Here is a 115,343-nt window from a genome sequence, read left to right as displayed (position 1 = left end):
AGGATTTGGCTTTGGTATGGATAACAGGTTTCAAACCTAAAGGTGATGATTCACGACCTGATCGAGGATTATCACCTTTATGCCGAATGATATTGGGTAAAGATGCTAATATCATGGCTATTGTATCTGGACCAGGAACAAAATATACTTGGGATAAGCTGCTCAATGCTCCCAATGAACTTTGTAAGAACAATGGTTTGTTCGAGGCTATTTTCTCATGTTGTAATTATCTTCTTGTGGACAGTGCAACTTGCAATCATTATATCTTTATGCCAACAGGAGCCACCCTAAACAAGAACACAGGAACAATTAAATTCCCTTATATCCCAAATCCTGTTGTCAAGTTTTTTGAACATGATACGGATTGTGCTATACATCAAATACTTTCATCACATAATGAGTTAGGAATATTTGAATGTTTCTGTAATCCCCCAGGAGGTGATTGGTCTGGCATTTCATATTTCAAAAACGGCATAGAATATAAGTGGACGTCGCTTCCACGTGTTTCAGAGTTTAGCAAAAGACCGGACCATATTTTCCAATTTGAAAGAAATGGTCAGCTGTTTTTTGTTCCTATTGAGTCAAAGGGCTATGGCAAAGACCTCGAAAATAACATAGGTAATAGACTTAAAGACTATATCAATGATTTGTTTAATAGTGAACCTACTGCATATAAGGCAAACAATCAGACAGGCTGGAAGTACTTTGATGGAACAATCGGTAAGGTAAAATATAATATGATTTCAGTTGGTGCGTTTCTTTACAAAGACGAACGAGAATTAATGAACCAACTCCATACAGGAAATTTGGATGCTATCTTCGCGTTCGAATTTGGAATGATCACAACTTTACACTTTTATGCCAGTGCTAATGGTGAAATTCTTCTTGATTATCTGATGAAAATTGCGTCAGAACAAAGTGGGTTTGTAATTAAGATACACTGATTCTAAAATATTTTCTTGAACCTTGTCTATAACCTTTCTGAAAGCAGATTTTCCTGTCTTTACTTTGAAAGTTGACTTATACAGTTCCTCTGGAGGTGCGTATGAATAATTGCGATCTCCAGAAGAACCATCAAATGTAAGCATCCAATTAACTCCCTTAGAGTTGAGCAAATCAAGCGTTTGATAAAACTCGTTGAGAGAGAACGGAGTTTGTGTATATCGACTCTTTGTTCCGCCATAAGGAGGATCTAAGAACACAAAATCTCCTTCTTTTACATCTGCCAAGCATTCCCTATAATCAACATTAAGGAATTCAAATTTGCGGATAATTTGATGCCATTGATAGATGATAGTAGAAAGACGTTTTGGGGCAATGCCAGGTCTGGTTAGGTGCAATGAATTGTTGAACTCTCCTGCATTATTGTATCTTATCATCCCGTTGAGACAAGTTCTTGTCAGGAACAAAAAGTCAAGAGGATTTTTGGTCTTGTTAAAAACATCTCTTACTTCATAAAACACTTGATGGCCTTCATTTTGAAGCTTATTCCAACGTGTTTCGTATTCAGTCGCAACCAATTCAGGGTTATTCTTTATCTCATTCCATAAAGCAATTAACTCTGGTATGATGTCGCTTGCCTTACCTTTATTTGCCTTTGCAAATGGCATCATAGCGCCACCACCAACAAAAGGTTCGTAATAAGTCTTTGCAGGAAGGAAAAAATCTCCCAACTGGGAAGCAACTGTTCGTTTACTGCCTGACCATTTAATAACTGGTTGTAGTGGTTTCATTAGAATAAGGAATGATTTTTCTTTTGAAGCGCATCTTCCAATCTTTTCTGCGCAATGTCAATATATTTATTTTCAATCTCAAAACCTGTTACATTCATTCCGAAATTTATTCCTGCAACCATTTCAGTTCCTGAGCCAGCAAATGGTACAAGAAGATTTCCACCCTCTACACCACATAGTGCAAGGATTCTTTCTGAAACTTTTAATGGTTTCTGAGTTGGATGGGAGCCAAATTTCATTTCCTCCTTGGATTTATTGTTTGGTATATCCCATACGGTTCTCATTTGTTTACCAGCTTCTTTAAGCAAGTCTGATGAGGAATGGAAAGCTTTTGATGCTTCATAATTAAAGAAGTATTTTCTTTTCTTTTCACCGCCTTTATGAACCCAAAGAATCGTTTCATGACTGGCAGTCAATCTTCTACCTGAAAGATTAGGAAAAGAATTGCGCTTATACCATGCAATTTCATTGATGATTTCTAATCCTAATAACTGGCAACATACGTTGACAAAGCCTGAATTGTGATATGTCGCATGAATCCAGATAGAACCTTCTAACTTGATAATTCTTTTCAGTTCTTTTAACCAAGCAAATGTGTTAAGGAATGAATTATTCTTAGACAATAAGTCCCAGGCTTCATTTTCAAGATTCCATTCCCCACCAAATCCTGCTACTTTTCCTTTTTTACCATAGTCCCAGTTGTGCTTTGAAGAAGCTCCGTATGGAGGGTCAACAATGCACAAATCAAAACTGTCTGATTCAAGGGCTTTTAATCCTTCAAAGACATCTTGGTTAATAAGATTATATTGTACAGCCATTTTAATTCTATTTTTTGTTTTTACTTACCTGCAAACCATTCAAGTCCTTCTTTTTGAAGTGTTTGTCGCTTTTCATTTTGATGTTCCAATAGGATTGCCGCATTTTCTGTCTCCAAACCTTTTCTCCGAACTTTTATTATTTGCACCGAACTTTCTCTCCGAACCTTCTTCGTTTACGGGGTACTTTCCGAGGGTACTATTTACCCTATCGGCCACTTCCTCTACGGGAATTCTGCCATTCTCGCCTCAGTTCAAGTTATAGAAGGTGGCATTACGGTGTAATCCTGATGGATAAGATGGTTTACCAATCCTTCAAAAATGGCACGGTCAGAATAGTCGGGGAGGTTCTGTCGATAGTTCGGCATCTTCACCCATCCGCTCATGGTGTAGTACTTAATGAAGTCCATGCCGTATTTCAAAAGCAAAACGAGGTTGGCTCTGTGTTCTACAGAACTGATAGCGTCATCCTTATAAAGTCCCGTCCATCGGGTACAGAAGATGCGTGATTGGAATACGGTGCAGTTGTCAACGAACAGAAGTCCAGCATTGGTCAGTTTTCCGTCAAAAGTTACCAAGCCAAATGATTCAAGATACTTGTCGTTCCATTCCTGATGCGTCTCTAATCCTACAATTTCTCCTTCATCACTTACTCCATAGAACAAGCTGCCGCCGTCCGTATTGGCAAAGGTCGACACGGATTTAAGCCACGACTTCACTTTCTTGTGTTCCAACATTCCCTTGAAGTCGTAAGACGTATATTCTGCTATATGCCTGTTATCGTGTATCTGCATGATCTTCTTGCTGTTGTATGGGCACAATAACCCAAATCCAATTACAAACATACATAAAAAAGCTCATTTCCCGTCTAATTGGAATGGGAAAAATCGGATTAGGAAGAAGAAATCTTCGTAAAATCCATTCCTGAATGTAATTACATAATGGCTTTCTGAGGATTTCCTATACCTTCGTATTTGTGGTAATTAATAATTAAAGGAATCGTGGCAAAGAATTTTGAGATACGGAACAGCACGGCAGAATTTCTTACCTTTATAGCTGAAGGTAAGGAGGATGGGATTCAAGTGTTGTATAAGGATGAAACTATATGGGCAACACAAAAAGCGATGGCTTCATTGTTTGACTGCTCAGCCGATAACATTGGAGTTCATCTGAGAAATATATTCAGCTCTAACTGGATAAAGAGGCAACTACCGAGAAAATTTCGGTAGTTTAAAAAGAATGGGAAAGAGAGGTAAACAGAGTTACCACATTCTACAATCTCGATGCCATCATATCCGTTGGCTACCGTGTCAATTCCGTTCGCACTCCTTTAAGTGCTTTAACTTACAAAGAAAGTATCAGGTCTGCTAATAGGACAGCCGTTTCCGCTTCATCTTTGGGCGCATCTTTAGGTTTCCACGCCACAACGAACCGTACAGATGCAGATTTCACCTTATAGCCTCTTTGTTCCCATTCGGCTAATGCCCTCTGCATTTTTGATGATAATTTTGCGATTGGCTTATCGCTCAATGAACTATACAAAAAGAAATTATTGTAAATTAATGAATCTCCTCCTTTCAGAGCTAAGACCTCTTGTTTCCGATTTTTGAAAAATCCCAAATTGACATCTTTGTGAGAGAGCTGTAGCATAATCTCTTCGGGCATGTCATATTGCTGTTGGTCAACGTGATATTGGTCTACACTTAAATGGTTAAAGCAATCGCCGTTTGTGTGTATGAATAGTCTGTTTTTTGCACGGGTTATGCCTACGTAATATCGACGCATCAGATGGTCTTCCTTTACATAGCTGTCCGATATGAGCATATATACATCGTCAAACTCCCTGCCTTTAGCCTTGTGAATGGTTGATACCACAACATCGGTTCCTGATGTGTCACAGAAGTCTTCCACTGACGACTCAAATGCAAATTCTCTGAAGTCACTGAAATATTTTGTTCTGTTAGTTTGCTCAAACTGTTCCACACACCGCTTTACATAGATCAAACTTAGGCTTCTGTCATAAATAGAAAAGGTTGCATGTTTGGCCTCTTCCCATAGCTCTTCTGTGATTAGTGGTGTTTTTATCCGTTTGTCTATATACCTCAGGAAGTATCTCATTTCCGCTATGTTCCAAAAACGCAAGCCGTCCATTGATTGTATCAGTTTGCTGTTTATGCCATGCTTTCGCAGGAGGGCTGTCAAGATTACGGCCTCTTCGTTTGTTTGGGTGAGTACACACGAAGTGCCTTTGCCCTTGTGCTGAAGTAAGTTTTCGACAAGCGGTTGGTACATATATGCTGAGTGATGGCGTATTATTTCTACCCATCCTTTCTCTTTTCTCATAGAGATGATAGCTGTGCTTTTTATCCTTTTATGGATGGTTTTCAAGAATCCGTTGGCAAAATCCACCGGCTGGTGTGCACTGCGGTAATTCTCGGTCATTTCGACAAATGTACTTCCGTTTTTTTGCGATAGCCGATACATATAATCGGAATCGGAACCCCGGAATTCATAGATGTTTTGGTCATCGTCTCCCACTGCTATCACTCGCATTTCTTCGTTATGGGTCATCAGAGCCATTACAAGTGCATATTCTTCTGCTCCCATGTCTTGGGCTTCATCTATAACCAATACCGTCTTACCGATTTTGTTTGGTTCAACTTCTCCTTGACGTATCATTTCGGCTGCTTTTGAGACGACATTCTTTGAATCTTCAAGATTTCCTATTCGACCCAAGAGGTCGAAACAATAGGAATGGAATGTTTTTATTTCAACAAAATGAGCTGCATTGCCTATCAACTCCATAAGCCGTTGTTTGAATTCTGTAGCGGCTGCCCTTGAAAATGTCAGCATCAGTAACTGTTCGTGTTTTACGTCTTCAAGCAACAGAAGTGAGGCCAGTTTGTGAACCAGTACTCGTGTCTTTCCACTACCGGGACCTGCCGCAACCACAATGCAGCGTGAATTCTTGTCGGAAATGATTTCCATTTGCCGTTTGGATAATTGTCCAAACAATTGATTGTATTTCTGTGGTGTCAAGTTGCGTTGTATCTCGCTTGTTCTGTCTCCCTTAAAATATTTTGTGACAAACTTCTTGTAGTCCATCTGGAAATAATCCTGGACATATTGCAAGGCTGCATGATAATTCCTTACCATCAGATTGGCATATTCCCCCACAATATGTACTTGCTGGATTTTTAGTTTGTAGAATTCGTTCAGCATTCGGTAGTCGTCTTGCTTGTATCTTGACTTATTGTCTTTTATTCTTTGGATATTCATGGCGTTGTATAGTACCAGAAAACCACCTTCAAGTTTTAGCGCGCCGATTTTCGATAAATACAAAAGTGCTTCTTCCACATCTTCCAACTGAATATCATCAAGTCCACCAAAAAGAGATTGGGAGCTAGATTTTATCCGGTTCAGAAGCTCTACTACGGAGAACTGTATGGCTTTGCCGGGTACATTCTCCTTTTCTGCATTTAGCGCCAATTTGTATAGCCATTCCACGGTAAAGCGACTTATTTCCAATCGTTTTTCAAATCGCCTGATGGTAGATTCCAGATCTGCCTGACGAGTTATCTCCATGTTATGGACCGCATCCTCTTTTTTACGCGTATATCCCTTGATGGTGAGGAAATAAAGTAACGTCCGAATGTCTTTCTCTTTGGATGTGCTGATTCCATCGTTTACGGCATTCTCATTCAGTTGCTTGTATGATATTCGTAAAGACTCATCGGGAATATGATTGAGAATGTATTGTTCAAGTTTTGCAAAGCGTTCGAGGAGCATTTGCGACTTTCGTTCCGAATCACCTGCGTCCTGCAAATAGGCAGATATGTCCTTGCTGTCTGCCAATATGCCTTCCTGTCGCATGCGCTCCACTACTGATATAACGTCTTTTTTGCTTAATCCCAAAATGTCTGCCAGATAGTCGATTCGTGATTCGGCTTCCGAGTCTTGGGCCTTGGCGATATGTTTTTGAGAAATCAATGACTTGATGATACGGATAGCCTTTTCGATTTCATCGCTGCCAAAAAGTAGTGATGCTGATATGCGCTCTCTCGCTTCGTCCATATTCTTTACCGTTATTCCCGTGGCATATACATGAGGAACATTGCTTCCTCTTACCAAATATCCGCTTTGTTCTAAAGCCGCTAATGCAGTTCGTACACGGGTCTCAATGTCAGATACCGAATCATCCCATCCTGCTTGTCGGGCAATCTCCAACGCAGAGCAGTTGACTTTCATACGGTGTTTGGTAAGGCTTTTGACAGCTTTCCATACTTGTTGTATTTCGCTAATGCTAAGTTTTGTTTGGTTTAGCAATATAAAATGCTTGTCCAAATCATTGTCATTATAAAGTACATAACAACGTGCGCTAAGATCGGGGTCACGGCCTGCTCTGCCTGCCTCTTGAACATAATTCTCCAGCGAATCGGAAATGTCATAATGTACCACAAGACCGACATCTTTCTTGTCCACTCCCATGCCAAATGCGGATGTGGCCACAATGATGTGTACCTGATCGTTCATGAAAGCGTCTTGGTTGGCTATTTTTTCATCGGCTTCCATTTTCCCATTGAAAGAGAGTGCCTTGTAACCGTCGCGAGTAAGCTTTGCAGCCAGTTCTCTTGTCCGTTTGGTACGTGATACGTAAACAATTGTCGGACAATCGGCTTCTGCGACAAGTTCTCTTAGTTTCAGATATTTGTCATTGTCATTCTCCACATGTATGACAGAATAGTGCAGATTCGTTCTTGTGGCAGTTGATGCGAATAATTCCAGATTCAAATTCAAAGTCTGCTTGAAATAGTCGCAGATGTCTTGGATTACTTTCTGTTTGGCCGTAGCCGTGAAACAAGATACTGGTATCGGGGTTTTACATTTTTTCTTTTCCTGGTATTGTTGGATGAATTTGCCAATGTAGAGATAGTCAACCCTGAAATCCTGCCCCCATGAAGAAAAGCAGTGCGCTTCGTCTATTACAAACCTTACAACGTGGCGCGCCATCAATATTTTCTCGATCGTTTTTGAGCGAAGCATTTCGGGAGAGATATATAACAGCGAGGCTTCTCCATCTTGTACTCTTTGTATGGACAGCGATCTTGTGATGGGATCTAACATTCCATTTATGGTTACGGCATCCGTGATGCCTCTGTCGGCAAGGTTATCTACCTGATCTTTCATCAAGGACTGCAAGGGGGAGATAACCACCGTAAGCCCATGCATGGAATGTCCAGCCATGAGTGCAGGCAATTGGAAAGTAAGTGATTTGCCGCCACCGGTAGGAAATATCGCCAACAGCGATTTCCCTTCCACTGCAGCTTGGGCAGCATGTTCTTGCAGTGGCTCGCCTTCGTATGTCCGGAAGCACTCGTAGCCAAAAAATGTTTTTAAGTTATGAAGCACATCCAATTGCGTACGGCAATAGTCACAGCCTTTGTGGCAATTGGTATGGCGCAAGAGTTTTACGATAAATTCCACTTCCGGATAATTATAAAGCACCCATCCGGGAGTGATGGAGCGGTAATCGGTGGTATCAATCAGAGCCAAAGCGTATGCCAATCCGCATGGATATTGATGAATGAGCATGTCAAGGTCGGCATGTTGGCAAATCTTTCCTGCATAAAAATCTTTTATAAGTCCTGGTATTCCTTCATGGATATATGCTGCACTTACCATACTGAGAAATCCTTCAAATTCCTTCTTGTCTTTCAGCAGCGATGCGAATAGCAAACGCTTTTCTTTCGGTAATGAATGCCAGCGTGCTATTTCATCCAGCAATAAGTCCTTTGCTTTTTTGCAGTCGTTCACCGGATTGTTCATCTGTTCGCTGATTAGCTTGTCATCTTTCACAAGTCTGTGATAAGGACGTTCCGGGAATAGTAAAGGCGAAACATAAAGTGTGTCAACTAAGGTCCAGTGGCATTTTGGGTCCGTAAACAGGTAGTTGGCATCGTGGTGAATGATATTGTGACCACAGATATAGTCTACATCATTTAGGAAAATAAATAATTCTTCTTTTGAAGTTTTATGAAATGTCGTGTCATCATGTTTGAGTGCTCCTATATCATGAATATTATGGTCTTTTAAGCCCACTTCAACATCTACTATGGCATAATGAGGAGCACTGCATGGTGCAGAATTGGTTTTATTGCCGATAATTTTGTTTTTATTCTCGACTTTCTCAGGTCCAAAGAGTTTACCCCATATTGACATATCGCAATATAATAAATAGTTCTAAAACTTGGATTTGTTATGTATCTGCATAAGTTCATTATGATTCAGGTATATTACCTAGTATCATATACAAAAGTAAGGATAAAAGTCGAAGAATCTATTAAAAATGCCATAGACTTTTGATTATTATGCGTTTATATCACGAATTTTTCAAATAAATCTGCACTTTTGCGACATAGAGCTGTGGTTGCTTATGAATGCTTATTTTCGGGTTTGCATGATATTTGCAACACGTTCACGCAAGTAGCTTGGGAGATATAATGTATTGATTTTGAGGAGAAATTTCTGTGGTCTCTGGTGCGGCTGATATGTTTTTCGGGTTGTTGTGCCAGCATCTGCTTGGCATAGCCGATGCGAAGCTTGGTAATCTATTCGCGGAATGAGGCATGGTCGGTGGGCTTGGTGTAGGAGGAGGGGTATGTGTGGTTGGTGTTGAATATATCGGCCAATTCTTCGATGGCCAGTACCGGGCTGATATAGTCTTTCTGATTTATCCGTTCGGCTGTGGGCTTTTCGATGTTTTTTGTAATAGCGTGGGGCGTCGGGCGATGTTTTTTCTGCCTTGAGACAGGCTTTTTCGGTGTCAACGGGTGTTCCTTTTTCCTGAATGTTTTCCCTCTGTTTGTGGAAAAGGAGGTAATTCGTATAAGACCAGTACAAGTAGACGTAGAAAGGGATAGAAGGAGATGGTATTTGCAGGGCCATCAGAAACAGTCCGGCATATTGTTTTGTCCCTTCCGGAATGGCAATGAGGGTTGTGCCGGAAAGAGGGCGAAGAACAGCATCAGCACCAGTGCCGTACTCGATGAATACGCATATCTTGCATCGTCCATCGCTTTATGCTTTTATTGTGCGATGGGGGACGTGCAATGGATGACCGCAAGTCGCGGTGCAAATCTTCAGTGTTTATCTTTTGGCAGCGAGTATTCGCATATCTTATTGTTTAGCAGTGGCTCTTTGCCATTCTTGCCATTCTTTCCTGTTATTTTCTATCGTATAATGGTTACAGTTCCTTCCTTGACTTTTTTCGGCTTGACGACCGTGTCTGCAGGAGCGTAGCCCAGGGCGGCACAGCCGTACACCTTGTGGTTCGCAGGCACGCCCAGCCGGTTGAGCAGGGTGCGTACGTCCGGGTCGTCGCAGGTCTGCCCGATTTGGTTTATCCAGCAGGAGTCTATGCCCAGCGAACGGGCTGCCAGGAAGATGTTTTCCAGGGCGCAGGCGCAGTCCATACTTGCCCACCATTGGGTCGGCTCGTTGGAGACAATGACAAGCGTGGGGGCGTGGTAGTAGCAGCAGTAGGTCGTGCTGTGGCCCCGCTCTTGCAGGCGTGGCTCAGAGCTTTTGGCGAAGGCTTTTTTGACGGCTTCGTTCAGTTCGCAGAGTATTTCTTTGTTCTGAATGGCGGTGAAGTGCCAGGTTTCCAGGTGCATGCCGTTGGGGGCATAGGTGGCTGCCTGCAATATCTGGTTCAAATTTTCGGCCGATACTTGGCGGTCGGTGTAGACGCGCGTGCTGTGGCGTGCCTGGATGTTGTTCAATACTTCGTTCATAACTATTTGTGTTTAAGGGTTTCGGTTTCTTCTTGTATCCGTAGCGTTTCCACCTTGGCCAAGCGTTCCTTCAGGCGTGGCATCAGTGAGCGCCGGATGCTGAGTGACATGGTGCAATCGGTGTCGTAACCTTGGGAGAGGAGGGTGGGGCCTTCTTCTTTGACGATGCGCATGACGTCGTTCATGAAGGGGTATTCGAAGAACACGGTGACCGTTTCGTCCACTGTCTTTTCGATGACGGTGGCTGCGGCCAGTGCTTCGGCCGCGGCGGTGCGGTAGGCCACAATCAGGCCGCTTGTGCCCAGCTTTATCCCTCCGAAGTAGCGCACCACGATGATGAGCACGTCTGTCAGTTCGTTGGAGTTGATTTGTCCCAGGATGGGTTTGCCTGCCGTTCCGGACGGTTCTCCGTTGTCGTTGGCACGGAATTCTTTGCGCTCTGCCCCCAGCATGTAGGCGTAGCAGACGTGGCGCGCGTCGTAGTATTTCTTCTGATAGCTTTCGACGTAGGCTTTCACATCGGCCACGGTGCGTACGGGCAGGGCTGTGGCGATGAACTTGCTTCGCTTCTCGGTATAGATGCCTTCGGCCGGAGCGGCAATGGTTTTATAGGTATCTTCGTTCATGTGGGGGCAAAGATACGATAAATTGCTCTTTCCTGTGCGGCGTGTGGGGGGAAAATGCTACTTTTGTGGGTCTGAATGTCGAAGTGTATGCCCAAGATTGTAGTTGCCATAGATTCTTTGAAAGGCTGCCTAACCTCGCTGGAGGCGGGCGAGGCGGCCGCCGAGGGAGTGAAGCGTGCGTGTCCCTGCTGTGAGGTGTCGGTCTTGCCTGTGGCCGACGGGGGCGAGGGGATGCTGGAAGCCCTGGCCGGCACTGGGGGAGGGCGGTTGGTGCATCTGACTGCCCACGGTCCGCTGATGGAGGAGCGTGAGACGTGCTACGGCGTGTCGGCCGACGGTGCGACGGCTGTCGTCGAGATGGCCCGCATCAGCGGACTGCCGTTGGTGCCCGCCGGACGGCGCAATCCGATGCAGACCACGACCTTGGGCACGGGTGAAGTGCTGCGCGATGCCCTCCGTCGCGGGTGCCGCCGTGTGCTGCTCGGTCTGGGGGGCAGCGCGACGAACGATGCCGGGCTGGGGATGTTGCAGGCCTTGGGCTATCGCTTTCTGGATGCCGCCGGTCGTGAAGTGGGGCAGGGCGGGCAGGCCTTGGCCCGGGTGGAACGGATAGACGCTTCGGATGCGATGCCCGAGTTGGCGCAGACCCGCTTCGTGGCCGCCTGCGACGTGCAGAATCCTTTCTACGGCCCGCAGGGAGCCGCTTGCGTTTTTGCCCCGCAGAAGGGCGCCACGCCCGCGATGGTGAGGGAGCTGGACGACGGGCTTCGGCATTTTGCCGACATCGTTCGCCGCAACTTGGGGACGGACATCGCGACCCTGCCCGGCGCTGGAGCGGCCGGCGGACTGGGCGGGGGTGTGTCGGCCTTCCTTCATGCCGAGTTGCGTCGGGGCATCGAGCTGGTGCTGGAAAGTGCCGGGTTCGCCCGCCGCATCCGGGGTGCCGACCTGATTCTGACAGGCGAAGGAAAGTCCGACCGCCAGACGCTGATGGGCAAGGTGCCGGCCGGAGTCTTGGCCGAAGCCAGCCGGCAAGGCATCCCCGTGGCCCTGCTGGCCGGGCGGGTGGAGGACGAGCCGTCTTTGCGCGAAGCGGGCTTTCGCCACGTCCTCTGCATCAACCCACCCCGCACGCCCGATGCCGTGGCTCTGTCGCCCGACTACGCCCGCCGACGGCTGGCGCAGACGGCGGAAGACTTGGTTCGTACCCTCTTCCCCTGATGCTTGGACGCCCTGTCCAAGATGTTTGGACACCCTTTCCAAGATGCTTGGAAGAGCCGCGCCCGTAGTTCGGAAGAAGCGCGCCTCGTGTCCGGAACGGGCAAGCCCGTGTCGCATCCCGGGAATTTTTCTTCCGAAACCGTCCCCGTTCCCCGTCAAAAGCCCTATCTTTGCCCCGTTTTCCAAGAATAAATTCTGTGTGAGATGAAGAATGATTCAAATAGATTCAGCCGCACCCTGCTGGCGTGGTACCGCGACAACAAACGTGAGTTGCCCTGGCGCGACACACGCGACCCGTACCTCATTTGGGTGTCTGAAATCATCCTCCAGCAAACGCGCGTGGCGCAGGGCTATGACTATTACGCCCGCTTTGTCCACCGCTTCCCCGACGTGCGTTCTCTGGCCGAGGCCGACGAGGAAGAGGTGATGCGCTACTGGCAAGGCCTGGGCTACTACTCGCGCGCCCGTAACCTTCATGCCGCCGCCCGCAGCATGGCCGGCGCTGTCTTCCCCAAGACCTACCAGTCGGTGCGCGCGCTGAAGGGCGTGGGCGACTATACGGCGGCTGCCATCTGTTCGTTTGCCTACGACATGCCCTGCGCCGTGGTCGACGGCAATGTCTATCGCGTCCTTGCCCGCTACCTGGGCGTCGACACCCCGATAGACTCTACCGAGGGCAAGAAGACCTTTGCCGCCCTGGCCCGCGAAATGCTCGACGTGAATCATCCGGCCGACTACAACCAGGCCATCATGGACTTCGGCGCCCTGGTCTGCACGCCACAGTCGCCCACCTGTCTTCTTTGCCCCCTGGCCGACAGTTGTGCCGCCCTGGCCTCCGGACGAGTGACACAACTGCCCGTGAAGCAGCACAAGACCAAGCAGACCGACCGCTATCTGAACTACCTCTTCGTGCGTATGGGCGACGACACCCTGATTCGCAAACGCACCGGCAAGGACATCTGGAAGAACCTCTTCGAACTGCCCCTGCTGGAGAGCGACCGCGACCTGTCGACGGACGAGTTCCTGGCTTCCCCCCTCCTGGCAGACTTCCTGGCCGGACACCCCGGAGCAGTAGTACGTCCTTTGCAGCGGGGAGTGAAACACGTCCTTTCGCACCGCATCCTTCACGCTCATTTCTACGAAGTCCTTCTGCCGGCAGACACCGCCCCGTTCGACGGCTTTCTGCGCGTCCCCCTGTCCGGACTCGACTCTTACGCCTGGCCGCGGTTGCTGCACGCCTTTCTTGAAAAACTGCTAAAAAAGGATTCCGATACTTGCATGGTGTAGATATTCTCGCTAATTTTGGGCACAAATTTGCACGATATGGGAATCAACAAAGTAATACTGCTGGGTAATGCCGGACAAGACCCCAAAGTGACCTGGTACGAAGGCGGAAGCTGCGTGGCACAACTCTCGCTGGCTACCACCGAGAAAGGCTACACGCTTCAGAACGGTACGCAGGTGCCCGACCGCACGGAATGGCACAACCTCATCTTCCGCAACCGCCTGGGCGAAATCGTCGAGAAATATGTCCACAAGGGCGACAAACTCTATGTCGAGGGCAAAATCCGCACCCGTTCGTACGATGACCAGACCGGGGCCAAGCGCTACGTGACCGAAATATTCGTCGACACCATGGAGATGCTTACCCCGAAAAGTGCGGCACAAACTTCCGCACCTACTCCCGTGGCACCGCAGCCTGCACGCCCGCAGAACACGGCCCCGTCACAGGACGATGGCGCAGACGATTTGCCGTTTTGATTGTTTAACTAATACCTACTTCTTTGGACTCAGACACTTACTTATGCCCGGTGGCAGATTGGTTTAGTCAGGTATCTGTCACCGCTCCTTCCGAATGGGCTATTGCCGCCATCATCTGCGCAGCACTCCTCCTGCTGCTATCCGCCTTCGTTTCGGCTTCCGAACGCGCTTTCTTTTCACTGACACCAGCCGACATCTCCTCCATCGCCGAGGAAAAGCAGGCAGCCGACGTGCGTGTCTCCCGGTTGCTGGAAGACAAGGAACGTCTGCTGGCGACCTTGCTGCTTGTCAACAGCTTGTCCAACGTCTCCATCATCCTGCTCTGCCACTTCTTTTTTACCGACGTCTTCCATTTTGCTTCCGTCTTCTGGCAAAGCTTTGTACTGACACTCTTTCTGTCCGTCCTCATCCTGCTGTTTGGCGAAATCATGCCGAAGATGTTTTCCACCCGGCATCCCTTGTCTTTTTGCCGTCATGCGGCTTCCGGCCTCGATGCCTGCCGGGCGGCCTTCTATCCGTTCTCTTCCGTACTGATGCGGGTCATGGCCTGGATGGACAAAAGTATGGCGCGGAAAAGAACACACGCCATTTCTGTGGACGAACTGTCGCATGCGTTGGAGTTAACCGACAAAAACGAACTGTCGGAAGAAAGCCATATCTTGGAAGGTATCATCCGTTTCGGCGAAGAAACCGCCAAGGAAATCATGACCTCACGCCTGGATGTAGTCGATTTGGAGTATCATACCCCCTTCAAGGAAGTGCTGCAGTGTGTGGTCGAAAACGTCTATTCGCGTATCCCGGTTTATTCGGAAACACGCGACAACATCAAAGGCATCCTGTATATCAAAGACCTGCTTCCCTATCTGACGCGAGGCGACGATTTCAACTGGCAGACCCTGATTCGTCCGGCCTACTTCGTGCCCGAAACCAAGATGATAGACGAATTGCTCCGCAACTTTCAGGCCAACAAGATACACATCGCTATCGTGGTGGATGAATATGGCGGAACATCGGGCATCGTGACAATGGAAGACATCATAGAAGAAATCGTAGGTGAAATCCATGATGAATACGACGAAGAAGAGCGCACGTACACCCGTCTGAACGAACACACGTGGATTTTTGAAGCCAAGACCCAACTGATAGATTTCTATAAGATAACCAAGGTAGATGAAGATGTCTTTGACGAAGTAGCCGGTGATGCCGATACGTTGGCCGGCCTGTTGCTGGAACTGAAAGGAGAATTTCCCGCTTTACATGAAAAGGTGTCTTACGGTCGTTACGAGTTTGAGATTCTGGAGAGAGACAATCGGCGTATCTTGAAAGTGAAGTTTACCGTTCATGACCCTTCGGAAGCCTCTAAAGCAGAAAAAACGGTCGCCTGACGAATGCCTTATGCCACTGTTCCGCCAACATAAAGAATCTGCCTGTCATTGGGGCATTTGGAAGATGGATGAGAGCTATGAAGAACTCTGCTCGTTGCTTCCCTCTTCGTTGGTGACGGAAGCAGAAACCCGCTTCTCTGCTCTTCATCGTCGGCAGGAATGGCTTTCTGTCCGAGCTTTGTTGAGAGCGCTATCTGCTGAAAACCACGAAATCGCCTACCAGCCTTCCGGTAAGCCTTACCTGGCCGGTTCAGCCAAGCACATCAGCATCTCGCACACCAAGGGTTATGTGGCCGTTATCTTAGGTGCTTCCACCGTAGGCATCGATATTGAACAGTACGGCCCTCGTGTACGTAAAGTGGCGTCAAGATATATGCGCTTCGACGAGCATCCGCAGCCTTATGCGGGCGATGACACCTGGAGCCTGCTGCTTCACTGGTCGGCCAAAGAAGTCCTGTTCAAGTGTCTGGATGCGGAAGAAGTCGATTTTAAGGAACATATGCGTATATTTCCTTTTACACCCGGTCCGCAAGGTACTTTCCATGCCTGTGAGTATAAGACGGAGCTGCACCGTTCTTTTCTGATTCATTATCTGTTGCATGCAGACTTTGTGTTGACCTGGACTTTCTTCTGAATGTGTTTTTAGTGTGGAACTTAACAACCTGCCTCAAGCATGAATATCTTGGCCAGTTAAACGCATATGTCTCTTATTAAACCATTAAAAGAATAAATCGTACACATATAAGATGGATTGAAAAGGAAATATCCAATTCCCCTTTTCAGTCCATCTTTTGCACAAACTTAATGTTTTATAGCTTCCATCCGGAAATGCTTTCCTGTATTTCCCAGAGATGAGCATAAAGTCCTTCTTTCCGGATAAGTTCATCGTGTGTCCCTTTTTCCTGTATTTGTCCGTTATCCAAGACGATGATTTGGTCGGCATCCTTAATGGTTTTGAGTCGGTGGGCAATGGCGATGACGGTACGTCCTTTGATAAGCGTGTCGATGGCTTTCTGCACCTCTACTTCGTTTTCGGGGTCGAGCGAAGCGGTCGCTTCGTCCAGCAGGATGATTGGCGCGTCTTTCAGAATGGCACGGGCTATGGATATGCGTTGCTTTTCTCCTCCTGAAAGGGTACAACCTCCTTCGCCCACCATCGTGTCGTACCCTTGTGGCAAGCGCATGATGAAATCGTGGCAAGAGGCTTTCTTGGCTGCGGCTATGATTTCCTCGTCCGTCGCATCTGTCTTACCGAAACGGATGTTGTTGCGTATCGTGTCCTGAAACAGATAGACATCTTGGAACACCATGGAGATATGGCTCATCAGGCTTTCGGGATTTATTTCATCCATTGAGACATCATTGAAGTAAATATGCCCTTTCTGCGGGTCATAGAAGCGGGCGCAAAGTTTCATCAGTGTACTTTTCCCGCTTCCCGAAGGGCCGACAAGAGCTGTCAGTGAGCTATTGGGAAGCGTGACGGTTACATCGTGCAGCACTTCCTTGTCCTGATAAGCAAACGATACATGTTCAAATCGGATGTCGCCTGCCGTCGGGGATTGCCGTTCCCCTTTCATTTCCGGCTCGTCCATCAGCGAGAGGATGCGTCCTCCGGCAATGGAGAAATAGCGGAATTCGGCAAAGTTGGTCAGGGCGGAAGTCAGCGGGTCGAACACACGGGAGCCGACCACGAGGAACAGCACGAAGACAAGCAGCGAAAGTTCCCCTCCCAACAGGAGGTATGTACCGCACAGGACCATCAACGTCAGCCCGGCACGAACCAACGTGATGCTCAGCAGGACGAAGGGACCCAGCAGGGCTTCCTGACGGATGCAGGCACGGCGCAGCCGGGCAAAGGCTTCGCGCAACCGGACGAAACGGTCGCCCAGCAGGTTGTAGGCTTTCATCACCCGGATGCCTTGCAGGTATTCTTCCAGCCGGTTTCCGGCATCTATTTTGGCCTGAATCTGCGTGCCGCTCAGTTTTCTTTGTACACCTGTGCTGGCCCACAATACGAGCATGGCCAGCGGAAGCGCGGCAAACATGCTGACTGCCATCCTCCAGTCTATCCAGACCAGCGAGGCAAAAGCCAGTACGGGCATGACCACGGCACCCATCAGCTGGGGCAGGTGGTGCGAGATACCGGTTTCCGCCATCATGAAGTCCGTAATAAGCATGGAGGACAAATCGCCGGGGTCACGTCTGGACAGGAAGCCCAGCGAAAGTCTCCGCAGATGTTCCGCCAGCGACAGGCGCCCCGAAGCACTCATTTCGTAGGCTCCCCGGAAATTGGCGCGATAGGATGCCCTCTCCGCCAAAGCCATAATCAGCATATAAACAGCCATAATGCCGAATATCCACCACAGGCGGGTCGTGTCGAGCGGCTGTCCGCTTCCGTCAAATGCATTGAAGATGATGCGTATCGCTTCTATGGAAAGACAAAACGGTACGATATTCACTAAATTGGCGAGCATGGTGTAACCCACAGGCTTGTAAAGCCGCTCGGTATGTCCGATGGTTATGTTTTTGATTGCATTCATATCTTGTTCTCCTTTTCAATTTTTGTTCAACGTCCAGTGGTAAGCACTCGTATAGGCATCCCACATATTCTTATATACACCTTCTGTGACGGACAAGACTTCGTGTTTTCCGCACTGCGCCATCCGTCCCTCCTTCATGACGATAATCCGTCCTGCGGAGACAACGGACGAGAGGCGGTGCGCTATCACGATGACCGTCTTGCCCTTTATCAGCGATTGCAGGGCCATCTGCATCTTATATTCGTTCTCCGGGTCGGCAAAGGCCGTGGCCTCGTCCAGCACCAGTATCGGAGCATTCTTCAGGATGGCGCGCGCCACACATATCCGTTGGGCTTCGCCTCCGGAGAGATACACACCTGTGTCGCCTATCCGTGTGTCGTACCCCTGCGGCAACCGTTCGATGAAGTCATGGCATTGGGCGGCTTTAGCGGCAGCTATCACCTTTTCACGGGTGGCTGTGGGAGAGCCGACGGCAATGTTCTCATAGAGCGTGTCGTAGAACAGGAACGTGTCCTGGAATACGAAAGACACCATGTCCATCAGCTTCTCCGTGGCTATCTGGCGGATATCCACGCCGCCTATGCGTATCTCTCCCTGTTCCACATCCCAAAAGCGGGGAATCAGATTGGCTATCGTAGACTTGCCGCTCCCCGACGGGCCCACAAGCGCCGTTATCTCTCCTTGCGGTGCCGTGAAGCTGACATCGCGCAAGGCTTCCGTCCGCGTGCCCTGTTCCGTGTTTTCGTAGGAGAATGATACATGACGGAACCCCACATCGTAGGTGGTAGGCACCTGTGGATGTTCCGGTTCCGGTATCGGTTTCTGTTCCAGGATACGGTCGATGCGGCTTACCCCTTCGTTGATGTCGCGTGTATTGCCTCCTAAAAAGGTCAGTTTGTAAACGGGTGAAGCCATGCCCGGCCCCATGATGATGAAAAACAGCCATACCACCGCCAACGACAAGGATTGCGGACTGGCTTGCATCAGCAAGATGCCTATAGGGAGAATGAACGTCACCATCGAGTTCAGTAATACGGTAAATGCTATCATGCCATTTTGGTAGGTGTCACAGCATTTCAAGGCAAAGGTCTTGTAGGCCTGAATCTCGGCGTTGAACTGGCGGAACGAACGGACGCTCTGTCCGAAAATCTTGACCACGGGCATCCCCCGCACATACTGCACGGCGGACGCGCTCATCTTTTCCTGCGCATCATAATAGATAGCCATGAACTCCCTTGCCCTTTTACCCATAAAATTGGAGAATTGCAGAAAGAGACTGAGTACCACGACTGCCAAGCAGACCACCGTCAGCCACACATCCAGAGAGAAGAAGATGACAAGCATCACCACCACCGTAGCCATGACATTGACCAAGTCCGGGATGGTATGGGCGATAAACCCTTCTATCTTTTCGATATTCTGATCCATTGTTTTCTTTATGGCTCCCGTAGAGGTGTTGTTCAGGAATCCGAGCGGAAGTCTGCCGATGTGTTCGGACAGGCGGACACGCAGCCCGTACAAGATGTGGAATGCTGCGACGTGGGAAGACATCAGGGCAGCATACAGCAGTACCAGTCCGCCGGCAAGCCCTCCAAATGCAATCCATCCCCAACGCATCATGTCCGTTCCGTCCAAAGCGGAAAGATTGGAGCCATTCGACAGCAACTCTTTCAAAATTTCATAAACAGCCCAATAAGGCACAAGCATACACACTGCGCTGCCGGCTGACAGCAGACCTGCCAATATAAGCAGGCCTTTCCTTTGTCCCGCTATCTCAAACAGGCGGGACAAACCTTCTTTCTTCTTCGCTTTCGTTTTCATTTATATATTAATCGGTTATATATTCACGTAAAGTATCGGATGGCAAAGCGTGGAATAAAAACGCTGCTTTCATGGTCATAAAGACCATCGGGCATATTCGATTCCCACGCTTCACGCTAAATATTGTCCGGTTCTCTATTCGTTGTTGGCAAATTCCCGTAACAGCTCCGGACGGACTATAACAGTTCCCTCGCCCTTTTCTTTTCTGGTCAGCCGGAAATCACAGCATGGAGCCGCATGAGACAATGTTTGGGTTCTTGTCAGCCGGACACCAAGTATGTCATGTGAGATATAATCATTCACGCATAAATAAGGGAAAAAACGCTTGACACCCAAAACAGAACAAAGCTTGGCAACCGGACACCGGATTATGTTCATACCTACATCGAACGTGTCGTTTTCATCCGGCATCACGCAATCGAACAGCCAATCGTCCTCCGAAGAAACACGAGAAGCGGAAGCGATACGCCGCACATAATCGGGCGAACATAACATATCGCGTATTTCCGGTATTTTCCCCGGAGGGACACTCGATAACGTAAGCTTTCCCAATGCTTTCTGCGTAACAATGGAAAGTTCCGTCAAACTCCACCCCCTGGATGACAGCTCTTTCCACAGACCAATCTCATAAGCTATGCCGATGATATTCTTCACCCATGGCGATGTCGCCGGGACATCCGGGATAATAGCGGATACGTGACGGAAATCATCAATGGCTTTTTTCATCACGGATTCCAAGGTCTCCTTCGATAAACGAGATGACAGTTCTTCCCTGAAAAATCCTTCAAACCGTTCCAACATCGGAAGGAATGGCCTAATCGTCGTCTCTTTCATCTTTCAAGAAATGTTATCGTCGTATCACGGAAACCTGATCCAACCACATCAATGCCGTTCTTTTCCTGAACGATACGATATCCCAGCAGGAGCTGAACTTATAGCACAGCCGCGCCATCCTTCCCAATATCTGCCCGAAGAAGAAGCCCCAGCGCGGACGGAAGAACTTCATGTAGTTGGCCTGCTCGATGAGTTGCAAATTCGGCTCCCATTGCTCCACCACGTGTCCATCGCTCAGCCCTGAACGGATTTGAGCTTCGTGCTTACGGAGCGAATCAGGCTTCACTCCGTGTCGGCTCATCATCGTGCCGCATACGTCGAACCACAGTTCGCCTCCCCCGAAACGGCTCGCCACATGATGCAGGAATGTTCTCACTTGTTTCTCGTAAAAATACATCAGCACACCCTCCACGATGAAGATAAATTCCCCGTCGGGATGCCTGCGGCGCAGGTCGTCCATCCAGTCGGTTTCCAACAAGGATGCCGCGATATAGACATTGTCCGGATGTTCGGGTATCAACTCCCGGCGCAATGCGATGACCTCCGGCAAGTCCAAATCATAAAAGACCGCTTTTCCACCTCCAATGCGCTGGTAGCGGGTGTCCAGTCCGCAGCCCACATTCACGACTACCGGACGGGAATGCGCTTTAATAAACCGTCGCACGGCACGGTCGAAATACCATCCGCGCACCACGCATCCCACTTCGCTCAGCTTCGCCCTGTCAAATTGGGAGTAATCGTATTCCAAACTGTCCGCCAGCCGTTCTGCTGCCTTGTCATTCAAAATAGGATGTTTGCGGCGACTTTCTTTGGCCCTCATGTATAGCGGAATGAGTAGTGTTTCCGCCACAATGTTCTTAAATTCATGTTTCTGTTTCATATCTTTGAGTGTTTAATAGCGAACGATATTCAGAATTGTTCACAAAAAAAGGAGGAAACCTCCGTGAAGATTTCCTCCTTGCCAACCGTCCGGTTGCGGCTGTCTGTATGTATGTACGTTGTCTGTACTTCATATATTGATAATAGCTCTCCAACCTTGGATTTCAAAAAGAATATAATCGTGCAAGATTGCTTCCATTTCTTGTTGGGGTACAGAATGCATCAATAATTCCTCGAACATTGTGAACATCCATACCGTATGCAGATGGATGATAAAATCAGATACAGTCGTATTGATTTCGGGATACTTCTGCTGCATGGATGTGAACCATGTCTTGACCAGTTCCGTAGAACGGTCGGTATAGTTTTCGCGGAAATGTTCCAATGAAGAACCTTGTGCGCGGAATAGCAGAATTTCCATCAGTCCGCGATGCGTGTTAATAAGCGAAACATACTCGTCTATGCAGGCTTTCAGATACTTCTCCGACCTCATCATCATGATGTCTTCTCCACGTATGCCATGATGTTCCTGCAACATGGCTTCCAAAGCATATAAGACCGGACGAACCACTTCACAGAACAGTTCGTCTTTGTTCGTGAAGTAGTGGTAGATATTTCCGACACCCACACCAGCCAGCTCCGCTATTTCACGCATGGAAGTCTTGGAATAGCCATTATGCCTGAATTGTTGTCTGGCAACAGCCAATATGCGACCGCGTATGTTTTCTTTGAGTACTTGCATTTATAAAGAACAATGTCTGTTTCTCGTTTTGCAAAGGTACAGGGCTTGGAATTGTCAGGCAATACCTATTTTTAGGGATTTTACAATATCCAGACACATGTGCCTTTCAATCATTGTTCCACATGAGAGTATAAACAAGAAGCTGTAGAATGATGGTGGTACATCGTTTGACTTCCTTTCAGCGGCATGCGACAACATTCAAAAGATGCACTGCCTCATGCACAGCATAATCCGGCAGGAAGGATGTATAAGACTTCTTTGCTCATAGCAATAATTTTAGTAATTCCTCGTGGACTAGCCCGTTTGTTCCGGCCACTTGGCTTCCTTGAGCCGGGTCAAGCTTTCTGCCATTCCAGTCGGACACTTTCCCTCCGGCCTCTTGCACCAGGAGCATTCCTGCCGCATAATCCCAAGGGTTCAAATATACCTCGAAATATCCACCCTGTCGGCCACATGCGGTATATGCCAATTCCAAAGCGGCAGAACCAAGTCTTCGGATGTCTTGTGAATGTTCATAAACCTTGAGAAATCTGGCAAAATTTTCTTGGGCAAGTTCTCTTTTGGCCGTACCAATGCCAATGATGGTTTCCGAGAGCTTTCGGGCAGAGGAGACGTGTATGGGTTTGCCGTTTAAGAAGCTCCCCTCACCTTTGACGGCGGAGAACAATTCATCATGAAATGGGTCATAGACAATACCCAAGACAATCTCCTTTTGACAACAAAGAGCCAGCGAAACGACGCTATGCTGATAGTCGTGCACGAGGTTGGTAGTGCCGTCAACCGGGTCAAGAATCCAGTAGTTGCCTGTATCCATCCGTTGTAATCCGGTTTCCTCTCCGAGAAACTGTATGTCTGGCGCAAGTGCATATAGCGCTTTTTGGAGAAAATCCTGTACCGCAATGTCCACTTGCGTAACGTAATCGGCAACTCCTTTTTCTCTTACATGAGCTGCCATTTCTCGATTTCCGATTATTCCTTGCGTCTCTTTTACCAAGCTGATTATACGTTGTATATTCATGTTCATTATAGAGTTGAATTTAACGTGAGTTCGATATAAGGAATAAAATTATTCGTTTGATAATTAGGAACATAGCGATAAAAGCATTAAATTTATAGTGTCAAGTTATAACATTTAAGCGATTACCACTATGTTCTCAGAGGATAAAGTTACGGAGATTTATTGTATGACGGATGATTTTTGCAAGGAATTCAAACAGTAAGAATTTCTGGTATCATAATCAAACAGATGATTTCTGGGATAATTTCAACATGTTCAATTTTACAATATCAGCATTGTTGAAGTCAAATTCATAAGGTGCTCTATATGTGTACAAACTTTCAAAAATATTCTTGTTAGAAATATGCTCTGGTTTTACCCATTTATTATAAAATCCTTTGGTTATTCGTTGTGCTTCCAGTAAACATTTTTTTGAAAGGCAAAATGTAGGGTGTAACCTTATCAAGTCTTTAATATAGCCTGAATCTTTTTGCAGCACTTCTAATATAGTTTCGCCTCTATATTTCTAGTTTCCATACAGTGGGAAAGCATCATTTATTTCATATATTTTCATACTCTATTGTTATTAAATAATCACGCTAATAGTACTCCGTTAAAATCATTTTTCCAAGAATTACCATGCATTTGTAGCATTAACCTTCTACTCATCCAATAGTTATAATAGTCGTGGTAACTTTTTATGAAAAGTTCATTGTATGACAAGGCATCCAATGAATTATTTACTAGGATTGTAAAGTAAATATAAAGTGCTATTGCAATAGATACGCTTTCAGGATCCAAGGAACGAATCTCTATTTCTTTTTCTACATCATTAATATCTTTGCTATCTTTGAATTGAGCGTGCATAGCAAGCATGCTTATATGCTTAGCTAACACATCAATTTCTGTTAAATTGTATAAGCCTTTCATAGCTTTGTTTTGTTTATTTGCCTCATTTGATTTATATTTTTCCATATAAACTTTCATTGCTAGACAAAATTTTCCTTCAGGTGAATTTTGAGAAGCATAATGTGAACATAAGAATCCTTTGGTTCGCAAACACCATGTTGGTCCTTGAAGTTGCATGGCTGCAATATTGGGATCTTCACTACATTTTTGATTGAAAGTTGTTCCACTTCCATCAAGCATCGATTCAATTGTGTATTGGCCCATTAAAGATTTATCTAGTTCTTTTGTCGTCATAGCAGTATGATTAATATTGTTGATATACTGATGATAAATAGTTGATAATTTTATTTACACATATTATCCCTTTTTGAGCATTACAATTCTCTATTTGCTTAACTAATTGATACAAATTTTCTATTTGCTCATCTGGATAATTCTTTAACCCTATTTGTAAGAAATCATGGAAAGCTATGTCATAATAGTATTGATTTGTTTTGATTATTAATGGAGTGTATGGTACAGAAAATATATCATCATCAGTTATCTCCATAGCATTAGCTATGGTGTAATAAAAATCTTTGTGGAAATATGCAAGAACAGATAATCTTTTTAAGTAGATGGCCTTATTGGGATCCTTTTCTATTGCTTTAGACAGACAATAAAAAGCATTATCAGCTATTACTCTACGAGTATCTTCGTTGTTCATGAATAGGGGATATGATCCCATTAAACAATAGGCACTTCCAACTATATCATAATTTGATACTGTTAGTAGTTGGCTTGAGGCATCTTGAACTTTATTGTATAAGCAAATTAAAGTTTTTACTTCTTCTTTAGTATTATTGGATTGTGCATGATTGATAGCAATTTTTGCCAGTACTTCAATAGGAAGTAATTCTTTTTTTTCTATATCTTTATATGTATTCATAAATATATGTCTTTTAGATGATGGATTACTTTTTTAAAATTCATAAAAATATTTATGTCTGAAGACTGACATCCTTTTATTACTATCTTCATTAAATACCTTATCAAGTTTAAAATCCTCCATATTAGGATTCCAATATTTGCCAGATTGAGCTATTTTTACGAGAGCATCCACCATAGATTTCGGTATTATAAAGTGCCTAGTATATTTATATTCATGTTCAACAACAGATATACCTCCCCAAGCAGCTTTTATTAATGGATTCGCTTCTACAATTACTGTTTCTCCATATAGATTTTCAAATAAGCTTCTTATGTTTAGTATTTTGTACTCGTTTAAAAAATTTTGAGAATCACTTTCTTTTCCTTTTGTCTTTTTTAGCGCATTAAATAGTTTCATACTAGCTCGTTTTGCAGCCATACCACAAAAAAAGGTGTTGGCTCAACCTTGAATGTATATCAGAAGGTATCGCCAAACACCTATAACCATACAAACAAGGAAAGCCCACACCTGATGGTATGAGCATTCACTTACTTGCTTATGATGGTTATATCCTGTTGAAATTGGCGATTTCTCTGATAACATCAAGCAAGAAGCAAACACTTCTTTTTCTAATATGTCTTGGTTAAACTTTTATTTCATTAGCAATTCATATTATTGTTTATGCCACAAAGTTACTACTTTCCTGTAAGAAACAACTATCTTAGTACTAATTTTTCCAGCTAAACTTCAACATATCAGATTCCATAGGTATGGGCTGTGGCTTGAGCATGCAAATGTATTGTTATTTCCAATATATCAGATAAACATACGTGGGATGTAGTTCCTAATTTATAATAGGCCAGAGCCTGGATAACATAACAGAGCTTTCAGGTGACTGGGGCGGTTGGCAAAACAGTTTTGATTATTCACTTTAAAAAAGAAAAATCCTCAATAATCTTACTGATTATCAAGGACTCCTTTGGGGTGGCAGATGGGACTCGAACCCACGACATTCAGAACCACAATCTGACGCTCTAACCAACTGAACTACAGCCACCATATATGGTGCATTTCTCAAATGCGGTGCAAAGATAGATATTATCTTTGAACTGGCAAAAAAATGCAAGAGTTTTTTATGTAAAAACTTTGTTTTTGCCATCGAGCTGAGGTGTCTTAGGCTTCATGCGTCATAAAATGTTGGCTTAAATCTTCCGTTTTATTTAAAAAAGGTTTATCTTTGCCCCCGAATTGGTTCTTACTACCCACGTACTCGGGTAGGGGATTAAAAGGGAATCAGGTGAAAATCCTGGACAGTCCCGCTGCTGTGAAACTCTATTTTAAACTTTCTGAAGAATACTCAGTACCACTGATGTGCTGTTGCACATTGGGAAGGTTTCAGAAAGGGAGTCAGTCAGAAGACCTGCCATCATTCATTGAGCCTTCTTTTCTCCGGGGTTAGAGAAGGAGGTGCTTGTTTTTCAACTTATTTAAATGACAGACATGTTTAAGCAGTTTAGTAGTGCTGTCTGTTTGTCTTGCGCATTGTTTCCCGCTGGAGGAACTATGTCTTTGTGTGCGCAAAACAGATTGGACAGTTTGCAACGATTGGATGAGGTTGTGGTGACGGCAAAAGCCCTTTCCAAAGAGGTTATCCCTGTGCAGCAATTGGCAGGTGCGCAATTGCAGCGCCTGGGGGCGCACAGCGTGGCCGATGCTATCCGCTATTTCTCTGGTGTACAAATCAAGGATTATGGTGGCGTGGGAGGATTGAAGACGGTAAACATCCGCAGCATGGGCACCAATCATGTCGGTGTCTTTTATGACGGCATAGAATTGGGAAATGCCCAAAACGGTACTGTTGATTTGGGCCGCTTTTCATTGGACAACATGGAAGCGGTGACGCTCTACAACGGACAGAAGAGTGCCCTTCTTCAACCAGCCAAAGACTTTGCCTCGGCAGGAAGTATTTATTTGCAGTCTCGGACGCCCCGATTTGCAGCAGGAGAGCGTCAGCACGTGAAGTCCACCTTCAAGACAGGCTCCTTTGGGGTAGTCAACCCTTCCATCGTGTGGGACAGGCGTTTGAACGAGCGTATCAGTTCTTCGGTAAGCGCGGAATATATGTACACCACCGGGCGATATAAGTTTACTTACCGGGTGGAAGACAGCTACGATACAACGGCTGTCCGCAGAAATGGCGATGTGAATGCTGTCCGTTTGGAAGGAGGGCTTTTCGGCAGCATCAAAGGCGGGTATTGGCGGGCCAAAGCTTATCTTTATCGTTCAGAGCGCGGATATCCGGGTGCCGTAGTAAAGAATAAATTCAGTCACGAAGACAGGCAATGGGATACGAATGTTTTCGCACAAGGCTCTTTCAGGAAAGAGTTCTCGCCCAGATACAGTCTGTTGATAAATGCCAAGTATGCCTACGACTATTTACATTATCTGGCCGATCCCCGGCGGGATGAGGCTTTGATGTATGTCAATAACCGTTATTACCAGCATGAAACGTATGTTTCTGTGGCCAACCAATATGCTTTGCTGCCGGTATGGGATGTAAGTTTCTCCGCCGACTATCAGTTCAACCTGTTGGATGCAGACTTGACAGACTTTGTCTATCCCCGGAGGCATACGCAACTGCTGGCTGTGGCTACGGCTCTCCGTTTCCCGTCGGTGAAGATGCATGCCAGTCTTTTGGGCACTTTGGTGCAAGACCATGTGCGGAGCGAAGCCCAGGGGGCGGATAACCGGGCTGAGTGGACGCCTACTGTTGTAGTCTCTTATCGTCCTTTTTCTGCCTTAGACCTTAATCTGCGGGCTTTCTACAAGCGGATTTTCCGTATGCCGACGCTGAATGACCTGTATTACACCTTTATCGGTAACGTTGATTTGGAGCCGGAATATACCAATCAGTATAACCTGGGTCTGACTTATGCCAAGGAGTGGGGCGACCGTTGGTTGCGCAGGTTGGAGGTGCAGGCAGATGTGTATTACAACGAGGTCGAGAACAAGATTGTGGCCATGCCGACTTCTAATTTCTTCCGCTGGACCATGGTCAATCTGGGCAAGGTAGAAATCAGGGGCATTGACCTTGCTCTGCAGACGGCGTGGCAATGGGGGAAAAACTGGTATCTGACGGGGCGGGTGAACTATACGTATCAGAAGGCGCAGGACTTTACCGACCCTACGGATGCTTACTACGGGGGGCAGATACCTTATATCCCGTGGCACAGCGGTTCGGCGGTATTGAACTTGAACTGGCGGGAGTGGGAGATGAATTACAGTTTTATCTATACAGGAGAGCGCTATTCGTCGCGTGCCAATATCCCGGTCAATTACGTGTTGCCCTGGTACACCAGCGACTTCTCTGTTTCCCGCACGCAACATTGGGGCGGGGGCGACTTGAAGCTGACGCTGGAGGTGAACAATTTGTTCAACCAGCAATACGAAGTCGTCATCTGTTATCCCATGCCAGGCACGAACTTCAAGGCGATTGTTCAATATGCTTTTTAATGAATCGTAACGCAGGGCTTGTTTAATTTTTATTCTCTCTGTCATCCCGAGCATGTTCAAGGGAACTCACCATGGAGATGGCTCATTTGGAACAAGCGCTAAAATGAATGGATATGAAAAAAGAAAACTACAGGAATTTCCGTTGGAAAAAGGAAGAGGGAAGATCCGTCGGAAAAGTAAAAAAACAGTATTCCCTATCACCCCGAAGACGTTCCAGATTCGTTCCAAGTTCGTTTCTAAGGGGAGCCAGTTGGAACGACTTTGAAACGACTTTGGTACGACTTTGGTACGACTTTGTCTCTTCTCGTTTGAGGAATCTCTCCGGAAATGGAGGGATGGTAAGGAATGTGTACAAGCTTTGGCCGTTGTGTTGGGGGGGGCTGCTGTTGCTCGCCTTGGCTGGCTGCCGGGGAGAAATGCCCTTCATCTATTATGAGGAAGAGGAAGTGACGTCCGGACGTGGCACAGGGGGGGTAAAAGGTTTTTTTCTTCTGAACGAGGGGAACATGGGAAGCAACAAGGCAAGCATCGACTTCTTCAGCTGTGAGACGGGCAGGTATATGCGCAACATCTATCCTTCGCGCAACCCCGAGATAGTGAAGGAACTGGGGGATGTGGGGAACGATATCGGCATTTATGGCAGCAAGTTGTATGCTGTTATCAATTGCTCGCACTATGTCGAGGTGATGGATGTGAGTACGGCCAAGCATGTGGGGAGCATAGATGTCCTGAATTGCCGTTACATCACTTTCAGCGGGGGGAAGGCTTATGTCAGTTCGTATGCCGGGCCTGTGCAGATTGACCCCGACGCCCGGCCCGGCAAGGTGGTAGAGGTTGATACGGCCAGCCTGCAAGTGACCCGGGAGGTCGTGGTGGGGTATCAGCCCGAAGAGATGGTGGTGGCTGACGGTAAGCTTTATGTGGCCAATTCTGGCGGCTATCGCTATCCGGACTATGATACCACCGTGTCTGTCATCGACCTCGAGTCGTTTCAAGTGGTGAAGACGATTGACGTGGCCATCAACCTGCATCGCATGGAGCTGGACCGGTACGGGCGTATCTATGTGTCTTCGCGGGGCGATTATTACGATGTGGGGGCGGATGTATATGTGATAGACAGCCGTACGGACCAGGTGCTGGGCAATCTGGGTGTGACAGCCAGCGAGATGTGCCTGTCCGGCGATTCGCTGTATATGACGAGTGTGGAGTGGAGCTATGTGACGAACAGCAATACCGTAGCCTATACGCTTTACGATGTGGCCCGCGAAGAGGTGGTTTCGCGCAATTTCATTACGGATGGGACGGATAAACAGATTCAAGTGCCCTACGGCATGGCTGTCAATCCGGACACGAAAGAGATTCTGGTGTGCGATGCCAAGGACTATGTGACGCCTGGTACGCTGTATTGTTTCAGTCCGGAAGGGACGCTGGAGTGGCAGGTGACAACGGGGGATATTCCTGCGCATTTTGCGTTTACAACGACATCTTTTCAAGAATAATCATTTATTAATTTAAGTATGATAGGAATAAAATCTTTATTAAAACATTCGGCTGTCGTGGCGGCCGTATGTGGTGTGAGCTTTTTGATGTGTGGCGTGACCTCGTGCAGTGAAGACGATGGGGCTGTTCCCCCTGTGCCTCAACCCGACGGGGCCACTGCCTATATCACCCGGGTGTTAGACTTTATGCCGGCTGTCGGGCAGTTTACCAATACAATGCCGGCTTATGAAGAAGGTGATACGCAGGAAACCATGAACGAAAAAGTGCTGGCAGCCATAGGCAACAATAACAGGGGCCTGATTTCGCTGGGGGGGTATGGAGGCTACGTTACGGTGGGCTTCGACCATACCATTGAGAACAAGCCCGGATTGCGCGATTTCAGGGTCTTGGGCAATGCTTTCTATTCTGCCTCTAATCCCAATCCGGATGCGCCGGTGGGTGGCAGTTGTGAGCCGGGCATCATCAGGGTGGCTTATGATAAAAACAAGAACGGCCGGCCCGATGAAGACGAGTGGTACGAGATAGCCGGAAGCGCCCATGAAGACCCGGCGCAGGAAGCATGGTATCAGTTGGCAGAAGATAGTGGGAACGATGTGAATCTTTATACTGACTATGAGATTACGTATTACCGTCCGGCGCAGGAACCTGAAACGGATGAGGAGAAACAATCCTATATCCGTTGGGAAGACAACCGGGGTAATTCTGGTTATAAGGCGAAGAACGCCTTCCACAACCAGTCTTATTTCCCGCAGTGGTTCGAAGGAGATGAACTGACATTTCGCGGTACTTGCCTTCCGCAGAACGGCATCGACGAGAGCGGGCAGGGAAGTTATTTCATCCTTTACAAGTTCCGCTACGGCTATGCCGACAATGAAACGAACACGAACAATGAATCGTCCATCGACATTGACTGGGCAGTAGACGGCAAGGGGCAGAAAGTGTACTTGCCGGGTGTGGACTTTGTCATGATTTATACGGGAGTGAACCAGGAAAACGGCTGGCTGGGCGAATGTTCGACGGAAATCTCAGGTGTGGAAGACCTGCATGTGCTGGGTGAAGAGATTCCTACGAGAGAATGAACCGCCTCAAGCGGGCGTTTGGACCGGAAAAATGCTTCATGAGAACAGTATAATACTGTTCCCACAACAGTATAATAGTGTTCCCGGAACAGTATAATAGTGTTCCTACAACAGTATAATACTGTTCTCACAACCCCATAATATCAGTAATAAGATACATATTAAATGATGGAACAATGAAAAAGTTATTCAACTTAAATGACGGAACAATGAAAAAGTTATTCAACCCGATGAGCCTTTGGTTGGCTCTGAACCTGAGTGTGCTGCTCTGCCTGGGCGGATGCAGTGATGACAATGACCCTATCGGCGGAGGTGGGGGAACAGTCGGTGAACTTGTTTTTGATTGGAAGGTGGAATCCGATGCAGGAGACCCTGTTTTGCTGCTTTCTGATGAGACGTATGTGCTTTCCTACCATGCGGAAGGGGTGGAAAGCATCTCTTTGGTTGATGTGCCTGCGGGGTGGCAGGTGACCGTAGATGAAGAAGCAGGCAACGTAACTGTTGCGGCACCGTCGTCTTCTGTTGAGGCAGATAAGAATTATACCTTGCAACTGGTTGTCGCCGGTGCCGATAATCAAAGCATTACAACAGAAGGTGTCAATTTCTATCATGTCACTTTCGATGAGCCGGAAGGGGCATTTGTCTTGAACGAAGGCAATATGACTACTGAGAACGGTTCGCTTGTCTACATCACGCCCGAAGGATATGTAGTGGACGATGCGTATAAGCGTGTGAATGGTACCGAGCTGGGCAATGTGGCACAGGACATGTGTTTCTATGACGGAAAAATCTACATTATTTCGCAAAATGGAGATACCAATGCAGTAGGCAACTCTTTTGAAAACGACGGTATGCTGGTGGTGGCCGATGCCGTGACGTTGAAGAAGCTGAGAAGCTTCACGAATGAAGAGCTCAGCCAGTTGGATTGGCCCACGCATATCGCTGTGATAGACGAGCAGCATGTCTACATTCGCGACAATGCCGGGGTTTGGTGCCTGAATATGGATGACCGGTCGCTGTCTTTTGTCGACGGGACGGAAAATGCTCCCAAGGCGAGGCTCGCAACAGTGAACAATGAGGTCTATTTTCCTTTGAGCGGCTCTTACATGGCCTATGTGAAAAAAATAGCTCCGTCCACAGGGCAGGTGTCTTCCGTGGGCACTGATGCGATTTTTTCTGCTTCAACGATGATTAATTACATCCTGGGCATCGCTCCTGCCGATGATGGCAATCTGTGGATAATAGCTACTTCTGCCTCCAATCCGGACAGAGAGGGGATGATTACACTGAATAAGCTTGATTTGGCTACTTCTGAACTTGTGCAAAACCGGTTGACCGAACAGCCCGACAATGCCTATAACTGTTGTTTCGCTGCTTATGGCAATACGGTTTATTATGCCGACGGCACCCTTATCTATCGTGCCAAGTTCGACGCAGAGGAAGACGGTTTGGTAGATGAACCGCTGGTTGATCTTGCAGATTTGGACGATAATGTCGGACTGTTGTATAACGGATTGGGTGTCAATCCCTCCACCGGGCATGTGTATGTCAATACCTTGAAAGGTCTGGGCAACTTCTTTACGACTAATGCTGTCTGGGAATTTGATTTCGATGTCAGTGTGGATACACCGGTGCATAAGTTCGATAACTATACCCATTTCCCGGCAGGCGTGTTCTTTAATAGATAATTATAAATAAAGTTTTGATGATGAAAAGATTATATCCTTATTTTTTGATGGGCTGCCTGCTGTTGGCAGCTTGCAGTGATGACGGTGTGGAAACTTCCGGTACAGAGCCGGGTGGGTCGGACAATGAAGACGTAGGCAACAATCCGCCGTCTGCTCTTACCGGTTATGCCGACCCCGACGGAGTGATGATACTGAGCGGGGGTACCTATACATTGGAAAACGCCTTTCTGACTTTTATCAATCCGGAGGGAGAAGTGGAAAACAAAGTCTATGCAGGGGCAAACAGTTCAGAACTGGGTAATGATGGCGTGGCCCTTTACTTGTGTGACGGCAAGCAATACATCCTTTGCAACGACTGGTATCAGGCTGACGGCAGGGAGAATAACGGTCTTCTGATTGTTGCCGATGCCGAGACGTTGGCGAAGGAAAAGTCTTTCGCCAGGGCGGACATGCTATTCCAGCATCCTGTCAACGATGTGCAGGAGGAGGTGGATACCAGCCTTGGCGGGATGGCCGTGCTGGACGAGCATAATGTCTTTATCTTTGCCCAAGGGGTATTGTGCTTCGACAGCACGACGGGCGAGCTGAAGCTCATAGAAGGGGCTTATGACATAGGAAACGCCGGGGCGGCCAATACGGTGGAATCCATCGTTTCGTCCAGAGGGGCAATGGTGGTAGATGGTTGTTTGTATGCCGCAACAGGTGGATTCTGGTCTACGACAGCTTTGTTGGAGTTCGCCAAGGGAAAGGATGAGGTGAACCGCCGGCTTGAATTGGGGCGAGGCGATTTGGTCAGTGGCATGTGCTTGGCAGACGACGGCACGCTGATAGTAGCCACTTACACGCGGGGAAGAGACAGCGGTTATCTGAGTTTCATCGACCTGGATAGTTGGACGGTTACGGACCGGAAAACCATCCCGGCCAACATCTCTCCTGCCTTGCATGGAAACTCGGGCATCACTTATTTGGACGGGTATATTTATTTCACAGGAGCCGAAGAGTCAGCGTTCACGATGGCTTCTTACACCACTCTCAGCCGCTACTCCATAGAGATGGGCCGGGTGGAGAAAGACATTGTTGATTTCAAAAGCGATGAGCCGGACGCCCGGGTGTTGGATTGTAACATTGTGGCCGACAGAAATAGTGGATATATTTATGTTGCCACGTCCAAGGAGAATTGGGAGGGGGTGACTTCTGACACGCATATGCTGGTTTATGACTGTAACGGAGATACACCCCGGTTGGTGCGCAACCTCAGTAATGTGGCTCATAGCGTGAAGGGCATTTATCCGCTTTCTGTGTTTGCTTGGCAGCCATAAGATAAGAGGGGGTGCCGCAATGAGATATTGGCACGCAGATAACATAGGTTAAGCAGATTTTCGCAGATTTATTCATCTGTACATCAGTAATATATAATCAGCGTCCATCTGTTGTATCTGTGCCATCTGCGTGCAATTTTATATTTTCGGCACCCTCTTTCTTTCCTCTTGGTTTATCCTTATTGATAAATAGCCTTTTTGCCAGCCAACAGCGTGTTCTTCATCAGCGAGACGATGGTCATCGGACCTACACCGCCGGGCACGGGGGTGATGTATGAGCATTTGGGGGCTACTTCATCAAACTTGACGTCGCCCGTCAGCTTGAAGCCGGATTTCTTGGTGGCATCGGGCACGCGGGTAGTGCCTACGTCGATGATAACGGCACCTTCTTTCACCATGTCGGCCTTCACGAAGTTGGGTTGCCCCATGGCGGCGATGATGATGTCGGCTTCCTGACATTCTTTCACCAGGTCGCGGCTGCGGCTGTGGCAGACGGTGACGGTGGCGTCGCCCGGATAGGCTTTCTGCATCATCAGCATGGCCATGGGTTTGCCCACGATGTTGCTGCGGCCCAGGATGACGCACTTCTTGCCTTGGGTCTCAATGTGATAGCGCTTCAGCAGTTCCATGATGCCGTTGGGCGTGGCCGAGATGTAGCAGGGCAGGCCGATGGACATGCGGCCCACGTTGATGGGGTGGAAGCCGTCGACGTCCTTGCGGTAGTCAATGGTTTCGATGACTTTCTGCTCGGAGATGTGCTGCGGCAGGGGGAGCTGGACGATGAATCCGTCCACGTCGTCATCGGCGTTGAGCTCGCGCACTTTGGCCAGCAGTTCGTCTTCGGTCACGTCTGTTTCGTAGCGAATCAGTGTGGACTTGAATCCACATTCTTCGCACGCTTTCACTTTGTTGGCCACGTAGGTCTCGCTGCCTCCGTCGTGCCCCACGAGGATGGCGGCCAGGTGGGGGCGTTTGCCGCCGTTGGCCACGATTTGGGCCACTTCTTCTGCTATCTCCTGCTTGATTTGTGCGGAGATGGCTTTTCCGTCAATCAGTGTCATAGTATGTTCCTTTTTATGGTAAAATTTGTTTACTGCCTGTCTGGCTTTTCCCTCGGTAGCTACCTTGGCCTCGTCTTGGTAGCTACCTCGACCCTCTAAAGGTAGCTACCTCGACCTCCTAAAGGTAGCTACCAAGGGGAGATGAAGGTAGATGGTTGTGTATATGCTTGATTATCAGCATCAATTCTTTCCCACATAGGGAGAGCCGGACTGTTCTGATATCTTTACAAAACTTAGCGCTTCATCTTGGGCATCATCATCTGGCCCATCTTGCCCATCTTGCTGCCGGTCACCATCTTCATCATCTTGCGTGTCTGGTCGAACTGCTTCAGCAGGCGGTTCACTTCCTGCAGGTTGGTGCCGCTGCCTTTGGCAATACGTTGGCGGCGCGAGCCGTTGAGGATGGCGGGGTTAGTGCGTTCCTCCGGGGTCATGGAGTAGATGATGGCCTCGATGCTTTTGAAGGCGTTGTCGTCGATGTCGATGTCCTTGATGGCTTTGCCTACGCCGGGAATCATGCTGGCCAGTTCCTTCAGGTTGCCCATCTTCTTGATTTGCTGGATTTGGTTGAGGAAGTCGTTGAAGTCGAACTGGTTCTTTTGGATTTTGCGTTGCAGCCGCTTGGCTTCTTCTTCGTCATACTGCTCTTGGGCGCGCTCCACCAGCGATACGATGTCGCCCATGCCCAAGATGCGGTCGGCCATGCGTGAGGGGTGGAACTGGTCGATGGCGTCCAGCTTCTCGCCCGTACCGATGAACTTGATGGGTTTGGTCACCACCGAGCGGATGGAGAGGGCCGCACCGCCGCGGGTGTCGCCATCCAGCTTGGTCAGCACGACGCCCGTGAAGTCCAGGCGGTCGTTGAATTCCTTGGCGGTGTTCACGGCGTCCTGTCCGGTCATGGAGTCGACCACGAAGAGGATTTCGTCCGGATTGATGGCCTGCTTGATGGCGGCAATCTCCTGCATCATCTCCTCGTCCACGGCCAGACGTCCGGCTGTATCGACGATGACGGTGTCAAGTCCTTTGGCTTTGGCCTCCTGGATGGCATTCTTGGCGATGGCGACGGGGTCTTTCGAGTCGGGCTCGCTATACATGGGCACGCCGATTTGCTCGGAGAGTACGCGCAACTGCTCGATGGCGGCGGGGCGGTAGACATCGCAGGCCACTAGGAGCGGCCGGCGGTTCTTCTTCGCCTTGAGCATGCGGGCCAGCTTGCCGCTGAACGTGGTCTTACCGGAACCTTGCAGTCCGGACATGAGGATGATGGCGGGACGTCCCGTCAGGTTCAGTTCGGCGGTTTCGCCTCCCATCAGGGTGGCCAGCTCGTCGTGCACAATCTTCACCATCAGTTGGCTGGGCTTTACGGCTGTCAGCACGTTCTGCCCCAGGGCTTTCTCCTTCACGGTATCGGTGAAGTTCTTGGCTACTTTATAGTTGACGTCGGCATCCAACAGGGCTTTGCGTACGTCCTTCAGCGTTTCCGCTACGTTGATTTCGGTGATTTTGCCTTCACCTTTCAATATCTTGAACGACCGTTCGAGGCGTTCACTCAGGTTGTCAAACATAATCTTGTTAAATTGAGAATTGTTAAATTGAGAATTGAAAATTGAGAATTAAAAAATGATGGAAGAGGAATTGCTTCTGTATTTTTCAATTTTCAATTCTCAATTTTTAATTGTTTAACTGTTCATGCTCATCAGGAACTCGTCGTTGTCCTTGGTCTTTTCCAGTTTGTCCTTCACGAAGTCCATGGCCTCTACGGGTGTCATGTCAGACAGATATTTACGCAGAATCCACATGCGGTCCAGCGTCTGCTTGTCCTGCAGCAAGTCGTCGCGGCGGGTGCTGGAGGCGGTGATGTTGACGGCGGGGAAGATGCGCTTGTTCGAGAGGTTGCGGTCAAGCTGCAATTCCATGTTACCTGTGCCTTTGAACTCTTCGAAAATAACCTCGTCCATCTTCGAGCCGGTGTCAATCAGCGCCGTGGCCAGAATGGTGAGCGAGCCTCCGCCTTCGATGTTGCGTGCCGCACCGAAGAAGCGTTTGGGCTTGTGCAGGGCGTTGGCGTCCACGCCGCCGGACAACACTTTGCCCGATGCGGGCGATACGGTGTTGTAGGCACGTGCCAGTCGGGTGATGGAGTCGAGGAAAATGACAACATCGTGGCCACATTCCACCAGACGCTTGGCTTTCTCCAGAACGATGCCCGCAATCTTCACATGGCGTTCGGCCGGTTCGTCGAAGGTGGAGGCTATGACTTCCGCATTGACGGTGCGGGCCATGTCGGTCACCTCCTCCGGGCGCTCGTCGATGAGCAGCATAATCATATATACCTCGGGGTGGTTGGCGGCAATGGCGTTGGCGATGTCTTTCATCAGGATGGTCTTACCCGTCTTGGGCTGTGCCACGATGAGGGCACGCTGGCCTTTGCCGATGGGAGCGAAGAGGTCGACTACGCGAGCCGAGAGCGTGTCCCGATAATCTCCTTGGCAAAGCTTGAACTTTTCGTCGGGGAAGAGGGGAGTAAGATGTTCGAAGGGTACGCGGTCGCGGATGAATGCCGGGTCGCGTCCGTTGATTTTCGACACTTTCACCAGCGGGAAGTATTTTTCACCTTCCTTGGGCGGGCGGATAATGCCGTCTACCACATCGCCCGTCTTCAGGCCGAAGAGCTTGATTTGCGATTGCGACACATAGATGTCGTCTGGCGAAGAGAGGTAATTATAGTCGGAAGAGCGGAGGAATCCATAGCCATCCTGCATGATTTCCAATACGCCGGTGCCGGCCAAGATGTCATCGAAGTCGTAAGCCTTTTCGCGCTCTACAGGTTTACGCTCTTGAGCTGTCGTTTCAGCAGTATTTTCGCTTTGATTGCTGTTGCGATTATTATTGTTGTTATTATTGTTGTTGCTGTTATTATTGTCACGCTGCCGAGCTATTCGGGGACGCTGTTGCTGATTCTTGACCGGAAGTGCGGGAAGAGTGTTTTTGGTAGCTTCAAATTTGCCAATCAATTCAGTAGGCAGTTCAGTTTTTTCCGTAGGTAAGTCTTCAATGGGAACGAACTCATCCGTTTTGCTTGGTTGCTGCGGGGCGGATTCTTGAGTGTTGTTTTCTTTTTCGTTGATTGTTTCTTTCGGTTGGTCGTTGACAGGCTGCTCTTCTGGTTGACTGGGGGCTTCGACTTCTTCCTTAGTTATTGCAGCTTTATCTTCTTCGGCTTTTGTTTTGCGGGGACGTCCGGGTTTCCGTTTGGTTGTTTCTGCTTGAGATGTCGTTTGTTCCGGATTCTTACTTTCGTCATCTGCCGACGTCTTTTCTTCGTTCTTATTTTCTTTTGGAGCTTCTTCTTTTTTAGGAGCTTCGGCTTTTACTATTTCATTGTCTGCAGATTTAGCTGTTGCATTGTTTGTGCTATTTTTCTTTGTACGTGTTTTTTTCTGCTTTTCTGCCTTACGTTCTTCTTTTTGTTTGTCGGCTGCCACTTTTTTAGTTGCTCCGGCGATGGCCTGTTCGTCCAGTATCTTGTAAACAAGATCTTCTTTCTTTAGGGCATCGACCTTTTTAATGCCAAGTTCTTGGGCAATGGCTTGCAATTCGGGCAAGCTCTTGTCGTTCAATTGAATGATGTTGTACATACTTAAATATATGTGTGAATGGTTTATAATTTTGTTTTGGAAAGGCAGAACCGTATGGGCATAGAAATAACCTTGTGGGCATAGCCTTATGAATAACCAGTTATTATGGTGTTGGGATAAATTGGTTTGTTGAGTTGCAAATCAGCAGGTAATCGTTGTTATAATAGATGAGCTACCTGCGGTTTCAACGCTGCAAAGGTAGAATTTTTTTTTGGTATTCCTTTAAATAAATCAGTTTATTTTGATAAATGGCTTCATTTTCATTCATTTTGTAGTTTGGGATATGTTCAATGAAGCTTCCTCAAGCATAATATTAGTATAAAGGAGAAAAGTGATTGGAGGAGGAATATACTTAAACAGCGATGCTGTTATCAAATAAATGTCGTAACTTTGGACGGGTTTTCATATAGTCTGTCGTTTAAAAATCATTCTCTCTGTCATGTTGAGAGGAGCGAAGCGGAGTCGAAGCATTTCCCTAACATCTCTCATGTGCATAGTGAAATTTCTTGACTGCGTTCGGGATGACAGGGAAAATGAATTTTAAATAGACTTTTATGAATTAATTTAAGACGATAATTTGTGATTATGAGCATAACAGATGTGCATTTGATATATTTTTCGCCCACTCATACTTCGCGGCATGTGGGTGAGGCTATCGTACGTGGTATTGGTTTAGAGAAGGTCAGGGTGAGTGATTTGACTTATTCTTCTATTGACTTTTCTGAGATTGGTGCAAATACTTTGACAGTAGTGGTCTTGCCGGTTTATGCAGGTCATTTGCCTCAACTGGCTGTTTTAAGGATGGCTGGTTTGCGTGCGGCAGGTGCACCGGCGGTTGCGGTGGTAGTTTATGGTAATCGTGCATATGAAAAATCGTTAGTGGAGTTGAATGCTTTTTTGAATGGAAAAGGATTTGGTGTGATTGCCGCCGGGACTTTTGTGGGAGAACATTCGTATAGTACTGTTTCGTGTCCAATTGCTTCTGGGCGTCCTGACAAAAACGATTTGGAAGAAGCTACAGATTTTGGAAGAAGAATCCGTCAGAAAGTAAAAAACAGGGTTGTCACAGTGGCTTCTTGGGTAGTTGACGTTTCTCGTATTCGGCGTCCATACCAGCCTTTATTACCCTTGTTCTGTTTTATTTATGAAGCCGCTCGCTTGAGAAAACGTGGGAGGCCAATGCCTGCAACACCTTGTGTGGACGAAAGCTTGTGCACTCATTGTGGTCGTTGCGTGAAGACTTGTCCCAATAATGCTATAATGAAAGGAGATGAGTGTCACACGATTTCAGAACGTTGTATCCGCTGTTGTGCCTGTGTCAAAGGTTGTCCGCAGAAAGCTCGTTGTTTTGATTCCCCTTTTGCAGTGCTCCTTTCTAAATATTTTAAGCGGCAGAAGCAGAATCGGGTTATTCTTTGACTTATGGACTGTTGCCAATGAACAGGGTTATTCATTGGGTTGGCGTAGGGTGACAATTGTGATAGATTGTGTAGCATCGTTTACGCGGAAGCGGTTATCGCTCCGTTCACCTACCAGCCAAATGATGTCTTCACCACAACATAATACCCATTGCTGTTCTTTTTGTGCCAGTGAGAATTTGCGGTCGGTAAGATAATCGCTCACTTTCTTTGTGCCTTTCATGCCGAAAGGCACAAAAGAGTCCCCTTGTTGCCAAAGCCGCAAGGAAAGAGGGTGCAATAATTTGCCGGTATCGAAAGCTGCTGAATGTTTGTCATGTGGGATATTGAAGTCTGGCGTATAGTCATAGGTTTGAATATCCAATACGGGAGGGATGTTTTTTTGTTGTTCTTCTATTATTAGCAACTGGTCTCGATCTTTTATTACTGTCCATTTTCCGGTACTGAATTTCTTGCCGGGCTGGCTTTGCAAAGACCGATAGATATTTTCTATTTGGCTTTCGTTAAATCCCAACGGGTGTAGTACTTCAAACAACAAGGTATTTGGTGCAGGTTCGTGTAGCAGAGCCTTGATGTCAATGGCTTTTCCTCCGTCGAGTAAAATTCTCTTTCGTCCTTCGTTCACAGCCTGCTGGTATAACAAGGCTGCGTCAGTCAAGTGAACGGCTGTTTTCAACAGATTTTCTTTGGCGGCCGGGGTTATTTGTTGCATCAGTGGCAACAGATGCAGGCGTATTTTATTGCGCATGTATGTATCTTCTAAATTGGTACTGTCTGTTACATAGTTTTGTTTTAAGGTTGCCAGATAAGTGATGATTTCCTGTCGGTTTAAGCAAAGCAGTGGGCGGATAATATATCCGTTGCGTGGTCGGATGCCTTGTAGTCCGTTGATGCCAGTGCCGCGCAACAGGTTGAGCAGAAAAGTTTCGGCACTGTCGTCACGGTGGTGAGCCACGGCGATGGCTGCGGCACCGTAGGCTTGCCGTACCTGTTCGAACCAAGTGTAGCGTAGCTCGCGGGCGGCCATCTCTATGGAAATGTGTTTTCGTGAGGCTTCTCCGGTAGTGTCGAAATGAATGACATGAAGTGGTACCGTTTGTTCTTGGCAGAGCTGGCGAACAAAGTCTTCGTCGCGTTCGGACTCTGTTCCGCGAAGACAGAAATTGCAATGTGCTGCCTCGCAAACATATCCTAACGACAGTAGTATCCGTAACAGGGCTACGGAATCTGCTCCTCCGCTTAGGGCGACGAGCACTTTGCTGCCAGGCTCTATCAATTGTTGCCGAGCGATGTATGTGGCTACTTTCTTTTTCATTGTTTATTATTCCTTATCCGCATGCAAAGGTAGTATAAAAAAGCAATTCATAAGGCTGTTATGATTAAGTTGTTGGCTTTGTCTACCATGGATGTATCGAGTGAAGCCAAGTAAATGCGTGTAGTGTTTTCGGAGTCGTGCCCCATAGCTTCGCTAATGATAGATGTCGATATATTTTTACTTTTGGCGATACTGGCCCAGGCATGCCGGGCTACGTACATGGTCAGTCCTATGTTAATGTCTAATCTGGCTCCGAGATGTTTTAATTTTTGGTTGACCAGGTGAGCGGCAGTCTTATATTGTCTCCATTCGTTGCGGCCGATAGTTTTGATGATGGGTAACAGGTAGGGACTTTCTTGTGTGTCGTATTTGTCGATGATTGCCTGCATGGGCTTTTCCCACTTGATAAAAAGTTGCTGTCCCGTTTTGCGCCGTCTGTAGGTCAGGATGCCATTATGCAGATCTTTTTTTCTCAGAAATGCCATGTCGACAAATGACATCCCCCTTGTGTAGAAGCTGAATAAGAACAAGTCTCGTGCATAATCTAAAAGAGGATAAGGAGAGAGGTTCAGTTCTTTAATTTGTCGAATGGTTTTTAACGGAACGGCACGTTTAATGGTTTTTTCGATGCCTGTATAGACATGCCTGAAGGGGTATTTTTGAATGGTAAGGTTTCTTTCGACGGCTTGATTGTAGATGGCTCTCAGATTTCGCATGTAGAAAGAGGTGCTGTTCGGGGTCAGTCCTTTGGTCTTTAAATAATTTTCGTATTCTAACATTAACTCTGAGTCGATATCTTCCAGAGGAATGTCTTCCAAGTGATTGTAGAAACGTGTGAAGCTGTTCAGAGTGGTTTCATAGGTTTCTGCCCTTCGCAGGCAGCCGGCCTTTTTCAATGAGTCTGTCAGTCGATGGGCGAAATTCAGAAAACCGTCGTTGTTTTGTGCCGATTTATAGAGGGTGACTATGTCTGCTGTGTGATACTCGTTGCCATTTTGTTCAAGATATGTTATTATGCGTTGCCATTTTTGCATGCCTTTTCGAAGACGTTTTTGCAAAATGAGTAAGTAATCACGGCGGTTGTCTTTGCGTTTTATTCTGGCTATTTGCCCTTTTTCTGACGCCCATTCCGAGGGGAACAGTTTGTAGCCTGTGCTGATTTGGCGTACGATGCGGTTGTGGATTACTTGATAGTAGAGGCTTCCTTCTTTTCCATCTATCGTGGACGGGCGGAATTTGATTTTGATTGTTGTCATGATGAATAAGTATTAAAGTTTGATTGGTTGTGCCGAGTTGTTTCCGGCTAAAGATAATATGTAGCTTGGAGGAGTCCTTGCCTGTGTATTTTGATATGAAAGCTGCTTGCTCCGAATGTTGGCTTTTGCTGCTTGTTATTTAAAAACATTCTAAATTATTTGTTGTGTACGGACGAATCGCTTATCTTTGCGGACATTAATGGAACAGAAGATTTTATGCGTTTATCAGAACTAAAGACCGGTGAGAAAGCGGTGATTGTAAAAGTGTTGGGTCACGGAGGCTTCCGCAAACGTATCGTTGAGATGGGATTTATCAAGGGGAAAACAGTGGAGGTGTTGCTTAATGCTCCATTGAAAGATCCTATTAAGTACCAAGTAATGGGTTATGAGATTTCTTTGCGCCGACAAGAAGCTTCGATGATAGAGGTTATCAGCGAGCAGGAAGCTAAACAGACGGTCTTACAGCCTGATTTCCATGGCGGTCTGGAAGAAGACCTGCCTGTGAGTGAGGAAGAACTGAAGCGACTGGCATTGGGCAAACGGCGCACCATTAATGTGGCATTGGTCGGTAATCCTAATTGTGGAAAGACATCTTTGTTCAACATTGCTTCGGGTTCGCATGAGCGGGTAGGCAATTACAGCGGTGTTACTGTCGATGCCAAAGAGGGATACTTCGATTTTCAAGGTTATCACTTTCGTATTGTCGACTTGCCGGGCACGTATTCTCTTTCGGCTTATTCTCCAGAAGAGCTTTATGTGCGTAAGCATATCATCGACGAAACACCGGACATAATTATCAATGTCGTAGATTCTTCCAACCTGGAGCGCAATCTTTATCTGACCACTCAACTGATTGACATGAATGTGCGGATGGTCATTGCCCTGAACATGTATGATGAGTTGGAAGCAAGTGGAAATAAGTTGGACTATCTGACTTTGGGGCGGCTGATTGGTGTTCCGATGGTACCTACTGTCTGCCGTACAGGCAAGGGCATTGAACGTTTGTTTCATGTCATCATCAATATTTATGAAGGGGCGGACTTCTTGAACAAGGACGGGCAAATCAGTTCGGAAATACAAAAGGATATGCAGGATTGGCACAAGGCTTACGTGCCCGACCATGCTTTCGGAACGGACGAAGAGGACAGGCATCCGCACCGTGTCTACCGGCATATACATATCAATCATGGCCCGGAATTGGAGCGTAGCATTGACGAGGTGAAACGTGTCATCAGTGAGAATGAAAACATACGTTATAAGTATTCCACTCGTTTTCTGGCCATTAAGTTGCTGGAGAATGACAAAGACCTGGAACAGATGGTGCGGGACTTGCCCAACGGGACGGATATTCTGGCAATGCGCGACCGTGAGAAAGAACGTTTGCGCCAGGTGCTGAACGAAGAGAGCGAGCAGGCCATTACCGATGCCAAATATGGTTTCATTGCCGGGGCTCTGCGCGAGACATTCGTGGACAACCATAAGGAGAAATCGAAGACTACCCATTTTATTGATGCCATTGTGACGCACCGCATCTGGGGCTATCCTATTTTCTTTTTGTTCATGTATCTGATGTTTGAGGTGACCTTTTCCGTAGGCCAATATCCTATGGATTGGATAGAGGCCGGCGTGGCATGGTTGGGTGAATGGATTAGTACCAACTTGTCCGAGGGGCCGCTGAAGGATATGTTGATTGATGGCATCATTGGTGGAGTGGGAGGCGTTATTGTTTTTCTGCCCAATATTCTGATTCTTTATTTCTTTATCTCGCTCATGGAAGATTCGGGCTACATGGCGCGTGCGGCTTTCATCATGGATAAGATTATGCACAAGATGGGGTTGCACGGAAAGTCGTTCATTCCTCTTATCATGGGTTTTGGGTGTAATGTGCCGGCCATCATGGCTTCCCGTACCATCGAAAACCGTAAGAGTCGGCTGGTGACGATGCTTATTAATCCGTTGATGTCGTGCAGTGCACGTCTGCCCATTTATCTGTTGCTGACGGCGGCCTTTTTCCCTGAGCATGCCAGTCTGGTGTTATTGTCCATATATGCCATCGGCATTGTGCTGGCCATTCTGATGGCGCGTCTTTTTTGCCGTTTCTTGGTGAAGGGCGATGATACGCCTTTCGTGATGGAACTTCCGCCTTATCGTTTGCCGACTTCGAAGGCTATTTTCCGCCATACGTGGGAGAAGGGGGCGCAGTATTTGCGTAAGATGGGTGGAATCATCATGGTCGCTTCTATTGTCATTTGGGCGTTGGGTTATTATCCTCATCATGCAGAATATGAGACGGTGACCGAGCAGCAGGAAAATTCTTACATCGGCCGTATCGGAAAGGCTATCGAACCGGTCATCGAGCCGCTGGGCTTCGACTGGAAGCTGGGCGTGGGCATCCTCTCCGGTGTGGGTGCTAAAGAACTGGTGGTAAGTACGCTGGGTGTGCTCTATGCCGATGATGCCGAGGCAGACTCAGTCAGCTTGGGCGAGCGTATCCCCATTACGCCGCTGGTGGCTTTTGCTTACATGGTGTTTGTGCTCATTTATTTTCCTTGCATTGCTACTTTGGCAGCGATTAAGGGCGAAACGGGCAGTTGGAAGTGGCCTTTGTTTGCGGCGGGTTACACCACTGCCTTGGCTTGGCTTGTTTCTTTTGCTATTTATCAGATAGGAGGTTTGTTTGTATGAATAATTGGCAAGAATGGGTCGTCGCCCTGTTACTGACGCTTTGCGTGGTGCGGATAGTTTACAGTGTCTGGCGTTTTTTCCGCCGGACACGCAGCGGAGGAAATCCTTGCGGGAGCTGTCCAAACTGTTGTTCTTCAAAACATTCAGTACATCATGATTCGTCCTGCTGCTGTTCTGGTGAGAAAAAAAAGAAGAAAAGTTGCTGCGAATAGTTGGTTATTCGGAAAAAAGCCTTACCTTTGCATCCGCAATCGAAAAGATGGAGCTTTTGGGTACCTTGGATGAGTGGCTTAGTCAGCGGTCTGCAAAACCGCGTACGGCGGTTCGAATCCGCCAGGTACCTCATAAAGAAATCGGTTAATTACGATAAGAGTAGTTAACCGATTTCTTTTTTTATTTCTCCCTGTGTAGGATTCGTTTCGCTGTCTTGAACAGGAAGGAGCTGCGTTTCGAACACGGAGCATCGCTACATTGCGTCAGAAGCAAGGCCAGCAACCGAAGGGCTACCGACCTTGGTTGCTGGCTGTTGCTGATGGACTGTTATATGCGCTGGCGCATGCTGAAACTTATTTTTTCAATAGTTCGGCCATCTGCTGCTGCACCTCTTGGGCGGCCCGGCGGGCGGCGTCGGCGAAGTCGCGCCCTTTGCCTGCGTAGATGATGCCGCGGCTGGAGTTGACGATGAGGCCGCAATCTTTGGTCATGCCGTACTTGCAGACTTCTTCCAGCGAACCGCCCTGGGCGCCTACGCCGGGCACGAGGAGGAAGTGCTCGGGCACAATCTTGCGGATGTCCTCGAAGGCGCGGCCTTGGGTGGCGCCTACGACGTACATCATGCGGTCGTCGCCGGCCCATTCCTGGCTCTTGCGCAGCACTTTTTCGAAGAGGCGTTCGCCCTGCGTGTCTTCCGTCAGCTGGAAGTCGTGCGAGCCCTTGTTGCTGGTCAGTGCCAGGAGGATGACCCATGTGTTGTCATATGTCAGGAAAGGCGTTACGCTGTCCTCACCCATGTAGGGGGCCACGGTGACGGCATCCACCTGCAAGTCTTCGAAGAACGAGCGGGCGTACATGGCAGAGGTGTTGCCGATGTCGCCGCGCTTGGCGTCGGCGATGATGAACTGGTCGGGGTAGTTCTGGCGGATGTATTTCACGGTTTTCTCCAGCGCTTGCCAGCCTTTCACGCCCAGGCTTTCGTAGAAGGCCAGGTTGGGCTTGTAGGCCACGCAGAGGTCGGCCGTGGCGTCGATGATGGCCTTGTTGAAGGCAAAGATGGGTTCGTGGCTGTCCAACAGGAAGTCAGGAATCTTTTTGATGTCCGTGTCCAAGCCTACGCAGAGGAAGCTCTGCTTGCGGCGGATGTTGTCGATGAGTTGTTGTTTGTTCATAATTGTTATTCTTGTTTGAATGGTTTATTCATATGGTTGTGGAAGAGCAGGCCTTCCACCTTCAGGCAGGGTTGCGTTTCGGGTGTGCCGTCCTTCGTTTCACTTATCTCGTAAGAATTGTAGAAGTAGGTCAGCACAAAGAGGTTGCCGCCTTGGGTGCGTAGCACGGGTGGGGGCAAGGCGGGTTGCTGGTCGCGGTTGCGCAGGGTGTCGGTGGGGATGCGCAGGGTGTCCGGTGCGATGCGTCCGTCCTCCAGCGGGATGCAGTAGGACACGCTGTCGCCGAGGCCTCTACCGCTGAGGCGGGTGCAGTAGCGGTAGCCGCGGGGCACAGGCAAGGTGTAGTCGTTCGCGTTGTAATGGAAACTCGGTTCCGCCACTACCAGTGTGTCGGCTGCTTCTTCCGGCGCGTAAGAATAGAACGGCGTGTCTTCGGCCACCAGGTCTTGCACGCTCTCCCTGCCGAACCAGTCGTGCAGATAGTAACACTTGCCGTTGAGGCGGACGGCCTCCTTCTGCGGCAGGGAAAACAGATAGGCTTCGTAGGCGGTCGTTGTAAGGGGGATGGATTGTCCGCTTCGTGTCAGGACTTCCCGTACCTCACTGCGTAGAATGTTCCGCGTGATGCTGGCGTAATTGACAGGCAGCACCGAGGTAAGCAGGAATACCAACGAAAACGAGATGGGAATCCAGCTCAATCGCCGTGCCCGACTCACGATGAGGCCGATGCAGACGAAGTAGAACCATGCGTTGAGCGTGGCCAGGTAGAGGCGGTTGATGGTGATGCCGTAATCCAGGAAACGGCGGCCGATGCCGATGGTCATCAGCACCAGCAGCGGCAGGGCCAGGAGGGGCAGCCAGCGGGCGATACGTTCGTCCGTTGGGCGCTTCTGCTTGATGCGCGAGGGATACAGGCCCAGTTCGATGGCGATGATACCAGCCATCAGTGCCACTACCAGCCACGACACCCATCCGTCGGGCAACTCCCACCGCGCGAGGATGGTGCCGGCATAGATGTAGAGCACCAGCAAGTAAAGCCCTGCCAATGGGAGGAAGAGGTAGTGTATGATGCCTTGCAGGAAGGCGGTGGGTTGCGGCTGCCGGTCGTGCTTGCGCTCGCCTTCCGGCAGGAGGCCGAGGAACATCAGCAAGGGCAGCAGTTCGCAGCATAGGATTAATATATAGAGGTAGCACTTGTGGCTGACGTCTACTCCGAAGAGCTGGTGCAGCGAGAGGACCAGCAGGCTCAATCCTCCGCTCATCACAGCTCCCACAATAAGGGTGAGGGCCAGCGTGCCGACGGCCGTCTGTGCGAAGTTCCAGGCCGGAATGTCGTCGCGTTCGCGGAAGAACGGGAGGAAGAACAGTGACAGGCCGATGGCCAGCAGGGCGGCGCCGTGGGCAATGCCGATGTCTATCGCCCGTGTCCCTTCGATGTTATGGTAGAGGAAAATGGCGTCCAAGGCCAGCAGCACAGGGGCCAGGATTTGCACACCCAGGCGCAGTTTCCGCCTTTTCACCTCTTCTGCCCACAGGTGCAGGCTGAGCGAGAGCAGTGTGCCGACGGACAGGAAGTAGAACAGCGTGACGAGCAGTTTTTCTTCACCGTGCCAATCGGTAGCTGTCAGCCAGAGTTGTAGAGCCGTCAGCGCCAAGGCGAAGCTCAGGGTGACGGGGAAACGGCGGGCACAGCGGCCGAAGGCTTCGCCCAACGTGCGGAAAAACGAAGAAATCTGTAACTGTTTCATGTCTCGGGTACTTAACGGTCGGTCAAACGGGTATTTAACGGTTCGTTAAACGAGTATTTAACGGTTCGTTAAACGAGTATTTAACGGTCGATTAAACGGGTATTTAACGGTCGATTAAATGGGTATTTAACGGTCTGCCGGATTACAGTTCGCTCTCCTTCAGCCGTTCCGCGTTCTCGGCCACGATGAGGTGGTCGATGCAATCCTGGATGTCGCCGTCCATGAAGGCGGCCAGGTTGTAGATGGTGTAGTTGATGCGATGGTCGGTGATGCGTCCCTGCGGATAGTTGTAGGTGCGAATCTTGGCCGAGCGGTCGCCGGTGCTGACCATTGTCTTGCGCTTCGAGGCGATGTCGTCGATGTACTTCTGGTGCTCCTTGTCGTAGATGAAGGTGCGCAGGCGGCTCAGGGCACGTTCCTTGTTCTTGGGCTGGTCGCGCGTCTCGGTACATTCGATGAGGATTTCCTCCACCACGCCCGTATTGGGGTTCTTCCAGTTATAACGCAGGCGCACGCCGCTCTCCACCTTGTTGACGTTCTGTCCGCCTGCGCCGCCGCTTCGGAAGGTGTCCCACTTGATTTCGCCCTCGTTGATTTCCACATCGAACGGTTCGGCTTCGGGCAATACGGCCACGGATGCGGCTGAGGTGTGTACACGGCCCTGTGTCTCCGTAGCCGGGACACGCTGTACACGGTGCACGCCGCTCTCGTACTTCAGCGTGCCATACACCCCCTCGCCCGTCACCGAGCAGATGATTTCCTTGAATCCGCCCGCCGCGCCTTCGTTGGCACTGGACACCTCCAGTCGCCAGCCCTTGCGCTCGCAATACTTGGAGTACATGCGGAAGAGGTCGCCGGCAAAGAGTGCCGCCTCGTCTCCGCCCGTGCCTCCGCGGATTTCGAGGATAGCGTTGCGGCTGTCCTGCGGGTCGGCGGGGATGAGGAGCAGTTTGATTTCCTCCTCCAGTTGCGGGCGGCGTGCCTCGCAGCGGTCCAGCTCCTCGCGGGCCATGTCGCGCATCTCTGGGTCGGTCTCGTTGGCGATGATGTACTTCGCCTCGTCGATGCCGCCGAGCACCTGGACGTATTCCTTGCGGGCCTTCATCAGGTCGCCCAGCTCCTTGTATTCCTTGGTCAGCTTGACGTAGCGCTTCTGGTCGGCGATGACGGCCGGGTCGGTAATCAGCGTCGATACTTCCTCGAAGCGGGCTACGAGGGTGTCGAGTTTATCGAGTAGGGTGTTATTGTCAGACATAAGTTTTAATACATTAAGTTATCATTCTTTATTCGAATATCCACATCAGCAGCCCGGCAAATGCCAATAGGCCGATGCCAATCAGGACGTATTGCCACCACGTGGTTGGCTTCTTGGTTCTCCGGGCAGCGAAATATTTTTCGCCAATGATTCCTCCGCCGAAACTGGCGAACAGGAAGGCTACGTATTTCAGATAGCTGCAGTCGAGGTAATCAGACAACATGCCCAATCCGGCACCAGCCAGGATGACGGCCATCAGCCACAGACCGCCTGCCAGGTTTTTCTTTGCCGTTGCGTTCATTCTTTTTTCTCTTCCTCCTTCTTACGCCGTCCGATTTGCGGCTGCATCAGGTCCTTGAACAGAATGTAGGCCGCCACGACCCAGAAGCCCACGGTGATGCCGCGTATCAGCGGGCTAGCGTGGAAGTACTCGTTGATGCTGTTGGCCAGTATCATGGTTACCAGCCAGATGATGGCGGCTATCCAGTATTTACGTTTTTTGCTTTTCTTCATCCTGCTGTTGTTTTATTATGCCGTTCTCTGTTCCTGCGCTGTCGGACTTTGAACTCGTTTGCGCAATACCAGGTCATCAGAATCCAAACCAGCATGTGGATGGAGGCGCGGATAACTTTCGGTATCGTGTAGCTGTCCCATTGCAGGGCCATGTCCATGCCGTCTGCCACAAATAGCGCGGCGAAAAACACCGCTCCTGCGATGTATAGGATGCGGTTCTTTCCGGGTGTTTCCATTACTTATTATAGACTGATGGTTAATACCTGAACTCTCCGAACTCGCTCCGGATAATCAGCTCCCGCCGTTCGCCTTCCTCGATGCGGCCGATGACTTGCGCGTCGATGTTGAACGACTTGGAGATGGCGATGACTTCCTCGGCATGTTCCGGCGAGAGGTAGACTTCCAGGCGATGCCCCATGTTGAACACCTTGTACATCTCGTCCCATGCCGTGCCGCTCTGCTCCTTGATGGTGCGGAATAGCGGGGGAACGGGGAAGAGGTTGTCCTTGATGACGCAGCAGTTGTCGCCCACGAAGTGCAACACCTTGGTCTGCGCGCCGCCCGAGCAGTGCACCATGCCGTGAATCTCCGGGCGCAGGGCGTCAAGCAACCGTTTCACCACCGGAGCATAGGTGCGGGTGGGGGAGAGGACGAGCTTGCCGGCATCCAGCGGGCTTCCCTCTACGGCATCGGTCAGGCGGAGTGCGCCGCTGTAAACCAGCTCATCGGGCACGGCGTGGTCGTAGCTCTCCGGATATTTCTCCGCCAGATACTTCGCAAAGACGTCGTGGCGGGCGGAGGTGAGGCCGTTGCTGCCCATGCCGCCGTTGTATTCCTTCTCGTAGGTGGCCTGTCCGTAGCTGGCGAGGCCCACGATGACGTCGCCCGGACGGATGTTGGCGTTGTCGATGACGTCGCTGCGCTTCATGCGGCAGGTCACGGTGCTGTCTACGATGATGGTGCGCACCAGGTCGCCCACGTCGGCCGTCTCGCCGCCCGTGGCATAGACGCCCACGCCCATCCCGCGCAGTTCGGCCAGCAGTTCGTCCGTGCCGTTGATGATGGCCGATATGACTTCGCCCGGCACCAGCAGCTTGTTGCGCCCGATGGTGCTGGACACCAGTATGTTGTCCACCGCGCCCACGCACAGCAGGTCGTCAATGTTCATAATCAGCGCGTCTTGCGCGATGCCCTTCCACACGCTGAGGTCGCCCGTTTCCTTCCAATAGAGGTAGGCCAGCGAGGACTTGGTGCCCGCGCCGTCGGCGTGCATGATGTTGCAATACTCTGGGTCGCCGCCCAGGATGTCGGGGATAATCTTGCAGAAGGCCCGCGGGAAGATGCCCTTGTCGATGTTCTTGATGGCGTTGTGAACGTCTTCTTTCGATGCGCTCACGCCGCGCATCATGTATCTCTGGTTGCTCATAATGATGATTGTGAATTTATTTCTTTATAAATCTGTTCCATGACGGGTAGGAGTTCGGGGATGTCATATTCTATGGTGTCCCACAACTGCTTGGGCTTGATTTTGTTGTAGCCATGCACCAGTACGTGCCTCATTCCTTCGATGATGTCCCAGTCTACTTCTGGGTGCGCGGCGCGAAACTCTTTGGTCAGCATATAGACCGCTTCGCCGATGATTTTCACGTGTTTCACAAATCCGTAGAAGATGATAGGGTCGTTGGCCATTTCTTCAAAAGTGTAGCGCGTTTTATTCTCTAACAAGATGCGAATGGTGGATAGGATGTGCTCTATCCGTCCTTTGTCTTTAATGCTTTCCCTCATAAATCAATATCTTATCATGTTGAACGCTTTCCGCCGCGAAGGGAAGCAGGCAATCGTTTTCCACCAAGTCCACCTTCCGTCCCAGTGTCTTGCCCAAGTCGCGTACGATGCGCGCAATGGTCAGCAGCGTCACACGGGCAACTTCGTCGTATTGCACCAGGATGTCGATGTCGCTGTCTTTTGTTTCCTCGCCGCGTGAGCACGAGCCGAACAGCCAGGCCCGCTTCACGGGCTGTTCCGCAAAGTAAGCCTGAATCTTGGGGATGAGTCGTCTGGTCTCGTCGCTTATCATACATTTAGCTTTTTAATGGGTTACTTACGTGTGCAAAGGTAACGATAATTCTTCATTCTTCATTCTTCGTCCTTCATTTCTTGCAGCGTTTCCCACTCCACCAGGCTGATGCCTTCCGTCAGCGGGCGGCGCATGGACTTTCCTTTGCCTTGGCGTTCGGGCAGGAATTGCACGCGCACGGCCTTGATTTGCTTGCGGTCTACCTCCTCCGGCGTGTCGACGCCACGGCCGGCGCACGATAGCTTGAAGTGGAACGACCCCAGTCCGTCGATGTGTACCGGGCGGCCTTCGTCCATGAACTGCGCCATGACCGTGGGCAGGCAGGTCAGTACCAGGTGGACGTCGCCCGGCGAGGCGGTGCTCATGCGGGCAATTCGGGCGGCCACGTCTTTGGTGGTGGCGGGGTGCATGCTGAGGGTGACGGCGCGGGGGAACCACTTGAACTTTCCTCCTATTTTCTGTCTGCTTTTCTTGAAGAACATATTTGTTTGGTTTTTAGTTGGTTAATACTGTATTCCCTTGCTGTTTTGCGGATGCCTGACGGCGGTTGTGACTTCGGCTTTGTCCTGCCGGGAGCAGTCTTTCATCCTGCCGCGAAGGCTTCTTGGTACTGCCATCTGTTCATAAAACAGCCTTTTTTACGGCAAATATAAGCCTTTTTTATGACATAAAACAGGCTTTTTTATCAGATGAAACAGGCTGTTATATTTTATTAAGAAAGGATGGAGGCAGCCTCATGGCAGGAAGAAGGGTGAGTCATGGCAGGAGGAAGGGATGGGGCATCATTCATGCAGGCGGGAGGCACCGGCTGCAATCAGCAGTCCGAAGAGGGCGATGACGGCAAACGTCCAGTGCAGCGTGATGGCTTGTGACAGGTGTCCGATGACGGGAGGGCCCAGCAGCAGTCCCAGGTAGCTGACGGAGGAGACCGTGGCCAGTGCGGTGCTGGGGTTCATCTGCTGCGAGCGTCCCGCCATGCTGTAACATACCGGCACGGTGGACGATATGCCGAAGCCAATCAGGAAAAAGCCGATGGAGGCTGTCCACAGGTTGGGAAGAAGGACGGCTACGGCCAGGCCGAAGGTGATGAGCAGCCCGCTGCCACGGATGACACGGCGTGCGCCGAACCGGCTGACCAGGTGGTCGGCGATGAAACGTCCCACGGTCATGGTGCAGAGGCAGATGACAAAGCCCAACTGCACCAGCTTGCCGGGGGCGTGCACCACTTGTTGGAAGTAGACGCCGCTCCAATCGTACATGCAGCCCTCGCACACCATGGCGCAGAACGCCATGCCGCCCAGCAGAATGACGTATTTGTCTATTCTCTGGCTCAAAGGAAGAGGCTTCTGTCCGGTTGTGGATGGGGTGGAGGCTGCCTTTCGGGGATGCCAGTCGTTGCGCACCAATTGCCGGCGGATGAAGCCGGACAGCAGGAAAGCGACGGTGCCCATCACCAGAAAATGAAGCCACGGCTTGACCTCCAGCGCAATGAATCCCATGCTGAGCACTCCGCCCAGAAAGCCGCCCAGACTCCACAAGCCGTGGAAGGAGGCCATGATGCTGCGGGCGTAGAGATGTTCTACGTTGACGCCCTGCGTGTTGGCAGCGATGTTAAACAGGTTTCCGCTGATGCCGAAGAACAGCAGGCCGGCTGCCAGCCCGTAGGGCGTGTCCGCCAGTCCCGGCGGGAGCAGGCAGAACGGATAGAGCACCGAGGCCAGCGTCAGCATGCGGCGGCTGCCGAAACGGTTGATGAGCCAGGCCGAGACGTACATCGCCAGCATCTGACCCACGGGGATGGCAAAGAGCACGTTGCCCAAGGCAGCGTCGCTCAGGTGCAGGGCGGTCTTGAGGTCGGCGATTCGGTTGGTCCACGTGGCAAACACTACGCCTTGGATGAAGAAAAACAGGCTGACGGCCAGCCGGAAGCGTCGGAGGGCTTGTTTCTTTGTAAGCATGAGATGAATCTTTTAGCAAACCGAAAATCGGCGCAAAGTTCGCAATAAATGCAGTCCGTTGTTTTGATAAAAGGCAAAAACTCGGCCCGGGACCGGACGTTGAGCCTTTCAGCCATCAGATTTGAGCCTTTCAGACATGCGATTGCCAGCCTTTTGCCTTATCTTTGTACCGCAATAAAGATAAAAGACTAAAGAATATATGCCAAACGGACAGAAGAAGGAACATAGGGTCACGTTTCCCAACGGACAGCAAGTAACTTCGTTGGGACAAGGAACCTACCAGATGGGGCGCCGGCGACAGGAAGAGATTAAAGCCCTGCGGCGAGGCATCGACCTGGGGCTGACGCTGATAGATACGGCCGAAATGTATGGCACGGAGGAATTGGTGGGCGAAGCCGTGCGCCCTTGCCGCGACCGGGTGTTCATCGTCAGCAAGGTATTGCCAAGCCATGCCAGCTATACCGGTACGAAACGTGCCTGCGAGCGCAGTCTGCAACGCTTGGGCACGGACTACATCGACCTTTATCTGTTGCATTGGATAGGCTCTTACCCTTTCTCCGAGACCGTCCGCGCCTTGGCCGAATTGCAGCAGGAGGGGAAAATCCGCCAGTGGGGCATGAGCAACCTCGATGTGGATGACATGGAACACATCCTTTCGCTTCCCCACGGTAAGGATTGCGCCGCCGACCAGGTGCTCTACAACCTTTGCGACCGTGGCATCGAATACGACCTTATGTCCTGGAGCAAGCAACACACCCTCCCCCTCATGGCCTACACCCCTTTGGGAGAAGGGCGGTTGCGGAACCATCCGGCTTTGCAGGAGATAGCGCACCGGCACGATGCCACGCCCACCCAAGTCATGCTGGCATGGGTGATGCGCACGGCCGGCATCATCGCCATACCCAAGGCGGGCTGCGTGGCACATGTGGAGGAGAATGCCCGCAGCCTGGAACTCATCTTGACGGACGAGGACTTGGGGGAGATAGATAAAGCTTTCCCGCCTCCCACCCGGAAAATCAGGCTGGCCGGCTGGTGACCTTCTGTCGGCATCGAAACATACATGCGCCCGCTGCGCACCATTGTATAACCTATATGTAAGGAATATGGAACAACAACACTTGGAAGCAGAAAAACAGGGTCCGATGAAACTCATCTTTAACTACGAAAACGTGTTCTACAGTTTCTTCTACGACGACATCAGCGGTTGCATCCACCGCTCGCGCGAATATGCCATGAACTACGTTTACTCCGGCGAGATGGTGTTGGACAACGGACAGGAACAAATCCACGTGGGGAAAGGCGAATGTGTTTTCATCCCACGCGACCATCACATCACCATGTACAAGAAACCTGCCGGCGGCGAACGCTATTGCGGCATCTTCCTGAGCTTCACCCGCAGCTTCCTGCGCGAGATGTACACCCGGTTCGGGCCATACAAAGTGCCGCCCCGCACGCCGAAGCTGGATTCCGGGGTCATCAAATTGCCTCACACGGCAGAGATTACCAGTCTTTTCTCTTCGCTCACTCCCTTTTTCGACCCCGAGGTGAAGCCGCAAGCTGACTTTATGCACCTGAAACTGCAAGAAGGGCTGTTGGCCTTGCTCCACATAGACAAACGTTTTGCCCCCACGCTGTTCGACTTCAGCGAACCGTGGAAAATAGACATCCTGGATTTCATGGACAAAAACTACATGTACGAGTTTTCCTTGGAAGATTTGGCACACTACACCGGCCGTAGTCTGGCCACCTTCAAGCGCGATTTCAAGAAAATCAGTAACCTGACGCCCGAGAAGTGGCTCATCCGCAAACGGCTGGAAGTGGCGTATGGGCTGATGTGCGAGGGCGGCCGGAAAATCGGGGATGTCTGCGCTGCCGTAGGCTTCAAGAACCAGTCCCACTTCTCTGCCGCTTTCAAGAAGCAATATGGCGTGCCGCCCACGGCAGTCTCTGCATGAGCCTTTCGGCAACAAACATTGAGCTTTACAGCAATCGTCTTGTGAAACACTTGCTCTATCTTTGCACTGTACAATCAAGAGCCTGTTTGAGAATCGTTTTCGGCCATATCGGGCGGGGAGGGTCGCTGTCAAGGCATCTCATCTGACACAGACTGCCTTCTTCCGCTTACGCCCGGGCTGGCAGGAACGGAGGCAAAAGAACAGGCTTTAAAACAGACAAGTATGAGAACTTTATTCAAACAATTATGTGTAGCAGTCCTGGGCTGCATGTGCAGTTCGGGCGCCCTCGTGGCACAAGACAACCAACTTATTAAGAACAACACTATGGAAGAAAAACTGAATCTGACACAAGAGTGGGACAAGGTCTTCCCGCTGAGCGACAAGGTAGAGCACAGCAAAGTGACCTTTCACAACCGTTACGGCATCACGCTGGCTGCCGACTTGTACATTCCCAAGGGCGCTTCTGGCACACTGGCTGCCATTGCCGTCTGCGGGCCTTTCGGAGCAGTGAAGGAACAATCTTCCGGACTTTATGCCCAGCAGTTGGCCGAACGCGGCTTCCTGACCCTTGCCTTCGACCCCTCGTTTACGGGCGAGAGTGGCGGACAGCCTCGTTATGTGGCCTCGCCGGACATCAATACGGAGGACTTTTGTGCAGCGGTAGATTATTTATCGACGCGTGAAGACGTAGACCCTGAACGTATCGGCATCCTGGGCATTTGTGGCTGGGGAGGCATGGCCGTAAATGCGGCTGCCATTGATACCCGCATCAAGGCGACGGTGGCTTCTACAATGTATGACATGAGCCGTGTCAATGCAAACGGCTATTTTGACGCGGCAAACAATGCTGATGCCCGCCATGATTTGCGTCGCCAGCTCAATGCACAGCGCACGGAAGACTACCGTAGCGGGACGTATGCCCTGGCCGGAGGCGTGGCTGATGTGTTGCCCGATGATGCACCACAGTTCGTGAAAGATTATTTCGCTTATTACAAGACTAAACGTGGATATCACAAGCGGTCGCTCAACTCCAACGGAGGATGGAACAAAACGTCGACCCTGTCGTTCCTCAACCAACCGATACTGGCTTATGCCGGAGAAATCCGCAGTGCGGTGCTGCTGGTGCATGGTGAGAAGGCACACTCACGCTATTTCAGTGAAGATACCTACAAGAAACTGACGGGTGATAACAAAGAACTGCTAATTGTTCCCGGAGCCAACCATACCGATTTGTATGACAACTTCGATAAGATTCCGTTTGACAGAATCGAACAGTTTTATCGCACTTATCTGAAATAGCCTTTTGCGGGATAGCGGGTCTTTATGCACGAAACAGGCCAGAGATGACATTCTGTGTTCACCTCTGGCTTTTTTCATAAGCTATCAGCAGGCCGACGACCTGCGAGTAGCTCTTTTGTCCGCCTTCGACGCGATTGCCGCGCAGGTAAAGTTCATACAATTTGCTTTGTAGATTGCCGATGTGCCGGTTGTATTTGCCTTGCCAATATGCCTGGTTCTCCTGAACCAAGCGAATCACTTCGGGACGGATGTCATGGCAGAGGGCTGTGTAGTCGGCAGCAGGCAGCAGCCGGTAGGCATTGTTCAGCACATGGGGCAGGATAGACATCAGACCGCTGAAACGGACAGCAGCGACACTGGAACGGCTGCATACCTGATAGGCATAGAAATTGGCTTCTCCTTCATTGGATATGCCCAGCAGATGGGCCAGCTCGTGGGCGTATGTGGCAGGATATTCAGAAGAAGTAACGTCGCCGTTGATGGTAAATTCGCAGAAGAAAGGCCCCATGCTGCCTTTGACTCCTACCATCGAAGCAAGAGAGGAGAAGAGCATGGTTTTGACCCGTGGCCGGTCGTCGAAAGGAGGATGTATGCCCAATTGGGGAGCGATGTGCCGGTAGATTGTTACTACTTCACGGCGCAAAACGTCTCGGTTGACGGCTGTGTGTGGAGTATAAGCAGCATTTAGCTGTTGCACATATCGCTGGGTAAAGTCGCGAAAATCAGCTTCTGTGCATGCCACAGGTGAGATGCCTGTACGATGATAAAAGTCTGATTGGGCATAATTCAACCCCCAGGCCAGGTAGAACCATACGTAAATCCATATCAGATATTCAACGACGCTTGTCAGTACGCTTCGCCATTTCCTTTTTTTGTAGAAGTGGAAGTATAGCGGATATAGTATAATACCTGCCAGGCTGAGGGCTATGAATAAATCGCCTACTGCGAAAGGAATCAGACCGGAAAGGTCGGATAATGCTTCAGCTACGTGTGGATAAATCTCTTGGAAATAAAAATCTCCCCATCCCGGCAATGTTTGTACCAAGATGACTGCCAGTAGGAGCACGGCTAAAAGGATGCGTCGTATCACATTGCGTTTTAAGAAATTCCTAAGCATGTTTTGTATATTGTGGCTGCTGTATGCCTTATCGTCTTTGTTAGAAACCATGCGACAAATATAGTTCCTTTTTCTTTACCTTGTATGTCGCGAAAGTATAGAATTTTTCATTCGTTAGACTCAGTAAGATTGTTTCCGGATAAAGATTCTTCAAGATTCCTACAACATCCGTATCTATTTTTGCCGGAAAAAATGGTATCAATATGATTCGGATGTGTTTTATTATTGTCTTTTCCTGTTGTCTTCTTACCGTGGCAGGACAAGATACGTCCCATAACTTGTCTTATTATGTAGAAGTTGCCCGGAATTACAGCCCCTTGCTCAACGACTACCGCAACCAACTGCAAATAGAGCAGGCGGAACTCCAGCGGTTGAAGGCGATGTACACCCGTTCCCGCTTGGAGCTGAACGGGGATTATCTGTTTGTGCCGGTCATAACTAAAGACGGCGGGCAAACTTCTTTCCAATGGAACGCACGAGATGTCACGGATTATTATGGCTACGACTTGGGCGAGAGCAGCGGATATTTAAAGGATCACCGTGACCCTTAGTCAACAGTATCAGATACCCTTCGTCAACAGTATCAGATACCCTTCGTCAACAGTATCAGATACTCTTAATCATGAGTATCAGATACTCTTCATCAAAACCATTTAATAGATATGAAGACAACTCTTTCGATTCATCAACTCTACGCCAAGCCCATCCTCTTCGTAGGCTTGCTGCTCCTGCTGGCAGGCATCTACGGCTACACGCGGATGCAGACCAACCTGTTTCCCGAAGTACTCTTCCCGCGCATCACCGTCATTGCCGATGCCGGGCAGCAGCCGGTGGACCGTATGATGATTACCGTCACCAAGCCGCTGGAAAGCGCGGTGAAGAAGGTGCCGGGCGCGCAGATGCAGCAACCGCTTGCCGTGGCGGTGATAGGCGGCTTCGTGGCGGGCCTGCCCCTGCTGCTGGTGGTGCTTCCGGCGCTGATGCGGAGGATATACCGGTGAATTGTCAGGTTTAGGCTTGCCAAGCTCCCGTTTCTTTGTACCTTTGTCCGCATATAGTAACCCTAAATATCGGATAAATATGAATTGTGTATGAACGAAAAGACAGAAATGATGGCCGACATGGTGAAGAATCTTGCCGTGTTGTTGCTGGAACAGAATAACGAGCTGAGCATGGAGCAGGCATTATCCCAGATATTCAATTCGGATACTTATCAGAAGATAACGGATGAACGTACACGGCTCTATTTCCAAAGTCCGCGGTATGTCTTTTCCTTTTTAGAGGACGAACTAAAGAATGGGAAACTCTCTTGAACTCCATAATTCTAAAAACATTTAAGAATATGAATAAACTGATTGACAAATACCGTCCTGCGAATTACGAAGATTGCTTCCGTCAAACATTGATTGGAAAAGAACGGATGAAGCCAAGAGACTTGTTCGACCTTATATTTGTTAAATATCCAAAGCCTGCACAATATTTATTGAAATTCAGGGACATGTTAGTGAAGCCATTAGGGCTTAAAACTGGAGGCGGGTTTGCGGATATGATAATTGAAGAAAATGAAACAGGGCTGGTTATCGGTAAACAAGACAAGCATCTTGACTTTTATGTTGTGTTGGAATGTGAATCCCCGTCAGGGAATATGCAGAATATCAGCATTTCGACATTGGTCAATTATAATAACGGCTTAGGCAGGATATATTTCTTTGCCATACGTCTTTTTCATATTCTCATCGTTAAGAATTTAGTTAAAAGGGCTGTAAGGATATGGAGTAATGAAACGAAAATATACGGATATTAGGGAATTCCGAACCCTATACAGTGGGATTTGTTACAGGCGTTTCCTTTTTCTTCAATATTCCTATAAAATCCGCTTCCACCTCTGCGCAAACAGTTTTCTGACTGTGTTTTAGAAGAGCAGCCTGTGATACCAGTGAATGGTGGGGCTCAGTGTTTGCCCCGCTCTCCGATTTTCGTTATCTTCGCAACCCTAAAAACATGTATCGATGAACGACAATATCATTTCACTTCATTCCCATCCTGAATGGCGCATCCCGGCGGCACGCTGGTTTCAGGAGAAATGGGAAATTCCTTTGGAGGAATACCTGACAAGCATTGACGAGAGCATCCGGGGAACGGCGGCTGTCCCGCAATGGTATATTGCGGTGGATGGAGGGCGGATCATTGCCGGAGCCGGTATGATAGCGAACGATTTCCACGACCGCAAGGACCTGACGCCGAATGTCTGCGCCCTGTATGTCGAACCGGAACTGCGCCGTCGTGGCATTGCCGGACGCCTCTTGGCACATATCTGCAAGGATATGGCGGCGAAAGGTATCGGCACGCTCTACCTCATCACGGAACATACCTCGTTCTACGAACGCTACGGCTGGGAATACCTCTGCATGGTGCAGGGCGACGACGGGGAACAGATGCGGATGTATAAAAAAGACACTTCGCTATGATTGCCTACATCGGAAATTTCTCTACTCCATTCCGATAACCGCCGTCCCGGCGGGGACAGCATAAATTCTGAAAGAGAAGCACTATTACCGCAAGGGCATTTTCTTCTTTCTTCAAAATTCCTACAAAATCCGCTCCTACCTTTGCGCAGATACAATAACTTTGCATCCGACTAAAAAAATAGGAAGCGATTATGTGGAAATACTATGCACTGTTGTCCGCCCTCTTTGCCGCGCTGACCGCCATCTATTAATCTGTTTTCGCTCCATCGGTTTGTGAGAAATCGGTGGGGCTTTCTTGTGGCTTTTCCCATTCTATGAACTCCATGTCTTGTCGCACGAGGTCATTGTTCCGCACAAGTTTTGGCTTGCCGGGATTTTCATTTTTTCTTCAAACTTTCTACAAAGTCGCACGCTGCTTATTTGATATCTTTTTGATGCCGTGCAGCCAGATGAGGAAGACCCATGATATAGGCGCTCCCCTTCGTCTTCAATTTTGTTTGCGTTAATCTGCTGATTTGTGCGGTTATTCCAACGATATTCCGTAATTTTGCGCCCGTTCTAATTATATCAACAAAAAGACATGGAATTAGCAAGTAAGTATAATCCAGCCGACGTAGAAGGGAAATGGTACCAGTATTGGCTGGAGCATAAACTGTTCAGTTCGAAACCCGATGGCCGTCAGCCTTATACCATCGTCATTCCGCCTCCCAACGTCACTGGTGTGCTTCACATGGGGCATATGCTTAATAATACTATCCAAGACATTCTGGTGCGCCGTGCCCGCATGGAGGGCAAGAACGCTTGTTGGGTGCCCGGCACCGACCATGCTTCTATTGCTACCGAAGCGAAGGTGGTGGCCAAGTTGGCTGCACAAGGCATCAAGAAAACAGACCTGACACGTGATGAGTTTCTGAAGCATGCCTGGGACTGGACACACGAGCACGGAGGCATTATCTTGAAACAGTTACGCCGGTTGGGAGCATCGTGCGACTGGGACCGTACCGCCTTCACCATGGACGAGAAACGAAGCCGGAGCGTCATCAAAGTGTTTGTCGACCTCTATAACAAAGGGCTTATTTATCGGGGCGTGCGCATGGTCAACTGGGACCCCAAGGCGTTGACAGCTTTGAGTGATGAGGAGGTAATCTACAAAGAAGAACATGGCAAGTTCTATTACCTTAAGTACTATGTGGCAGATGATGACATGGGTGGCGAAACAGGCGATGAGAAAGAAGTGGTACATCGCGACGCGCAAGGCCGCCGCTATGCAGTGGTAGCTACAACGCGTCCGGAGACCATCATGGGAGACACGGCCATGTGCATTAATCCTAACGACCCGAAGACTCACTGGCTGCGCGGCAAGAAAGTCATCGTGCCGTTGGTGAATCGCGTTATTCCTGTCATTGAGGATGAATACGTTGACATGGAGTTTGGCACAGGATGCCTGAAGGTGACTCCTGCCCATGACGTAAATGACTACATGTTGGGTGAAAAACACAACTTGCAGAGCATTGACATTTTTAATGACAATGGGACGATTGCCGAATGTGCAGGCATCTACGTAGGTATGGATCGCTTTGATGTGCGCAAGCAGATTGAACAAGACTTGGCCGATGCTGGGTTGCTGGAGAAGGTCGAGGCCTACACCAATAAGGTAGGTTTCTCCGAACGTACCAACGTGCCCATTGAACCGAAGCTTTCCATGCAGTGGTTCCTCAAGATGCAGCACTTTGCGGATATGGCTCTGCCACCTGTGATGAACGATGAACTGAAGTTCTATCCGGCTAAATACAAGAATACTTATAAGAACTGGCTGGAAAATATCAAAGACTGGTGCATCAGCCGCCAACTTTGGTGGGGGCATCGCATCCCGGCTTATTTCTTGCCGCAAGGTGGCTATGTTGTGGCCGAGACGCCCGAAGAGGCTCTGGAACTGGCCAAGAAGAGAACTGGCAATGATGCCTTGACCTTGGAAGATTTGCGCCAGGATGAAGATTGTCTGGATACTTGGTTCTCTTCATGGCTTTGGCCCATTTCTCTCTTCGATGGTATCAACAATCCCGGCAATGAAGAAATAAAGTATTATTATCCGACCAGTGACTTGGTGACAGGTCCGGACATCATCTTCTTCTGGGTAGCACGTATGATAATGGCAGGCTACGAGTACATGGGTGACATGCCGTTCCGCAACGTCTACTTTACAGGCATCGTGCGCGACAAACTGGGCCGCAAGATGTCCAAGTCGCTGGGCAACTCGCCCGACCCCTTGGAACTGATTGACAAGTTCGGTGCCGACGGAGTGCGCATGGGCATGATGCTCTCCGCCCCGGCTGGTAATGATATATTGTTTGACGAAGCCTTGTGCGAGCAAGGACGTAACTTCTGCAACAAGATTTGGAATGCTTTCCGCTTGCTCAAAGGTTGGGAGGTGGATGCCGATGTAGCAGTCCCCGAGGCTTCTGCGTTGGCCATGCAATGGTTTGAAGCCAAGCAGAACGCCGTAGCCGCCGAGGTGGCAGACCTTTTCTCGAAATACCGTTTGAGCGAAGCATTGATGGCTGTATATAAACTGTTCTGGGATGAGTTCTCTTCCTGGTATCTGGAGATGGTGAAGCCTGCATACGGCCAGCCCATCAGCAAGGAAGTGTACGACCGTACCATTGGCTTCTTCGATAACTTGCTGCATCTACTGCATCCCTTCATGCCGTTTATTACGGAAGAACTTTGGCAGCATTTGTGTGAACGCCGGGAAGGTGAGAGCCTGATGGTCAGTCCGATGATGCCTCTGGCGGCGTATGATGATGTGCTGCTGCAACAGTTCGAAGTGGTGAAAGAGGTCATTAGTAATGTACGTGCCATTCGCCTGCAAAAGAATATTGCCCAGAAGGAAGCGCTGGAACTTCAGGTTGTGGGTTCGAATGTGGTTGCCGCTTTCGATGCTGTCTTAAGCAAGATGTGCAACCTTTCTGCCATCCATGTCGTGGAGAATAAGGTCGAAGGGGCTGCCGCTTTCATGGTGGGAACCACGGAGTATGCTGTCCCATTGGGTAACCTGGTGGATGTGGAAGCCGAGATTGCCCGCATGGAGGCAGAGTTGAAGCACAAGGAAGGTTTCTTGCAAGGAGTGCTTAAAAAACTCTCAAACGAGAAGTTTGTTAACAATGCTCCTGCTGCGGTTATAGAACTGGAACGTAAGAAGCAGGCTGATGCCGAAAGCATTATCAAGTCTTTGAAAGAGAGCATTGCGGCATTGAAGAAGTCTGGAGTATGATCCAACTGAATGATTTATGCGTCGGTTATCGCACTAAACGAGGCCCCAAAGTGGTGGCCGAAGGCATTAATGCCTGCATAGAGAGCGGAGAACTGACGTGCCTGTTGGGTGCCAACGGGGTGGGGAAGTCCACCCTGTTGCGCACCCTTTCTGGTTTTCAGCCACAGTTGGGAGGAAGCATATGGGTGGAAGGTAAGGAGCTGGCGGCATATACAGACAAAGAACTGGCACGCGTCGTCGGTGTGGTGCTGACAGAACGTCCGGACGTACACAACTTGTCTGTCGAAGACCTGATTGGGCTGGGACGCAGCCCTTATACCGGTTTCTGGGGCGGATTGCGGCAGATGGATAAAGAGGCCGTGGCGCAAGCGGCCGGATGGGTCGGGGCAGGGGACTTGCTGGGCAGAATGGTTGATACCTTGAGCGACGGCGAACGCCAGAAGGTGATGATTGCCAAGGCTCTGGCGCAAGAAACGCCCGTCATTCTGCTGGATGAGCCGACGGCTTTCCTTGACTTCCCGAGCAAGGTGGAAATCATGCAACTGTTGCACCGGATTAGCAGGCAGATGAGAAAGACGGTCTTCCTGTCTACGCATGACCTTGATTTGGCTCTTCAACTGGCGGATAAGGTTTGGCTGATGGGGCAAGGCGGGCGCTTGTCTGTGGGTACTCCGGAAGACTTGACGCTGGATGGGGCGATGGCCCGCTTCATTGTCCGTAAGGGCGTTGCTTTTGACGAACAGGAAGGATTGTTCCGCGTCGAGCATGAATGTGTGCATCTTATCCGATTGCTTGGAGAGGGCCTGCGGGCCGAGATGATAAAGAAAGCACTTCGCCGCAACGGCATTGAAGCCGGCAGCGAAGTGCGGTCTGATGTGTGTGTGGAGGTCAGGGAAGGGGAGTATGTCCTGACTTGCTCCGGGCGTTCCCCGCAGGCGGCCACCTCGGTAGAGGGGTTGCTGCGTCTCTTGATGTCTATTTCTTTTTCATGATGCTGTTCACCACGCGGATGCTGGATACCAGCTTGCCGGTGGATGTGAAAACGTCGACGTTCCATACGTGCGACGAGCGGCCTTTGTGTACGATGGTGGCCACGGCGCGCACTGTGTCTCCTTCGTGTGCCGACGAGATGTGGTTGCCGCTGACTTGCATGCCGACTACGATTTCATCGGGCTTGCAGGTAATCATCGAGCCGAGTCCTGCCACTGTCTCTGCCAGGGCCAGGGTGGCGCCGCCGTGCAGGATGCCGAAGGGCTGGCGCGTGCGTTGGTCGACGGGCATGGTGGCTTCGATGCGGTCTTCGGAGGCATAGGTGTATTGGATGCCGAGGTTGCCCATCAGGGCAAACTTGCCGCGTTCGTTCAGCAGGTCCAGGGGGATTTCCGAGGCATGCACTTCGGCCAGGATGGCTCGTTCGACGGCCAGGGCTACGCCGTCTTCTTCATTGGAGGCTGTCACGTAGTCGGCGCAGACTTTGACTGAGTCGGGTGCGTGGCCCATGGCGATGCCCAGCCCGGCGGTTTGCAGCATGGTGACGTCGGCCACGCCGTCGCCGATGGCGATGGTTTCTTCGCGGGTGATGCCCAGTTGGTCCAGCAGGACGCCCATCGTGTTGGCTTTGTCAATGCCGCAGGGCACGGCTTCGAGGAAGAAGGGCTCGGAGGGGAAGACGTCGAGCGTGCCTGCCAGGCGTTTCTTCCAGTGGTTCTCCAGTCCGCCCAGGGCTTCGTAGTCGTCGCTGACCAGCATGACTTTGCACGGGGAGAAGTCGATGGCGGCCGAAAATTCTTCTTCTTTGATAATCTGCAAGCTGTTCAGCTCGGCTTCTTGCCGGATGTGCGGGTTGTCCGGGTTGCTGGCCAGGATAGTGTTGTCGTGGTAGGTGAAGATGTCGAATCCGTTCTTCCTGGCTTTCTTCTCCAGATAGGGTATCAGCTCCGGATTGATGCGGCGTTCGAAGATTATCTCTCCATTCTCTGCCTTGATGATTTGGCATCCGTTGTACGAGATGACGAAGCCTCCGTAGTTACCCAGCTCCAGGGCTTTGGCCAGGTGGAGGATGCCATAGGTCGGTCTGCCGGAGGCCAGCACGATGCGCACGCCCGCTTGCTGCACTTTCAGCAGGGCGCTGAGGTTGCGCTTGCTGATTTGGCGTTCGTTGTTGAGCAATGTCCCGTCTACGTCCAGGACTAATAGTTTGTACTTCATGGCCGTTGTTTTTTAGGGGTTTGAGACACAAAGATAGAAATTATATCGGAAAAGCCGCAAGAAAAGGCCGGAAAAGTTTGCCGCGCGCTGTCGGGCGTTTCTCTTGTCTATGTCCAGAGCGTCTGGCTGCCTATAGCCAGACACTCTGGCTGCCTATGGCCAGACGCTCTGGCTGCCTATGGCCAGGCACTCTGGCTGCCTATGTCCAGGTCAGCGCACATCGGCACCCCACATCATCTTGTTGCGCAGCGTGTCGAAGAAGCTGTGGCCGATGCGTTTCACCACCTTCACCGTGTGCGGCGCTTTCGAGATGATGAGGCGGGTGGTCTCGCGGCACGACTCGCTGCGCCCGTCGATGGCCACCAGGAAGCTGTGGCTGCGGCTCTCGACGTCGAGCGTTATCTCGCGGTCGTCGCAGATGACGATGGGCCTCATGTTCAGGCTGTGCGGGGCCACGGGCGTCAGGGCAATCGTCTTGCTGTCCGGCGCGATGATGGGGCCCCCGACGCTCAGCGAATAGGCCGTCGAACCGGTGGGCGTGGCCACGATGAGGCCGTCGGCCTGGTACGTCGTCAGCAAAGCCCCGCCCACGGTGGCGCGGATGCTTATCATCGACGAGCTGTCGCGCTTCAGCACGGCAATCTCGTTCAGCGCATACGGCTCGCGTGTCAGCCGCGCATCGTCGCACCTCAGTTGCAAGGCACTGCGCTCCTCCGTGCGGTAGCGTCCCGCATATATCTCGTCAAAAGTCTCCTCCATCTCTTCCGGCGATATGTCGGCCAAGAATCCCAGCCGCCCCGTGTTGATGCCCAAGATAGGGATGCCCTTGCCGGCCACCCGGCTGGCAGCCTTCAGGAACGTGCCGTCGCCTCCCAGGCTGATGACCATGTCGGCCTGGAAACGGTCGTCGTCAAACAACTCAGCCTCCGGAGGAATCTCTTCCAAACGCATGTCTTGGGCAAGGAATCTGTAAAACTCGCGGCAGATGCAAAGCTGCGCGTCATGCTGCCGCAGCAACCGGAACAACCGCTCTGCATGAACCGATTTCTTGGCTTGATAAGTGTTACCGAACAGGGCAAATTTCATATAGCATCATCTTTTTACCGGATGCAAAGATGGCATTTTTTTTGTAGAAAGTACCAAGGTATCACTATTATTTGTACTTTTGCCCCGAAACTATAACCTCTGAATATGACTAAACTGAGTGTAAATATCAACAAAGTGGCTACATTGCGCAATGCAAGAGGCGGAAATATGCCTGACGTGCTGAAAGTTGCGCAAGATTGCGAACGCTTTGGGGCGGACGGCATAACAGTGCACCCGCGTCCGGACGAACGGCATATCCGCCGTGCCGACGTTTATGCCCTGCGCCCGTTGTTGCGTACGGAGTTCAACATCGAGGGCTATCCCTCACGTGAATTTGTGGACCTGGTGCTGAAAGTAAAACCACACCAAGTGACATTAGTCCCCGACAGCCCCACGCAACTGACGTCTAATGCGGGATGGGACACGAAGACCAATTATACTTTCTTAAGTGAAGTGCTCGATGCCTTTAATCAGGCCGGGATTCGTACCTCCGTCTTCGTATCCACCGACCCGGAAATGATTGAATATGCGGCCAAAGCCGGTGCCGACCGCGTGGAACTCTACACAGAACCATACGCTTCGGCATATGCCCGGAACCGGGAAGAAGCTGTCGCTCCATTCCTTGAGGCTGCCAAGGTTGCCCGCCGTTTGGGCTTAGGGTTGAATGCGGGGCACGATTTGAACTTAGAGAACCTGAATTATTTCTATCAAAACATTCCATGGCTGGACGAGGTGTCGATAGGTCACGCTTTGATATGCGATGCTTTGTATCTGGGATTGCAACGTACTATCCAGGAATATAAAAACTGTCTTCATTAAATGATTATGGATGCAATGATGCTTTTAGCCCAGGCGGCTGCTTCGCTGGGCGATGCGATTACAGAGGCAAATCCGGTACTGACGCCAGTGACTGTTGCTGCCGATGAGATGAACCTGTGGGACATGGCCGTCAAGGGCGGTTGGATAATGATTGTGCTGGGAGTGATGTCGCTGATAGGGTTCTACATCCTGTTCGAGCGCAATTACGTTATCCGCAAGGCCGGCAAAGAAGACCCGCTTTTCATGGATAAGATTAAGGATTATATATTGGGAGGCGAAATCAAGGCGGCCATTGATTATTGCCACAGCGTCAATACACCTTCTGCCCGTATGATAGAAAAAGGCATTACACGTTTGGGACGTCCTGTGAGCGATGTGCAGGCTGCTATCGAGAACGTGGGTAACTTTGAAGTGGCGAAGTTGGAGAAAGGTCTGACTATTATGGCCACTATTGCCGGAGGCGCGCCCATGTTAGGATTTCTGGGCACCGTAACGGGTATGGTAAAGGCTTTTTTCGAGATGGCCAATGCTGGTAACAACATCGACATTACCTTGTTGTCCGGAGGCATCTACGAAGCTATGATTACCACCGTAGGCGGGCTTATAGTCGGCATCATCATGATGTTTGCCTACAATTATTTAGTAACGTTAGTGGATGGTGTTGTCAACAAGATGGAAGGAAAAACCATGGCTTTCATGGATTTGTTGAACGAACCGGCCAAGTAATTCCCCCTAAACCAACAAGCCTGTGTTAAAACGTAGAGCTAAAATATCACCCACATTCAGCATGGCGTCCATGACGGACCTTATCTTTCTGCTGCTGATATTCTTCATGATTACTTCGACTGTGGTGTCGCCTAATGCTATCAAGGTGTTGCTTCCTCAAGGAAAAGAGCAGACCTCAGCCAAACCTTTGACACGTGTTATCATCGACAAGGATTTGAATTACTATGCTGCTTTTGGCGATGACACTGAACAGCCTGTCACGTTGGATGAGTTGCCTGGTTTCCTTCAGTCATGTGCCGCGCGTGAGCCAGAAATGTATGTCGCGCTGTATGCCGACGTGTCGGTGCCGTATGGAGAGATTGTGAAGGTGCTGAACATTGCGAATGAAAATCATTTTAAGATGGTGCTGGCCACGCGTCCACCAGATAGTGATAACGAATAATATAATGTCTGTGTCATGACGGATGCAAAGAAAAAAGGAAAATATATCGGCCTGGCAGGTGCAGTGGCGGTACATATAGCTGTCGTTGTTTTCCTGTTGTGGATGACTTTTGATTTGCCTGAGCCGCAGGAAGAGAGTGGAGTGCCAGTCATGTTGGGCGATGCTCCGCAAGCTTCCGGGTGGTCAGACCCGTCGCTGGTGGAAGTAGAGACTATGCCCTATGAACCATCTGTTTCACAAGACGCCACGGAACAGGAACTTCTTACGCAAGACATGGAAGAAACCGTGGCGTTGACTCCCGAAAATGATTCCTCTCAAGCAGTCGATAAACCGGAGAAGACTGAAGCCGAAAAGGCCGAGGAAGAACGACGTCGCGCCGAAGCCCAAGCAGAACAGCAACGCCGCGAAGCCGAAGAAGCTGCCCGCCGAAGAGTATCCGGTGCATTTGGTAAAGGAGCCAAAATGGAAAGTCGTGGGCAGGCGGCTGAGGGCGATGGCTTGCAAGGCAGTCCGGCAGGGAACGCCTCTGCGGGTGCTTCGGTAGGTGTCGGAGGGCTTTATGGTGAATTTAATCTGGGAGGGCGTTCTATCGGTGCAGGTGGTTTGCCTCGCCCGGTTTATAATGTGCAAGATGAGGGGCGCGTGGTAGTCACCATTACCGTGAATCCGGCAGGCCATGTGATTGCCACCGAAATCAACAAACAAACTAATACGGTAAATCCGGCTTTACGCAAGGCTGCCGAGGATGCTGCTCGGAAAGCACGATTTAATGCCGTAGACGGAGTGACCAATCAAATAGGAACAATAACATATTACTTTAATTTAAAATAGGAGAATCAGTTTATGGGTACAGTTTATGTTTTCTTTGCCGATGGCTTTGAAGAAATGGAAGCTTTTGCAGCGGTAGATATTTTGAAACGTGCCGATGTACCGGTGCAAATGGTGACCGTGACAGACGACGAAATAGTAAGAGGTGCTCATGGAGTGCCCGTGTTGTGCGATAAGAATTTTGAGAATTGTGACTTTTTTGACGCTGTAATGTTGGTATTGCCCGGTGGGCTGCCCGGTGCTACAACCTTGGCTGAACACGAAGGATTGGGCAAGCTGTTGGTGCGCTTTGCTGCTGAGGATAAAAACTTGGCCGCTATTTGTGCTGCTCCGATGGTGTTGGGCAAGCTGGGGCTGCTGAAAGGCAAGAAGGCTACGTGTTATCCCGGCTTTGACAAATATCTGGAGGGTGCAGAATATACGGGTGCCATGGTCGAGAAAGATGGAAACATCATCACCGGCAAAGGTCCGGGTGCGTGCATGAAGTTTGCTTTGGCTTTGGTGGAACATTTGTGCGGCAAAGAAAAGGTGAAGGAACTGGAAGAGGCCATGTGCCTTCGCTAACAAGATTGTCGGAATGGATTATGTGCTGATTGTAGCCGGCGGAAAAGGCCTGCGTATGGGGACGGACATCCCTAAGCAGTTTTTGCTTATAGAGGGGAAGCCTGTCTTGATGCGCACTTTGGAGGCTTTCTATACATATAATCAGGACATGCATATCATATTGGTACTCCCGCACGACCAGCAGGTTTACTGGAAAAGGTTGTGCGAGGAGTATCGTTTTTCAGTCCCTCACCAGATTGCAGACGGGGGTGAGACGCGTTTTCATTCGGTACGCAACGGCTTGGCTTTGGTGGAAGAAGCGGGGTTGGTAGGGGTGCACGATGGTGTCAGGCCTTTTGTCTCGCAGGAGGTGATAGCTCGGTGTTACGAGCTGGCCCGAACGGAAAAAGCAGTCATTCCGGTGATTAAGGTGGTTGAAACCGTACGCCGGCTGACTGCCGGAGGCAGTCTGACTGTCGACCGCGAACAATATCGCCTGGTACAGACTCCGCAGGTCTTTGATGTGGAGTTGCTAAAGCGGGCTTATGGGCAAGCCTATGTTCCTTCTTTCACAGACGATGCGTCGGTGGTGGAAGCACTGGGCGTGCCGGTGACCTTGACTGAGGGCAACCGGGAAAATATCAAGATTACTACGCCTTTCGACCTGAAGGTGGCTGCTGCCCTCATATAATGTCATGCCATGTTCGACTTGACCACGCGTGACATCAAGTACCTTTCTGGGGTCGGCCCTCAGCGGGCAGCTTTGCTCAACAAAGAGCTGGGCATCTTTTCCTTGCACGACCTCCTTTATTATTTCCCTTATAAATATGTTGACCGAAGCCGTATCTATGCCATCCGCGAGATTGACGGTTCGATGCCTTATATCCAGTTAAAAGGAGAAATATTGGGCACGGAGCTGACGGGAGAAGGGCGTGGGCGGAGGCTGATTGCCCATTTTTCGGACGGGACTGGCGTGGTAGACCTGGTTTGGTTTCAGGGAATCAAATATGTGGTAGGCAAGTATAAGGTGCATAAAGAGTACATCGTGTTCGGCAAGCCTACGCCTTTCAATGGGCGCTTCAACATTGCCCATCCGGACATAGAGGAGGTGAGCGATTTGAAGCTGTCGGCAATGGGACTGCAACCTTATTACAACACGACGGAGCGCATGAAGCGTACCGCGCTAAATTCTCGGGCCATTGAACGGATGATGTCCGCTTTGTTGGGACAGGTGAACGAGCCTTTGCCTGAGACGCTTTCGCAAGCCATCTTGACCGAACACCATCTGATGCCTTTGACAGATGCTTTGCGCAATATTCATTTCCCGGCCAGTGCCGAACTGCTGCGCAAGGCGCAATACCGTCTGAAGTTTGAGGAACTGTTTTATGTCCAGCTTAACATTTTGCGTTATGCCCAAGACCGTCAGCGCCGTTACCGGGGGTACGTGTTCGGCAAGGTGGGCGATATTTTCAACAAGTTCTATTCCGAGTGTCTTCCTTTTGAATTGACCAATGCACAGAAACGTGTGTTGAAAGAAATCCGCCGAGACCTGGGGTCGGGCCGTCAGATGAACCGCCTGCTGCAAGGCGACGTGGGGAGCGGGAAGACGTTGGTGGCGCTGATGAGCATGTTGATAGCGTTGGACAATGGTTACCAGGCATGCCTGATGGCTCCTACCGAGATTCTTGCCAATCAGCACTACGACACCATCTGCCGTTTTCTGGATGGCATGGATATCCGTGTGGAGCTGCTGACCGGTTCTGTGAAAGGCAAGCGGCGCGAGGCCATTCTGGCCGGATTGCTGGCGGGCGATGTGCGCATATTGGTCGGGACGCACGCCTTGATTGAAGATACGGTGAATTTCGCTTCATTGGGGTTGGCGGTCATCGACGAGCAGCATCGTTTTGGCGTGAAGCAGCGTTCGCGTTTGTGGACGAAGAACGAGCAGCCACCGCACGTACTGGTGATGACGGCTACTCCTATTCCACGTACTTTGGCCATGACGTTGTATGGAGATTTAGACGTGTCGGTCATTGACGAGCTGCCTCCCGGACGCAAGCCCATTGTCACTGTCCATCAGTTTGACAGCCATCGCGAGAGCCTTTACCGCTCCATCCGCAAGCAGATAGACGAGGGACGCCAGGTCTACATTGTCTATCCGTTGATTAAGGAAAGCGAGAAAACCGACTTGAAAAATGTGGAAGAGGGCTATGAGCGTATTTGTGGCGCTTTTCCCGATTGCGTGGTGTGCAAGGTGCACGGACGTATGAAGCCAGCCGAGAAGGATGAGCAGATGCAGCGCTTTGTCTCGGGTGAGGCACAAATCATGGTGGCCACCACGGTGATTGAGGTCGGGGTGAACGTGCCCAATGCTTCGGTTATGGTCATTGAAAATGCTGAACGCTTCGGGCTGTCCCAGCTTCACCAGTTGAGAGGACGTGTGGGGCGCGGTGCCGACCAGTCGTATTGCATTTTGGTGACTGGCTACAAACTGGCGGAAGATACCCGCAAACGACTGGAAATCATGGTTCGTACCAATGACGGGTTTGAGATTGCCGAAGCCGACCTGAAGCTGCGCGGCCCTGGAGATTTGGAAGGAACTCAGCAAAGCGGGGTGGCTTTCGATTTGAAGATTGCTGACATTGCCCGCGACGGCCAGCTTTTGCAGTATGTCCGCGAAGTGGCGCAAAAGGTGGTAGAAAACGACCCGGACGGCACATCGCCCGACAACTTGGTGCTCTGGCGGCAACTGAAAGCTTTGCGGAAGACCAATATCAATTGGGCAGCCATCAGTTAACCTCGGTTTCTAAGTGATTTTTCCGAAAATGTATCTCCTGCTGCCCGCACCGGAAGCCTGCTTCTTGTCCGTCCGAGCCGCGCTTCTTGTCCGTCCGGGCCATGCTTCTTGTTCGTCGAAACCGTGACGGGTGTGCAGAGGGGTTTCAGAAAGATTTCTTACACATTTGTCGTCTGATGCTTTACGGTGACTTTCGGAAAGAAATGCAACGAGAAATATGTTGCATAACATATTTCTCTTATATTGCTGATAAATAACGATTTATCGGAATGGAAACACTTTCCCCTCGTCTTGTAAGTAAAAAAATAGTTAAGGATGAATCCGCTTTTTCGCCGATAAGTGCTATCTTTGGAAAAATTTTTTTTAAACACGCATAAAACGGATGCCCGGACATCCAAACTGAACAACGAAACGAATGAAACTACCTTTGATTAAAACGCTTTGTATGGTTGCTGCAACGGTGTTTGGCACACAGGCTTATTCGCAAGACCTCATTGCCCGTCAGGCTCCTATCGACAGAAAACTGAAAAGCGTAGATTCTTTAGCTCTCCAAAAACAAATCCGCGTGGAGCAATCCCTCTATCCCGCGTTCGATATCTACCCCTCCTGGAACAACGAGACCGTCGCCTACAAAGACGCCATTATCCCCGAAAGCTATACCTTCGATTTGACCGGTTTTTGCATGCCGACCGAGCATACCAAAATCACGGACATCTTCGGTTACCGTCCCCGCCGTCGCCGTGGACATTACGGACTGGACATCAAGGTCTATGTCGGCGATACCATCCGGGCAGCCTTCGACGGCAAGGTGCGTGTGGTGAAAAACCAAGGGCGCCGTGGTTATGGAAAATACCTGGTCATCCGTCATGACAACGGTCTGGAGACTGTTTATGGACATTTGTCCAAGCAACTGGTGAAAGAAGACCAATTGGTCAGAGCCGGCGAGGCCATTGCATTGGGCGGCAATACGGGGCGTTCTACCGGTTCACATCTGCATTTCGAGACCCGCTTCCTGGGCATTCCCTTGAATCCGGCACTGATGTTCGACTTCGAGAAGCAGGACATCGTGGCCGACACATACACGTTCCATAAAGACAAAGGCAACTCGCAGAAAGGCTCTTCATCGAAAGGCTTGTTCTATAAAGTCAAACGGGGGGATACGTTGTCCAAGATTGCACGCAAACAGGGGACGACAGTCAGCCAGTTGTGCAAGCTGAACCACCTGACGCGTCGCACCGTTTTGCGTCCGGGGCAAGTACTGCGTTGTTCATAAAAACGTAAACAATCATACGCAGAAGAGGGTACTTTAATATAATTTAGAGTGCCCTCTTTCTTTATTCCTTATATTATTCCTACCTTTGCACGAACATTTCCAAGGATATGAAAGATACCAAGCAACAGTTCGAACACGTAATAGCCATCTGCCGCGACCTCTTTGCCAAGAAATTGCATGATTATGGTCCGGCGTGGCGCATCCTGCGGCCGGCTTCTGTCACCGACCAACTGTTCATCAAGGCCAACCGCATCCGCAGCATCGAGGTCAAGGGGGTTGCATTGGTGGACGAAGGCATACGGCCCGAGTTTATGGCCATTGTCAACTATGGCATTGTGGGTCTGATACAGTTGGAATTGGGACATGCCGATTCGGCCGACATCAGCAACGACGAGGCGCTGTCTCTCTATGACAAATATGCCAAAGCTTCCTTGGATCTGATGCTGGCCAAGAACCACGACTATGACGAGGCATGGCGCGGCATGCGCATCAGTTCGTACACCGACCTGATTCTGATGAAAATCTACCGTACCAAGCAGATAGAAACGCTGGCTGGCCAGACGTTGGTGTCCGAAGGCGTGGATGCCAACTACATGGACATGATTAATTACGCCGTGTTTGCTTTGATAAAAATAGAGTTTGGAGACTAAACAGAGACATATCATACGCAAGGTTGCAGTCAATGTGTGCCGCTTTGTGCTGGGAGCCACTTTTATCTTTTCCGGTTTTGCCAAAGCGGTAGACCCGTTGGGCTTTTTCTATAAGATAGAAGATTATCTGGCTGCTTTCGGCATGCCGTGGATGCCTCACATCCTGATTCTGCTGGCTGCCGTCGGCCTTTCAGCCATCGAATTTTGTGTAGGCATCTTCCTGTTCATTGGTGTCCGCCGTCGGTTGGCTATATTTCTGACTTTGCTTCTGATGCTGGTCATGACCCCGTTGACGCTCTACCTGGCTCTGTTCAATCCCGTATCCGATTGCGGTTGTTTTGGCGATGCCTGGGTGTTGACCAATTGGCAGACGTTCGGCAAGAATGTAGTGCTGCTGGCGATGGCCGTCGTGGTCTATAAGTGGCGGGCGGACGTTTTCCGCTTCATTACGCCAAAGATGGAATGGATGGTGTCTACCTACACTTTTCTCTTCATCTTTGTACTGTCTTTCTACTGTTTGTCCTACCTGCCCATCCTTGACTTCCGCCCTTACAAGATAGGCGTTAATATCGGGAAGGCGATGGAGGTTCCCGAAGGAGCCAAACCCAGTGTCTTCGAACAGCATTTTGTATTGGAGAAAGACGGAAAGCGGCAGGAATTTACGCTGGACAACTATCCGGACAGCACGTGGACCTTTGTTGAGGCGCGTTCCGTTCTGGTGGAGAAAGGCTATGAGCCGCCCATTAAGGATTTCAACGTTCAGAGCTTGGAGACGGGCGAGGACCTGACCGGAAGCATCTTGGCCGATACGAATTACGTGTTCCTGCTGGTGATGTACCGGGTGGAAGAGGCTGACGATAGCAACATCGACCTTATCAACGAAATATATGATTACAGCGTAGAACATGGTTATGCCTTCTATGCGCTCACGTCTTCTTCGGCGGATGCCATCGAATTGTGGAGCGACCGTACAGGAGGTGAATATCCTTTTGGCATCGTGGACGATATTGAGCTGAAGACGATTATCCGTTCCAACCCCGGCTTGCTTCTGTTGAAAGAGGGTACCATACTGAACAAATGGAGCGATAACGACCTTCCCGACGAATATATGCTGACAGGCCCTCTTGACGACCTTCCCTTGGGGCAGCAAAAGGCTGTGAACGATTGGCGTACGATGGGCTATGTGCTGTTGTGGTTCATCATTCCCCTGCTGTTGGTCATTTCCCTCGACGTGCTCGTGGTGAAACGCCGGGAGCGGCACAAATGGCAAGGGGCTCTGCGGAAACAGGCGACAGAAGAAAAAGAAACGATTCATTAACCATTAATTATAGTAACAATTATGAGAAAGAACATTGTAGCAGGAAACTGGAAAATGAACAAGACTCTCCAAGAGGGTATTGCTCTGGCAAAAGAACTGAATGAAATGTTGGCTAACGAAAAGCCTAATTGCGATGTGATTATCTGCACGCCCTTCATTCACTTGGCTTCGGTGACTCCGTTGGTAGATGCCGCCAAGATTGGTGTGGGTGCCGAGAACTGCGCCGACAAGGAATCGGGTGCATACACGGGCGAAGTTTCTGCCGCCATGGTAGCTTCTACGGGTGCTCAGTACGTTATTCTGGGTCATTCCGAGCGTCGTGCCTACTACCACGAGACGGTAGAAATCCTGGAAGAGAAAGTGAAGTTGGCTCTGGCACACGGTTTGAAACCCATCTTCTGCATCGGTGAAGTATTGGAAGAACGCGAAGCCGGCAAGCAAAACGAAGTGGTTGCCGCCCAGTTGGCTTCTGTCTTCTCGCTTTCTGCTGAGGACTTCTCGAAGATTATCCTGGCTTACGAACCCGTCTGGGCTATCGGTACTGGCAAGACTGCCACACCCGAGCAGGCACAGGAAATCCACGCCTTCATCCGCTCGAAGGTGGCCGAGAAGTATGGCCAGGAAGTAGCCGACAACTGCTCTATTCTGTACGGTGGAAGCTGCAAGCCCTCTAACGCCAAGGAACTCTTTGCCAATCCCGACGTGGATGGCGGCCTGATTGGCGGCGCTGCACTGAAGGCTGCTGACTTCAAGGGCATCATCGACGCTTTCAATTAATCAATCAAGAGAACGGAGAATGAAGAACGGAGGCTGAAGGATGGGGAGACTCTTCTTGGCGGCTTTGTTCTTCATTCTCCCGTTTTCATTCCGCCCACCGGTTGGCTCTTTCCGGATGCCGGAACTTATCAATAGTCGTAAAAAGGAAGATGAAGAGACTTGTTTTACTTTCGGTGCTTTGCCTGGTTTGTGCTGTCTCTGCCTCGGCACAGGACAACAGCATCCTTGGCAGCCTGCAACGTGACGTGCCCGGACAGGGCAAAGTGACCATCCATCAAGATGCCCGCATCGCCTCCCTGGTCGGCTCGGATGCCGTGCCCGTGGCGGCAGACGGTACGCGGGTTCTGAAAAAGGCCGGCTACCGTATCCAGATTTATGCCGGCAACAATACACGTGCTGCCAAGAATCAGGCACACGACGTGGCCAAGCGCGTCAAGGAACTGTTTCCTGAATTGCCCGTGTACACCACGTTCAACCCTCCGCGTTGGCTGTGCCGGGCGGGCGACTTCAGCAGCATTGAGGAGGCCGATGCCGTCATGCGTCAACTGCGGGCTTTGGGGGGAGACTTCAAAGCCGTGTCTATTGTAAGGGAGCAGATTAACGTCCCGCTGTAAGTTATTAACCCATACCTCATTTCCATCATGTTAGGAAAAGAAGAATTTCCCTCGCCCCATCTGGACGAGCTTAGAGAGCATTATCATCGCATACTTACCCTGCTGGGGGAAGACCCGAACCGAGAAGGTTTGTTGAAAACCCCGGAACGTGTGGCAAAGGCTATGCTTACCCTGACCCACGGCTATGCCATGGACCCGCACGAGGTACTCCGCTCGGCCAAGTTCCGGGAGGATTATAACCAGATGGTCATTGTGAAGGACATTGATTTCTTCTCCCTCTGCGAGCACCACATGTTGCCCTTCTACGGTAAGGCGCACGTGGCCTATATTCCTAATGGTTATATCACGGGGCTGAGCAAGATAGCCCGCGTGGTAGACATCTTTTCACACCGTCTTCAGGTGCAGGAGCGTATGACGCTGCAAATCAAGGAGTGCATCCAGGAGACACTTAACCCGTTGGGGGTTATGGTAGTGGTCGAAGCCAAACACATGTGCATGCAGATGCGGGGCGTGGAAAAGCAGAATGCCATTACTACCACTTCCGATTTCTCTGGCGGCTTCAACCAGGCCAAGACGCGCGAGGAGTTTATGAACCTCATCAAGCGAGGCTTTTGAAATGAAGCATCAGTCCCACGCCGCGCACGGTTTTTATCTCCACCTGCGGCTCGTCGGCCAACAGTTTGCGTAGCTTGTTGACGAATACGTCCAGGCTGCGTGAGGCGAAGTAGTCTTTCTCCTCTGTGCCCCACAGGCGGCTGAGGATGGCTTCGCGGCGGACGGTTTGGTTGCGGTTTTCGGCCAGGAGTTGCAGCAACTGGGCCTCGCGCTGGCTCAGGGTTTGCAGCTCTCCTGTCTGGTCGTCGCGCAGCATGGCGTGCGGGGCGTCCAGCGTGTAGCGGCCCAGGCGGTAGTGGTCGGTCTCGTCGCTGGTCTTATGGCCTTCGGTCAGCTTCAGCAGGGCATGGACGTGGGCGTCCAGCTCATCGGGCACGAAAGGTTTCTTCACGTAGTTGTTCACACCCAGCTTGTAGCCTTCCTTCACGTCGCGGGGCGAGGTGAGGGCCGAGCCGAAGATGATGGGCGTCGTCTTGTCTGTCTCGCGGATGCGGCGCACCATGTCGAAGCCGTTCATCACGGGCATTTCGATGTCGCTCACGATGATGTCTGGCTTATGCGCCTCCCATTGTTTCAGTCCTTCCGCGCCGTTGGCGGCGGTGAACACCTGGTAATCGCCGATGAGGTCCTCGAGGGCGGTCTGCACGATGTAACTCAGGTTTACGTCGTCTTCTACGAGTAATAGCTTTACCATATATCCAATTAAGAATTATGAATGGAGAATGAAGAATTTGGCGCGTGGCGTTGGCTTTCTTCGTCCTTCCTCCTTTTTTATTGCTGTTAGTTATTTGTTTATTTCATTCTTCATTAAAATGATGACCCCTGTCGACGCACGGCTGTGTCATCTTGTGTATATATTTCTGATTCTCAATCACAGGGTCAAAGATACGGAGTTTTTCATTTCGCCGTTGGTTTCCAACTGATAAAATCTGTTCGTTGCACTGTCTTGGCAGGAGCTTGGTAGTTGCAGGAGGCTGTCAAGTCTGTAGAAAGGAATGATATAACAGGCTTTTATATTATTTATAACAGGCTGTTATATGATATAAAACAGGCTGTTATATAGGATAAAGAAGGCTGTTATATAGGATGGAAAAGGCTTCTTTATCAATATTCGGCAGTACAAAGAGGGTGTCTTGGCAGGACATTGTCCGTGCTTTGCCGCTATGCAGGCTGTCGGCCGTGTTGGCGGTGACAGGGATGAGCAGGTTGATAAAGGCCGTTGCCGCCACGGCCAGGAAGATGATTAAGCATTTCATACGTTGTCTCTGTGTTTTGGTTCGTGCGGCAAAGGTAGGCAAGTGGGGGGAGGCGTTGGGTTAAGGTTAGGTTAATGTTAGGTTAATGAAGAATGAAGAATTAAGAATTAAGAATGATGAATTAAGAATTAAGAATGAGGTAGCCGACGCCACGCGCCAATTCTTCATTCTTCATTTTTAGTTCTTCATTATTAAAGTTTCAGCACGACGCGGTCTCCCAGCCTTTTGGCCATCACGCTCTGCACCTGCCTCAGCTCGTTGTAGCGCGTCAGGATGGCGGTGCAGCGGTCGTTGTCGCTGAGGACGGCGGAGTCTTGCAGGGCGCGCATGAGGTGGGTCAGCTCTTCGCTGACGATGGCATACTTGAAGTTGACCATCAGGAGGGGTACCAGTTCGTAGAGGCGTTCTTCGTCGGTGACGATGTGCTGGTTCTTGTAGTGGTACTTGCTCAACTGGTAGCGGTCGCTCACCAGTTCGGCGCTGAGCCGGCTGATGGCAGGGTCGGGGTGGTTGAGGAAGTAGTGTTCGGCGCGGAAGCCTTCGGTGTGGATGCGCTCGGCGGCCTCTTGCAGCATCCGGCGGTGCAGGGGATTGTGGAAGGCCAGCTCGTCCTGTTGCAAGTCGGAGACGATGTATTCGGTGACAGTGACAGGCACCTCGCGACCTTCTTCGTCGGCCACGTTGCACATGACACGCTCGCCGTAGCGCACCACCATCTGGAGGATGAGCCGCTCGTAGCGGTAGAATTCGCGGCCTTCCTTGTCTTCCTGGGGGATGAACGACTGGTAGGTGTCCGTAGGAGTCGGGGCAGGGATATCTTCTTCCGCAGGAGGAGGCGGGACGTCGTTGGGTGCGGCTTCTCCGTCCTGCTCGGCGGCGGCACGTGCTTGGGCCTGGCGGCGTTCGCGTTCGCGCTGTTCGGCACGTTGCTCGGCCTGTTTCTCGCGGCGTTTGGCCACTTCGGAGACCAATAGTTTGTCTTCAACGTGCAGCAGTTGGGCGCATTCCTTGATATATACGTCGCGTACGATGGCCTCGGGGATGACGGCGATGCTCTGCACCAGGCTGCCGATGAGTTCGGCCCGCTTGATGGGGTCGCGGCCCGCGTCTTCCAGCAGGAGGTTGGTCTTGAAGCGGATGAAGTCCGTCTCGTGCTCGCGGATGAACGTCTGGAACTCGGCGCTGTTGTGTTTGCGGGCAAAGGAGTCGGGGTCGTCGCCGTCGGGCAGGAGGCAGACCTTGATGTTCATCCCCTCCTCCAGCAGCATGTCGATGCCGCGCAGCGAGGCTTTGATGCCGGCGGCGTCACCGTCGTAGAGCACGGTGAGGTTGTTGGTGAAGCGGTGTATCAGTTTGATTTGGTGGGTGGTCAGGGCGGTGCCCGACGAAGCAACTACATTCTCCACGCCGCTCTGGTGCATGGAGATGACGTCCGTGTAGCCTTCCACCAGGAAGCAACGGTCTTGCTTCACGATGGCCTGCTTGGCCTGGTAGATGCCGTAGAGTTCGTTGCTTTTGTGGTAGATTTCCGACTCGGGCGAGTTGACATACTTCATCTTGACCCCTTTGGTGGCGGATGCTAGTACGCGCCCGCCGAAGGCCACCACCTTGCCGCTCAGCGTGTGGAAAGGGAAGATGACGCGGCCCCAGAAGCGGTCGCGCAGACGGTGGTCGTCCGTCTCGTAGCAGAGGCCCGTCTTCACCAGATAATCCTGCTGGTAGCCTTTGGCCAGCGCTTCCTTGGCAAAGGCGTCGTGGCTCTCGGTGCAGTAGCCCAGTTGGAACTTCTCGATGATGTCGTCGCGGAAGCCACGGCTGCGCAGGTAGGCCATGCCGATGTTGCACCCTTCGTCCGTGTTGCGCAGGGTGCTGCGGAAGTAGTCGCAGGCAAACTGGTTGACGATGAAGAGGCTGTCGCGTTCGGTCTGTGCGGCCTTCTCTTCGGCGGTCTGTTCGCGTTCTTGGATTTCGATGTGGTACTTCTTGGCCAGGAAGCGCAGGGCATCGGGATAGGACAGTTGCTCGTGCAGCATGATGAAGTGCACGGGATTGCCTCCCTTGCCGCAGGCGAAGCACTTGCAGAGGTTCTTGGCGGGCGAGACGTAGAACGACGGCGTCTTGTCGTCGTGGAAAGGGCACAGGCCCACATAGTTCACCCCGCGTTTGCGCAGGGTGACAAAGTCGGACACGACGTCGTAGATTTGCGCCGCGTCCATGATGCGGTCGATGGTGGAGTGGTCAATCATTTACACGATTGAGTTGGTTGAAGAAATTCGGCAGGGGTCAGTACTGGTAACTCGGCGAAGGAGAAATGCTTGCGGTTTCGGGTGATGATGGCTTCGCAGCCGTTGGCTTTGGCACATTCATATTGCAAGACATCTTCGAAATCGCTGGCGGGACAACTTAAGGCTTTTGCGAACTGCTCTTTGTCCATCGGTAGTATTTCCAGCATGTCCGAGAGGTCGGCAAGTATGCTGTACAATTCTTCCTGCGTATGACCCTTGCGAATGACATAGGCAGTGTTGGCCATTGTCAGGAAAGAAGCCATGAGTTGTATCTTCTTTTCCTCGCCCAGTTGCAGGAGGTCAGCGGCATTATCGGCTCCTTCGCGTTCCAGGATAAAGTCTAGTATAATGTTTGTATCGAGAAATATCTTTGTCATTTTTTGAGTAGGTAAGAAAGTCGTTCATCTTCTTCGATTTGTTGGCGGGTAATGCCTTTGGCGATGCCGCGAAGCCGCCGAATGCGGGGGGAATACGTTGTAGACTGTTGGGAAGTGTGAGCACTGTCTTCTTTCTTTCCTTCATACAATGATACGCCGATTACCCCTTTCAGCATCTCTATGGCCTTCTGGATGTTGGAGGTAAACGAACCTTCTTCTAATGTAACGATTAACTGTGTCATAAGCCTTCCTTTTTGGATGTTTGCAAGCAAAGGTAGTGATGTTTCTTGAAACAGCCAACACGGAGAAGGCATTTCCCTGTGTTGCTGTGGGCATTTTATCTTTATTTTATCTTCCCCCGAATCTTCGTCAGATACTTCTTCATCCCTTCGGCATCGCGGTTGGTGATGATTTCCAGTAGCTGCTTCAGTTCGAGGCGGACGTTCTCCACCTGGGCGGGGGTGCGGGGATTGAAGAGGATTTCCTGCAGCAAGTAGTCGTCTTCGTTGAGCAGGCCACGGGCGATGGCCATGTGCTTCTTGAACGTCGTGCCGGGCGCCTCCTGGTGCTTCATGACGGCGGCGAAGACGAAGGTGGAGACGAAGGGGATGGACAAGGAGTAGGCCACGGTCTCGTCATGCTCGTCGAAGGTGTACTCGAAGATGTTAAGCTTGAGCTGCTGGTAGAGGTCCTTGAAGAAGATGCGGCCCAGGTGGTCGCCCTCGGTGATGATGATGGCGTTCTCGTTGCTCAGGTTGCTGAGGCTGGCGAAGGTGGGGCCGAACATCGGGTGGGTGGAGACGTAGCGGAATCCGCTCTCGGTGTAGAACTTCTTCAGCCCGGTCTTGACGGAGGCGATGTCGCTGATGATGCAGTCTTTGGGCAGGACGGGCAGCACCTGACGGAAGGCGTCGAGGGTATATTTCACCGTGACGGCATTGATGACCAGCTCCGGCTCGAACTCCTTGATTTCGTCCAGCGTGGTGAAGCGGTAGGTGTTGTAGACGAAGCGCAACTGGTGCGGGTTGGTGTCGTAGACGGCGGTCTCGTGTTGAAAACTCAGTATGTCGGTGAAGAAGGAGCCCATCTTGCCGGCTCCGAGGATTAGTATTCGCATTTCTTTATTGATTAATGGTTAATGATAAATGGTCAATGACAATGCCTGATGGGAAGAGGTGGCACGTATTAACCATTTATCATTTATCATTGATTGTTTTACTTATTAATGATTTCCATCTGCTGGCGCACGCTTTCTTCGTGCACGGCTTCGAAGATTTTCTTGACGCACTCGGGGTCGATGCCGCAGAGCGAGGCTTGCGAGCCGCGCTTGTCCAATATTTCGTTGTAACGGCCCGTCTGGAGGATGGTCATGTCATGCTCTTTCTTGTAGGTGCCGATTTCGCGGGCGATGCGCATGCGCTTGGCCAGGGTTTGGATGATTTCGTTGTCGCACTCGTCTATCTGCTTGCGCAGTTCGGAGAGGTTCTCGGTGGTCTGTGTTTCGCTGCGGATGACGAGGAGGTTGAGGATGTAGTCCAGCACGTCGGGCGTCACCTGCTGGGCGGCGTCGCTCCAGGCCTGGTCGGGCGAGCAGTGGCTCTCGACGATGAGGCCGTCGAAGCCCAGGTCCATGGCCTGCTGGCACAGGGGGGCGATGAGTTCGCGCTTGCCGCCGATGTGGCTCGGGTCGCAGATGATGGGCAGTTGCGGGATGCGGCGGCGCAGCTCGATGGGGATGTGCCATTGGGGCAGGTTGCGGTATATCTTCTTTTCGTACGAGGAGAAGCCGCGGTGGATGGCGGCCAGACGCTTCAGTCCGGCCTGGTTGATGCGCTCCAGGGCGCCAATCCACAGTTCGAGGTCGGGGTTGACGGGGTTCTTCACCAGCACGGGGATGTCCACGCCGCGCAGCGCGTCGGCTATTTCCTGTACGGCAAAGGGGTTGGCCGTCGTCCGCGCGCCTATCCACAGCAGGTCGATGCCGGCCTTGAGACATTCGTAGACGTGCTTGGCGGTGGCCACTTCGGTGCAGACGTACATGCCCGTCTCCTGCTTCACCTGCTTGAGCCAGGCCAGGCCTTCGACGCCGATGCCTTCGAAGCCTCCGGGCTTGGTGCGCGGTTTCCAGATGCCGGCGCGGAATATCTTCAGCCCCTTGTCGGCCAGTTGGCGGGCGGTGTTCATCACTTGTTCTTCGGTCTCGGCACTGCACGGGCCGGCGATGACCAGCGGGCGTTCTTCGGGGACGCCGGGCAGCTTGATGGGTTCGAGTTGGAGTTCCATAATCGTTGGTTTTTTATCGGTTTTGTAATTCATTATTACTTCATTTTAAATGCGACGTATTGTCGTCAAAAATGCGACGTATCGCCGTTAAAAATGCGTCGGGTCGCATTTTCAACTCCGTCGGGTCGCGTTTATAACTGCGTCGGGTCGCGTTTTTAACCGCGTCGGGTCGCAGTTTCGGCGGCATCGTGGCGCGTTTTCAGAACACCTGCCGGATGCGCCTCAACGCCTCGGCCAGCCGCTCGTCCTTGCAGCAGAGCGAGATGCGGATATACCGCGCGCCGTTCGTGCCGAAGATGAAGCCTGGGGTCAGGAAGACGCGGGCCTCGTGCAGCACGCGCTCCGTCAGTTCCTCTACATTATTATATAGGTCGGGGATGCGGCCCCAGAGGAACATGCCGGCCTGCCGCGGGTCGAACGTGCAGCCCAGGGCGTGCATGATGTCTTCGGCCAGGGCGCGGCGGCGGCGGTAATTGGCGTTGTTGCCCTCGTACCACGTGGTGTCTGCCTCCAGGGCCGTGGCGGCGGCCAGTTGCATGGCGCGGAACATGCCGCTGTCTATGTTGCTCTTCACCTTCAAGACCCACTGGACGAACTGCGCGTTCGAGGCCAGCATCCCGATGCGCCAGCCGGGCATGTTGTGGCTCTTGCTCATCGAGTTGAACTCGATGCAGCAGTCCTTGGCACCGGGCACGGCGAGGATGCTCAGCGGGTGGTCGTTGAGGATGAAGCTGTACGGGTTGTCGTTGACGATGACGATGCCCCGCCTCCGGGCGAAGTCCACCAGCCGTTCGTACAGCTCCGGCGTGGCGGGCGCGCCGGTGGGCATGTTGGGATAGTTGGTCCACATCAGGCGGACGCCCTTCGTGTCCATCGCCTCCAGCCCGTCCCAGTCGGGCATCCAGCCGTCCTCTTCCTTCAGGTCGTAGGGGACGACCTCCGCGCCCAGCAGCTTGCTGAGCGAGGTGTACGTGGGATATCCGGGGTTGGGCACCAGCACGCGCTCTCCGGGATTCACGAAGGCCAGCGTGACGTGCAGGATGCCTTCCTTCGAGCCGATGAGCGGCTGGATTTCCGTCTTCGGGTCCAGGCTGACGCCGTACCAGCGGCGGTACCAGTCGGCAAAGGCCTGCCGCAGTTCGGGTATGCCCACGTAGGGCATGTAGCCGTGGCCGTCGGGGTTGTTGGCGGCTTGGCACAGGGTGCGTATCGTCTCTTCCGAAGGCGGCATGTCCGGGCTGCCAATGCCCAGGCTGATGACGTCCAGCCCCTTGGCGTTCATCTCGGCCACCTCCTTCAGCTTGCGCGAGAAGTAGTATTCGCTCACGCCTGCCAGGCGGTCGGCGGGCCTGTAACTCGTAGCTTTACTGGATGCTTGCTTTTCCATCTTCGTATTCTCCTAAAATTTTAAGTTGCTTGGTCAGTGGACTGATGGCCGCGATGGCCTGCTTGTAGCGCAGCATCTGGTCGAACATGACGTCCACGTAGAATTCGTATTCCCACTCGCGGCCGATGATGGGCAGCGACTGTATCTTGGTAAGGTTGATGCGGTAGAACGACAAGATGCTGAGCACTTGCGACAGGCTCCCCTCCTGGTGCGGCAGGGTGAAGACCATGCTGGCCTTGTTGGGTTCGCGGGTGCGTTGGCGGTTCAGGTCGTCCACCTGCCAGGGGTCCGCCACGACGAGGAAGCGCGTGAAGTTGTGCTTGTTGGTCTCGATGCCCTCTTCCAGCACCTTCATGCCGTAGAGCTCGGCGGCGTACTTCGAGCAGATGGCAGCGTGCCCGTAGAGGCTGTCGCGGTGGATAATCTCAGCGCTGAGGGCGGTGTCCTCGGCTTCCACCACCTTGATGTGCGGGTGACGGCTCAGGAAGTCGCGGCACTGCATCAGGGCGATGGGGTGTGAGTGTACTTCCCGGATGCTGTCCCAGTCGTCTTCGGGCAGGCAGACGAAGCTGTGGCTGATGCGCAGCTTGTATTCGCCCACCACCTGCGTGCCGCTCTGGCGCAGCAGTTCGTAGTTGTGCAGCAGGCTGCCGGCTATGGTGTTCTCTATGGCCAGCATACCGATGGTGCGGCTGTCCTGCCGGATGGCGTCGAACACTTCCTCGAAGGTGGCACAGCAGATGAGTTCGATGTCCTCGCCCTCGAAGTAGCGGTGTGCGGCGATGTCGTGGTAGGAACCCAGTGTTCCTTGGATGGCTATTCGTTTCATACGTTGTGGTGTCTAACAAAAAATCCCGCTTCCAGTCGTAGGAGCGGGATTCATATCTTTTCATTTAAGTTCTTGTTTCAGTTCTTAAGCGTCACTGTCACTTGACACATACAAACTCCCGCTCTACTTTGTGGCTAAAGTAAAAGTAAAAGAAGAAGTAATATGCGTAGTTAAATGACTTCATAAGTTCTCTGTGCTTTGTATTCTTGTTTTTGATTACGCGGCAAAAGTAATGCTTTTCTGTGAAAAACAAACAAAAGTCCGTGTTTTTTTGACTTTATACAGCAAAAAAACTTCATCCGGACTGCTCCGTCTCCTTTTTGTATTGCATGGGCGACATGCTGCACTGCCGTTTGAAGAACTTTCCGAAGGCCGACTGGTCGGCAAAGTGCAGCATCTCGGCCACCTCCTGCACGGACAGTGACGGGTTGCGCAGGCAGACCTTGGCCTCTTCCGCCAGTAGTTCCGTCAGGATGGCGTTGGCTGACTTTCCGCAGAAACGCTTCAAGACAGCGGACAGCGCGTCGGACGAGAGCCCCACCTGTCGTGCGTACCAGCCGACCTCGTGTCGCTCGCGGCAATGCGTGTGTGCCAGGTAGAAGAATTGCGCGGCAGCGTCTCCCCAATGGGATTTGATTTCTGTGCGCGAGGTTTGCAGGCGGCGGAAGAAGATGTTCCACAGTTCGTACTGCCAGGCGCAGGCCATGGTCTGGAGTAGTTCGCGGAGAAACATGCTCCGTCCGTCGCGCAGGGTGTCGAACATGGCCTCCTCCAACCGTTGCAGACGCTTGCTTTCAGATTCGTCCATCGGGGTGAAGGGCGACTGGGCGAACCGCATCATGCCTTCGCTTATCTTGCTGCGCATCTGCTGGGTGGATTCCATGAAGAATTGCTGTTCGACCAGCACGAAGCAAGCGCGGTAACGTCCTACGAAGGTTACGTTCGTCCATCGGGCATTGGAGAGAAAGTCTACATACACCGGTGTTTCGAAACCCAGGCGTTCGTTGTTGGCAGTCAGGCGCAGTTCTCCTTCGTGCACATGCAGGAATACGTGCCAATGTGGAGGCGGCCAATCGTTGTGTAGGCGGAAGTCTGTTCCTGTCACTTGCGCCATCAGCAGGGAGTTGCCGTATGTAGCGATGTCCATCTGCCCCTGTTCGTTTGCTTCCTGTCCGTTGCGCAGCCAGGTTGTAGCAGTCTCTTTGAAGTTGTCCATATATATAATGTATAGATAGATGCGGCGGTTAGCGGGCGTAAAAGTAAGGCAAAACCCGTAAGCGCTGAAGCGTTTTCCATCTTATTAGCACTCTTAAAGTAAAAAAACGGTAATGCCCGGTTTGGAACCAATCTAATAAGGATTCGGACGAGAATCCCCCATCTGTTGCCCCGTAACTTTGCCCCCGATTTCAATAGAATACGTTATGACAAGGATGACAAGATTGTTTGGACGGACCACCGTCTGCAGCCTGTGCCTGTTATGGCTGGCTGCATGCAAGGAAGCCCCGCAGCAGAGTGGCGGGGCACAGTATAAGACATTGACACTCAGTCCGACGGACCGTACACTGACGCGTGAATACACCGCCGTAGTCGAAGGACGGCAGAGCGTGGAGATTCGCCCGCAGGTGAGCGGCACTATCACCGAAGTGTGCATCGACGAAGGTGCTAAGGTGAGCAAGGGGCAACCGCTGTTCATCATCGACCAGGTGCCCTACCAGGCAGCACTGGAAACGGCCGTGGCCAACGTGCGCAGCGCCGAGGCGGCCGTGGCCACCGCCCGTATGACCGCCAACAGCAAGCAGACGCTCTTCGACAACAAGGTGGTGTCTGCCTTCGACCTGCAAACAGCCAAGAACTCGCTGCTGGAGGCCGAGGCGGCCTTGGCCCAGGCCAGGGCGCAGGAAACGAGTGCGAAGAATGACCTGTCGTACACCGTAGTGAAGAGCCCCGTGGACGGCGTGGCGAGCATGATTCCTTACCGCGTGGGGGCCTTGGTTGATGCCAGCATACAGACCCCGCTCACCACCGTCTCCGACGACGAGGAGATGTACGTCTACTTCTCCCTGACCGAGAGCCAGGTGCTGAGCCTCATCCGCGAGCACGGCACGCTGGACAAGACCCTGGCGCAGATGCCGAAGTTTCGCTGCGCCTGAGCAACGGCCAGCCGTATGCCCATGCGGGACACATCGACGCCATCAGCGGAACCATCAGCAGCGGGACGGGCGCGGTGAGCCTGCGGGCCACCTTCCCCAACCCGGAAAGGATGTTGCGCAACGGCAGCAGTGCTACGCTCGTTTTCCCCTACCAACGGGACAGCGTGCTGGTCGTCCCGCAGGAAGCTACCTACGAGATACAGGACAAGGTGTTCGTTTATCGGGTGGTGGACGGGAAAGCCACGTCGAGCCAAATTACCGTTTTCCCCATCAATGACGGACAAGAATACATTGTGGAGAGCGGCTTGCAGGTAGGCGATGTCATCGTGGCCGAAGGTGCCGGCCTGCTGCAAGAGGGTACCACCGTGGCTGTTCCGCATCCGGAAGACAAAAATGCAAGTATTTGAATAATAGACCAATAGGAGTTCCACTCGTTTTCAGGCTTTGGAACTTATAGTTTCAAGCCATGAAACTGATGGTTTCAAGCCTTGGAACTAACGGTTTCAAGCCATGAAACCGAAAGGTTCAAAGTATAAAACCAATGGGTTCAAAGTATGAAATTGATGAATCCTCCCTATGCTCCTGACAATAATTATTCCACATCGACTTAATCGTATAGAATCATGAAACTGAAACTCTTTATAGACCGCCCCATCTTGGCCTGCGTCGTGTCGGTGCTTATCCTGCTGGTGGGGCTTATCGGCCTGGTCAACTTGCCGATGGAGCAATATCCGGACATCGCGCCGCCCACGGTCATGGTATCCGCCACCTACACGGGTGCCAATGCCGAGGCCGTACAGAAATCTGTCGTCGTCCCCCTTGAGGGGGCTATCAATGGCGTGGAGGACATGCTCTACATGACCTCCACCTCGACCAACACCGGCTCGGGCAGCATTACTGTCTATTTTAAACAAGGAACTGATCCGGACATGGCCACCATTAACACCAAGAACCGCGTCAGCGAGGCCGAGGGACTGCTGCCCGCCGAAGTCACCAAGATTGGCGTGACGGTGGAGAAGCGACAGAATTCCATGCTGAAGATTATCGCCTTGTATAGTCCCGACGATTCGTATGACCAGACGTTCATCAACAATTACTTCAAGATAAACATCGAGCCGCGCCTGTCACGCATCAGCGGTGTGGGCAATGTCAACGTGATGGGTGGCGACTATGCCATGCGCATCTGGCTCGACCCGCAACGGATGGCCCAATACAGCCTGGTGCCCGACGATGTGGCCGCCATACTCGACGAACAGAACGTTGAAGCTGCCATGGGCACATTGGGCGAGGACTCGGAGAATACCTTTCAATATACCTTGAAGTATCGAGGCCGATATGAGACTGCCGAAGAGTTCGGCAACATCGTGGTGAAGGCATTGGAGAGTGGCGAAGTGTTGCGGCTGAACGATATCGCCAAGATAGAACTGGGGGCGCAGACCTATGCCTACAACGGCGAGATTGACGGGCATCCGGGTGCCACGGCCATGATTGCACAAACGGCAGGCTCGAACGCCAACGAGATTATCACCGAGATAGACCGGCTGATGGAAGAAGTGCGCCAAGAATTGCCCAAGGGGCTGGAACTGGTGGACCTGATGAGCACCAAGGAGTTTCTCGACGCCTCTATCCATGAGGTGGTGAAGACGTTGGTCGAGGCCATCATCCTGGTTATTCTCGTAGTGTATGTCTTCCTGCAGAGCATACGCTCCACCATCATACCGGCCATCTCGGTCATCGTGTCGCTGGTGGGTACGTTTGCCTTCCTCTACGTGGCGGGCTTCTCCCTTAATCTTTTAACTTTGTTTGCCTTGGTATTGGTCATTGGTACGGTGGTGGACGATGCCATCGTGGTGGTCGAGGCGGTGCAGGCGCAGTTCGACGAGGGTATCAAGTCGCCCTACAAGGCCACTACGCAGGCTATGAGCAACATTGGGGCGGCCATCATCACTACGTCGTTGGTATTCATGGCAGTGTTCATCCCCACGTCGTTCATGGGCGGGACGAGCGGCACATTCTATATGCAGTTCGGTCTGACGATGGCCGTGGCCGTGGGGCTATCGGCCCTCAATGCCCTGACCACCTGCCCGGCTCTGTGCGCCTTGTTCATGACTCCCCACATGGAGCGTGTGGCGGGACAGAAACTGAGCTTCTCCTCTCGCTTCCATCATGCCTTCGAAGCGGCCTTCAATCAGTTGGTATACAAGTACAAGGGCGGTGTGAAGTGGTTCTTCCGTCGCAAGTGGCTCATTGGCGTGGGCATTGTGGCGGCTGTAGCTTTGCTCGTTGTGCTGATGCAAAATACCAAGACCGGTCTGGTGCCCGACGAGGACATGGGCACCGTCTTCGTCAACGTCACTACCCCGCCGGGCAGCAGCCTTTCCACCACCATCCGGGCGATGGAGGAGGTGGAGGCCTGCATCAAGGACATCCCGCAGATTGAGCGTTACTCCAACGTGTCGGGCTACAGTATGATGGGCGGTCAAGCACCGAGTGGCGGCATGCTCATCATCAAGCTGAAAAACTGGAGCGAACGCCCCGACGATGAGGACTACATCAGCAGTGTCATTGCCGAAATCTATCGTCGCACGGCAAACATACATAGTGCCAAACTCTTTGCCTTCGCACAGCCCACCATCATGGGATACTCCACCGGCAGCGGCGTGGAACTGTACGTGCAGGACCGTGCCGGAGGCTCAATAGAGACACTGAAGGAACACACGGACAAGTTTATCGCCGCCCTCAATGCCCGTCCGGAGGTGCAGATGGCCTATACGACGTTCGACACCAAGTTCCCGCAGTATCTTGTCGAAGTGGATGCCGCGCGCTGCAAGCGCATGGGCGTGTCTCCCTCAGACGTCCTTTCGGTGATGTCGGGCTACATCGGCGGCAACTATGTCTCCAACCTCAACCGCTTCTCTAAGCTCTATCGCGTCTACATACAGGCCGACAAGGATTTTCGCTTGAACAAGGACGCACTGAACAACATGTTCGTGCGTACCGACGCGGGCGACATGGCCCCCATCGGCCAGTTCGTTACGCTGAGCAAGGCTTACGGGCCGGAGACGCTGACGCGCTTCAACCTGTACAGCTCCATCCAGGTCAACGCCATGATGAACGACGGCTATTCGTCGGGCGACGTCATCCAGGCCGTCGCCGAGGTGGCGCAGGAGACGCTGCCCGTAGGTTACGGCTACGAATATGCCGGCATCACCCGTGAGGAGGCGGGCAGCGGGTCGAACACTATCATCGTCTTCGCCCTCTGCATCGTCTTCATCTACCTCATCCTCTGTGCGCTCTACGAGAGCCTGTTCGTGCCGCTGGCCGTCATGCTCAGCGTGCCCTTCGGCCTGTTGGGTAGCTTCGCGCTGAGTAATCTGTGCGGACTGGAGAACAACATCTACATGCAGACGGGACTCATCATGCTCATCGGCCTGCTGGCCAAGACGGCTATCCTCATCACCGAGTACGCCGCCACGCGCCGCCGACATGGCATGACGCTGGCTCAGGCCGCCGTGTCGGCTGCTGCCATCCGCTTGCGTCCTATCCTCATGACGGTGCTTTGCATGGCCATCGGCATGCTCCCCCTGGTCTTCGCCAGCGGAGCGGGCGCCAATGGCAACATCTCGCTCGGCACCGGCGTGGTGGGCGGACTGTTGGTGGGCACGCTGGCCCTGCTCTTTGTGGTGCCCGCCCTGTTCATCGTCTTCCAGGCGATGCAGGAAAGGCTGATGCCCGATCGGAAGCGTGATGAATAACCCTCATTGTGAGTAGACAAGTTTATTAGTTTGTAAGTCCTTTATTGATATGAATATGTTGAGACATACCCTGATAGTGTTTGCCGCCGTAATGTTGGCCTCGTGCGGCATCTACACCAATTACGAGCGTCCGGCGCAGGCGGTGGCCGACATGGACAGCCTCTACCGTCCCGAAGCACGCCCGGACACCACCCGTTCCATCGCTACGTTGCGGTGGGAAGAGCTCTTCACCGACACTTGCCTGCAACAACTCATCCGACAGGGATTGGCAGCTAATGCCGACCTGGCCGTAGCCCGCCTGCAAGTGGAGGAAGCGCAAGCCACCCTGTGCCAGTCTAAGCTGGCCTACCTGCCCTCCGTGCAGTTGGAACCGACAGGCACCCTGTCGAGTTTCGACGGGCAGAAGACGTACAGCGTGGGCGCCTCTGCTTCGTGGGAAATCGACCTCTTTGGCAAACTGCGCAACTCCAAGCGGCAGGCTTTGGCCTCGCTCCTCGCCAGCGACGCCTACCGGCAGGCCATGCAGACGCAGGTGGTCGCCACCGTGGCCGACAGCTACTACGCCCTGCTGATGCTGGACGAACAGATACGCATCACCGAACAGACGGCCGAGAGTTGGCGCGAATACGTCCGCAGCCTCTCCGCCCTGATGCAGGCGGGGCAGGCCGACCGTGCCACACTGGCACAGGCTGAAGCCTCGCGGCTGGCTGCCGAATCATCGCTCCTAAGCCTCCAGCAGCAGGCCATCGAGCAGGAAAATGCTCTTTGCGTCTTTGTCGGTCTGACACCCCGGCGTCTGGAGCGCGGTACGATGGACGGGCAGCAGTTCCCTTCTCACCTTAGCGTAGGGGTACCGCTCGACCTCTTGGCACGTCGTCCCGACGTGCGCCAGGCCGAAGTAAAGTTAATGCAAGCTTTCTATGCCGCCAACTCCGCCCGTGCGGCTTTCTATCCTTCGATAACCCTCAGTGGTTCGGCAGGCTGGACCAACAACGGCGGCACCGTCGCCAACCCCGGTGCCTGGCTGCTCCAGGCCGTCGGGTCGCTGGTGCAACCCCTCTTCAACCGCGGACAGAACGTGGCCAACCTCCGCATAGCCAAGGCGCAGCAAGAGGAAGCCGTGCTACAGTTCCGCCAGTCCCTGCTGGATGCAGGCAATGAGGTGAACAACGCCTTGGCACAGTGGCAGACCGCCCGCGAACGCATCCGGCTGGACAGCGGGCAGGTGGAACAGCTCACCATCACACTGGGAGACACGGAACTGCTGATGGAGAATTCGGCGGACACGAACTACCTCCAGGTGCTCACCGCCCGGCAATCCCTGCTCTCGGCCCAATTGAGTGTCGCTTCAGCCCGTTATGATGAAATACAGGGCGTGATAGAACTCTACCACGCCCTGGGAGGAGGAAGCGAATAATGTGTCAACCTGAACCTTAATATAGATTACTACTCTTCGTGAAAAGTGAAGCCGTCCGGTCTGCGACAGATAGGGCGGCTTTGGGGCATTGTGTTGTCACAGCCCTAAGATGTCGGTTTGCTGCGTCAGCGGTTGGTTGCCGAACTTGCCGTTCAGTCTTTCTACTTCTTTAGGGTTCAGTTCCAGTTCTTTCTTCAAGTCTTCCATCGAGCCGTCTTTGTCTCCGTTCAGCAGTTTGGCACGTCCGCGTTCATGATAAAGGGCTGGGCTGTCCGGGTTCAGTTCGATGGCTTCGTCCAGTAGTTTGATGGCTTCCGGCAGTTTGTTTTGGGCTATTTCGAGGCGTGCCAGGCAGACAAAGGCTTGTTCGTTGAAGGGATTTACGTCTGTGATGTGGCGGTAGTCTGCCTCGGCTTTTTCTGGGGCATTGGTGGCTTCTGCCACTTGTCCGCGCAGCAGCAAGGCGTTTTCTTCATCCGGTTCTTGGGCCAGGATGGTTTCCAAGTCCTCCAATGCTTCTTTGTATTGGTGCATTTTCATCAGGGCTTCGGCTCGTAGCAGGCGTGCTTCGGTGAAATCTTCTTTCAGGGTGATGGCCTGTGTGAGATGGGCGATGCACATCAGTCCGTCGCCTTGTCCGTTATCGGCTTTGGCCAGCAGATAGTGTGCCATGGCGTTTCCTTCTTCCAGGCTGATGGCTTTTTGGGCTGCCTGTGCCATGGCTGGATAGTCTTCCAGCATGTAGCAGATGTTGGCCAGGGCAAGGAAGGTGGATGTGTGTGTCGGTTCCATCTGTGCCATTTGTTCCAATTGTTTTCGTGCTTCTTCCGGCTGGTTGTAGTGGGTATAGGCTTGTGCCAGGTAGTTGCGTGTCTCGAAATCGTCGTGTATGGCCAGTGCTTCGGTGAAGCAGCGGATGGCATAGTCCAGTCGTCCCATCCGTTGGGCGCGCATGCCGTCGTATTTGAATATGTCGAAGTTCTTTTGTTTGGCCTTCTCTTGTTCGGCCATCGGGTTGTCGGGTTTTCCCGAGAAGAAAGATTTTAAGAATCCCATGATTGTGTGTGTATGTTAATGTTCCGTGTGCAAAAGTATGAATTATTTGTTTCTTTTCCGCAAATTCAGTAGTCCGTTTTCGTAAGTCACTAATCTTTCTTCTATGAGTTCGTGCAAGAGGTCTGCCAGTGTTTCCTGTTCTACGAGGATTGTGGCGGATACTTGTGCCGGTGTCATTGGCCCGTTCTCCAGGGTTTGCAAGATGGTTTGGCGGATTTCTTCGGGTGAGGGTGTGGGGGGGCGGCGGTGGTGCGATTCCAGGCAGGTGTCGCAGTGTCCGCAGTCGTGTTCGTTCTTTTCGCCGAAGTAGCGGAGCAGCAGGCGGCTGCGGCACAGGGTGTCGTTGTCGGCATAGTCCAGCATGGCGTTGATGCGTGCCTCGTAGCGTTTCTTCCGTTCGTCGTAGACGTCGGGCGGCAGGTGGATTTGTGAGGTTTCGACCCTGGCGCGTGTGTATCTGATGTGTGGGATTTTTTTGCGGGGTATGTAGCTGATGATGTGTATTTGCGAGAGGTGCAGCAGCAGTTCGTACACGCGGCGCCGGGTGAGTCCGGTGCGTGTGGCCAGCAGGTCTTCGTTGATGAAGGCGTAGTCGGTGAACAGTCCTGTGTACGAGCGCAGCAGGATGCGGATGAGTTGGTCGGTTTCGTTGTCGAGCCCGCGCAGGCGGTATAGTTCGTCGCGCTGGATGGTGAAGACGAGGCGCGAGGCGTTGTCTTGTTCGTCGGTGTATTCCAGGTATCCGGCCAGGGTGAGTATGCGCAGGGCGCTGTCGACGGGTACGGGGAAGTGGCGGAATTTGCGGCAGAAGTCGTCGATGTTGAACTCGCGCACGCAGTCCAGCCCGTCGCCCATGGCCATCTGGTAGTAGTATTGCAGGTGTTCGTAGACTTGGCGGATGTAGTCCGGGTCGGGGAAGGTGTCGGGGATGCGGTGTTTCAGTGCTGTCTTGTCCTTGGGGTTGTAGAGGATGACGGCGTAGGCTTTCTGTCCGTCGCGTCCGGCCCGTCCTGCTTCTTGGAAGTAGGCTTCGATGGAGTCGGGCAGGTCGATGTGTATGACGAGGCGGACGTCTGGCTTGTCGATGCCCATGCCGAAGGCGTTGGTGGCGACCATGACGCGGCTTTCGCCCGTCTGCCAGCGGTGTTGGCGCAGGTCTTTGGCGGCGTCGTCCAGTCCGGCGTGGTAGTAGTCGGCGGTGATGCCTTGGGCGGCCAGCAGTTTGGCCACGTCTTGGGTGCGGCGCCGGCTGCGTGCGTAGACGATGGTGCTGCCCTGGACGCGGTGCAGGATGTGGAGCAGTTCTTCGGATTTGTCGTTGGTGCGGCGGACGATGTAGGCCAGGTTTTGCCGTTCGAAGCTCATGCGGAAGACGTTGGGGCGGGCGAAGCCGAGTTTCTGCTGTATGTCGTCCACCACCTGGGGGGTGGCGGTGGCTGTCAGTGCCAGCACGGGCACGCCGGGCAGCAGGGCGCGGATTTCGGCAATCTTCAGGTAGGCGGGGCGGAAGTCGTAGCCCCACTGTGAGATGCAGTGGCTTTCGTCGACGGTGATGAGGCTGATGTGCATCCGCCGCAGTTTGGTGCGGAAGATGTCGGTGTCCAGCCGCTCGGGCGAGACGTAGAGGAATTTGTATTGGCCGAAGATGGCGTTCTCCAGCCTGGTGACCACCTCCTGGCGGTCCATGCCCGAGTGGATGCAGAGGGCGCGGATGCCGCGGGCGCGGAGGTTCTGCACCTGGTCTTTCATCAGGGCGATGAGGGGGGTGACCACCAGGCACATGCCTTCGCGGGCCAGCGCGGGCACTTGGAAGGTGACGGACTTGCCGCCGCCCGTGGGCATGAGGCCCAGCGTGTCGCGCCCGCTCCCGATGCTGCGGATGATGTCTTCCTGGATGCCGCGGAACGAGTCGTAGCCCCAATACTGTTTCAGCAGCCGCCGATAGAGGTCGTCCGCGGGCTCTTCAGAGGGGGCCGCCGGGGCGCTCTCAAAAAGACCGCGGTCTTTTTCTGGAAACACCGCGGTCTTTTCCGGAAAACACCGCGGTCTTTTTTCAGAAACACCGCGGTCTTTTTCCGACCCCTCCTCCGGGCACTTCTCGTCAGCCCTTGTTCTGTCGCTCATCGTCCCTCCAGTTAGGCTTGATATCTTCAATCTGCAACTGCACCTCGCCGCGCTTGTGCGTGTTCTCCTCGATGGTGTAGCAGATGTCGAACGACCGCTTCGTCTTGATGAACCGCACGTGCGAGCTTTGTCCGAAGGCGATGCCGTTCATCACGTTGTGCGACTTGTTGTCCACCAGCTCCAGCTTGATATGCTCCTGCTCGCGGCCCACCACCTTGCTCGTGCCGTAGTCGTAGACGTTGTGCGTGCAGAACACCGGCTTCACGTTCTCCGGCCCGAAGGGGTTGAAGCGCTTCAGGTCGGCCGCAAACCTCGGCGTGATGTCGCGGAAGTCAATCTCCGCATTGATGTCGATGACGGCGCTCGTCTGTTCCGGCCGGATGTGTTCGGCCACAAAAGTCTCGAACCGGCGCGTGAACTCCGGCACCTTCTCCACCCGCATCGACAGGCCCGCGGCATACGTGTGCCCCCCGAAATTCTCCAGCAGGTCGCGGCAATGCTCGACCGCCTTGTAGACGTCGAAGCCCGATACCGAGCGCGCCGAGCCCGTCGCCAAGTCGCCCGTGCGCGTCAGCACTACTGCCGGGCGGTAATAAATCTCCGTCAGCCGCGAAGCCACGATGCCGATGACGCCCTTGTGCCACGCCTCGTTGTAGAGCACGATGGAGCGGCGGTCGGCCAAGTGCGGCAACCCCTCGACGATGTGGTTGGCCTCCTCCGTCATCGTCTTGTCCAAGTCCTTGCGCGTCTCGTTGTACTGGTTGATTTGCCCCGCCTTCTCCAGCGCGGCCGAGAAGTCGCGCTCCGTCAGCAGGTCCACCGCCTCCTTGCCGTTCTGTATGCGGCCCGACGCATTGATGCGCGGCCCAATCTTGAACACGATGTCGCCCACCGTCAACTCCTTGTCCGTCAGCCCGCACACGTCGATGATAGCCTTCAGCCCCACGCTGGGGTTCGAGTTCAGTTGCTTCAGCCCGTGATAAGCCAGGATACGGTTCTCCCCCATGATGGGCACGATGTCCGAAGCGATGCTCACCGCCACCAGGTCCAGCAGCGGGATGAGGTGGTGGAACTCGATGCCGTTGCTGATGGCAAATGCCTGCATGAACTTGAAGCCCACGCCGCAGCCCGACAAGTGCTCGTACGGATAAGTGTTGTCAAAGCGCTTGGCGTTCAGTATGGCCACGGCCGGCGGCAACACCTCGTCGGGCACGTGGTGGTCGCAGATGATGAAGTCGATGCCTTTCTCTCGGGCATAGGCGATTTCCTCTACCGCCTTGATGCCGCAATCCAGCACGATGACCAGCTTCACGCCCGTCTCGGCGGCATAGTCCACTCCCTGCATCGACACGCCGTAACCTTCGTTGTATCGGTCGGGGATGTAGTAATCAATGTTCGAGTAATACTGTTGGATGAATTTATAGACCAGCGCCACGGCCGTCGTGCCGTCCACGTCATAGTCTCCGTAAACCAATATCCGTTCTTTTCTGCCCATCGCCCGGTTGAGGCGTTCCACTGCCACATCCATGTCTTTCATCAGGAAGGGGTCGTGCAAGTCGGGCAACTGTGGGCGGAAGAACTTCCGTGCGGCCTGTACCGTGGTGATACCTCGTTCTACCAGCAGTCGGCCCAATATGGGACTGATGCCCAAAGCCTGCGCCAGTTGTCGGCTTGCTTCTGCCTGTTCGGGGGTAATGGTCAGGTAATTCCATTTGTAAGTCATTTTATATATTGTTTTTTCTTTTTCCTTTCTCCATGTGTCGGAAACGCCCGTGCGGCCTGTCTGTAAGCAGTTTTCGCCGCCCGCCGGATCAAATATTATTCCAATGCGTCCGGGCCTTCGTCTCCAACAAGTTGTAAAGGTAGGAAAAAGTCTTGAGAAACGGAGGACATTTGGGCTAAAATATTAGAATCAGTCTAAAAAGAGTGCAGATAGCCGTCCCGTCGGTTGCACCAACTGTCCGGTTCGTGTGCGTCCGAGCCGCGGCCCGTGTGCGGAAGAAGCGAGCCATTTTCCGGCATCTGCCGGAAGGGCGTTAACTGCTTGTAGATGACACAAAAAAAGGGTATGTCTCCCGACATACCCTTTCTAACAACCCTATTGTTGACGAGCGTTATTCAACGCTAACCATGTCCAAATAAAATCCGTGGCCTATGATGATAAAACCGCCTTTAGCTTGAATTTCATTCAGAATCTCTTCTGTGATTTCAAAGTTATACGTGCCGGCTTCGGTAACTTCTTCTCGAACGAAATATGGCTCTGCCCAGTCGACGGTTGCTATGGCAACCGAATGGTATTCAGCAGCTTCTACTATAGAGTAGTTGATGTGGAATACATCACCGACTTGCAACTCTTCCAGCGGCATGAGATTAGGAACGACGTTGAACATGTGGCCAGGGTCGCTCTCGGGGCTTGACCACGATATGCTCAAGTGTCCTGTCCAAGGCAGGCCACTCCCACCTGTAGCTGCAAATACAGATACCTTATCGATGTAGACGCCATGTCCGCTGATGAGGAAGCCGTTTTCATTCAGGATTCTATCCAAGAGTTCTTGGGTTAGAGTGAACGAATATTCGCCATCTTCTGTCGGATTGAAGTCTGGTACGAGGTTCGCCCATGAGTTTGCCGTGGCAATGCGCACTTGGTGATATTCATCGTCCTGTTTCAAAGAATAGGCTATGGTCATCGTGCTACCGGCTTCGATGCTTTCGAACACGCTGATGTCAATCGAGGTGAACTGGTGGTTGGGGTCACCATCGGGAGTCTCCCAAGAAACGTAGTGGTGACCTTGCCACAGGATTGTTTCGCCCGGCCGTGCGGCATTGATGGTCAATGTCATCTCCGTCACATTCCCGCTGGTGGTGTAGAATTCCAGTGCGCCGCTCGTGGTCTGGCCAGTCAGCGTGTAGCTTCCGGCTTCCAGTTCAGGGCAATTCAGGACGATTTCCGAAACCGTCTGGCTCAGGAAGTCAGCACTGTTGATGGTCAGGTCGCCTACGGTCAAAGAAGTAACCTGGTCAAGGCCTGTACCCGTGAGTACCCATTCTTCGCCTACGACAGCACTGCTGGCGCCATCCATAACGAGCGTGCCCGAGCTGACGGTAATCGTGTTGCCGCCGTATTCTACGCCTTGCGCATCACCCAGGATAACGCGGTATTCGCCGTCGGCCAGACCTTCGGGTACGGTGTATTCGATGCATTCGTCTGCCTCTACATAGGTGGCATCGCTTCTCTGTCCGTCAATCACTACGTAATCCACCAAATAGAGGTTCGTTCCATAAAGACGTGCGGTTCCTCCGGCAGACACGATGCGTTCGGTTCCTCCGGTTGTTGTAGACGGGTCGGTGTCCAGCGGGTCTACTCTCAGCAGACCTTCGCGGTAGCTGGTCATTCCGTTGGTTGTGGAAGTGGCAACCACTCTGATATTGTAAGTACCGGCTTTAAACAGGGCACTGAACTCGAGTCCGGTCATTACTTCCTCGCCATCTACGTACCAGGCAACGGTGGTGTATTTGCTCGGTGTCACACGGGCTGTCACTGCATATGTCTGGTCGCGGTTCAGCGTCGCTATCGTAGGCAGTGATCCATCTTCTCCTCTGTCCGGGAATACCGGGTCGAGAATCATCGGAAAGTCGCTTTCCGATATCGTTTCAAACGGTTCTTCGTCGCTGCAGGCCGTAAACGTAAAGCCCGTAACCAGCAGGGCGAGTAGTATGTAATATATCTTTTTCATATGGAATGTTTTCTTTAGAGGTTATTACTCAGATTAATCTACGTCCCACCATACGTGGTTGTACCAACTGTCGGTGCCACCCATGCGCTCTACAGCTTCGTTGAAGTTGGCGCTGTTGTACGACGACTCCATGCGCGGATAGCACAGGCGGACGGGGATATCTTGTCCACCGGTCAGGACTGTACTGAAGCCGTATTCAGCCGGAGATTTCAGTTCCGGATAGCCCGAACGGCGTTGGTTGGCCCAAGCCTCGTTGGGGTTGAGGAAGTGGAGCATCCAGGCTTGCGTGTTGATATTTCTCCGGATGTCAGCATCTGCCTGTCCCACGCCGTTGTTTTGGATGAAGGTGTTGAACTCGTCGTCCGTCACGGGGTCGCAACCGTAGTGGTCGGACAGCAGGTTCATTGAGGCACGAACGCCTTCGTTGTAATACTCTTCTACGGTGCCGCTGACATTCCAACCGTTCTGTTTGGCTTCTGCCAGCAAGAAGCGTGTTTCTGCATAAGTCATGACAACACCCGGGTGGCTGGACTCCAAGAAGCAGGTGGCCAGTTTGGGCAGGCATTCCGCGTCAAGGAATGCTGAGGTGATGTCCGGATTCGTTGTAGCCATTTCTTCCAGCATCGGGCTTTGATAACCTTGCGGCCACGGCTCGTACCAGAAAGCGCCCGGCTCGCAGGGTTGTACCAACTCCGGATGTTCAGTCAATATCTCATCCGTAATGTCTACACGTCCGCTGGGATCATTGGTGCTCATGAGGTCATCGAAGTAGAAACGGGCAATGCGGTGGAGACGCGGGTCATTCGTGTCGTTCATCTGGTTGTAGAACGTAGAGCAAATGTACGTCTGGTTGTTCTTCGGGTCGTTGCCGTAAAACAGAATCATCAGCGCATTGCCGCGGTAGTCTTGGTAAGCATCGCCGGCAAAGCTGAAGGCAATGTCCATGTACTGAATCAGCGCATCGTCGTCGGCGCTCTCGAAGATGCCGCCGTTGTCCTGCAAAGCGCTTTCAAACTCTTGCTGGGCCTTCTGCGGGTTTACTTCCGAGATACGCATGGCGAAACGCATTCGTAATGAGTTGGCCAGCTTCTTCCATTTGTTCACGTCGCCGTTGTAGATGACATCGCCTGTCACATTGTCGCCCGACGCACTCAGTTTGCTGCCGGCGTCAGCCAATTCTACGAAGAAATCATTGTAAATATCTTCTTGCCGGTCAAACTTCGGCGTCTGGATGCCTTCCAGGTAACCCAGACCTGCTTCGCTGTAGGGGACATCGCCATAAACATCCGTCAGCAGAGAGGCCAGGTATACGCGGTAGATGCGCAACACGGAGTTGATGTTGACCTGTGTAGGGTCGTTGTTGGTGCGGTAGATGGCATCGACCACGTTCTTGAGGCTCTTGGTGTAGATGTCTACCCACATAATCATCATCTGGCTGTCGTCATTCGTATGGCGTCCGGCGTAGTTCGTAGTATTCCAACATCCCATCAGGTGCTGAGTGAAACCGTAGTGGTAATTACGGTAGACATTCACCATGTCCAAGTCTCCGTAAGTTTGCAGCTCAGCCATAGTGAGCTGGGCATTGGGGTCGATGGTGGTAACTTTTGACGGGTCGGTGTTCATGCTCGACATGAGCTCGTCGCTGCACGAAGAGAGTCCCAGGGTGCAGGCCGCCAAGAGTGCTGCTATATAGGTTTGATAGTGTTTCATTAGTTTATTCTTTATATAATTAATATGTATAAGAATGGTGTCTTAGAATTTCAGGTTGATGTTGAAACCGTAGCTCTTACGCGAAGGCAGCGAACCGTATTCCAGACCCATGCCTGACGAGTTGTTGTAGTTGGAGTCCGGGTCGATGTTCTTGATGTTCTTCCAAACAATGAACGGGTTACGTGCTACGAACGACAGGGTGCAACCCTTGACGACGTTCTTCAGCGCTTTCTTCAACCAAGTCTGCGGAACATTGTAGCTCAGCGTGATTTCACGACATTTCACGTAAGAGTTGTCGTAGATGAACATGCCCGGAGCATTACGGCAAACGTTCATCCAGTAGTCTTCCGGATTGATGATGATGTCGTTGGGGCGATAAGTGCCGTCGCCGTTGTCGATGACACCCGGAGCGACGAAGCCACCGGTAGGTTGCCAATCAGGACTGTTTGCTGCAATGCCGGCTTCTTTACGGGCTTCTTCTGATTTGTACCAGGCTTCACGTCCGGCCAGCGTGGCAGTGGCTTTACCGGTCTCGTGGAGGGCACGTGCCGTCTGCGAATAAAGGTCGGCACCGACTTTCACGTCGAATACGGCAGACAGCGAGAGGTCTTTCCAGCGGAAGTTGGTGTAGACACCACCTGTCCAATCCCAAGAGGCATTGCCCAAGATGTGGTTGGACGTATCATATTGAGGCAGACCGGTGCTCGGGTCGATAAGAACATCGCCGTTTTCGTTACGCTTGAAGTCCGGACCTACGAGGGCACCGTAGTCTTGACCTTCCATGGCTACTACTGCTACGTTCAGCCAAGAAGCTCTTTCGAGTTCGAACATGTCCATGCCGTCTACCAGTTTCTTCACCTTGTTGTTGTTCTTCGAGAAGTTGAAGTTCAAGTCCCAAGAGAAGTCTTTCGTTTCGATGGGGCGAGTGTTCAAGGCGATTTCCACACCCTTGTTCTCAATCTCACCGGCATTGATCAGGCGGTAGTTGTAGCCCGTTGTCCAGGAGTTAGCCATGTTCAGAATCTGGTTCTTACTGTTCTGCGTGTAATACGTGAAGTCCAAACCCAGACGGTTGTTGAGGAACTTCAACTCCAGACCCATTTCAAAAGAGTTTGTTTTTGTCGGTTTCAGATCTTTGTTAGGAATATTGCCATTGTTGATGTAACCGATGGTATAACCGGGGTATGTGTATTTAGACTTTGTATAGGTCAGACCCAGTTGGTAAGGGTTCGTATCGCTACCTACCTGTGCCCACGACAGACGGAACTTACCGTAAGGCATGAGGTCGGGTTTCTTGATGAGTTCGGAGAACACGAAGCTGCCCGAGAACGAAGGATAAATATATACATTGTTATCAAGCGGCAACGTAGAAGACTGGTCACCACGCAGCGTGGCATCCAAATAGATGAGGTGTTTCCAACCCACGTTGACCGCACCGTACAGCGAGTTAATCTGCTTGCGGTAGCTGCTTTCTTCCACGCTGACTTCGTTGAAGCTCATGATGGCAAGCACGTCGCGGATCTGCATGTCCTGAGCAGTGGTGACGGTGGTCTGGTTGTTCACCTTATACAGGTTGGCACCCAGCGTGGCGTTGAAGTCGAAGTCGCCCCATGTGTCGCTATACAGGGCCAACAGTTCGAAGTTGTACATACGGTTGCGGAAGTTGCTGATCTGGTAGCGGCCGGCTTCGTAACCCGGAGTAGTGGGAGCACGGAAGTCGTTAAAGGTGAAATAGTTCAATTCTGCACCTACGGTTCCTTGCAATTTCAGTTTCGGAGTGATGTTCCAGACAGCTTTGCCGTTGAAACGGAACGAGTCTTTGTTAGACTTGTTCAGGTTCTTGTAGATGTCCCAATAAGGGTTGGTGTTATAGGGGTCCATACCGTTCCAGTTGGAGTAGTTGCCGTCTTCGTCCTCGTAAGTTGCCAACCAAGCCTGGTCGTAGGTGGTGGCCAGGGTCATCAGGTTCTTACCGATGTTGGCTTTATCGTCGCCCAGTGCCGGACGGTTCTTTACATATTCACGAGTGTAGTTGGCACTTGCGTCTACGTCTACCTTGCCCAAGGAGCTGTTGACGCGCAGGTTGAAGATGTCGCGGCTCATGTTGCTGTTGGGCACGATGTCGCGGTTGCGCATGTCGGTAAAGGTGAAACGCATGCCTGTCTTGCCGCTGTTGGCGCTGATGATGGCAGAGTTGGTGGCTGTCAGACCGGTGCGGAAGAAACCCGTGATGTTGTCAGGAATGATGAGGTAGGGGCGCTGTACGCCGTCGAAATAGGTCAGCAGGTTGCCGCCGTCGGCTTTCGGTCCCCAGCTCATGTTGGTGCTGGAGGTAGCGTTGACGCTGTACGAGCCGTCGTTACCCATGCCGTAGATTTGTTGCAGGTCGTCCCACTTGGCCAGCATGGTCTCGAAGGTGGTGGTGCTGTTGATCTCCACGCCGAAGCGTTCTTGTCCGGCTTTCTTGGTGGTGATGAGGATGACGCCGTGGCTGGCTCGGCTGCCGTAGAGGGCCGATGCGGCGGGGCCTTTCAGCACGGACATGCTTTCGATGTCATCGGGGTTGATGCTGGAGATACCGTCGCCCAGGTCGAAGCCGCCGTATTGTCCGGCGCTGCCGTAGTTGGTGTTGTCCAAAGGTACGCCATCGATGACATACAACGGCTGGTTGTTGCCGGTCATTTCTGTGCTACCACGCAGGATAACACGTGTTGAGCCGGAGGGACCGCCGGCAGTTTGGCTGACTACCAAGCCGGGGACACGTCCTGCCATTGAGTTGATGACGTTTGTCTCTTTGGCTTTGGTCAATGCTTCACCCTTCACTTCGTCTACGCCGTAACCCAGGGCTTTACGTTCGCGTTTGATACCGAGGGCTGTGACTACCACCTCGTCCAGCAGTTTGGTGTCTTCTTCCAGTGTCACGTTGACGGGGCCGTCGCCTACTTTCACTTCGACGGTCTTGTAGCCGATGTAGCTGATGACCAGCGTGGCGCCCCGCGGGGCGGTCAGCGTGAAGTTACCGTCGATGTCGGTCAGCGACCCGGTGGTGGTGCCTTTTACCATGACCGAGGCGCCGATGACGGGGCCCATGGCGTCGGTTACCGTACCTGTTACTTTCTTTCCTTCTTGCTGGGCAGACAATGTGCCAGCCGTCGCTGTTGTCACGACTTGCGGAATGCCCCCCAACAGGCAGAGGGACAGGGTGCCGCATAGCAACGCTTGCTTACAATTTTTCATTTTCTTCATGGAATGTGTGTTCATAACAATGAATTAAGATTTCTCTATTAAAAAAGAGTAGAACGTGTGTGCGTGCCGCAGCTTCTTCGTGCGGGGACGCTTGGATTGGGGGTGTTAAGTGATTCTGCACATGGTGTAGGCATGGTATTTACAGGGTTGAACAATGTTTTTCATTTTCTTCGTTGCTGGCGCAAAGATGGTAAATATGGGCGGAATGGGGGTTTGATAGCTGACAAATGGGGTTTGAAAGCTGACATTTGTGGCTTTTCCGTGTCTTTTTGCCTCGTTCGGGGCGATGGCGGGCGTCTCTTCCGGGGGGCTGAGGCTGGGGAGATGCTTCCTGCTATGCCCAGGAGTCAGAGGCAGTGTGCCTTCGACACTGCATCCAGTTGTCGTGCATATCTCAAGTGGAATAGATTTATTATTCCACGTGGGATAAGTTTCTTATTCCATGTGAGATATATTTTCTATTCCATGTGAGATATATTTCCTATCTCACGTGAGATAGGTTTTCTATTCCACGTGGAATATGCGGCCAAGTAGCCTATGGATACGTAGCCACGCTGCCCCTGGATAGGGAGGCTGAACGCTTCCTATTCAGGGGCTTGAGCGTGGGTGAAGGATGGGGTGGGCGCGGGCGTGTAGGGGCTATTCGTGGCCGGTATACTTGCTGGGCTGCATGCCGTATTGCTTCTTGAAGAGGGAGCTGAAGTACTTGACGTTGGCAAAGCCCGTGTCGGCGGCGGCGTCGGTGACGCTGAGGCCCTGGCGCAGCAGTTCGGCGGCACGGTTCAGGCGGATGAGGCGGATGAACTCCTGGGGGCCGTTGCCGGTGAGTGACTTCAGGCGGCTGTAGAACAAGGTGCGGCTCATGGCCATCTCGCGGCACAGGGCGTTGATGTCGAAGTCAGGGTCGGCCATGTGTTCGGCGACGACTCGGGTGGCTTGTCTGATGAAGCGTTGGTCGCTTTCATTGTGCACAGGTTCCGGCTCGGCCGAGACGGCGGTGTCGTCGGCGTCGGTCAGGCGGCTGTCGCCAGTGTCTTTCATCGTCTGGCTCATGTAGTAACGCCGCAGGCGGTCGCGGGTGTCGATGAGCCCTTGCACTTTCAGCTTCAGTATTTCCGTGCTGAAGGGTTTGGGGATGTAGTCGTCGGCCCCGGTCTGGAGGCCCTTCACCACGTCGTCGTGCTGGGCCTTGGCGGTGAGCAGTACGAAGGGGATGCCCGCCGTGTCGGGATTGGCTTTGACCCGCCGGCACAGTTCGTCGCCCGTCAGGCCGGGCATCATGACGTCGGACAGGATGAGGTCGGGGTAGTTCTCGCCCAGACATTCCAGGGCTTTCTGTCCGTCGTCCACGTCGATGATGTGGTAATCGTGCTCGAAGGTCTTGCGCAGGTATCGCCGCAGCTCTTCATGGTCTTCTACGATGAGCAGTGTGTGCGACTTCTCCTCGCCCTCCTTCTCCTCCGGGCGGTCTGGCTCGGGGGGCAGGACCGTGTGTTCGGTGGCGGTGGTTACCGTCCTGCCGGCGACGGGGCTCTCGTCCGTGCGGCGCAGGGCTATGGTGAAGAGCGAGCCGCGCCCTTCTTCGGAGCGGAGCGTGATGCGCCCCTTCAGCATCTGCACGATGCGCTGCACTTGCAACAGTCCGAATCCTGTGCCCTCTTCGGTCATCTGTCGTGCGTTCTCCAGGCGGCCGGCCTTGTGGAAGAGATGCTTTTGCGCTTTGCGTGGGATGCCTATGCCATCGTCTTCCACCTCGATGATGGCCTTGTGGCGCGTGGCCGACAGGCGCAGGCTGACGTGCCCGCCGCCGGGGGTGTATTTGCAGGCGTTGGACAGGAGGTTGTCCAGTAGCATCTCCATGAGGTGGATGCTGGCCAGCGTGCATACCTCTTCGTCGGGCACCGAAACCTTCAGTTGTACGCCTTTCTTCTCGCAATAGGTGCGGAAGTTGGCGGCCTCTTCTTCTACGATGTCATTCAGCCGCAGCGGGATGAGCGATAGCTGTTTCTGTCCCATGTCCATCTTCTCGAACTCGAGCAGTTGGGTGACGAGCGTGTTCAGGCGGTGTGTATTGTTTCGGGCTGCCCGGATGAAGTAGCGTGCGTCGGCCGACAGGCCCTGCTCCTTCTGCAAGTCCTCCAGCGGGGCCATGATGAGCGTGACGGGCGTGCGTATGTTGTGCACCGTATTGATGAAGAACTGTATCTTGTCCTCGTCGTATTTCTTCTGCAAGTGGTTGCTTTTGTATTGCAGGAAGAACCAGAACAAACTGCCTGACAGACAGGCATACAGCATCCATGCCCACCAACTGTTCCACCACGGCTGTGAAATCTCGATGTGCAGTGCGCGTTCTACCATTACTTTACCGTCGCTCTGCCGCAGGCACCGTACCTTCAGTTGGTAGGAACCCGGAGATACTCGTATGTAGCGTGCCTCGCCGTCAGGAGTCGGGCTGTTCCAGGTCTTTTCATAACCATCCAGCATATACTGATATACAATGTCGTGGCGGAAGCGGTAGTTGATGGCTTCGAAGGTGACAGTGAAAGTGTTGTGGGCGTAGTCCAGGCTGACATTCCCTTCTGTTATCATGTGGTACAGGCGAGGGGGAAGCTGTTCTGCCTCATCTGCATCATGCCCGGTGATGGTTATGCCGGTAAAGCGCAGCGGTGCTTGGTAGTCGTTTACGGAGATGGCCGCGGGGTCGATGAGTATGGCACCTTCTGAGCTTCCATATACAAATTCACCGTTGCTCAGACAGGTGAAGGAAGACTTGTTGTACACCTTCTCCACATCTTCCACGTAGTTGAGGCTTGATATGCGCCCGTCATCCACGATGGCGATGCCCTTTCTTGTACTGGCCCAAAGCCTCCCTCTGCTGTCGCGTTGCAGGCTGTAGACATCGTTCGAGGGAAGCCCGTCGCGGGTGGTATAGGTTTTGACAGTGCCGTCTTGCATGTTATACAGGTTAAGCCCTCCACCTTCAGTGCCCAGCCATACGGTATGGTCGTCATTGAACAGCATGGTGGCAATGTACGAATTGACTTCATGCTGTTTCCATTCGGAAGTTCTGGCATAATGGCGTTTGCTGTTGTTGCGTTTGTCTATCAGGAAGAAACCGTCGGTTGTGCCCACAGCGATGTGATGCTTTCCTGCTTCGACAATGGCCAGCGATTCCTGGATGTCCGGGTAAGTATGCTTCAGGTGCCCGTCTCCGCTGAAGACCTGTAAATTGCCATTCAGTGCACCCGCCCATACGTCACCTTCCATGTCTTGCTTGATGGAGAAGACATAGTTGGTACTCAGTCCGTCTTGTTTTGTCAGGTGTTGGGCGATGCGGCCTCCGGCATCCAGTTGGTAGATGCCGTTGCCATAGGTTGTCGCCCACATGGAGCCGTTGGCCCCTTTACACAGGTTGACTACTACTGTGCCCTTCAGTTCGTGCTGCCAGTGCTTTGTCCGTGCATTTTGTATGCTGATGCCGTTGTCGGTAGCAAACCATAGGTCGCCGTCGTCTCCTTCCTTGATGTCGTTCACGTTGTTGTTGGCCAATGATTGGGTAGTGCCTCGCTTGTGAATGAAAGTTTGGATGGGAAAACTGAGTAAGATGGAGACAGATACCCCGCCGGAATAACTTCCTGTCCAGATATTGCCTTGCCGGTCTTTGGTGACGGCATAGATTCCATTATTCTTCAGTACGTTGGGGCTGTCGTCTTCTGCATTCATCAGTAGCTTTGCGGTCCTGTCGAAGCGGTTGACGGCATAGACTCCTCCACCGTCGAAGCCCAGCAGGGTGGTTTGTGTGTCATAGGGTGTGATGGCACGGATAGGGCGTAGGAAAACAGATTCTGGCTTACGCAGATTGCAGGTGTCTCCGGTAGACAGGTCTATTATCAGCAGGCCGCTATTGAAGGTTCCTGCCCAAAGTTCATTCTTGGCTTGATCGTAATGCAAGGCCGAGATATCTCCTCCGGCTACAGGCAATGCCCGGCCGTCTGGGGTGAGTTGCAGGATGCCTTGCGTGGTTCCGACGTACAGGTCCTTTTCGGCGGATGTAATGATGCTGACGTAATATCCGTCCAGCATTTGGACTATGTCTTCGTTTTTCTTCTGTTTGTATAGTCCTACGTTGGCCCCTAACCACATGGTTCCTTCCTGGTCGAAATAGAGGTCGTTCAAGACAACGTTTGTGTGGGTGTGGTGGCTTAGGTGCAAGACTTGTTCGAAGCGGTCGTTCTCGATAGAGTAATGGAAGACTTTGCCCGTGTTGTCATAGGCCCAGAGTCCGAAACGGTCGTCATAGCGCAATTTGATACATCGGCCGCCCATGTCGCCGTAGTGATAGTCACTTGCCAGCGTGTAGTTTTTCATGTTGTATCCGTTGTAGCGGTCTATGCCTGCTTTGGTGGCAATCCAGATGACGCCGTCTTTGTCTTCTATGACGGAGTAGACACGAAGGTCGCTAAGTCCTTCGTGGAATCCGATGTATTTAATGTTGAAGATGTTTTCATGTACAAGGGCTTGTATCTGGCCGCTTATTCCGGTAAGTATGGTTAGAAGTAGATATGTGGTAAAGCGTATAATATTCATGATAATGTATATTATAGGTGTTTAAACATAGCTATGGCCTTTGCTGCCATGCTGCAAAAATAGTGAAATGAGTCAAACTGCGAAAGGTTCTGCTGTATTATTTGCGGAATCCTGCTTGTTTATGGATACAAATTACTACATTTGCGCGTCAATCACTGAATAGACTATGGATAAAAACTGGATAGAAGACATCAAAAAGGCTTGCCAGGTGATGCAGGACGGAGGGGTGATATTGTACCCGACGGATACCATCTGGGGTATTGGATGTGATGCTACCAATGAGGAGGCTGTGCGCCGTGTCTATGAGATAAAGCACAGGGCGGACAGCAAGGCTATGCTGGTATTGGTAGATTCGGCTGTCAAAGTGGATTTTTATGTGCAGGATGTGCCTGCCGTGGCTTGGGATTTGCTGGACGTGGCCGACAAGCCTTTGACCATTATTTATTCCGGTGCGCGTAATCTGGCTTCTAACCTGTTGGCTGAAGACGGCAGTGTGGGCATACGTGTGACCGGCGAGGAGTTCTCCAAAGCTCTTTGTTTCCGTTTCCGCAAGGCTATTGTCTCTACTTCGGCCAATGTGAGCGGGCAGCCCTCTCCCCGTACTTTTGCAGAGATAAGCGATGAGATAAAGAATGCTGTTGATTATGTCGTGGAGGCGCGGCGCACGGAGGCCGGGCCTGCCCGCCCGTCGTCCATCATCAAGTTGGGGCAGGGGGGAGAGGTTAAAATCATTCGTCCATGACGCAAGATGCTTCTATATATTATAATGTGAAGGGGTGGTTGCCCCGTCTGTTGCGCTGGCGTGAGCAGAACATCAAGGAGAAGCAGTTTATCTTGATACTTAGCTTCCTGGTGGGCATCTTTACGGCCTTGGCGGCCTTGCTGCTGAAGCAACTGATACATTGGATACAACTGTTTCTGACGGATAATTTTGATACGACGGAGGCCAATTACCTGTATTTGGTCTATCCGGTGGTGGGCATCCTGCTGACAGGGCTTTTCGTGCGTTACGTGGTGAAGGACGACATCAGCCACGGGGTCACGAAGATACTGTATGCCATCTCGCGCAGGCAGGGGCGCATCAAGCGGCACAACACGTGGTCGTCTATCCTGGCCAGTTCCATCACCATCGGTTTCGGAGGTTCGGTGGGGGCGGAGGCGCCTATTGTGCTGACGGGGTCGGCCATCGGGTCGAACCTGGGCAGTATGTTCAAGATGGAGCACCGCACGCTGATGTTGCTGGTGGGCTGCGGGGCTGCGGGTGCGGTGGCCGGCATCTTCAAGGCGCCCATTGCGGGGCTGGTGTTCACGCTGGAGGTGCTGATGATTGACTTGACGATGACGTCGTTGCTGCCTTTGCTGATTTCGTCGGTCACGGCGGCCACGTTGTCTTACGTCGTCACGGGGCAGGAGGCTATGTTCCGTTTTCACCTGGACCAGCCGTTCGAGTTGATGCGTATTCCTTACGTCATCATGCTGGGGGTGTTTTGTGGGTTGGTGTCGCTCTACTTCACGCGGGCCATGAACCGGGTGGAGGGTGTGTTCGGGCGGTTGGATTCGCCGTGGAAGAAGCTGTTGCTGGGCGGCACGATGCTGAGTGTGCTGATTTTCCTGTTCCCGCCGTTGTATGGCGAGGGTTACAATACGATAGAACTGTTGTTGAACGGCATGACTGTGGCCGAGTGGGATACGGTGATGAACAATTCGTTCTTCTATGGTCACAGCAACTTGCTGCTGCTCTACCTGATGCTCATCATCGTCTGCAAGGTTTTTGCCTCCAGTGCCACCAACGGCGGGGGCGGCTGTGGCGGTATCTTCGCTCCGTCGCTCTACCTGGGGTGCATAGCGGGTTTTGTGTTCTCGCATTTCAGCAACGAGTTTAATATCACTCCTTTCCTGCCGGAGAAGAACTTTGCCCTGATGGGCATGGCGGGGGTGATGAGCGGGGTGATGCACGCGCCGCTGACGGGCGTGTTCCTCATTGCCGAGCTGACGGGTGGTTACGACCTCTTCCTGCCGCTGATGATTGTGTCCGTCAGTTCCTATCTGACCATCATCGTGTTCGAGCCGCACAGCATCTACTCCATGCGTCTGGCCAAGAAGGGTGAGCTGCTGACGCACAACAAGGACAAGTCGGTGCTGACGCTGATGAAGATGGAGAACGTGGTGGAAACCGATTTCGCCCCTGTCCGTCCCGATATGGACTTGGGGGGACTGGTCAGCGTCATTTCCCGGGCGCACCGCAACATCTTCCCCGTGGTCGATGCCGACGGCCGGCTGCTGGGCATCATCCCGTTGGACGACATACGCAACATCATGTTCCGCCAGGAGCTGTACCACCGCTTCACCGTGGAGCATCTGATGACCTCGCCTCCCGCCCGCCTGTATAACACGGACAGCATGGAGCAGGTGATGCGCACGTTTGACGACACGCAGGCCTGGAATCTGCCCGTGGTTGATGCCGACGGGCACTACCTGGGGTTCGTGTCGAAGTCGAAGATATTCAACTACTACCGCGAGGTGTTGGTGCATTTCTCCGACGAATAGATTGGGGAGACCCCCACATAGAGCTTTGTGGCACCCCCCACATAGAGCTTTGTGGTACCCCCCACATAGAGCTTTGTGGTACCCCCCACATAGAGCTTTGTGGTACCCCCCACATAGAGCTTTGTGGCACCCCCCACATAGAGCTTTGTGGCACCCCCCACATAGAGCTTTGTGGCACCCCCCACATAGAGCGTTGGTGCACCCCCTCCATAGAGCGTTGGTGCACCCCCTCCATAGAGCGTTGGTGCACCCCCTCCATAGAGCGTTGGTGCGCCCCCTCCATAGAGCGTTGGTGTACCCCCTCCATAGAGCGTTGGTGCACCCCTGTCAAAAAAACAGTCTGAAACCAAACCTAAAAAGAAGACAGATATATGATGAAGAAAGAAGACTTGCGAATCGTCTACATGGGCACGCCGGAGTTTGCCGTCGAGTCCCTGCGCTGCCTCGTCGAAGGCGGTTACAACGTGGTGGGTGTCATCACCATGCCCGACAAGCCCGCCGGGCGCGGCCACCGGCTGCAGCCCTCGCCCGTCAAGCAATACGCCCAGGAGCACGGCCTACCCCTGCTCCAACCCGAGAAGCTGAAGAACGAAGACTTTCTGGAAGCCCTGCGCGCCTGGCAAGCCGATTTGCAGATAGTCGTAGCCTTTCGCATGCTCCCCCAGGTCGTCTGGGCCATGCCCCGCCTGGGCACGTTCAACCTCCACGCCTCCCTCTTGCCCCAATACCGCGGCGCGGCGCCCATCAACTGGGCCGTCATCAACGGCGAGACCGAGACCGGGCTCACCACCTTCTTTCTCCGCCAGGAGATTGACACCGGCGAAGTCATCCGCCAAGTGCGCGTCCCCATTGCCGACACCGACGACGTGGGCGCCGTGCACGACCGCCTCATGCTGCTGGGCGGACAACTGGTGACAGACACCGTCGACGACATACTGGCCGGCCGCGTCACCCCTATCCCCCAGGAACAGATGCCGACCGACACCCCCCTGCGCCCCGCGCCGAAGATATTCAAAGACACCTGCCGCATCGACTGGAACCGTCCCGCCAAGCAAGTCTACGACTTCATCCGCGGCCTCTCTCCCCATCCCGCCGCCTGGACCGAGCTGCAACAACCCGGCCAGCCGCCCGTGGTGCTGAAGATATTCGAATCCGATAAGTTGCCCCAACCCCATAGCCTGACCCCCGGCACGGTGCAGACCGATGGCAAGACCTACCTCCGCGTGGCCGTGGCCGACGGCTTTGTCGGCATACGCTCCTTGCAGTTGCCCGGCAAGCGGCGCCTCTCCGTGGAAGAACTCCTGCGCGGCTTCCGCCTCGCCGGGCCTGCCCAGGTGGAGTAAGGCGGGTGAGTTAATAAGTTTATGAGTTTGTAAGTTTATAAGTTTATAAGTTGACAAGGAATCAGGCAACCAGG

The 115,343-nt window shown here is 51.7% G+C and carries 92 protein-coding genes, 2 tRNA genes, 4 pseudogenes and 1 riboswitch (1 of these 99 running past the window's edge); of the genes and pseudogenes, 44 read left to right on the top strand and 54 right to left on the bottom strand.

Annotated features, from left to right (window positions below; genetic code table 11):
* Window positions 1-944 carry the 3' portion of a hypothetical protein gene (locus tag M3090_RS00485; protein ID WP_249053436.1) on the top strand. 931 nt of this gene lie to the left of the window's left edge, so the window shows 944 of its 1,875 coding nt (coding positions 932-1,875); its start codon lies off the left edge, out of view; it ends in the stop codon at window positions 942-944.
* Here M3090_RS00485 and M3090_RS00480 read toward each other — a convergent pair.
* From M3090_RS00480 to M3090_RS00470, 3 genes and pseudogenes are all read right to left on the bottom strand, one after another.
* Window positions 909-1,733 (bottom strand): DNA adenine methylase, encoded by an 825-nt coding sequence (locus tag M3090_RS00480; RefSeq protein ID WP_249053435.1) that lies wholly within the window; start codon window positions 1,731-1,733, stop codon window positions 909-911. The two genes, M3090_RS00485 and M3090_RS00480, sit on opposite strands and share 36 nt — an antisense overlap.
* Window positions 1,733-2,551: a DNA-methyltransferase gene (locus tag M3090_RS00475; protein ID WP_249053434.1), complete on the bottom strand. Its 819-nt coding sequence runs from the start codon at window positions 2,549-2,551 to the stop codon at window positions 1,733-1,735. Before M3090_RS00475 ends, M3090_RS00480 begins: the two co-directional genes overlap by 1 nt.
* 111 nt (window positions 2,552-2,662) lie before the next feature.
* A pseudogene (locus M3090_RS00470) lies at window positions 2,663-3,342 on the bottom strand (ATP-binding protein); the annotation flags it as partial.
* Window positions 3,343-3,549: 207 nt separating this feature from the next.
* Here M3090_RS00470 and rhuM point away from each other — a divergent pair.
* Window positions 3,550-3,872: pseudogene (gene rhuM, locus M3090_RS00465) on the top strand (RhuM family protein); the annotation flags it as partial.
* A gap of 20 nt (window positions 3,873-3,892) precedes the next feature.
* Here rhuM and M3090_RS00460 read toward each other — a convergent pair.
* From M3090_RS00460 to M3090_RS00445, 5 genes are all read right to left on the bottom strand, one after another.
* The gene (locus M3090_RS00460; protein WP_249053433.1) at window positions 3,893-8,767 is read right to left on the bottom strand and encodes a RecQ family ATP-dependent DNA helicase; all 4,875 of its coding nucleotides are present in this window, start codon (window positions 8,765-8,767) and stop codon (window positions 3,893-3,895) included.
* 389 nt (window positions 8,768-9,156) lie between these two features.
* Entirely contained in the window at window positions 9,157-9,375 is a 219-nt protein-coding gene (locus M3090_RS00455; protein ID WP_249053432.1) for a hypothetical protein, read from the bottom strand.
* 117 nt (window positions 9,376-9,492) lie between these two features.
* Entirely contained in the window at window positions 9,493-9,621 is a 129-nt protein-coding gene (locus M3090_RS15810; protein WP_262918791.1) for a hypothetical protein, read from the bottom strand.
* Window positions 9,622-9,777: 156 nt separating this feature from the next.
* Window positions 9,778-10,341: a nitroreductase family protein gene (locus M3090_RS00450; RefSeq protein WP_249053431.1), complete on the bottom strand. Its 564-nt coding sequence runs from the start codon at window positions 10,339-10,341 to the stop codon at window positions 9,778-9,780.
* 2 nt (window positions 10,342-10,343) lie between these two features.
* Window positions 10,344-10,967, bottom strand: coding sequence for an IMPACT family protein (locus M3090_RS00445; RefSeq protein ID WP_249053430.1), 624 nt, complete (start codon window positions 10,965-10,967; stop codon window positions 10,344-10,346).
* A gap of 87 nt (window positions 10,968-11,054) precedes the next feature.
* Here M3090_RS00445 and M3090_RS00440 point away from each other — a divergent pair, with 87 nt between their 5' ends.
* The 5 genes from M3090_RS00440 to M3090_RS00420 all read left to right on the top strand — a co-directional run bounded on the left by M3090_RS00440 (window position 11,055) and on the right by M3090_RS00420 (window position 15,968).
* Window positions 11,055-12,188 (top strand): glycerate kinase, encoded by a 1,134-nt coding sequence (locus M3090_RS00440; RefSeq protein WP_249053429.1) that lies wholly within the window; start codon window positions 11,055-11,057, stop codon window positions 12,186-12,188.
* 204 nt (window positions 12,189-12,392) lie between these two features.
* Complete coding sequence (mutY, locus tag M3090_RS00435) at window positions 12,393-13,475, top strand: A/G-specific adenine glycosylase (RefSeq protein ID WP_249053428.1); 1,083 nt, start codon at window positions 12,393-12,395, stop codon at window positions 13,473-13,475.
* Window positions 13,476-13,511: 36 nt separating this feature from the next.
* Window positions 13,512-13,949 (top strand): single-stranded DNA-binding protein, encoded by a 438-nt coding sequence (locus M3090_RS00430; RefSeq protein ID WP_249053427.1) that lies wholly within the window; start codon window positions 13,512-13,514, stop codon window positions 13,947-13,949.
* 23 nt (window positions 13,950-13,972) lie between these two features.
* Complete coding sequence (gene gldE / locus M3090_RS00425; protein ID WP_249053426.1) at window positions 13,973-15,334, top strand: gliding motility-associated protein GldE; 1,362 nt, start codon at window positions 13,973-13,975, stop codon at window positions 15,332-15,334.
* A gap of 10 nt (window positions 15,335-15,344) precedes the next feature.
* Window positions 15,345-15,968 carry a 4'-phosphopantetheinyl transferase family protein gene (locus M3090_RS00420; RefSeq protein WP_249053425.1) on the top strand — a complete coding sequence of 208 codons (624 nt, stop codon included), beginning with the start codon at window positions 15,345-15,347 and terminating at the stop codon, window positions 15,966-15,968.
* A 175-nt stretch (window positions 15,969-16,143) separates the two neighbouring features.
* Here M3090_RS00420 and M3090_RS00415 read toward each other — a convergent pair whose 3' ends face one another.
* From M3090_RS00415 to M3090_RS00370, 10 genes and pseudogenes are all read right to left on the bottom strand, one after another.
* On the bottom strand, window positions 16,144-17,874 hold the full coding sequence (locus tag M3090_RS00415; protein ID WP_249053424.1) for an ABC transporter ATP-binding protein: 1,731 nt from the start codon (window positions 17,872-17,874) through the stop codon (window positions 16,144-16,146).
* Window positions 17,875-17,889: 15 nt separating this feature from the next.
* Window positions 17,890-19,695, bottom strand: coding sequence for an ABC transporter ATP-binding protein (locus tag M3090_RS00410; protein ID WP_249053423.1), 1,806 nt, complete (start codon window positions 19,693-19,695; stop codon window positions 17,890-17,892).
* Between the two features lie 135 nt (window positions 19,696-19,830).
* Window positions 19,831-20,529, bottom strand: a complete 699-nt coding sequence (locus M3090_RS00405) for an L-2-amino-thiazoline-4-carboxylic acid hydrolase (protein WP_249053422.1) — start codon at window positions 20,527-20,529, stop codon at window positions 19,831-19,833.
* Between the two features lie 68 nt (window positions 20,530-20,597).
* A pseudogene (locus M3090_RS00400) lies at window positions 20,598-21,409 on the bottom strand (class I SAM-dependent methyltransferase); the annotation flags it as partial.
* A 129-nt stretch (window positions 21,410-21,538) separates the two neighbouring features.
* On the bottom strand, window positions 21,539-22,150 hold the full coding sequence (locus tag M3090_RS00395) for a TetR/AcrR family transcriptional regulator (protein ID WP_249053420.1): 612 nt from the start codon (window positions 22,148-22,150) through the stop codon (window positions 21,539-21,541).
* A gap of 262 nt (window positions 22,151-22,412) precedes the next feature.
* Window positions 22,413-23,168 carry an inositol monophosphatase family protein gene (locus tag M3090_RS00390; RefSeq protein WP_249053419.1) on the bottom strand — a complete coding sequence of 252 codons (756 nt, stop codon included), beginning with the start codon at window positions 23,166-23,168 and terminating at the stop codon, window positions 22,413-22,415.
* Window positions 23,169-23,741: 573 nt separating this feature from the next.
* Window positions 23,742-24,350 carry a hypothetical protein gene (locus M3090_RS00385; protein WP_249053418.1) on the bottom strand — a complete coding sequence of 203 codons (609 nt, stop codon included), beginning with the start codon at window positions 24,348-24,350 and terminating at the stop codon, window positions 23,742-23,744.
* Window positions 24,351-24,360: 10 nt separating this feature from the next.
* Window positions 24,361-24,984: a hypothetical protein gene (locus M3090_RS00380; protein ID WP_249053417.1), complete on the bottom strand. Its 624-nt coding sequence runs from the start codon at window positions 24,982-24,984 to the stop codon at window positions 24,361-24,363.
* Between the two features lie 33 nt (window positions 24,985-25,017).
* Window positions 25,018-25,383: a hypothetical protein gene (locus M3090_RS00375; protein WP_249053416.1), complete on the bottom strand. Its 366-nt coding sequence runs from the start codon at window positions 25,381-25,383 to the stop codon at window positions 25,018-25,020.
* 563 nt (window positions 25,384-25,946) lie between these two features.
* Window positions 25,947-26,023 (bottom strand) — tRNA-His (locus M3090_RS00370).
* A 175-nt stretch (window positions 26,024-26,198) separates the two neighbouring features.
* Window positions 26,199-26,409: riboswitch (cobalamin riboswitch) on the top strand.
* Window positions 26,410-26,529: 120 nt separating this feature from the next.
* Here M3090_RS00370 and M3090_RS00365 point away from each other — a divergent pair.
* The 5 genes from M3090_RS00365 (at window position 26,530) to M3090_RS00345 (ending at window position 34,065) form a co-directional block, all read left to right on the top strand.
* The gene (locus M3090_RS00365; RefSeq protein ID WP_249053584.1) at window positions 26,530-28,479 is read left to right on the top strand and encodes a TonB-dependent receptor; all 1,950 of its coding nucleotides are present in this window, start codon (window positions 26,530-26,532) and stop codon (window positions 28,477-28,479) included.
* 335 nt (window positions 28,480-28,814) lie between these two features.
* A complete protein-coding gene (locus M3090_RS00360) occupies window positions 28,815-29,978 on the top strand; it encodes a DUF5074 domain-containing protein (protein ID WP_410553156.1) in 1,164 nt (387 codons plus the stop codon).
* A gap of 87 nt (window positions 29,979-30,065) precedes the next feature.
* Window positions 30,066-31,058: a PKD domain-containing protein gene (locus tag M3090_RS00355; RefSeq protein ID WP_249053582.1), complete on the top strand. Its 993-nt coding sequence runs from the start codon at window positions 30,066-30,068 to the stop codon at window positions 31,056-31,058.
* 209 nt (window positions 31,059-31,267) lie between these two features.
* On the top strand, window positions 31,268-32,746 hold the full coding sequence (locus M3090_RS00350) for a DUF5074 domain-containing protein (protein ID WP_249053414.1): 1,479 nt from the start codon (window positions 31,268-31,270) through the stop codon (window positions 32,744-32,746).
* Between the two features lie 17 nt (window positions 32,747-32,763).
* Window positions 32,764-34,065, top strand: coding sequence for a DUF5074 domain-containing protein (locus M3090_RS00345; protein WP_249053412.1), 1,302 nt, complete (start codon window positions 32,764-32,766; stop codon window positions 34,063-34,065).
* 179 nt (window positions 34,066-34,244) lie between these two features.
* On the opposite strand, the gene folD is transcribed toward M3090_RS00345, so the two are convergent.
* The 3 genes from folD to rho form a co-directional block, all read right to left on the bottom strand.
* Window positions 34,245-35,126 carry a bifunctional methylenetetrahydrofolate dehydrogenase/methenyltetrahydrofolate cyclohydrolase FolD gene (gene folD / locus M3090_RS00340; protein ID WP_249053410.1) on the bottom strand — a complete coding sequence of 294 codons (882 nt, stop codon included), beginning with the start codon at window positions 35,124-35,126 and terminating at the stop codon, window positions 34,245-34,247.
* Window positions 35,127-35,359: 233 nt separating this feature from the next.
* On the bottom strand, window positions 35,360-36,694 hold the full coding sequence (gene ffh, locus M3090_RS00335) for a signal recognition particle protein (RefSeq protein WP_249053409.1): 1,335 nt from the start codon (window positions 36,692-36,694) through the stop codon (window positions 35,360-35,362).
* Window positions 36,695-36,808: 114 nt separating this feature from the next.
* Window positions 36,809-38,767: a transcription termination factor Rho gene (gene rho, locus M3090_RS00330; RefSeq protein ID WP_249053408.1), complete on the bottom strand. Its 1,959-nt coding sequence runs from the start codon at window positions 38,765-38,767 to the stop codon at window positions 36,809-36,811.
* 585 nt (window positions 38,768-39,352) lie between these two features.
* Between rho and M3090_RS00325 the strand changes: the two genes are divergently transcribed.
* The gene (locus M3090_RS00325; protein ID WP_249053407.1) at window positions 39,353-40,186 is read left to right on the top strand and encodes a 4Fe-4S binding protein; all 834 of its coding nucleotides are present in this window, start codon (window positions 39,353-39,355) and stop codon (window positions 40,184-40,186) included.
* A 27-nt stretch (window positions 40,187-40,213) separates the two neighbouring features.
* Here the strand turns inward: M3090_RS00325 and tilS are convergent, their stop codons facing one another.
* Window positions 40,214-41,500, bottom strand: coding sequence for a tRNA lysidine(34) synthetase TilS (gene tilS, locus M3090_RS00320; RefSeq protein WP_249053406.1), 1,287 nt, complete (start codon window positions 41,498-41,500; stop codon window positions 40,214-40,216).
* Window positions 41,501-41,547: 47 nt separating this feature from the next.
* On the bottom strand, window positions 41,548-42,756 hold the full coding sequence (locus tag M3090_RS00315; RefSeq protein ID WP_249053404.1) for a site-specific integrase: 1,209 nt from the start codon (window positions 42,754-42,756) through the stop codon (window positions 41,548-41,550).
* 216 nt (window positions 42,757-42,972) lie between these two features.
* Between M3090_RS00315 and feoB the strand changes: the two genes are divergently transcribed.
* Both feoB and M3090_RS00305 read left to right on the top strand, forming a co-directional pair.
* The gene (gene feoB, locus M3090_RS00310; RefSeq protein WP_249053403.1) at window positions 42,973-45,441 is read left to right on the top strand and encodes a ferrous iron transport protein B; all 2,469 of its coding nucleotides are present in this window, start codon (window positions 42,973-42,975) and stop codon (window positions 45,439-45,441) included.
* Window positions 45,442-45,712: 271 nt separating this feature from the next.
* Window positions 45,713-45,784 (top strand) — tRNA-Cys (locus M3090_RS00305).
* 223 nt (window positions 45,785-46,007) lie between these two features.
* On the opposite strand, the gene pyrF is transcribed toward M3090_RS00305, so the two are convergent.
* The 11 genes from pyrF to M3090_RS00250 form a co-directional block, all read right to left on the bottom strand.
* Window positions 46,008-46,826: an orotidine-5'-phosphate decarboxylase gene (gene pyrF, locus M3090_RS00300; protein WP_249053402.1), complete on the bottom strand. Its 819-nt coding sequence runs from the start codon at window positions 46,824-46,826 to the stop codon at window positions 46,008-46,010.
* A gap of 5 nt (window positions 46,827-46,831) precedes the next feature.
* Entirely contained in the window at window positions 46,832-48,574 is a 1,743-nt protein-coding gene (locus tag M3090_RS00295) for a DUF4153 domain-containing protein (RefSeq protein WP_249053400.1), read from the bottom strand.
* 142 nt (window positions 48,575-48,716) lie between these two features.
* On the bottom strand, window positions 48,717-49,829 hold the full coding sequence (prfA, locus tag M3090_RS00290; protein WP_249053399.1) for a peptide chain release factor 1: 1,113 nt from the start codon (window positions 49,827-49,829) through the stop codon (window positions 48,717-48,719).
* A 28-nt stretch (window positions 49,830-49,857) separates the two neighbouring features.
* Entirely contained in the window at window positions 49,858-50,130 is a 273-nt protein-coding gene (locus M3090_RS00285; protein ID WP_249053398.1) for a hypothetical protein, read from the bottom strand.
* A complete protein-coding gene (locus M3090_RS00280) occupies window positions 50,127-50,342 on the bottom strand; it encodes a hypothetical protein (RefSeq protein ID WP_249053397.1) in 216 nt (71 codons plus the stop codon). Before M3090_RS00280 ends, M3090_RS00285 begins: the two co-directional genes overlap by 4 nt.
* Complete coding sequence (locus M3090_RS00275; protein ID WP_249053396.1) at window positions 50,339-50,578, bottom strand: hypothetical protein; 240 nt, start codon at window positions 50,576-50,578, stop codon at window positions 50,339-50,341. The genes M3090_RS00280 and M3090_RS00275 overlap by 4 nt, the downstream gene beginning before the upstream one ends.
* A 20-nt stretch (window positions 50,579-50,598) precedes the next feature.
* A complete protein-coding gene (locus tag M3090_RS00270) occupies window positions 50,599-51,768 on the bottom strand; it encodes an AIR synthase related protein (RefSeq protein ID WP_249053394.1) in 1,170 nt (389 codons plus the stop codon).
* Window positions 51,765-52,127, bottom strand: a complete 363-nt coding sequence (locus tag M3090_RS00265) for a DUF86 domain-containing protein (protein WP_249053393.1) — start codon at window positions 52,125-52,127, stop codon at window positions 51,765-51,767. The genes M3090_RS00270 and M3090_RS00265 overlap by 4 nt, the downstream gene beginning before the upstream one ends.
* Complete coding sequence (locus M3090_RS00260; protein WP_249053392.1) at window positions 52,111-52,419, bottom strand: nucleotidyltransferase family protein; 309 nt, start codon at window positions 52,417-52,419, stop codon at window positions 52,111-52,113. The genes M3090_RS00265 and M3090_RS00260 overlap by 17 nt, the downstream gene beginning before the upstream one ends.
* Before the next feature lie 59 nt (window positions 52,420-52,478).
* Entirely contained in the window at window positions 52,479-52,901 is a 423-nt protein-coding gene (locus M3090_RS00255) for an HU family DNA-binding protein (protein WP_249053391.1), read from the bottom strand.
* A gap of 300 nt (window positions 52,902-53,201) precedes the next feature.
* Window positions 53,202-54,377, bottom strand: a complete 1,176-nt coding sequence (locus tag M3090_RS00250; RefSeq protein ID WP_249053389.1) for an MFS transporter — start codon at window positions 54,375-54,377, stop codon at window positions 53,202-53,204.
* A gap of 199 nt (window positions 54,378-54,576) precedes the next feature.
* Between M3090_RS00250 and M3090_RS00245 the strand changes: the two genes are divergently transcribed.
* From M3090_RS00245 to M3090_RS00235, 3 genes are all read left to right on the top strand, one after another.
* Window positions 54,577-55,413 (top strand): aldo/keto reductase, encoded by an 837-nt coding sequence (locus M3090_RS00245; protein ID WP_249053388.1) that lies wholly within the window; start codon window positions 54,577-54,579, stop codon window positions 55,411-55,413.
* 106 nt (window positions 55,414-55,519) lie between these two features.
* A complete protein-coding gene (locus M3090_RS00240) occupies window positions 55,520-56,332 on the top strand; it encodes an AraC family transcriptional regulator (RefSeq protein WP_249053581.1) in 813 nt (270 codons plus the stop codon).
* Window positions 56,333-56,554: 222 nt separating this feature from the next.
* Complete coding sequence (locus tag M3090_RS00235; RefSeq protein WP_249053387.1) at window positions 56,555-57,631, top strand: alpha/beta hydrolase; 1,077 nt, start codon at window positions 56,555-56,557, stop codon at window positions 57,629-57,631.
* Between the two features lie 58 nt (window positions 57,632-57,689).
* Here the strand turns inward: M3090_RS00235 and M3090_RS00230 are convergent, their stop codons facing one another.
* Window positions 57,690-58,748 (bottom strand): DUF3810 domain-containing protein, encoded by a 1,059-nt coding sequence (locus tag M3090_RS00230; protein WP_249053386.1) that lies wholly within the window; start codon window positions 58,746-58,748, stop codon window positions 57,690-57,692.
* Window positions 58,749-58,999: 251 nt separating this feature from the next.
* Between M3090_RS00230 and M3090_RS00225 the strand changes: the two genes are divergently transcribed.
* From M3090_RS00225 to M3090_RS00195, 7 genes are all read left to right on the top strand, one after another.
* A complete protein-coding gene (locus M3090_RS00225) occupies window positions 59,000-59,299 on the top strand; it encodes a hypothetical protein (RefSeq protein WP_249053385.1) in 300 nt (99 codons plus the stop codon).
* A 111-nt stretch (window positions 59,300-59,410) separates the two neighbouring features.
* Window positions 59,411-59,749 carry an efflux RND transporter permease subunit gene (locus M3090_RS00220; protein ID WP_249053384.1) on the top strand — a complete coding sequence of 113 codons (339 nt, stop codon included), beginning with the start codon at window positions 59,411-59,413 and terminating at the stop codon, window positions 59,747-59,749.
* Between the two features lie 90 nt (window positions 59,750-59,839).
* Window positions 59,840-60,061, top strand: coding sequence for a hypothetical protein (locus M3090_RS00215; protein WP_249053383.1), 222 nt, complete (start codon window positions 59,840-59,842; stop codon window positions 60,059-60,061).
* 29 nt (window positions 60,062-60,090) lie between these two features.
* Window positions 60,091-60,552 carry a DUF2867 domain-containing protein gene (locus M3090_RS00210; protein WP_249053381.1) on the top strand — a complete coding sequence of 154 codons (462 nt, stop codon included), beginning with the start codon at window positions 60,091-60,093 and terminating at the stop codon, window positions 60,550-60,552.
* Between the two features lie 205 nt (window positions 60,553-60,757).
* Window positions 60,758-61,216 (top strand): GNAT family N-acetyltransferase, encoded by a 459-nt coding sequence (locus tag M3090_RS00205; protein ID WP_249053379.1) that lies wholly within the window; start codon window positions 60,758-60,760, stop codon window positions 61,214-61,216.
* Between the two features lie 580 nt (window positions 61,217-61,796).
* Complete coding sequence (locus M3090_RS00200) at window positions 61,797-64,487, top strand: valine--tRNA ligase (protein WP_249053378.1); 2,691 nt, start codon at window positions 61,797-61,799, stop codon at window positions 64,485-64,487.
* Window positions 64,484-65,479 (top strand): ABC transporter ATP-binding protein, encoded by a 996-nt coding sequence (locus tag M3090_RS00195; protein ID WP_249053377.1) that lies wholly within the window; start codon window positions 64,484-64,486, stop codon window positions 65,477-65,479. Before M3090_RS00200 ends, M3090_RS00195 begins: the two co-directional genes overlap by 4 nt.
* Here the strand turns inward: M3090_RS00195 and M3090_RS00190 are convergent.
* Together M3090_RS00190 and M3090_RS00185 are read right to left on the bottom strand one after the other, a co-directional pair.
* Window positions 65,463-66,695, bottom strand: a complete 1,233-nt coding sequence (locus M3090_RS00190) for a Cof-type HAD-IIB family hydrolase (RefSeq protein WP_249053376.1) — start codon at window positions 66,693-66,695, stop codon at window positions 65,463-65,465. The genes M3090_RS00195 and M3090_RS00190 overlap by 17 nt on opposite strands.
* A gap of 210 nt (window positions 66,696-66,905) precedes the next feature.
* Window positions 66,906-67,781, bottom strand: coding sequence for an NAD kinase (locus M3090_RS00185; protein WP_249053374.1), 876 nt, complete (start codon window positions 67,779-67,781; stop codon window positions 66,906-66,908).
* Window positions 67,782-67,886: 105 nt separating this feature from the next.
* On the opposite strand from M3090_RS00185, the gene M3090_RS00180 reads away from it, so the two are divergent.
* The 13 genes from M3090_RS00180 to folE all read left to right on the top strand — a co-directional run bounded on the left by M3090_RS00180 (window position 67,887) and on the right by folE (window position 79,183).
* Window positions 67,887-68,600, top strand: coding sequence for a pyridoxine 5'-phosphate synthase (locus tag M3090_RS00180; protein WP_249053373.1), 714 nt, complete (start codon window positions 67,887-67,889; stop codon window positions 68,598-68,600).
* A 6-nt stretch (window positions 68,601-68,606) separates the two neighbouring features.
* Window positions 68,607-69,326 carry a MotA/TolQ/ExbB proton channel family protein gene (locus M3090_RS00175; RefSeq protein ID WP_249053372.1) on the top strand — a complete coding sequence of 240 codons (720 nt, stop codon included), beginning with the start codon at window positions 68,607-68,609 and terminating at the stop codon, window positions 69,324-69,326.
* 61 nt (window positions 69,327-69,387) lie between these two features.
* On the top strand, window positions 69,388-69,768 hold the full coding sequence (locus M3090_RS00170) for an ExbD/TolR family protein (RefSeq protein WP_249053580.1): 381 nt from the start codon (window positions 69,388-69,390) through the stop codon (window positions 69,766-69,768).
* 15 nt (window positions 69,769-69,783) lie between these two features.
* Window positions 69,784-70,599, top strand: coding sequence for an energy transducer TonB (locus tag M3090_RS00165; protein WP_249053371.1), 816 nt, complete (start codon window positions 69,784-69,786; stop codon window positions 70,597-70,599).
* Window positions 70,600-70,611: 12 nt separating this feature from the next.
* Window positions 70,612-71,160 carry a DJ-1 family glyoxalase III gene (locus M3090_RS00160; protein ID WP_249053369.1) on the top strand — a complete coding sequence of 183 codons (549 nt, stop codon included), beginning with the start codon at window positions 70,612-70,614 and terminating at the stop codon, window positions 71,158-71,160.
* A gap of 13 nt (window positions 71,161-71,173) precedes the next feature.
* The gene (locus M3090_RS00155) at window positions 71,174-71,830 is read left to right on the top strand and encodes a 2-C-methyl-D-erythritol 4-phosphate cytidylyltransferase (protein WP_249053368.1); all 657 of its coding nucleotides are present in this window, start codon (window positions 71,174-71,176) and stop codon (window positions 71,828-71,830) included.
* Window positions 71,831-71,839: 9 nt separating this feature from the next.
* Window positions 71,840-73,936 (top strand): ATP-dependent DNA helicase RecG, encoded by a 2,097-nt coding sequence (gene recG, locus M3090_RS00150; RefSeq protein WP_249053367.1) that lies wholly within the window; start codon window positions 71,840-71,842, stop codon window positions 73,934-73,936.
* 415 nt (window positions 73,937-74,351) lie between these two features.
* Complete coding sequence (locus M3090_RS00145) at window positions 74,352-75,209, top strand: peptidoglycan DD-metalloendopeptidase family protein (RefSeq protein ID WP_410553155.1); 858 nt, start codon at window positions 74,352-74,354, stop codon at window positions 75,207-75,209.
* A gap of 107 nt (window positions 75,210-75,316) precedes the next feature.
* Window positions 75,317-75,859, top strand: coding sequence for a DUF1599 domain-containing protein (locus M3090_RS00140; RefSeq protein WP_249053366.1), 543 nt, complete (start codon window positions 75,317-75,319; stop codon window positions 75,857-75,859).
* Complete coding sequence (locus M3090_RS00135; RefSeq protein ID WP_249053365.1) at window positions 75,849-77,177, top strand: BT_3928 family protein; 1,329 nt, start codon at window positions 75,849-75,851, stop codon at window positions 77,175-77,177. The genes M3090_RS00140 and M3090_RS00135 overlap by 11 nt, the downstream gene beginning before the upstream one ends.
* Window positions 77,178-77,198: 21 nt before the next feature.
* Complete coding sequence (gene tpiA / locus M3090_RS00130) at window positions 77,199-77,954, top strand: triose-phosphate isomerase (RefSeq protein WP_249053363.1); 756 nt, start codon at window positions 77,199-77,201, stop codon at window positions 77,952-77,954.
* Between the two features lie 149 nt (window positions 77,955-78,103).
* On the top strand, window positions 78,104-78,568 hold the full coding sequence (locus M3090_RS00125) for an SPOR domain-containing protein (RefSeq protein WP_249053362.1): 465 nt from the start codon (window positions 78,104-78,106) through the stop codon (window positions 78,566-78,568).
* A 27-nt stretch (window positions 78,569-78,595) separates the two neighbouring features.
* Window positions 78,596-79,183 (top strand): GTP cyclohydrolase I FolE, encoded by a 588-nt coding sequence (gene folE, locus M3090_RS00120; RefSeq protein ID WP_249053361.1) that lies wholly within the window; start codon window positions 78,596-78,598, stop codon window positions 79,181-79,183.
* On the opposite strand, the gene M3090_RS00115 is transcribed toward folE, so the two are convergent.
* The 10 genes from M3090_RS00115 to M3090_RS00070 form a co-directional block, all read right to left on the bottom strand.
* Complete coding sequence (locus tag M3090_RS00115; protein ID WP_249053360.1) at window positions 79,167-79,877, bottom strand: response regulator transcription factor; 711 nt, start codon at window positions 79,875-79,877, stop codon at window positions 79,167-79,169. The genes folE and M3090_RS00115 overlap by 17 nt on opposite strands.
* 361 nt (window positions 79,878-80,238) lie before the next feature.
* The gene (locus M3090_RS00110; RefSeq protein WP_249053359.1) at window positions 80,239-80,439 is read right to left on the bottom strand and encodes a hypothetical protein; all 201 of its coding nucleotides are present in this window, start codon (window positions 80,437-80,439) and stop codon (window positions 80,239-80,241) included.
* Window positions 80,440-80,630: 191 nt separating this feature from the next.
* Entirely contained in the window at window positions 80,631-82,685 is a 2,055-nt protein-coding gene (gene dnaG, locus M3090_RS00105; protein ID WP_249053358.1) for a DNA primase, read from the bottom strand.
* The gene (locus M3090_RS00100; RefSeq protein WP_249053357.1) at window positions 82,682-83,101 is read right to left on the bottom strand and encodes a type II toxin-antitoxin system VapC family toxin; all 420 of its coding nucleotides are present in this window, start codon (window positions 83,099-83,101) and stop codon (window positions 82,682-82,684) included. The genes dnaG and M3090_RS00100 overlap by 4 nt, the downstream gene beginning before the upstream one ends.
* Window positions 83,098-83,343, bottom strand: coding sequence for a hypothetical protein (locus M3090_RS00095; protein ID WP_249053356.1), 246 nt, complete (start codon window positions 83,341-83,343; stop codon window positions 83,098-83,100). Before M3090_RS00095 ends, M3090_RS00100 begins: the two co-directional genes overlap by 4 nt.
* 101 nt (window positions 83,344-83,444) lie before the next feature.
* A complete protein-coding gene (locus M3090_RS00090) occupies window positions 83,445-84,218 on the bottom strand; it encodes a prephenate dehydrogenase (protein ID WP_249053355.1) in 774 nt (257 codons plus the stop codon).
* 98 nt (window positions 84,219-84,316) lie between these two features.
* Window positions 84,317-85,384 (bottom strand): bifunctional 3-deoxy-7-phosphoheptulonate synthase/chorismate mutase type II, encoded by a 1,068-nt coding sequence (locus tag M3090_RS00085; protein WP_249053354.1) that lies wholly within the window; start codon window positions 85,382-85,384, stop codon window positions 84,317-84,319.
* Between the two features lie 199 nt (window positions 85,385-85,583).
* Complete coding sequence (locus M3090_RS00080) at window positions 85,584-86,771, bottom strand: pyridoxal phosphate-dependent aminotransferase (RefSeq protein WP_249053353.1); 1,188 nt, start codon at window positions 86,769-86,771, stop codon at window positions 85,584-85,586.
* Window positions 86,749-87,600 (bottom strand): prephenate dehydratase, encoded by an 852-nt coding sequence (locus M3090_RS00075; RefSeq protein WP_249053352.1) that lies wholly within the window; start codon window positions 87,598-87,600, stop codon window positions 86,749-86,751. The genes M3090_RS00080 and M3090_RS00075 overlap by 23 nt, the downstream gene beginning before the upstream one ends.
* A 295-nt stretch (window positions 87,601-87,895) precedes the next feature.
* The gene (locus tag M3090_RS00070; protein WP_249053351.1) at window positions 87,896-88,816 is read right to left on the bottom strand and encodes a helix-turn-helix domain-containing protein; all 921 of its coding nucleotides are present in this window, start codon (window positions 88,814-88,816) and stop codon (window positions 87,896-87,898) included.
* A 214-nt stretch (window positions 88,817-89,030) separates the two neighbouring features.
* Here M3090_RS00070 and M3090_RS00065 point away from each other — a divergent pair.
* From M3090_RS00065 to M3090_RS00055, 3 genes and pseudogenes are all read left to right on the top strand, one after another.
* Window positions 89,031-90,157, top strand: a pseudogene (locus tag M3090_RS00065) (efflux RND transporter periplasmic adaptor subunit).
* A gap of 216 nt (window positions 90,158-90,373) precedes the next feature.
* A complete protein-coding gene (locus M3090_RS00060) occupies window positions 90,374-93,505 on the top strand; it encodes an efflux RND transporter permease subunit (protein ID WP_249053350.1) in 3,132 nt (1,043 codons plus the stop codon).
* A 55-nt stretch (window positions 93,506-93,560) separates the two neighbouring features.
* Window positions 93,561-94,922, top strand: a complete 1,362-nt coding sequence (locus tag M3090_RS00055) for an efflux transporter outer membrane subunit (RefSeq protein ID WP_249053349.1) — start codon at window positions 93,561-93,563, stop codon at window positions 94,920-94,922.
* Window positions 94,923-95,018: 96 nt separating this feature from the next.
* Here the strand turns inward: M3090_RS00055 and M3090_RS00050 are convergent, their stop codons facing one another.
* The 7 genes from M3090_RS00050 to M3090_RS00020 form a co-directional block, all read right to left on the bottom strand.
* The gene (locus tag M3090_RS00050) at window positions 95,019-95,978 is read right to left on the bottom strand and encodes a tetratricopeptide repeat protein (RefSeq protein WP_249053348.1); all 960 of its coding nucleotides are present in this window, start codon (window positions 95,976-95,978) and stop codon (window positions 95,019-95,021) included.
* Between the two features lie 42 nt (window positions 95,979-96,020).
* Entirely contained in the window at window positions 96,021-97,913 is a 1,893-nt protein-coding gene (locus tag M3090_RS00045) for an ATP-dependent DNA helicase RecQ (RefSeq protein WP_249053578.1), read from the bottom strand.
* Between the two features lie 166 nt (window positions 97,914-98,079).
* Window positions 98,080-99,825, bottom strand: a complete 1,746-nt coding sequence (gene recJ / locus M3090_RS00040) for a single-stranded-DNA-specific exonuclease RecJ (protein WP_249053347.1) — start codon at window positions 99,823-99,825, stop codon at window positions 98,080-98,082.
* 391 nt (window positions 99,826-100,216) lie between these two features.
* Entirely contained in the window at window positions 100,217-101,836 is a 1,620-nt protein-coding gene (locus M3090_RS00035) for a hypothetical protein (protein WP_249053346.1), read from the bottom strand.
* Between the two features lie 33 nt (window positions 101,837-101,869).
* Window positions 101,870-103,546 (bottom strand): SusD/RagB family nutrient-binding outer membrane lipoprotein, encoded by a 1,677-nt coding sequence (locus tag M3090_RS00030; protein WP_249053345.1) that lies wholly within the window; start codon window positions 103,544-103,546, stop codon window positions 101,870-101,872.
* Window positions 103,547-103,588: 42 nt separating this feature from the next.
* On the bottom strand, window positions 103,589-106,792 hold the full coding sequence (locus tag M3090_RS00025; protein WP_249053344.1) for a SusC/RagA family TonB-linked outer membrane protein: 3,204 nt from the start codon (window positions 106,790-106,792) through the stop codon (window positions 103,589-103,591).
* A 639-nt stretch (window positions 106,793-107,431) separates the two neighbouring features.
* Window positions 107,432-111,379, bottom strand: a complete 3,948-nt coding sequence (locus M3090_RS00020) for a two-component regulator propeller domain-containing protein (RefSeq protein ID WP_249053343.1) — start codon at window positions 111,377-111,379, stop codon at window positions 107,432-107,434.
* A gap of 166 nt (window positions 111,380-111,545) precedes the next feature.
* On the opposite strand from M3090_RS00020, the gene M3090_RS00015 reads away from it, so the two are divergent.
* The 3 genes from M3090_RS00015 (at window position 111,546) to fmt (ending at window position 115,269) form a co-directional block, all read left to right on the top strand.
* On the top strand, window positions 111,546-112,121 hold the full coding sequence (locus tag M3090_RS00015; RefSeq protein WP_249053342.1) for an L-threonylcarbamoyladenylate synthase: 576 nt from the start codon (window positions 111,546-111,548) through the stop codon (window positions 112,119-112,121).
* Entirely contained in the window at window positions 112,118-113,926 is a 1,809-nt protein-coding gene (locus M3090_RS00010) for a chloride channel protein (protein ID WP_249053341.1), read from the top strand. Before M3090_RS00015 ends, M3090_RS00010 begins: the two co-directional genes overlap by 4 nt.
* Window positions 113,927-114,297: 371 nt before the next feature.
* The gene (gene fmt / locus M3090_RS00005; RefSeq protein ID WP_249053340.1) at window positions 114,298-115,269 is read left to right on the top strand and encodes a methionyl-tRNA formyltransferase; all 972 of its coding nucleotides are present in this window, start codon (window positions 114,298-114,300) and stop codon (window positions 115,267-115,269) included.
* Window positions 115,270-115,343 lie beyond the last annotated feature (74 nt).

It is taken from the genome of Bacteroides sp. ET71 (assembly GCF_023336905.1).
Classification (GTDB): domain Bacteria; phylum Bacteroidota; class Bacteroidia; order Bacteroidales; family Bacteroidaceae; genus Bacteroides.
The sequence above is the reverse complement of the archived record's forward strand: the minus strand, read 5'-3'. Positions and strand labels throughout refer to the sequence as shown.

What these genes read in the sequence shown, in the direction of transcription:
- M3090_RS00165 (WP_249053371.1), top strand. Translation starts at nt 69,784, where the DNA reads ATGACGGATGCAAAGAAAAAAGGAAAATATATCGGCCTGGCAGGTGCA.
- M3090_RS00460 (WP_249053433.1), bottom strand. Translation starts at nt 8,767, where the DNA reads ATGTCAATATGGGGTAAACTCTTTGGACCTGAGAAAGTCGAGAATAAA.
- recJ (WP_249053347.1), bottom strand. Translation starts at nt 99,825, where the DNA reads ATGACTTACAAATGGAATTACCTGACCATTACCCCCGAACAGGCAGAA.
- M3090_RS00390 (WP_249053419.1), bottom strand. Translation starts at nt 23,168, where the DNA reads ATGAATATACAACGTATAATCAGCTTGGTAAAAGAGACGCAAGGAATA.
- M3090_RS00115 (WP_249053360.1), bottom strand. Translation starts at nt 79,877, where the DNA reads ATGGTAAAGCTATTACTCGTAGAAGACGACGTAAACCTGAGTTACATC.
- M3090_RS00110 (WP_249053359.1), bottom strand. Translation starts at nt 80,439, where the DNA reads ATGAAATGCTTAATCATCTTCCTGGCCGTGGCGGCAACGGCCTTTATC.
- M3090_RS00075 (WP_249053352.1), bottom strand. Translation starts at nt 87,600, where the DNA reads ATGAAACGAATAGCCATCCAAGGAACACTGGGTTCCTACCACGACATC.
- M3090_RS00360 (WP_410553156.1), top strand. Translation starts at nt 28,815, where the DNA reads ATGGTAAGGAATGTGTACAAGCTTTGGCCGTTGTGTTGGGGGGGGCTG.
- feoB (WP_249053403.1), top strand. Translation starts at nt 42,973, where the DNA reads ATGCGTTTATCAGAACTAAAGACCGGTGAGAAAGCGGTGATTGTAAAA.
- M3090_RS00215 (WP_249053383.1), top strand. Translation starts at nt 59,840, where the DNA reads ATGAACGAAAAGACAGAAATGATGGCCGACATGGTGAAGAATCTTGCC.
- M3090_RS00445 (WP_249053430.1), bottom strand. Translation starts at nt 10,967, where the DNA reads ATGAACGAAGATACCTATAAAACCATTGCCGCTCCGGCCGAAGGCATC.
- M3090_RS00190 (WP_249053376.1), bottom strand. Translation starts at nt 66,695, where the DNA reads ATGAAGTACAAACTATTAGTCCTGGACGTAGACGGGACATTGCTCAAC.
- M3090_RS00155 (WP_249053368.1), top strand. Translation starts at nt 71,174, where the DNA reads ATGGATTATGTGCTGATTGTAGCCGGCGGAAAAGGCCTGCGTATGGGG.
- M3090_RS00420 (WP_249053425.1), top strand. Translation starts at nt 15,345, where the DNA reads ATGCCACTGTTCCGCCAACATAAAGAATCTGCCTGTCATTGGGGCATT.
- M3090_RS00210 (WP_249053381.1), top strand. Translation starts at nt 60,091, where the DNA reads ATGAATAAACTGATTGACAAATACCGTCCTGCGAATTACGAAGATTGC.
- folE (WP_249053361.1), top strand. Translation starts at nt 78,596, where the DNA reads ATGTTAGGAAAAGAAGAATTTCCCTCGCCCCATCTGGACGAGCTTAGA.
- M3090_RS00355 (WP_249053582.1), top strand. Translation starts at nt 30,066, where the DNA reads ATGTGTGGCGTGACCTCGTGCAGTGAAGACGATGGGGCTGTTCCCCCT.
- M3090_RS00050 (WP_249053348.1), bottom strand. Translation starts at nt 95,978, where the DNA reads ATGGGATTCTTAAAATCTTTCTTCTCGGGAAAACCCGACAACCCGATG.
- M3090_RS00365 (WP_249053584.1), top strand. Translation starts at nt 26,530, where the DNA reads ATGTCTTTGTGTGCGCAAAACAGATTGGACAGTTTGCAACGATTGGAT.
- M3090_RS00170 (WP_249053580.1), top strand. Translation starts at nt 69,388, where the DNA reads ATGGCGTCCATGACGGACCTTATCTTTCTGCTGCTGATATTCTTCATG.
- M3090_RS00195 (WP_249053377.1), top strand. Translation starts at nt 64,484, where the DNA reads ATGATCCAACTGAATGATTTATGCGTCGGTTATCGCACTAAACGAGGC.
- M3090_RS00415 (WP_249053424.1), bottom strand. Translation starts at nt 17,874, where the DNA reads ATGAATGCAATCAAAAACATAACCATCGGACATACCGAGCGGCTTTAC.
- M3090_RS00035 (WP_249053346.1), bottom strand. Translation starts at nt 101,836, where the DNA reads ATGAAAAAGATATATTACATACTACTCGCCCTGCTGGTTACGGGCTTT.
- M3090_RS00245 (WP_249053388.1), top strand. Translation starts at nt 54,577, where the DNA reads ATGCCAAACGGACAGAAGAAGGAACATAGGGTCACGTTTCCCAACGGA.
- M3090_RS00325 (WP_249053407.1), top strand. Translation starts at nt 39,353, where the DNA reads ATGAGCATAACAGATGTGCATTTGATATATTTTTCGCCCACTCATACT.
- M3090_RS00185 (WP_249053374.1), bottom strand. Translation starts at nt 67,781, where the DNA reads ATGAAATTTGCCCTGTTCGGTAACACTTATCAAGCCAAGAAATCGGTT.
- M3090_RS00025 (WP_249053344.1), bottom strand. Translation starts at nt 106,792, where the DNA reads ATGAAGAAAATGAAAAATTGTAAGCAAGCGTTGCTATGCGGCACCCTG.
- M3090_RS00015 (WP_249053342.1), top strand. Translation starts at nt 111,546, where the DNA reads ATGGATAAAAACTGGATAGAAGACATCAAAAAGGCTTGCCAGGTGATG.
- M3090_RS00240 (WP_249053581.1), top strand. Translation starts at nt 55,520, where the DNA reads ATGAAACTCATCTTTAACTACGAAAACGTGTTCTACAGTTTCTTCTAC.
- M3090_RS00055 (WP_249053349.1), top strand. Translation starts at nt 93,561, where the DNA reads ATGTTGAGACATACCCTGATAGTGTTTGCCGCCGTAATGTTGGCCTCG.
- M3090_RS00345 (WP_249053412.1), top strand. Translation starts at nt 32,764, where the DNA reads ATGATGAAAAGATTATATCCTTATTTTTTGATGGGCTGCCTGCTGTTG.
- M3090_RS00405 (WP_249053422.1), bottom strand. Translation starts at nt 20,529, where the DNA reads ATGAAAGAGACGACGATTAGGCCATTCCTTCCGATGTTGGAACGGTTT.
- M3090_RS00450 (WP_249053431.1), bottom strand. Translation starts at nt 10,341, where the DNA reads ATGAACGAAGTATTGAACAACATCCAGGCACGCCACAGCACGCGCGTC.
- M3090_RS00070 (WP_249053351.1), bottom strand. Translation starts at nt 88,816, where the DNA reads ATGGACAACTTCAAAGAGACTGCTACAACCTGGCTGCGCAACGGACAG.
- M3090_RS00085 (WP_249053354.1), bottom strand. Translation starts at nt 85,384, where the DNA reads ATGGAACTCCAACTCGAACCCATCAAGCTGCCCGGCGTCCCCGAAGAA.
- M3090_RS00205 (WP_249053379.1), top strand. Translation starts at nt 60,758, where the DNA reads ATGAACGACAATATCATTTCACTTCATTCCCATCCTGAATGGCGCATC.
- M3090_RS00385 (WP_249053418.1), bottom strand. Translation starts at nt 24,350, where the DNA reads ATGACGACAAAAGAACTAGATAAATCTTTAATGGGCCAATACACAATT.
- tpiA (WP_249053363.1), top strand. Translation starts at nt 77,199, where the DNA reads ATGAGAAAGAACATTGTAGCAGGAAACTGGAAAATGAACAAGACTCTC.
- tilS (WP_249053406.1), bottom strand. Translation starts at nt 41,500, where the DNA reads ATGAAAAAGAAAGTAGCCACATACATCGCTCGGCAACAATTGATAGAG.
- M3090_RS00410 (WP_249053423.1), bottom strand. Translation starts at nt 19,695, where the DNA reads ATGAAAACGAAAGCGAAGAAGAAAGAAGGTTTGTCCCGCCTGTTTGAG.
- M3090_RS00260 (WP_249053392.1), bottom strand. Translation starts at nt 52,419, where the DNA reads ATGATAAGCGACGAGACCAGACGACTCATCCCCAAGATTCAGGCTTAC.
- M3090_RS00380 (WP_249053417.1), bottom strand. Translation starts at nt 24,984, where the DNA reads ATGAATACATATAAAGATATAGAAAAAAAAGAATTACTTCCTATTGAA.
- M3090_RS00265 (WP_249053393.1), bottom strand. Translation starts at nt 52,127, where the DNA reads ATGAGGGAAAGCATTAAAGACAAAGGACGGATAGAGCACATCCTATCC.
- ffh (WP_249053409.1), bottom strand. Translation starts at nt 36,694, where the DNA reads ATGTTTGACAACCTGAGTGAACGCCTCGAACGGTCGTTCAAGATATTG.
- recG (WP_249053367.1), top strand. Translation starts at nt 71,840, where the DNA reads ATGTTCGACTTGACCACGCGTGACATCAAGTACCTTTCTGGGGTCGGC.
- M3090_RS00145 (WP_410553155.1), top strand. Translation starts at nt 74,352, where the DNA reads ATGAAACTACCTTTGATTAAAACGCTTTGTATGGTTGCTGCAACGGTG.
- prfA (WP_249053399.1), bottom strand. Translation starts at nt 49,829, where the DNA reads ATGTCTGACAATAACACCCTACTCGATAAACTCGACACCCTCGTAGCC.
- M3090_RS00235 (WP_249053387.1), top strand. Translation starts at nt 56,555, where the DNA reads ATGAGAACTTTATTCAAACAATTATGTGTAGCAGTCCTGGGCTGCATG.
- M3090_RS00440 (WP_249053429.1), top strand. Translation starts at nt 11,055, where the DNA reads ATGCCCAAGATTGTAGTTGCCATAGATTCTTTGAAAGGCTGCCTAACC.
- M3090_RS00255 (WP_249053391.1), bottom strand. Translation starts at nt 52,901, where the DNA reads ATGTTCTTCAAGAAAAGCAGACAGAAAATAGGAGGAAAGTTCAAGTGG.
- M3090_RS00090 (WP_249053355.1), bottom strand. Translation starts at nt 84,218, where the DNA reads ATGCGAATACTAATCCTCGGAGCCGGCAAGATGGGCTCCTTCTTCACC.
- M3090_RS00475 (WP_249053434.1), bottom strand. Translation starts at nt 2,551, where the DNA reads ATGGCTGTACAATATAATCTTATTAACCAAGATGTCTTTGAAGGATTA.
- M3090_RS00250 (WP_249053389.1), bottom strand. Translation starts at nt 54,377, where the DNA reads ATGCTTACAAAGAAACAAGCCCTCCGACGCTTCCGGCTGGCCGTCAGC.
- M3090_RS00095 (WP_249053356.1), bottom strand. Translation starts at nt 83,343, where the DNA reads ATGACACAGTTAATCGTTACATTAGAAGAAGGTTCGTTTACCTCCAAC.
- M3090_RS00010 (WP_249053341.1), top strand. Translation starts at nt 112,118, where the DNA reads ATGACGCAAGATGCTTCTATATATTATAATGTGAAGGGGTGGTTGCCC.
- M3090_RS00395 (WP_249053420.1), bottom strand. Translation starts at nt 22,150, where the DNA reads ATGCAAGTACTCAAAGAAAACATACGCGGTCGCATATTGGCTGTTGCC.
- M3090_RS00275 (WP_249053396.1), bottom strand. Translation starts at nt 50,578, where the DNA reads ATGGAAACACCCGGAAAGAACCGCATCCTATACATCGCAGGAGCGGTG.
- M3090_RS00285 (WP_249053398.1), bottom strand. Translation starts at nt 50,130, where the DNA reads ATGAACGCAACGGCAAAGAAAAACCTGGCAGGCGGTCTGTGGCTGATG.
- M3090_RS00270 (WP_249053394.1), bottom strand. Translation starts at nt 51,768, where the DNA reads ATGAGCAACCAGAGATACATGATGCGCGGCGTGAGCGCATCGAAAGAA.
- mutY (WP_249053428.1), top strand. Translation starts at nt 12,393, where the DNA reads ATGAAGAATGATTCAAATAGATTCAGCCGCACCCTGCTGGCGTGGTAC.
- M3090_RS00175 (WP_249053372.1), top strand. Translation starts at nt 68,607, where the DNA reads ATGGATGCAATGATGCTTTTAGCCCAGGCGGCTGCTTCGCTGGGCGAT.
- folD (WP_249053410.1), bottom strand. Translation starts at nt 35,126, where the DNA reads ATGACACTGATTGACGGAAAAGCCATCTCCGCACAAATCAAGCAGGAG.
- M3090_RS00100 (WP_249053357.1), bottom strand. Translation starts at nt 83,101, where the DNA reads ATGACAAAGATATTTCTCGATACAAACATTATACTAGACTTTATCCTG.
- pyrF (WP_249053402.1), bottom strand. Translation starts at nt 46,826, where the DNA reads ATGAACAAACAACAACTCATCGACAACATCCGCCGCAAGCAGAGCTTC.
- M3090_RS00125 (WP_249053362.1), top strand. Translation starts at nt 78,104, where the DNA reads ATGAAGAGACTTGTTTTACTTTCGGTGCTTTGCCTGGTTTGTGCTGTC.
- M3090_RS00060 (WP_249053350.1), top strand. Translation starts at nt 90,374, where the DNA reads ATGAAACTGAAACTCTTTATAGACCGCCCCATCTTGGCCTGCGTCGTG.
- M3090_RS00020 (WP_249053343.1), bottom strand. Translation starts at nt 111,379, where the DNA reads ATGAATATTATACGCTTTACCACATATCTACTTCTAACCATACTTACC.
- rho (WP_249053408.1), bottom strand. Translation starts at nt 38,767, where the DNA reads ATGTACAACATCATTCAATTGAACGACAAGAGCTTGCCCGAATTGCAA.
- M3090_RS00350 (WP_249053414.1), top strand. Translation starts at nt 31,268, where the DNA reads ATGAAAAAGTTATTCAACCCGATGAGCCTTTGGTTGGCTCTGAACCTG.
- M3090_RS00140 (WP_249053366.1), top strand. Translation starts at nt 75,317, where the DNA reads ATGAAAGATACCAAGCAACAGTTCGAACACGTAATAGCCATCTGCCGC.
- M3090_RS00080 (WP_249053353.1), bottom strand. Translation starts at nt 86,771, where the DNA reads ATGGAAAAGCAAGCATCCAGTAAAGCTACGAGTTACAGGCCCGCCGAC.
- M3090_RS00160 (WP_249053369.1), top strand. Translation starts at nt 70,612, where the DNA reads ATGGGTACAGTTTATGTTTTCTTTGCCGATGGCTTTGAAGAAATGGAA.
- M3090_RS00200 (WP_249053378.1), top strand. Translation starts at nt 61,797, where the DNA reads ATGGAATTAGCAAGTAAGTATAATCCAGCCGACGTAGAAGGGAAATGG.
- M3090_RS00430 (WP_249053427.1), top strand. Translation starts at nt 13,512, where the DNA reads ATGGGAATCAACAAAGTAATACTGCTGGGTAATGCCGGACAAGACCCC.
- M3090_RS15810 (WP_262918791.1), bottom strand. Translation starts at nt 9,621, where the DNA reads ATGGACGATGCAAGATATGCGTATTCATCGAGTACGGCACTGGTGCTG.
- M3090_RS00220 (WP_249053384.1), top strand. Translation starts at nt 59,411, where the DNA reads ATGAAGACAACTCTTTCGATTCATCAACTCTACGCCAAGCCCATCCTC.
- fmt (WP_249053340.1), top strand. Translation starts at nt 114,298, where the DNA reads ATGATGAAGAAAGAAGACTTGCGAATCGTCTACATGGGCACGCCGGAG.
- M3090_RS00375 (WP_249053416.1), bottom strand. Translation starts at nt 25,383, where the DNA reads ATGAAACTATTTAATGCGCTAAAAAAGACAAAAGGAAAAGAAAGTGAT.
- M3090_RS00295 (WP_249053400.1), bottom strand. Translation starts at nt 48,574, where the DNA reads ATGAAACAGTTACAGATTTCTTCGTTTTTCCGCACGTTGGGCGAAGCC.
- dnaG (WP_249053358.1), bottom strand. Translation starts at nt 82,685, where the DNA reads ATGATTGACCACTCCACCATCGACCGCATCATGGACGCGGCGCAAATC.
- M3090_RS00315 (WP_249053404.1), bottom strand. Translation starts at nt 42,756, where the DNA reads ATGACAACAATCAAAATCAAATTCCGCCCGTCCACGATAGATGGAAAA.
- M3090_RS00180 (WP_249053373.1), top strand. Translation starts at nt 67,887, where the DNA reads ATGACTAAACTGAGTGTAAATATCAACAAAGTGGCTACATTGCGCAAT.
- M3090_RS00280 (WP_249053397.1), bottom strand. Translation starts at nt 50,342, where the DNA reads ATGAAGAAAAGCAAAAAACGTAAATACTGGATAGCCGCCATCATCTGG.
- M3090_RS00030 (WP_249053345.1), bottom strand. Translation starts at nt 103,546, where the DNA reads ATGAAACACTATCAAACCTATATAGCAGCACTCTTGGCGGCCTGCACC.
- M3090_RS00480 (WP_249053435.1), bottom strand. Translation starts at nt 1,733, where the DNA reads ATGAAACCACTACAACCAGTTATTAAATGGTCAGGCAGTAAACGAACA.
- M3090_RS00230 (WP_249053386.1), bottom strand. Translation starts at nt 58,748, where the DNA reads ATGCTTAGGAATTTCTTAAAACGCAATGTGATACGACGCATCCTTTTA.